Genomic DNA, 85,119 nt, shown 5'->3' with positions numbered 1-85,119 from the left:
GCACCCGTCAGCCGCGGCTTGTTGTCAAAGATCGACCACCCGATCAGGAGCGCCGTCGGAATCGCGCCGCCTTGCACTTGGGCACCTGTTCCGCCGGTGGGGCCGAGATCCACCGGGTAAATCACTTCGATTTCGCCGAACTCCCCAGAGGTGCCGGACAAGCAGCGCCCGTGCTCCTTGCGTACTTCTCTCATCTCGAACGAGGTGGTCAATGTCGCTCCTAATCAAACGGGTTGAGGAATTTGCCGACCCGTCTCGCGCCGGACGCTATCCCCTTCCCGAGGTCTTCGGCCTTGTCCCCCACCCAGTCGGTGGACGTGTTCCACGCGTCGGCGATGTTCTCCCGGTTCTCCCAGACGAGGGCGCCGGCGTAGACGACGCCGGTGCCGACGGCCAGGCCCACGGTGACCGGGTTCGGCGCGACCATCGCGGCGGTCAGGGTCGCGTTGAACGCGGTGCCCGTCAGGTCGGAGGCGAACTTGTCAGGATTGTTCGCGATCTTCTCGGAGTCGTAGGTGGAGAGGTTCGCGACACCGTAGAGCGTCGCGCCCGCGGACCCTACGATGCCCAGCCCCCGCATCGCGCCGGCCGTCTTGGCCGCATTGGCCAGGCCGCCGCTCTCCGCGACCGTGAGAAGGTTCGCCTGGCTGGCCGTGGGCGTGATCAGCGCGCCGTTCTTCATGTACGAGCCGTACTGCGCGGCCAAGGCATTGGATCCGCCGATGGCCGATCGCGCGGCGGGGGAGAGACTGTTCAGCACATTGGTGGCCCTGGACGCGTTCATGCTGCCGTTGATGAGCCGAGCAGTCAGTGTGCCCGGGGCGTTCAAGGAAACGCCGGGATTTCGGTAGGCCTGGATCAAGGCGAACGCGCCGGGAACCGTGACGGCGGTCGCCCTGGCGAAGGCGGCGATGGAGATGGTTCCCGATACATAACGGGAGTAGAGCCTGCCCATTCCGCGTTGCCCGAGATCCTGGTGACGATGTCGCCCTGGGCGCGCGCCGACCACATGCTCAAGGTCTCTGTTTTGGGATCCATCATCAGCGAGCTCAGATCGAGGGATATGTCGTCATCGTCACTCGGCGGGGCGGCTGCGATCATGTCCCCCTTCGCCTGGCCGTTGAATCCGCTGCCGAACGTCATATCGTTTGCGCTGCCGCTGATGTCGTCCGTGACGACAGTCTCCAACGACGCCTTGAGATCCTTGTCCGCCTCGTCGAAGGACTTCACGCACGCATCGATGTACTCAGCCCAGGACGTCTCGTTCTCCTTGACGCTTTGGAGAGCCTCGGCATCCGCCTGAAGGTCAGCACGCTGCTGGCTGGTCAGCCGATCGTAGTCATAGGCGACACGGCCCTGTTCCGACACCTTCATGCCCGCGTCCACGGCGTCCGTGCGTGCGGACTCCAGGATCTTCTTGAGCTCGGCGAATCGCTCGCGCCCCGCGCGCAACAGTTTGGCGGTGGCCTTCGCCTGGGTCTGCGCCGCCTGATACTCGTAGTGGGTTCCGACGAACCGGCGGTCGGCGGCACTTGCCGACACACCTGCCCAGGAGGAGCACATTGCGATGGACAGGACAGCGCTCTTGTACCGCTCTTCGACCTTCTTGAGTTCTGCGGCCATGTCGTCCCACGCGGTTGCGGCCGTGGTGAGAAGGCCGAAGTCAGTGGTCATGGCCTCGTGATAGGTCAGCAACGCGTATCCCCGGAGAGCGTCCTGGTAGTGGGCATGCCGGAAGCCCACCATTCAACCTTGCGTTCGGTCGGCATTACCCCGGTCTCCCCAAGGGGCGTCCCATGACCGGACGCCCCTTTCGCATGGCCCTGTATGTGCAGGTCAACGGTATGCGACCCGATGGACCGTGGCCCACGCTTGGTCCGCACACCTTAATTCAACAAGGGCACAGAGGCGATTCAAGCTGAGACAGCCCCCACGACGAAGGGGCGTCCCTGACACCTTGGGTTCTAGGAGTCGTTGTAACACCCCAGTTCAAGGGGTGCGATGGACTTCGAGATCCGTAAGGACCGGACGAAGCCTCAGGGCAGGAAGAAGCTCATCCGGGAGCGGGAGGCATACTCCCGGCTCATGCAGCAGGGTGTGAGCAACCGGGAAGCGTGCCGGATCGTCGGGATAGACCGCCGGACCGGCCAGAAGTGGCGCAACGGGCGTCACGCATACGGAAACCGGAAGGCGTTGCCACCGGTCAACGCGGTGGCAGTGCCTGCCGGGCCGTCCCGGTACCTGCGGGAAGCAGACCGCATACACATCGCCGACCGGCTCCGGGAGAAGGCCACAGTGCGGGCGATCGCCGCGGAACTGGGCCGCAGTCCCTCGACGGTCAGCCGTGAGATCCGCCGCAACCGCCACCCCGAGTGCGAGGCTTATCGCCCGCACGCCGCCCAGGCCCGCGCGGACGCCCGCCGGCCCCGGCCCAAACGCCGCAAGATCATCCAGAACGCGGAACTGCGGGACGCCGTCCAGACGATGCTGGACGAGAAATGGAGCCCGGAGCAGATATGCCAAGCTCTGCGGACACGATTCCCCGACCGGCCGGAGATGCACGTGGTCCACGAGACCGTCTACCAGGCCCTCTACGTCCAGGGCCGGGGTCAGCTGCGGCGTGAGCTCGCCGGAGCCCTGCGTTCCGGCCGCGCCCGCCGCAGGCCCCAGAAGCAGGCCAACTGCGCCCGCCAGCCACGCTTCACTACACCCATGGTGATGATCAGCGAACGCCCCGCCGAGGCCGAGGACCGGGCCCTGCCAGGCCACTGGGAGGGCGACCTGATCACCGGCGCGGACGGCAAGTCCGCGATCGGCACCCTGGTGGAGCGCGCCACCCGCTATGTCACGCTGCTGCACCTGCCCGGCGATCACGGGGCCGAGGCCGTCCTCACGGCGCTGACAGCCACTGTCCAGACCCTGCCCGCCCAACTGATGCGGTCCCTGACCTGGGACCAGGGCAGCGAGATGGCCCGGCACGGCGAGTTCACCCTCGCCACCGACATCCCGGTCTACTTCTGCGACCCCGCCAGCCCCTGGCAACGCGGCTCGAACGAGAACACCAACGGCCTGCTGCGGCAGTACTTCCCCAAGGGCACCGACTTGTCCGTCCACACCCCCGAACACCTCGCCGCCGTCGCCGACCAGCTCAACCGCCGCCCACGCAAAACGCTCGGCTGGGAAACCCCAGCCGAGCGCCTGCATAAACTGCTCACGGCCTAGACAACCGACCACGTGTTGCGACGACCGCTAGAAACCGCCGAGAGGGGGCGCCCCTTCACATGCGACCGGTACGCGGTGCGCGCGGCCGGTGTGGGCGGGTCCGGCCGGCCCCGGTCCGGGCCGTGCGGGCCGTTCCGTATCGGCCGGGACGTCCCGTGCCGGCAGGGAATCCGGCGGCCAAGACGCGAGAACCGGGGAGACAGGGGGCGGACCTGTCTCCCCGGTGGCTTTCCGGAGTGTGCGCGGCACCCGGTCGGTGCCGCGCGACGCGGCTACTTCAGGCCGTTGCTGATCGCACCGACCAGCTCACCGTTGGTGGTGTCACCGCTGAACTCCCAGAAGAACGCGCCTCCCAGGCCCTGGCCCTTCGCCCACGTCATCTTGGACGCGATGGTGGCCGGGGTGTCGTAGCTCCACCAGTTGTTGCCGCAGCGGGCGTACGCCGTGCCCGCGATGGTGCCGGTGACGGGGCAGCTGTTCTTGAGGACCTTGTAGTCGTCGATGCCGGTCTCGTAGGTGCCGGGGGCGGCGCCGGTGGCGGTGCCGCCGGGCGCGTCCTGGGTGACGCCGGTCCAGCCGCGGCCGTAGAAGCCGATGCCGAGCAGCAGCTTGGAGGCGGGGACGCCCTGGGCCTTCAGCTTGGCGATGGCCTCGGCGGAGGTGAAGCCGGCCTTCGGGATGCCGTCGTACGAGGTCAGCGGGGAGTGCGGGGCGGTCGGGCCCTTCGCTTCCCAGGCGCCGAAGAAGTCGTACGTCATCACGTTGTACCAGTCCAGGGACTGGGCGGCGCCCGCGTAGTCGGTGGCGTCGATCTTGCCGCCGGCGGAGGCATCGGCGGTGATGGCGGCCGTCACCAGGTTCTTGCCGCCGAACTTGGCGCGGAGCGCGGAGGTGATGGCCTTCAGCGCGTTCGGGCCGCTGGTGTCGCAGGTCAGACCACAGGCGTTGGGGTACTCCCAGTCCACGTCGATGCCGTCGAAGACATCGGCCCAGCGCGGGTCCTCGACCAGGTTGTAGCAGGACTCGGCGAACGCGGCCGGGTTCTTCGCGGCGTCACCGAAGCCGCCGGACCAGGTCCAGCCGCCGAACGACCACAGGACCTTGATGTGGGGGTACTTCGCCTTGAGCTTGCGCAGCTGGTTGAAGCTGCCGCGCAGCGGCTGGTCCCAGGTGTCCGCGACGCCGTCGACCGACTGGTCGGCGGTGTACGCCTTCTCGTAGTCGGCGTACGAGTCACCGATCGCGCACTTGCCGCCGGTCACGTTGCCGAAGGCGTAGTTGATGTGCGTGATCTTCGCGGCGGAGCCGGAGGTGTCGAGGTTCTTGACGTGGTAGTTCCGCCCGTAGACGCCCCACTCGGTGAAGTAGCCGAGGTTGATCTTGCCACCGGGGCCGGGGGTCTCGCCGCCACCGCCCGTGGTGCGGACCTTGACCGAGCCGCTGACCGGGCCGGTCTGGTCGGCGGTGTCACGGGCCCGCACGGTGTACGAGTAGTCGGAGCCCGCGGTCAGGCCGGTGTCGGTGTGGGTGGTGCCGGTGACCGTGGCGACGACCGCGCCGTCGCGCAGCACGTCGTAGTTCTTGACGCCCTTGTCGTCGGTCGCGGCGGACCAGCTCAGCTTGACCGAGGTGTCGGTGATGTTGCTCGCGGTGGGGGTGCCAGGAGCGGAGGGGGCGTTGTCGCCGGGGACGCTGCCGCCGTCGCACGGGTTGCCGTTCAGCTTGCAGCCGGTGGGGGCGCCGGAGCCGGTGCCGTTGAAGCCGAAGGAGACACTGGCACCGGGGGCGACGGTGCCGTTCCAGCCGAGGTTCTTGGCGGTCCAGTGGTTGCCGGACCCGGTGACGGTGGCGTCCCAGGCGGAGCCGACCGAGGTGCCCGAGGGGAAGTCCCACTCGATGGTCCAGGAGGACAGGGCGGTGGTGCCGGTGTTCTTCACCGTCCACCGGCCCTCGAAGCCACCGCCCCAGTCGGACTTCTTGAGGTACGTGGCGGTCGCCGAGTCGGCGGCCTCGGCGGGGGAGGCCAGGCCCACCATGGCGGCGAGCGGAAGGAGCAGCGCGGTGACGCCCGCGACCGCTCTGGATCTGGTGGCTCTCCCGGTCCCGAGTCTGAATCGGGCCCGGCGTAGGGGGGTTTCAGTGCTCAACGGTGCTCCTCGGGTGAGGTCCGGACAATCGGGGGGTGGTCCGTGGACTGCAAACCCTGCGCCGCCCAGAGCACGCCTTGTCATGGCGCACTCACCGCAGTGTGTTGTGCGGCGAGATTAGGAAGGTCTGGACCAATCGTCAAGAGGTCCATACCAAAGATCGTTCTTCCGGCCTCACATGCCCAACTCCTGCGCCAGTACCGCCGCCTGGAGCCGGCTGCGCAGATTGAGCTTGCCCAGTACCCTGCTGACGTGCGTCTTCACGGTCGCCTCGGCCATCGAGAGGCGGACCGCGATCTCCGCGTTCGACAGTCCCTCGCCGAGGCAGCCGAGCACCTCCCGCTCCCGCCTGGTCAGCGCGTCGAGCACCTTCGGATCGGGCGCGTGGGCCGTCCGCACGGGCCGCGTACCGGCGAACTCCGCGATCAGCCGACGGGTCACCGCCGGAGCGATCAGCCCCTCGCCGCGCGCCACCGTGCGCACCGCCTCCAGCAGATCGCGGGCCTCGGCGTTCTTCAGCAGGAAGCCCGCCGCCCCCGCCCGCAGTGCGCCGAAGACGTACTCGTCGAGGTCGAACGTCGTCAGTACCAGCACGTCCGCCAGCCCTTCGCCGGTCACCTGACGCGTCGCCGAAACCCCGTCCAGACGCGGCATCTGGACATCCATCAGCACCACGTCCGGCCGGAGTTCGCGGGTCAGCCGCACCGCCGCCTCGCCGTCCGCCGCCTCGCCGACCACCTCGATGTCCGGCGCGCTGCGCAGGATGAGCACCAGCCCCGCACGGACGGCCGACTGGTCCTCGGCTACCAGGACCCGGATCGTCATTCCCCCACGTTCCCTTCGTCCACGGGCAGTTCGGCCCGTACCCGCCAGATCTTTGTTCCGGAGCCGTCGTCCACCGGCCCCGCCTCGATCGTTCCGCCCAGCAGCGCCACCCGTTCCCGCATGCCCACGAGACCGGCCCCCGATCCCGGCGCGCGCGGCCCGGAACGGTCGCCGAACACACTGCTGACCTCCACCGTGAGCGAGGACCCGGCGCGCCCGAGCCGCACCGCGACCGGGCCGGGCGCGGCGTGCTTGAGCGTGTTCGTCAGGGACTCCTGGACTATTCGGTAGGAGGCCAGTTCGACGGGTGCGGGCACCGGCCCACGCTCCTCGCGCGCGTCCTCGAAGGTGCAGGTCAGCCCACTCCTCCCGGCGTTCGTACCGGCCTGTTCGACCAGTGCGTCCAGCGCGTCCAGGGTCGGCGAGGCGCTCGGCTCGGCGTCCGCGCCACCGGTGCGCAGCAGCCCGATCAGCCGGCGCATCTCGGCGAGCCCCTCGACGCTGTTCTCGCGGATCACTCCCAGCACCTCGCGCGAGGTGGCCGGGTCGTCGATGGAGAGCGCGGCGGTGGAGTGGATCGCGATCGCGGAGAGATGGTTGGCCACCAGGTCGTGCAACTCCCTTGCCATCCGGGAGCGTTCCGCGGTCACCGCCTGGGTGCGGTCCATCTCGGCGAGCAGCGCGGTCTGTTCGGCCCGCAGCCGGGCCGCCTCGGCGGCGTCGCGGTGGTTGCGGACGCTGACGCCGGTGATCGCGGGACCGAACGAGACCACACCGGTGAGGATCCCGACGAGCAGGGCCTCCGGATTGCGGAACCACGCCAGGAAACCGATCGTGACCGCGACCGTGATCAGGAACGTGGTCACCGGGATGCGGCGGGCGGCGGCCGGTGTCCCGTACAGCACCGCCGCGTACATCAGGTCGGTGAACAGTACGACGGTCGCCATGTTCCCGACCGTGAACTGGTCCGCGACCACTGCGAAAGTGCCGACGATCAGACCCGTCTGCGGAGCCGTTCTGCGGACGAGTACGAACGCCGAGACGACGGCGAGCGGCAGCAGGGAGACCCAGGGGGCGGAGAAGATCCGGCCGCCCTGCGTGTGCAGCCCCAGCGCCCACAGCAACAGGCCGCTGAGGAGGCCGATGACCGCGATGAGCACGTCGTGGCGGTGCGGACGGAGGAAGGAGAACACCCTCCCATCCAACACGGCCGCGCGGGTGGAGGCCTCGGTGCCGCGGGCGATGTGCGCGTACATCGAAGGATGCAGTCGAGGTTCGTCACCGGCGACGACGTGCCCGGGCGGCGCGGACGGGAGGCTGGGGGCAACGGGAAGGAGACGGGCGTGATCGTCACGTTGATCGTGCTCTGCGAGGTCGGCTTCTGGGTGCTGCTGGCCGCGGGGCTGGCGCTGCGGTATCTGGCGAAGAAGCCGCGCCTGGGAGCGGCCGTGCTGCTGTGCGAGCCGCTGCTGGAGGTCGTGCTGCTGGTGGTGACGGCGATCGACCTGAAGAACGGGGCCGAGCCGGACATGAGGCACGGGCTGGCCGCCGTCTACATCGGCTTCACCGTGGGCCTCGGGCACTCCACGATCCGCTGGGTCGACGCCAGGGTCGCCCACCGTTTCGCGGGCGGCCCGCCGCCGGTCAAGCCGCCGAAGTACGGCATGGCGCGCGCGGTGCACGAGTGGAAGGTCGCCGCGCGCTGGACGGTCGCCGCGGTGACGGCGCTGGCGCTGCTCCAGGCGGCGATCTGGTACGTGGGCGGGGACGGCGACGCGTCGACGCTCCAGGATTGGCAGAAGAAGATGCTGCTCCTGATCGGGATCAACGTCGCCGTCGCGGGCGGCTACACGCTGTTCCCGAAGCGGGAGCCCGCGGCGGAGCGGGGAGCGGGCGGCGGTGACGCGGCGGAAGCCGGCCAGGAAGCGATGAACCGGCCGGAGAAGTGGTGAGCCGGCCGGGGACACGGTCGGACGGCGAGAAGCCGTGAGCCGGCCGGGGAAGCGGTGCGGCGAAGCGGCCGGCGACACGGTGCGGTGAACCGGTCCGAGAAGCTGTGGAGCGGCCGTACGGGTGCGGTCACCGCGCCCGTACGGCCGTTCCGTCCGTCCGTACGGCGTCGGCCCCGTACGGCGAGCACGCGGGGCGGAGCGGAGCATCGTCCGCGTACTGGACGTACGCGGGTGATGCGACAACGCCGCGAGGTGTCGTGCCGGGCGTCGCGAGCCGGTGAACCTTCCCGGTCACAGCACTACCGCTCCCCGCCGGGCACCCACAGCACGTCGCCGACCTCCTTGTTCGCCGTCCGCGCGAGGATGAACAGCAGGTCCGAGAGCCGGTTGAGATACGTCGCCGTCAGCGCGTTCATCGTCTCGCCGTGAACCTCCAGCGCCGCCCAGGTGGACCGCTCCGCGCGCCGCACCACCGTGCATGCCTGATGCAGGAGCGCCGCCCCCGGCGTACCGCCGGGCAGGATGAAGCTGCGCAGCTTCTCCAGCGGTTCCAGGAAGCGGTCGCAGTCCGCCTCCAGCTTGTCGACGTAGCTCTGCTCCACCCTCAGCGGCGGGTACTTCGGGTTCTCGACGACCGGGGTCGACAGGTCCGCGCCCACGTCGAACAGGTCGTTCTGCACGCGGGCGAGGACCTTCACGACGTCCTCGGACAGCTCGCCGAGCGCGACGGCCGTGCCGATGACGGCATTGGCCTCGTTCGTGTCGGCGTACGCGGCGATCCGAAGATCGGTCTTGGCGGTCCGGGACATGTCACCGAGGCTGGTGGTGCCCTGGTCGCCGGTGCGGGTGTAGATACGTGTCAGATTGACCATACGGCCAGCCTAAGGGCTGTCCCGTCATCCCCGGCGGGCGCGCGACGACAGCTGCGGCACCTCGCCGCGTTGTCGGAACGTCCGCATACATCCAGTATGCGGACGCCTCTCCGCCTTGCGATGCACCGCATCCGACGCCGCGCGCTGGTCCGCCACGGATGACGGGACAGCCCTTAGGTCCTGCTCCCCGCACCGCCGTCGTCCGGCCGGAGGCCGGGCCCGGCTCCTGTCCCGCGGGGGAGCGCGTGCGCCGCGCGACGGGCCGTGCGGGTCCTCAACTGTGCCCGGCGCGCCGCCGGATGACGGGTGCCGGTGTGATGTCCGTCATCTGAGACGTGACGCGCATCTCTTCGTGGTCACAGGACCTCTCACGGGTACTAATCTCCGCCGAAGAGCAATGTGAACAACCGTTATGACCGGGGCCGTGCAGGGATCAGCTCAGGGATCCGCTGCAGAGGCGAATACGAACCGAGGGGTGCACACGTGGCCAGGAAGCTCGCCGTCATCGGAGCCGGACTCATGGGATCCGGCATCGCGCAGGTCTCCGCCCAGGCGGGCTGGGACGTCGTGCTGCGCGATGTCACCGACGAGGCCCTGGCCCGCGGACGGGACGCCATCGGCGCCTCGTACGAGAAGTTCGTCTCCAAGGGGAAGCTGGAGGCGGCGGACGCCGAGGCCGCGCTCGCCCGCATCACCACGACCACCGACCTGGACGCGGTCGCCGACGCGGACGTCGTCGTGGAGGCCGTGTTCGAGAAGCTCGACGTCAAGCACGAGATCTTCCGGTCCCTCGACAAGATCGTCCGGGATGACGCCGTTCTCGCCTCCAACACCTCCGCCATCCCGATCACCAAGATCGCGGCGGTGACGGAGCGCCCCGAGCGCGTCGTCGGTGTGCACTTCTTCTCGCCGGTCCCGATGATGCGGCTGTGCGAACTCGTCCGGGGCTACAAGACCAGCGACGAAACCCTCGCCACCGCGCGGGAGTTCGCCGAGTCCGTCGGCAAGACCTGCATCGTCGTCAACCGTGACGTGGCCGGCTTCGTGACCACCCGGCTGATCTCGGCGCTCGTCGTCGAGGCCGCCAAGCTGTACGAGTCGGGCGTCGCCACGGCCGAGGACATCGACATCGCCTGCAAGCTGGGCTTCGGGCACGCCATGGGTCCGCTCGCCACGGCCGACCTGACCGGCGTCGACATCCTGCTCCACGCCACGAACAACATCTACACCGAGTCGCAGGACGAGAAGTTCGCCGCACCGGAGCTGATGCGCCGGATGGTGGACGCCGGTGACATCGGCCGCAAGAGCGGGCAGGGCTTCTACACGTACTGATCCGCTCCGGTCCTCCGGCCCGGTCCGCCGTCGGCCGGGCCCGGAGGCAGGGGTGTCCTGCGGGGCATCCGGGCCCGGCCGGGCCGCGTCAAGCTGTGGTCACCCCACGGAGTGAAATCGGCATCGATTCGCTTACAGACGGCAACTTCCCTGTCTCCGCCGCAGTCAGTTGTGGGAGAGGCAGAACAGACAGACGAAACGTTGCAACGGAGATTCACGGGGAGCGCATATGCACATCAGGGGCGACCACGTCGAACTGGTCGTCGGGGGCCGCCTCGACGTCCGAAGCGCGGCGGACGCCCGTACGGCCCTGCACTCGGCCCTCGACGACGGAGCCGGCGACCTGGTGCTCGACCTGACCGAGCTGGACTCCTGGGACGCCACCGGGCTCGGCGTCATCATGGGCGCGCACCGACGGGCCGGGCGGGCCGGCCGACGGCTGGTGCTCCGCGGCGTGCCGCCGCAGATGCAGCGCCTGCTGGTCGCGACGCGGTTGCATCGCATCCTGGCCATCGAGGGCGGAATCGCCGCGGACTCCCTGCCGCGCGTGTAGAGACCCGGAGACCTCGGAGTCCCTCTGTTCCCGGCCCTCGATGCGTCCGGATTCGGCCATGTGGTGCGGGCGAAGAGCCGCATACGGCACGAGAACGCGCGCATCGGACGGCCCGGACCCCCGGCTGTGCGCGGGCACCGGGCGACCGTCTAGGGTCGGCCCGTCCGCCGATTGACGGGACCCACCGGGCGGACACCGGACCGGAGCCGACAGCAGGGCGTGCGAGGCCGGGAGGGACAACCGCGCGCGACGCGTCTGGGGGCTTTGGCGATGGACCCGACACACCAGGGGCCGGGGGAGTACGGCGGGGACGGCGACGGTGCCGGCAGGACGGCCGACGGGAAGGAGTCCGCCCCCACCCCGCCGCCGGGCGCCGCGCCCCGTCCGATGGCGGGAACCCCCGCCGCCCCGGACTTCGGTCAGCCGGTACCGCACCCGGCCCGTGTCGTCCGGCTCATATCGGGTGACTACCTCCTCACCGTCAACCCGATCGACGGCAGCGAGGTCGAGCTGTACCCGCCGGGGGAGCAGCCCGCACCCCCGGTACGGCGCACCGCGGCCGACCGAGCCGCCCGAGAGCGTGCCGCCGCGCCCCCCGTGCCTCCGGGGCCGGCCGCCCCGCAGCCGCCCCTCCTGGAGCGCGCGGAGGAGCGCGAACGGCTGGTGCGGCTGCTGACCCGCGGCCGCTCCGTGCGGCTCACCGGACCGGCTGGTTCGGGCCGTACCACCCTGCTGGACGCCGTCGCCGCCGACTGCGTCGGCCTCGCGCCGGACGGTGTCGTACGGCTCTCCGGCCTCAACAGGTCCGCCGCCGACCTGCTGTACGCGCTCTTCGAGGCCGTGTACGACGCTCCGTTGCACCGGCCCGACCGCGCCGGGCTCCTCGATCACATCGGAAGGATCGGCGCCGTCGTCGTGCTCGACGACCTGGAGTTCGGCGGCGCCGCCCTGGAGGAACTGCTCGACGCCACACCGGAGTGCGCCTTCCTGTTCGCGGCGACCCCGGACATTGCCGCACCCGAAGCGGACTCGGACCTCGAAGAGGTCTTCCTCCCCGGTCTCGGCCGGGGCTCCTCGGTCGAGCTGCTGGAACGGGTCGCCGAACGTCCGCTCACCGACGAGGAGAAGAACTGGGCGGGAGACCTCTGGTTCGAGTCGGAGGGGCTGCCGCTGCGTTTCGTCCAGGCGGCCGCCCTGCTGCGCCATCGCGATCAGCAGCGCGCCGACGCCGATGCCCACGGCGCCTCCGACCTGCGCGAGGGCACAGCCGGCGGCGCGGACGGCCCGGCGGCGCGGCCGCCCTTCGGACACGACGAGGCCGCCGACGGCGTCCACATTCCACTGCCCGACCTCGGTAAGGCCGCGGCGCCCGCCGCGCTGCTCGCCTCACGGCTCAGCGAGCCCGCCCGCGACACCCTGCGCTTCGCGGTCGCGCTCGGCGGCGAGGTGCCGCACCAGGCGCACCTTCCGGCCCTGGTGGGGGACACCCACGCGGACGCCGCGCTCGGTGAACTGGCCGGCTGCGGACTGCTCTCCCCGGCCGGTTCCCGCTACCGCCTGGCCGCGGGGGCCGTCGCCCAGTTGGAGGCCGCGGGGTACGGCGACGACAGCGCCGAGCGGGCCGGTACCGCGGCCCGGCACTACGCCTGGTGGGCCGGGCACCCCTCGGTCACCCCGGCACGGGTCACCGCCGAGGCCGACGCCGTCATCGCGGCCATGGGGCGGCTCGTCCCCGGGGACGGCGACGGGCAGGCCGCCGAGGCCGTGCCGACGGCCCACAGCGCGGCCCCGGCCTTCGCGGCGGGACTGCACTGGGGCGCCTGGGAGAAGGCCCTGAGGATCGGCCAGGAGGCGGCCAGGGTCGCCGGTGAGGTCGCCGAAGAGGCGTACTTCCACCACGAGTTGGGCATCCTGGCGCTCTGCGCGGGGAATCCGGACCGGGCCAGGACGGAGCTGGAGACGTCGATCGGCATGCGCGGGGCGCTCGCCGACAAGCCGGGCATGGTGGTCGGGCGGCGCGCGCTCGCCCTGGTCGCGGACCGGTCCGGAGCGACGCCGCCCGGGGGGCCGTTTCCGGGCGAACCGCCGTCGGCCGGTCCGGTGCCGGTGGGCCGGCCGGGACCGGCCTCGCGGCACGAGGACACGGCGCCGCTGCCCGTCGCACCGGCGACCGCGGCGACGCAGAAGCCGACGCGGGGGTCCGGCGCGGAGACCACCGCGGTGATCCACCCGCGCGGCACCACGCCCGCGACCGCCCCGGGGGCCGCGGCGCGGAAGGGCCGTCCCGAACCGCTGGGAGCCTCCCGGCGGGGCCTCGTCGCGGTGGGCGCGGCAGCGCTTCTCGCCGCCGTGCTCGGCACGCTCGTGGTGCTGGGCGTGACGTCCGGCGACGGGGACCCGGGAAACCGTCCCCGCGTCACGTCCGAGGAGTCGGCGGGCCCCGACGACGCCGGGAACGGGGCGTCGGACGACGGGTCGGCGGACGGGGCCGCGTACGGGGACGAGACGTCCGGGGGCGGCGCGGTGACGCCCGGCCCGTCCGGCAGCGAGGTCGCGCCGAGCGGGAGCGGTACGCCGTCGCCGGGCGCCACGGAGCCGAGCGACAGCCCTTCGTCGGGCACCCCGTCCGAGGGCGGTTCCTCGCCGGGCACCCCGACCGGGCCGACCGTCCCCACGAAGCCGGCCACGCCGACGGCGCCGACGAGCCCGAGCCCGACCGAGACGGAGGACAACTCCCCGGAACCGACGGATCCGGCCACGGAGGAGCCCTCGCCCTCCCCGCCGGAGGACACCTCCGACTCGGCGAGCGGGCCGTCCTCGTCCTCCCTCCCGCCGTCGGTGGAGGGTGCGGACGACGGACCTGCAGTGGTCTGAGCGTGGTCTGAAGCCCGCACCGGACGCCGGGAGGCTGACGCCGACAGACCCCCGATGCCGGACGCGTCTCGCACGTCCGGCATCGGGGGTCTGCGGGGGAATCCTGGGAAGGGCCGGGTCAGAACAGGCGCAGCTTGTCGTCCTCGATGCCGCGCAGCGCGTCGTAGTCGAGGACGACGCAGTCGATCCCGCGGTCCGTCGCCAGCACCCTGGCCTGCGGCTTGATCTCCTGCGCGGCGAAGATGCCCTTCACCGGGGCGAGGTGGGGATCACGGTTGAGCAGCTCCAGATAACGGGTCAGCTGCTCCACGCCGTCGATCTCGCCGCGCCGCTTCAGCTCCACGGCCACGGTCCCGCCGTCGGCGTCCCGGCAGAGGATGTCGACGGGGCCGATCGCGGTGAAGTACTCGCGGCGGATCAGGGTGTAGCCCTCTCCGAGAGTCTCGATCCGGTCGGCGAGGAGTTCCTGGAGGTGCGCCTCGACACCGTCCTTGATGAGACCCGGGTCGACGCCCAGTTCGTGGGACGAGTCGTGGAGGATCTCCTCCATCGTGATGATCAGTTTCTCGCCCGCCTTGTTCACCACGGTCCAGACGTCCGCGGCGTCGCCGGAGCCCTCCTTGAGGGTGCAGGGCGGCGACATCCAGTTGAGGGGTTTGTACGCCCGGTCGTCGGCGTGGATCGACACGCTCCCGTCCGCCTTGACGAGGATCAGGCGGGGGGCGGAGGGCAGGTGGGCGGTGAGCCGGCCGGCGTAGTCCACGGAACAGCGGGCGATGACGAGACGCATGGTCGGCAACGCTACTCGACGACCCGTGGTCCACGCGATTCTCCCCCCTCCCGCCCCGGACGGAGGGGAGCGGCCCCTGTCCGGACCTGACCGGAGCGTCCTCGTCCGGTCCGGACACGACCGGATCGGCCCTTTTCGGGCTTGCCCTTCTTTGATCCCCTTCGTTGTTGGCCGGTTGTGTTCCCAATCTCCTGGTGCGGCCAGGACCACACCCTTACGGTGTAAGCAGGAGGTCGCCGTGTGTGCACGCTGCGTCGCGTTCCTCCTTGCCCTGCCCGTAAGGTCCCGGCCCGTCGTCGGGGCCGCGAGAGGAGAACCCATGTCGCTCGACGTCTCACCGGCGCTGTTGGAACAGGCCGAGCGAGGCGAGGTCGACGAAGCCGATTTCGTCGACTGCGTCCGGACCTCCCTGCCCTACGCGTGGGAGATGATCAGCTCGTTGGTGGCCCAGTTGAAGGTCGACGGCGGAGAGTTCGCCGACAACCGGACGCCGCCGCCGGACGAGCAGGCCCGTGGTCAGCTGCTGCGTGCGCTCGCGAGTGATGCGATACGCGGCGCTCTGCAACGGCACTTCGGAGTGCGTCTGGCATTCCAGAACTGCCACCGCGTCGCGGTGTTCCCGCTGGACGCCTCGGCCGACGAGCGGCTGGCCCGCTTCACGTCGGTGAGAGGCCAGTTGCTCAACCAGTCGCCCGAACTCCGGGACTGCTGAGGTCCGTTCGGCGGCAGGGCCTGTCCGGTCATGAGCCGTCGGGCAGGCCCTGAGCCCGTGCGCACGCTGCTGTTGCGGACCGCGGGAGCGGCGACCGGATCCGGGCGGCAGCCGTACCCCCACCGCGGCTCAGACGAGGAGCGGCAGCACCTCCGTGCCCAGCCGTGCCACGTTCTCCACCGTGGCCGCCAGGTCTCCCGAGCCCTCCACCAGGAGCGCGAAGCGGGTGATGCCCGTCCGCTCGGCGGTGGCGGCGAGCCGGTCGGCGGCCAGTCGGGGCGGACCCACCGGATGGAGGCCGCACAGCAGCTCCGTGTACGCGACCGGGTCGCGCATCACCCGGTGCCGTCCGTCCACCGTCACATGGGCGTCCAGGCCCTCCCGCAGCCAGCCGGGCATCGCCTTGACGAGGGACTCCACCGCGTCCTCGGGCCGGTCGGCGATCTGGGCCACCCCGGCGGACACGTGCCCGGCCGCCCGGACGCTCTCCGGCGAACGGCCCGCGGCCAGGGCGGTGGAGCGCCACAGGGCGATCATCTCCGCCTTCTCCTCGTCCCCGCAGTGCATGCCCAGGAGCATCGGCAGCCCGCGCTCCGCGGCGAGCCGAACCGTCCGGGGCGAGGTGCACGCGACGACCACCTCGGGGCCGCCGGAACAGCCGCCCCCGGGCCCGTCGTCCCCGGGGACGGCACCGCCGAACCCGGCGAGCGGCTCGTCGGCCCTGGGGACCACCGCCACCTCGCGGAAGCCGTACCGGGGCCCCTTCCCCGCGACCCTCGGCCGGGTCAGCCAGTCGAGCAGCAGCTCCAGGGACTCCGGGAAGCCCTTCTCGTACGCCTCCAGGCCCCCGCCGAACACCTCCAGGTCCACCCAGGGGCCGCCCCGGCCGACGCCGAGGGTGAATCTGCCGCCGGTGGTGAGGTGGAGCAGCGCGGCCTGTTCGCCCAGGGCGACGGGGTGCTGGGCCGGCAGCACGCTCACCGCCGTACCCACCCGGATCCTGCGGGTGCGGCCGAGCAGCAGCGCGGCCAGGGTGACGGCGGACGGGCAGACCCCGTACGGCACGAAATGGTGCTCCGCCAGCCATACCGAGTCGAGCCCGGACTCCTCCGCGACCTCGGTGGACCGGATCGCGCGATGCAGCGCCTCCCCCGGCCCCTGTCCCGGAAACTGGGCTGCCAGTACGAACGTTCCCACGCGCATCGCCAATTGCCTCCTTGCGGCCGACGCGGTCTCTCCCCTACGGGCAACAACGTCTGACACGTGCCAAGGGCACGGGCGGCGACAAATTGTTCGGATTGTCCGGTAAGTCGCCAAAGTCGGAGGGAACGTTCCTGCGCGACATGGGGCGCAGGGCTCGGCCGAATGGCCCTACGCTGAGGGAAAACCGTCGGCCCGTCTGTGAGGTGTCCCGTGTCCCCGCGCCGCAACCGCCCCCGAGGCGGCGAGAGTTTCCCCGAGCGAGGAGCGGAGGAGGGGATCCGCTACGGCGGGGGCGGACGCGTCGAGGACTGGCGTGGAGAGGAGTGGTCGGTGCGCCCGGTGAGCGGCGCGAGCGCGGCCGGCAAGCGGTACCGCTGCCCCGGCTGCGACCAGGAGATCCCGCCCGGCGTCCCGCACCTGGTGGCCTGGTCCGAGTACGGCGGCATCGACGACCGTCGGCACTGGCACAAGGCGTGCTGGAACGCGAAGGACCGCCGCACCACACAGGTGCAGCGGTCCAGGAACGCGCCCCGCTACTGATCCGGCCCGTCCCTCCGCGGGCCCCGGGCTCCCGTTCCGCACGGCCGTTCTGGGCCGTCGGCCGGTCACACGTCCCGGCGCTCCAGGACCGCGTAGGCGGCGCCCATCGCCACGGCCGTCACCCCGAGCATGATCCACAGAGAGTCCCAGCCGGAGGGGCCGGTGCCGGTGAACGAGGTGTCGTAGAGCGTGCTGAGCTGGCTGGGGATCGAGTACATGATGAATGCATCGCGCAGGCCGACCAGGGACCGCGAGAACATGAAGATCCCCAGGACCAGCGGCAGCAGCACTACGCCGATCATGATCGTGACGGCGCCGGCGGAATGCCGGACGAGCGCGCCGACGGCCAGGGAGAGCAGCCCCAGCAGCGCGATGTAGAGGCCGACGCCGATCGTGGCGCGCAGCCAGTCGTCCACGCGCGCCTCCTTGCCGTGCAGCAGGGACGCGTGCACCACGGCGACCGCGGTGGCCGACACGGTGGTGACGGCGAAGGTGAGCAGGAAGAAGACGACCGCCTTGGCGGTCAGTACGCGGGAACGGCTGGGACAGGCCGTCAGCGTCGTCCGGATCAGGCCCGTCCCGTACTCGGACGTGACGGTCAGCACGCCGAGCGTGATCACGCAGATCGAGCCCAGGAGCACCCCGAAGAAACCGAAGCTGAGCTCCGGCACGTCGCCCACATCGGAGTCGGTCAGTGTGAGCATGGCGACCACGAGCATGCCCAGTCCGAGCACCAGGGCGAGCATGACGCCGAGCGTCCACACCGTGGAGCGCACCGAGCGGATCTTGGTCCACTCGGAGGCGATCGCATCGGTGAGGGTGGCGGGCCGCAGGGGGATCGGAGAGGCGTAGTAACCGGCCGGTGCCTGCTGCCCGTTCCCGTGGGGGAGGGATGCGTGCTGCAGGCCCGGTGCCTGCGGGTTCGGCGTCGACGGTGTCGTCATCGGGCTTCCTCGCTGGTCTCGCTCCTGGTCGGGTCCGCGGGGGCCGCCGCGAACCCGGCGTTCCCGGTGCTGCCGACGGCCTCGGCGGGTGTCGCGGACGGGGCCTTTCCGGGCGGCGGCGGGGCGTACCAGCCCTGCTGCGGCACCTCGGGGATCTGCTGCTGCGGCCCGTACCCGTCGTCCGGCACCAGCTGGCGCAGCCCGGCCTTCTCGTCCGCCGTCGAACGGTAGTCCACGGCGCTCTGCGTCATCCGCATGTACGCCTCCTCCAGCGACGCCTGGTGCGGCGAGAGCTCCCACAGCCGGACGTCCGCCTCGTGGGCCACGTCACTGATCCCCGGCAGCGCCAGTCCGGTGATCCGCAGGGCCCCGTCCGGCTCCGGCAGGACCTGGCCGCCCGCCTCGATGAGCGAGGCGGTGAGCTTCTCCCGCAGGCCCGGGGAGCCGTCCGCGACCCGCACCCGTGCGAAGTCCGCGGAATTGGCGGCGATGAAGTCCTTCACGCTCATGTCGGCGAGCAGCCGGCCCCGGCCGATCACGATCAGGTGATCGGCGGTGAGGGCCATCTCACTCATCAGGTGGCTGGAGACGAAGACCGTCCGGCCCTCCGCGGCCAGCGTCTTCATCAGGTTGCGCACCCAGAGGATGCCCTCGGGGTCGAGCCCGTTGACGGGTTCGTCGAAGAGCAGCACCTGGGGGTCGCCGAGCAGCGCCGCCGCGATTCCGAGCCGCTGGCCCATCCCGAGCGAGAAGCCCTTGGTCCGCTTCCGCGCGACCTCGTGCAGGCCGACGACCCCGAGTACCTCGTCGACCCGTGCGGCCGGGATGCCCGCCAGCTGGGCGAGCGAGAGGAGGTGGTTGCGGGCGCTGCGCCCGCCGTGCACCGCCTTCGCGTCCAGCAGCGCACCGACCTGGCGCGGGGCGTTCGGCAGGTGCCGGAAGGGGTGGCCGCCGATCGTGACATGACCGGCGGTCGGTTGGTCCAGGCCCAGCATCATGCGCATGGTCGTGGACTTGCCCGACCCGTTGGGGCCGAGGAATCCGGTGACAGTGCCGGGCCGCACCTGGAAGGAAAGGTTGTGCACGGCCGTCACAGCGCCGTAGCGCTTGGTCAGGCCGACCGCCTCGATCATGCTTCAGCCCCATCGACTCTTGTCCGTCGTCGGGGCCGGGCCGTCCGGCCGCGCACCCCCCATAAGGGTTATGAGGATATCCAGCCCTTGACGGTGGCGGCCAAGCCGTTCCGACGGGTGGCGCCCGCCCGGCCGCGCGGACCGGATTCGCGGGGGACCGGACGGCATGCCTCCGGCGTGGCGGTGTCGCCCCGGGTACGGGCTCCTCGCCCGTCGTTCACGCGTCGCGCTTCCTCAGCAGGAGGTACCCGCCGACCAGCGCCGCCGCCACCCAGGCCACCAGGATGCCGAGCCCGCCCCACGGTCCGTAGGGGCTCGGGTCGCCGTTCACGGCGTCGGGAGCCACCTGCATGATCTTGCGCCCGGCCTGGTCGGGGAAGTAGCGCGCGACCTTCTTCGCGACCGGTACCACCGACAAAATCTGGGAGATCAGGAAGAAGAACGGCATCAGGATGCCCAGCGACAGCATGGAGCTGCGCAGCATCGTCGCCACGCCCATGGAGAAGATCCCGATCAGGCCCATGTACAGCCCGCCGCCGATGACCGCTCGCAGCACATGGGGCGCACCGATGGTCGTGCCGAGGTCGCCGAGCAGGGCCTGACCGAGGAAGAACGAGACGAAGGCGGTGACGACGCCGACCGCCAGCGCCAGCACACCGGCCACCGCGATCTTGCTGAACAGGAACGTGCCGCGCCGGGGCACGGCCGCCAGCGAGGTGCGGATCATGCCCGAGCTGTACTCCGTACCGACCACCAGGACGCCGAAGACGACCATGGCGAGCTGTCCGAGGGTCAGACCGGAGAAGCTGATCGGGGTCGGGTCGAAGGTGGCCCGCTCCATGGGCGGAAGGTTGTCGAACTGAGCGTTCATCAGCGCGCAGATCGCCGCGCTCATCATGACGGTGACGCCGAACGCGGCGATGAGCGTCCAGACGGTCGACGAGACCGTACGGATCTTGGTCCATTCGGAGGTCAGGACCGCGGGTACCGATGCCATCGTCGTCAGACCTCCTTGCCGGTGATGTCTGTGGTGCCGGTCGTGCCCGTGGTGGCGGTGATGCCGGTCGTGCCCGTGGCGGTGGTGATGCCCGTGGTGCCGGTCGTGCCTGTGGCGGTGGTGATGCCCGTGGTGCCGGTCGTGCCCGTGATGCCGGTCGCGTCGACGGTGCCATCGGCGTCGATCGCACCGGCGGGGCCGGGTGCGGCGGCGGCCGGCCGGTCGTACTGCTCGCCCCAGCGCGGGCCCGGGGGCGGAGGCGCCGTGCCAGGCTCCGCGTGCGCGTGGTACTCCACCGAGTCCGCCGTCATCCGCATGAACGCCTCTTCCAGGGAGGCCCGCTGGGCGCTCAGCTCGTGCAGCACGATCCGGTGCCGGGCGGCCAGCTCGCCCAGCACCTCGGTGGTGGTGCCGTCGATCTCCAGCACGCCGCTCCCCGCCTCGACCGCGACCAGCCCCTCCGTGTGCAGCACGTCCCGCAGCCGCTCCAGGTCCGGGGAGCGCAGCCGTACGAAACTCCGCGAGTTCTGCTGGATGAAATCGGCCATCGAGGTGTCGGCGAGCAGTCGACCCTGGCCGATCACGATCAAATGGTCGGCGGTGAGTGCCATTTCGCTCATCAGGTGCGAGGAGACGAAGATGGTCCGGCCCTCCGCGGCCAGCGCCTTCATCAGGTTGCGGATCCAGTGGATGCCCTCGGGGTCGAGCCCGTTGACGGGTTCGTCGAAGAGCAGCACCCGGGGGTCGCCGAGCAGCGCCGACGCGATGCCGAGCCGCTGGCCCATCCCGAGCGAGAAGCCCCTGGACTTCTTCTTCGCGACCGCGGTCAGACCGACGGTCTCCAGCACCTCGGCGACCCGGCTCGCCGGGATGCGGTTGCTCTGCGCGAGACAGAGCAGGTTGTTGTACGCGCTGCGCCCGCCGTGCATCGACTTGGCGTCCAGCAGCGCGCCGACGTGCTTCAGGGGTTCGTCGAGGTCGCGGTAGTGCCGGCCGTCGATGCGCACCGAACCGCTCGTCGGGTTGTCGAGTCCGAGCATCATCCGCATCGTGGTCGACTTGCCCGCCCCGTTCGGTCCCAGAAAACCCGTCACCATCCCGGGGCGGACCCGGAACGAGAGCCGGTCGACGGCGACCTTGCTCCCGAAGCGCTTGGTGAGGCCATCGAGCTCGATCATGAGTTCACGCTAGAACGGCCGCGCGCCCGGCGCCACCACAGGGGGTGGAACCGGGCGCGTCAGGGTGTACGCGTGGATACGGTCGCGGTCGTACGGATCAGCGGGTCTGCTGGGCCGGGACGCCGCGGCCGGACGACTCCTCGTCGGAGGGGGAGCCCGCGGCGGCCACCGCGGCACCGGTGAGCGTCGCCAGCATCTCGCGGACGTTCGTCAGCTGGGCGTTGATCGAGTCGCGGCGGTTGGTGAGCGCCGCCAGCTCGCGCTCCGATTCGCTGCGGATCCGGTCGGCCTTCGCGTTCGCGTCGGCCACGATGTCCTCGGACTGACGCTGCGCGGTCTCGACCGTCTGGCGGGCCCGGCGCTCGGCGTCCGTACGGAGCTTCTCGGCCTCCAGGCGGAGCTGCTCGGCGCGGTGCTCGATCTCGGCGAGGCGCTTCTCGGCCTTGGCCTGACGGGACGCGAGGTCGCGCTCCGACTGGTCGCGGCGCTTGGCCAGGTTGGTCTCGAAGTCCGCGGCGGCCTGGGCGGCCTTGGCGCGGGTCTCCTCGAAGAGGGCGTCCGCCTCCTCGCGCTTCTGCGCGGCGTCCTTCTGGGCCTCCGCACGCAGCGTGCCGGCCTCGCCCTTGGCCTTCTCGACGATGCCCACGCCCTCGTCCTCGGCCTTCGCCTTGCGGTCGGCCGCGAAAGCCTCGGCGTCGTTGCGGACCTGCTGGGCGGCCGACTCGGCGAGCTCGCGGTGCTGCTCGGCGGCGCGACGGGCCTCCTCGCGCAGGTCCTTCGCCTCCTCCTCGGCCAGGCGGAGGATCTTCTCCACCCGCGCGCCGAGGCCGGCGTACGACGGCTCCGCGTCGGTCACCTGGGCCTGGGCGTTCTGCGTCTCGAGGTGCAGCTCCTCGATGCGCTTTTCCAGAGACGTGATGCGGGCGAGGGCGCTATCACGGTCGGCGACGAGCTTGGTGATGCGGTCGTCCACCTGACCGCGGTCGTATCCGCGTCGCACGAGCTCGAAGCCGAAAGGGGAGGAAGGGTCGCTCATGGGGTTCCTGTCGAAGAGACCGGTGAGGTGTTAGGGGGAATCCTAGGCGCCGGAACGGCGTGTCATCGAGTGGATGCAGGTTTGATCTGGAGAATGACGCCCCTTTTGAGTGGCCGGCCCCCCGCAACGCTTGCCACCCGCGGGCTCGAACTCCCCTTTCTCGGCGCGGACATGACGTGATGTCGGCGCGGCTTCCGCTCGCGGCGTCGGCCGAAAGCCCACGTAGCTCTTCCCCGAGCTCTCGACTTCGTTCGAGCAGGGGAGGCACCATCCAAGGGCTTCCGGCCACCTTGCGATCGCACCCACCGGACGACGCTCCTCCCGGCGGGACTTTCGAAACACGCCCTAGGGCGTGTTTCGAAAGTCCCGCCGGCCCGCGGTGTCTGGCACGGCGCCTCGCCACGTTGTCGGGGGGGGGGGGGGGCCCCCCCCCCCCCCCGCCCCCCCCCCCCCCCCCCTCCGCCTTGCGATGCACCGCACCAGACGCCGTGGGCCCCGCCCTTCGGGCGGACGACGCTACTTTCGAAACACGCCCTAGCCGGACGACTTGCCGTTCGAGCGAGAGCCCGCGGAGGCACCGGCCTTGACACCGCCGTTGGAACCACCGCCCGAACCCTTGCCGCTCGACGGCGTCTCGAACGACTCCAGGGCCTCCAGCACGTCCTGCACGCGTGAGATCTCGGTGTTGATGTCCTCGCGCCGGCGTACCAGCACGTCGAGTTCGCGCTTCCCCTCGTCCACCATGCGCTCGGCCTCGGCCTCGGCGTCGGCCCGCAGCTTCTCGGCCTCGCGGACCAGCGACGCCTTCTTCTGCTCGGCCTCCTTCAGCAGCGACTCGGCCCGCTTCACCGCGGCGATCCGGACCTTGCTCGCCTCCGAATTCGCGTTCGCCAGCAGCTCCTTGGCCTTGGCCTCGGCGTCCTCGCGCTGCTCGGTCGCCGCCTTCATCAGCTTGTCGACGCGCTCGCCCGCCGTCTTCATCTGCTCGGCGGTCTCCCGCCGGGCCCGGTCGTGCAGCTCCTCGATCTCGCTCTCGATCCGGGCCCTGAGCTCCTCGGCCCGTTCCCGGATCGCCGTGGAGTCCCGGCGCGCGCCGACCAGCAGCTCGTCGGCGTCCGTACGGGCCCGCTCCACCAGGGAGTTGCCCTCCACGGTCGCCTCCGAGGTGATCCGCACGGCCTCCTTGCGGGCCGCGCCGACCATCGTGTCGGCCTGCTTCTCCGCCTCCGTGGCGGTGCGCAGCGCCTCCTCCTGGGCCTTCTCGACGAGCTGGTCCGCCTGCTCGGCGGCGTCGGCACGGCGCTTCGCCGCCGTCTCCCGTGCCTCGTCGAGCAGCCGGTCCGCCTCCTCGCGGGCGTCGCCCCGCATCCGCTCGGCCGCGGCCTCCGCCTCGGAGCGCACCCGCTCCGCCTCCTCGCGGGTACGGGCCGCGTGCTCCTGCGCCGACGCGACGGTGGCCGCTGCCTCCGTGCGCAGCCGTTCCGCCTCGTCCGCGGCCTCGCCGGTCACGCGCTGGGCCCGCTGCTTCGCCTCGTCGACGAGGAGCGTGGCCTGCTGGGTCGCGTCGTCGACCAGCCGCGTGGCCCGTCCGGTCGCCTCCTCGACCAGCTGCGTGGCCTGCTGGGTGGCCGTGTCGACGAGCTCGGTGGCCTGCTGCGTCGACTCGGTGCGCAGCCGCTCGGACTCGCTCGTCGCCTCGCCCACCAGCCGGTCGGCCTGGGCCGCGGCCTCGGACCGCATCCGGTTGGCGTCCTCACGGGCCTCGGCCCGGCTGCGCGCCGCGTCCTGCTCGGCCGACGCCAGCGAGTCGGACGCCTCGGTACGCATCCGCTGGCTGTACTCCGCGGCGTCCGCGCGCAGCCGCTCGGACTCGGCGATCGCCTCCGCGACGGTCCGCTCGGCCATCGCCTTCGCGGCCTCGGACTCCTCCCGCGCCTCCTGACGGATCCGGGCCGCGTCCTCGCCGGCCCGGTCGCGTTCCGCGTACGCGTCGGTGCGGACCCGGTCCGCCTCCTCCTGAGCCTCGGACCTCGTCCGCTCCGCGGCGTGCTCGGCGGCCGAGCGCAGCCCGGCGATCTCCTCCTCGGCCTGCTCGTGGAGCCCGCCGACCGCGTCCCGCACCTTCTGGGCGGACTGCTCGGCCGCGGCGACGAGCTCGGTCGCCCGGCCGTCCGCCTCCTCGACCAGGCGCTGGGCCTCGGCCTGCGCCTCCTCGACCCGCTTGCGGGCGGAGGCGAGCAGTTCCTCGATCTGCTCGCGGGCCCGCTCGCGTTCCCGGTTCGCCTCGGTACGAGCCGAGTCGAGGGTCTCCTCCGCCTCCCGGCGACGCCGGTTGGCCTCCTCCCGCGCGGCCTCCAGGGCCTCGGTGGCCTCCGCCTCCACCCGTTCGGCGGCGGCCGCGGCCTCCGACCGCAGCCGGTCGGCGCTCTCCTTGGCCTCGGTCCTGAGCCGCTCCGCCTCCGCGGCGGCCTCCGACCGCAGCCGTACGGCTGTGGACTCGCCCTCCGCCCGTGCCTGCGAGGCGTCCGCGGCGGCTTCGTCGCGCAGCCGCTCCGCCTCCGCCTCCGCCTGCTCGCGCAGCGCCCGCAGCCGCTCGGCGGCCTCCGCGCGCAGCCGCTCGGACTCCTCGTTCGTCTCGCGCCGGATGCGCTCCGCCTCGGCACGCGCGTCCGTGAGCTCCTGCTCGGCGGCGGTGACCTTGGTGTCGGCCTCGGCCCGCAGCCGGGCCAGCTCCTCGGCCGCCTCCGCCTGCCGCGCCGCGAGGGCGCCCTCGGTCTCCTCGCGCAGCTCCGCCGCCGCCCGCTCCGCCGCGGTGGTGGTGGACTCGGCCTGCTCCTCGGCCTCGGTCCGCAGCTGCTCCGCCTCGGCGCGGGCGCGCTCCAGGGCCTCCTCGGCCTGCTTGCGCAGCGAGGCGGCACGCTCGGACGCCTCGGTACGGACCCGTTCGCTCTCCGTGCTCGCGGTGGCGCGCAGCTCCTCCGCGTCGCTCTTGGCCTTCGCCAGCAGCTCCTCGGCGGTCTTCGCGCCCTCCTCGATCTGCTGGACGGCCTCGCGGCGGGCCTCACCCCGGATCCGCTCGCCCTCGGCGACCGCCTCGGAACGCAGCTGCTCGGCCTCGCCGCGCAGTCGGCGCGCCTCCTCCTGGAGCTCGACCGTCTTGGCCCGGTACTCCTTGGTGTCGTCCTTGGCCGCGCCCTTGAGCTGGTCGGCCTGCTCGGCGGCCTCGTCGCGCAGCCGGTCCGCCTCGGCCTCGGCCTCGCGGCGGATCCGCTCGGCCTCCTCGCTCGCCGCCCGGGTGGTGGACTTCGCGTCCTCGGACGCCTTGGTCAGCACCTCCTCGGCGGACCTGGCGGCCTTGGCGAGCTGGGCGGCGGCGTCCTCGGCGGCGGCCGAACGGGCCTTCTCGGCCGCCTCGGACTTCAGCCGCTCCGCCTCGGCACGGGCGTCGGCGAGCGCCTGCTCGGCCTCCGCCTTGAGCGTCTCGGCCTCCTTGGTGGCCTCGCCGACCAGCCGGGCGATCTCCGACCTGGCCGTGCGCGTGCGCTGCTCGTTGTCCGACTCGGCGGCGGCCAGCCGCTTGACGGCCGCCTCCTTCGCCTCGGAGGTGACCTTCTCGGCCTCCAGCCGGGCCTCGCGCAGCCGGGTCCCGGCCTCCTGCATGCGTTGCTCGGCGGCCCGGGTCAGTTCCGCGGTCTGCTGCCGCGCCTGCTCGGTCTCGGCGGTCGTCGACGATCGCAGCTGCTCGGCGTGGCTGGTCGCCTCCTGCGCCTGCGCGGAGGCGGTGCTCAGCAGCCGCTCGGCGTCCTTGCGGGCGCGCAGAAGCAGCGCCTCGGCCTCGGCGCGGGCCGCCTCGGCCTCGGCCCCGAGCCGCTGCCGGGTCTCCTCCGCCAGCCGGCCGGTCTCCGCCCGCGCCGCCGCCAACGCCTGTTCGGCCTCGGCCCGGGACTCCTCCAGCAGCCGACGCGCCTGCGACTCCGTCCGGGCCCTCAGCTGCTCGGCCCAGGAGACGTTCTCGTTGACGTGGGACTCGACCGTACGGCGGCGTTCGGCCAGCTCCTGGTCGAGCTGCTGGCGACGCTGCACGGCCTCGTTGTGCAACTCGGCCTGGAGCCGCGCCTGATGCTCGGCGTGCTCCTGAAGGATCCGCTGCGTCTGCGCACGTGCCTCGCGCAGCTCCCGCTCGGCGTCGGTGCGCAGCTGCTCGGCCTGGACCTGCGCGTTCCGGAGCAACTGCTCGGCCTGGTAACCGACGTCCGCGTTGTCGTACGCGGGACGGTTCGCGAGATTGCGCCGAGCCTCGTGCAGCTTGGCGCGCAAGACCTCGACCTGGTAACCGAGGTCCTCGGCGTGCTGGACGGCCTTCTCCCGGTCGGTCTTCAGCCGGTCCATCTCGGCTTCGAACCGCGAGAGATGGTCGTCGTCAGCTCGGTGGCTCTCCTGGCGTTCGTAGCCCCGCACTGCGCGGTCCCATCCGTCCCATGGTCGCAACTCTCCTACGAGTACCGTTCGCCGGTGAACGGTCTCCCGGGGAATGGTGACAGATCAACGGCTGGGGACGCGCCGCGGCCCCGACCCGGCCCCGGCCCGGAACAGCCCACTCTACCGGGCCGGGTATCCGGAGGTCAGTGCTCCGCTGCGGACGTGACCAGTTCGGTCAGGACACCGTGGCAGTCCTTGGGGTGCAGGAAGGTGATCCGGGACCCCATCGACCCGGTCCGCGGCTCGTCGTAGAGCACCCTGACGCCCTTCTCCCGGATCTCCGCGGCGTCGGCGTCGACGTCCGCGGTGCCGAAAGCGATGTGATGGACGCCCTCGCCGTTCTTCGCCATCCACTTGCCGACCGGGGAGTCCTCCCGGATCGGCTCCAGGAGCTGGAGGTACGAAGCGCCGCCGTCGGACGTATCGTTGATCTTGAGCATGGCCTCGCGCACACCCTGCTCCTCGTTGACCTCGATGTGGAACACCTCGAACCCGTAGGTCGTCCGATAGAAATCGATGGTCCTGTCGAGGTCGGAACAGGCGATCCCGATGTGGTCGATTCGCGTCAGCATGGAACCAGTGCAGCGCTCCACCGATGGTTACGCAACGTGCGCGCCGTCACACCCGTTGCCGGATGACGGGCGGAGTACCGCTCAGTACATTCGAGTAAACCCTCGTTCACATCTCACCCCAAGGGGCTGCGGCTCATGTCAGGAACGACCGGTACCACCTCAGTGATCGTCGCGGGCGCGCGTACGCCCATGGGCCGCCTCCTCGGCTCCCTGAAGAGCTTCTCCGGGGCCGACCTCGGCGGCATCGCCATCAAGGCCGCGCTGGACCGGGCCGGCATCGGTGGCGACCAGGTCGAGTACGTGATCATGGGCCAGGTGCTCCAGGCCGGGGCGGGGCAGATGCCGGCGCGCCAGGCCGCCGTCAAGGCGGGCATCCCGATGAACGTCCCCGCGCTCACCGTCAACAAGGTGTGCCTGTCCGGACTCGACGCGATCGCGCTGGCCGACCAGCTGATCCGCGCCGGCGAGTTCGACGTCGTCGTCGCGGGCGGCCAGGAGTCGATGACCAACGCCCCGCACCTGCTCCCGAAGTCCCGCGAGGGCCACAAGTACGGTGCCGTCGAGATGCTCGACTCCATGGCGTACGACGGTCTGACCGACGCCTACGAGAACATCCCGATGGGCGAGTCCACGGAGAAGCACAACACCCGTCTGGGGCTGACCCGTGCCGCCCAGGACGAGATCGGCGCACTCTCCCACCAGCGCGCCGCCGCCGCCCAGAAGAACGGCGTCTTCGAGGCCGAGATCACCCCGGTCGAGATCCCGCAGCGCAAGGGCGACCCGGTCCTCTTCGCCAAGGACGAGGGCATCCGCGCGGAGACGACCGTCGAGTCCCTCGCCCGGCTGCGCCCGGCCTTCACCAAGGACGGCACGATCACCGCGGGCACCTCCTCGCAGATCTCCGACGGCGCCGCGGCCGTCGTCGTCATGAGCAGGGCCAAGGCCGAGGAGCTGGGCCTGGAGTGGATCGCGGAGATCGGCGCCCACGGCAATGTGGCGGGCCCCGACAACTCGCTCCAGTCGCAGCCGTCCAACGCGATCCTGCACGCCCTGAAGAAGGAGGGCATCCAGGTCGAGGACCTCGACCTGATCGAGATCAACGAGGCGTTCGCGGCGGTCGCCGTCCAGTCCATGAAGGACCTCGGCGTCACCTCGGACAAGGTCAACGTCAACGGCGGTGCCATCGCGCTCGGTCACCCGATCGGCATGTCCGGTGCCCGGCTGGTGCTGCACCTGGCACTGGAGCTGAAGCGGCGCGGCGGCGGCGTCGGCGCGGCGGCGCTGTGCGGCGGCGGCGGCCAGGGCGACGCGCTGATCGTCCGCGTCCCGAAGAAGTAGGCCGCGGCGGGTCGTCGCCCGGGGACGGGACCGTACGTCCGCGTCCGGGGACGGACCGTACGCACGCGAGCGGGTCCGGACCATACGTCCGGGCCCGGGAACGGCCCGGGTGGGCCGTACGTAGTACACGTGGAGCACGCGCGAGTGAACGGAGCGGTGATGGTGGACGTCCCCACCCTGGTCGAGCAGGCCCGGGCCGGCAGGCCGAGGGCCGTGGCCCGGCTCATCTCCCTGGTCGAGGGGGCGTCGCCGCAGCTGCGCGAGGTGATGGCGGCCCTGGCGCCGCTGACGGGCAACGCGTACGTGGTCGGCCTGACCGGCTCGCCCGGTGTCGGCAAGTCGACATCGACGTCGGCGCTGGTCTCGGCGTACCGGCGGGCCGGCAAGCGGGTCGGCGTCCTGGCCGTCGACCCGTCCTCGCCGTTCTCCGGCGGGGCGCTCCTGGGCGACCGGGTGCGGATGTCGGAGCACGCCTCCGACCCGGGCGTCTACATCCGTTCCATGGCCACCCGCGGGCATCTGGGCGGCCTCGCCTGGGCGGCGCCGCAGGCGATCCGGGTGCTGGACGCGGCGGGCTGCGACGTGGTCCTGGTGGAGACGGTCGGCGTCGGCCAGTCGGAGGTGGAGATCGCCTCCCAGGCGGACACCTCCGTCGTCCTGCTGGCCCCCGGCATGGGCGACGGCATCCAGGCGGCGAAGGCCGGAATCCTGGAGATCGGCGACGTGTACGTGGTCAACAAGGCCGACCGGGACGGGGCGGACGCCACCGCGCGCGAGCTCAACCACATGCTGGGCCTGGGCGAGGCCCGCGGTCCCGGCGACTGGCGCCCGCCGATCGTGAAGACGGTAGCGGCCCGGGGCGAGGGGATCGACGAGGTCGTCGAGGCGCTGGAGAAGCACCGGGCGTGGATGGAGGAGCGCGGCGTCCTCGGCGAACGGCGCACGGCCCGCGCGGCCCGCGAGGTCGAGACCATCGCCGTCACGCGACTGCGCGAGCGCATCGGCGACCTGCACGGCGACCGCCACCTCGGCGCGCTCGCGGAACGCATCGTGGCGGGGAGCCTCGATCCGTACGCGGCGGCGGACGAACTGGTGGCGGGGCTCACCGAGGCCTGAACGGAGGCCGCCCGGGGCGTGCCACCTGCCGTCGGAGCCGTACACGTCGAGATCCCGGACGACCGTGCCGTCCTCCTCGTGCGGCTCGGCCTCGGTGACCGTGCCGGGGACGGCCTTCACGGCGGCGGCCGTGGCGCCCCCGATGTCCACGCGGGTGCCCCGCCGGCGGCCGAGCGGGAGGCGGTCGGCAGCGTGCGCACCGCGATGCAGGCCGGGCTGCCGGTGCTGCTCGTCGGGAGCGCGGCGGGTCGCCGTCGCGGTCACCGACGACGGGGCGGGGGTACCGCCGAACGAGCGTGAACGGGTATTCGAACGCTTCGTACGCCTCGACGACGCCCGTAGCCGGGACGAGGGCGGCGCCGGGCTGGGTCCGGCCGTCGCGCGTGATGTCGCCGTACGGCACGGTGGCCGGCTGACGGTGGGCGACGCCGCGGAGAGCGGCGCGTGCTTCGGGCTGCGGCTGCCGGCTGCCGACCGAGCCGGACGGCCTGCCCTCACCCCCATGCCGTGGGCGCCACCTCGTCCGCGGGATCGTGCCGCTCGCGAGGTCACGCCGTGCGCGGGTCGTCCCGTCCGAGGGGCCGTGCGGCCCGCGGGGTCACGTCGCCGACGCGGTCGTATCGCCCGCGGTCGGGTCCTTCCGGCGCGGTCAGATCTTTCCGCGTCGGCCGCGCAGATGCTCGGCCACCGGGGTCAGTGCCGTGTGCAGGTCGTCCAGCGCCTCCGGCGTCAGCAGGTCCATGAAGTGCCTGCGCACCGACGCCACGTGGTGCGGCGCCACCTTCCGCATGGTCTCCGCACCGTGCTCGGTGAGGACGCCGTACAGTCCGCGCCGGTCGGACTCGCAGTTCTCCCGGCGGACCAGGCCCGCGTTCTCCATGCGGGTGATCTGGTGCGAGAGCCTGCTCTTGGACTGCAGCGTCGCCGTGGCGAGGTCGCTCATGCGCATGCGCTGACCCTCCGACTCCGAGAGGTTGACCAGGATCTCGTAGTCGTTCATGGTCAGGCCGAAGGGCTGGAGGTCCTTCTCGAGCTGGTGCATCAGCAGTCTGCTGACCTCCAGATGGGTGCGCCAGGCGCACTGCTCCGCGTTGTTCAGCCAGCGGGGGGCGGTCTCGGTCTCGGTCTCCATATGACGATTCTACCTAAGAAGTTGAAAGACGGACGAAATGAAGGTGCGGCGTCCGTGGTACGGGCGCGAACAAGGCTCGGAGCGCGGGGTGCGGGCGCCCGGCGTCACAGTGCGCAGGCTACCGTTCACCAACCGAAGCGACGCTGGAGGTCCCCGAGCTGACCGGACGGACGGTGCGAGGCGCCGGGTTGACCCGAGCCGCCCGGCACTCCCGGCTGGGGCGGTGTCCCGTCCGTCGGCCGGTCGGGCAGCAGCGCCTCGGACGACTGGAGCAGGACCGTACCCGCGCCGACGAACTCGAACTGGTGCTCCTCGCCCGAGGTGCCGCCGATCCCGGTCAGCGCCCGCAGACCGCCCAGCACGCCCGTCAGATACCCGTGGTCGTAGTGGTGGCACGGCGAGGGGCAGTCCGCCCAGCCCACCAGTGCCTGCGGGTCGACCCGGAGCGGCGGCTCCATGAAGACCACCGGACCGTTGGACGCGGCCACGAACTTCCCCGTGCCGATCAGCGTCAGGAACCCCGGCACGATCGACTGCTTGAGCGCCAGGGACGGCTGGAACGCCAGCAGGTTGCCCGAACGGATCGTCAGGTTCCCGTCCTCCAGGTCGTACGAGTTCACGTCGAACGCCCGGTCCGCGAGCAGCATCTTGCCGCTGCCCTCCGCCACCACCCAGTCGCTCGCGTGCAGCGGCGAATGAAAGCTCGTCCGCAGCAGCCGCTCGAAGCGGCCGTGGCCGACGCCGTCGAACGCGATCCGCCCGTAGTAGGCGATCATCTTGCCCTTCTGCAGGAACCACTGGCTCCCGGCCAGTTCCACGCAGAACGTGTACGCGTTGACGTTGTCGTCCGAGGGCAGCGTCATCGGGTCGAAGACGACGGGCGTGCTCACAGCTTCTCCTCCGATGCCTGGACATACACCGTGCCGCTGCCGCTCAGCTCCAGCTGGAACGCCTCGCCGGAGCCGCGCCCCACCATTTCGCGCCAGCCGAGCGCTGCGGAGAGCTTGTTGCGCACATCGCCGTGGTGCGCGACGTACGCCTGCGGGTCCACGTGCACCTCGTCGCCCGGGGTGATCGGCAGCTCGATCACCCCGCCGTGGGCCATCACGGCGACCGCCCCATGACCGGTCAGCGTCGTGGTGAACAGTCCCTGGCCGGTCACCTGGCCGCGCACCATGCCCATCACCCCGCCCTGCGAGCCCATGAACATGGTGGACTGCTGGAGCGAGCCGTCGAAGGCGAGCAGCCGGTCGGCCTCGACGTACAGGGTGTCCCCGGACAGCTCGATCACCTGGACGTGATGGCCGCCGTGGCCGAACATCACCGTGCCGTTCCCCTCGACCGCCATCAGCGGGGTCGCCTCGCCCGCCACCCGGCGGCCGATCATCGACAGCATCCCGCCCTGGCCACCCTGGATGTTCGGGGTGAACGACACCTCGCCGCGGTAGGCGAGCATCGCGCCCCGCTGGCTGTACAGCTTCTGGCCGGGAACCACCGTCGCCTCGACCATCTTCGCGTTGATCTCACGGAACGGCATCAGAGTTCGCCCCCCAGGGTGTTGCGCTCGCTGGGCTGGACGTACACGATCCCCTCGCCCTCGAACCTCATCTGGAACGCCTCGCCCGAGCCCTCGCCGATCAGCGTCCGGAAGTTCACCCCGGACTGGAGGTGCTGCCGCAGATCCCCCTGGTGGGCGATGTAGGCACCGGGGTCGACGAACAGCGGGTACTGCGGTGAGACCCGCAGCCCCACGGCCGCGCCGTCCGACACGATCGCCACCTGACCGGTGCCCTCGACGGTCGTGGTGAACAGCCCGTTGCCGCTCGCCCCGCCGCGCAGGCCGGTGAAGGTGGTGCCGGTGCGCAGCCCGGCGTCGGTGCAGAGCAGATTGCTCGCCTCGACCCAGAGCTTGTCGCCGTGCAGGGAGACCAGGCTGATCTCGCTCGCGCGGTCGGCGAAGTAGCAGGTGCCCTTGCCCGTCACCTGCATCACGGACATCTGCTCACCGGTCAGCCGGCGCGTCACCATGCCGCGCAGCCCGTCGCCGCCGCCGGTCATCTTCTTGAACGTCATCCGGCCGTCGTACGCGACCATCGAACCGTTCTTGGCCTTGACGGCGTCGCCGTTCAGGTCGACGGCCAGAGTTCTGCTGCCTTGGAGTCGGAACATCGCCACCCGCCCGACCGTATCCGCAGCATCCCGGCCCGGACAGGGCCCGGAGGCCGAACAGTGCCCCTGAATCACCCCTGATGCACATCTGGTACCGAATCCGCACGGACCCGGGACCGAATCGCCTCGGGCGCACGCCGGACGCGCACGAGGACGGACGCGACCCCCGCGTGCGCGCGCGTGACCGGGGACATACGCCCCCGGCGCCGGAGACCGCCCGCGCCGATGCCACAATGGGGGGCGTTTGTGCCCTCGTTCACAAGCTGTCACGACCCTCCCACCGAAGGTGCCCTCGTGGACATCAAGACCGCTACCGCCCTGCACCGGCTGCGCCTCATCTCGATCCCCGAAGCGCTCTCCTTCCCGGCGCTGATCATCTTTGGCTCGATCCTCAGCCGGGTCTCGGACATCGACTTCCTGATGATGCCGCTCGGCATCGTGCACGGTGTGCTCTTCGTGATCTACGCCGTGCTGCTGCTCGACGTCTGGTCCAAGACCAAGTGGCCGTTGAAGCGGGTCGCGCTCTTCTTCCTGCTCGCGCTGCTGCCGTTCGGCGGGCTGTACGGGGACAAGCTGCTCAAGCGCTACGAGGCCGACGGCGTCATCGCTGCCCGGGCCCGCCGGGAGGGAGTGGTGGGCGCGTGATCGTCGCGTTCTCGGTCAGCCCGCTGGGTGTCGGCGAGGACGTCGGCGAGTACGTCGCCGATGCCGTCAGGGTCGTCCGTGAGTCCGGACTGCCCAACCGCACGGACGCCATGTTCACCTGCGTCGAGGGCGAGTGGGACGAGGTCATGGACGTCGTCAAGCGCGCCGTCGCCGCCGTCGAGGCCCGCGCCGGACGGGTCTCCCTGGTGCTGAAGGCCGACATCCGCCCGGGTGTCACCGACGGCCTGACGTCCAAGGTGGAGACCGTCGAGCGGTACCTCTCGGAGGGCTGACCCCGCCGTACGGCGCACGCACTGCGGCTTCGCGGAGGCGCGCGTCCGCGCGAGGCAGCGTTCCCACGCCGGCAGTGCGCCCGCGCGAGGGCGTGTCCCCGCGCCGAGGTGTGCGCCCGCGCGTAGCCGCACGGCGTGCGTGAACTTGAGGAACCCCTGGCCGCCGGGGGTTCCTCGTCATTCCCGCCCGTCGTGGCCGTCCGGCGCGGCCAGGGCGATCCCGAGTGGGGTCCGCTCGTACAGCACCTGGTGGCCGTACCGCCGCGACGTGAGCAGTCCCGCCCCGCGCAGCACCGACAGATGCTCCGAAACGGAGGAGAGCGCGAGGCCCAGCCGGTGGGCGAGCGCACTCGTCCCGGCCGGTTCGTCGAGCGCGCAGAGGACCTCGGCCCGTCCTCGGCCGAGCAGCCGCGCGAGCGCCTGCGGGGTGCGGTCGGCGGAGCGCGTCCACAGCCCTCCGATCCCGCGCGCCGGATAGATGATCGCCGGCTGCCACGGCGGTTCGAAGCCGCTCACCGCGTCCGGCCAGGAGAAGACGCTCGGGATCAGGACGAGCCCCTGCCCGCCCAGTACCCGGCTGTGCCGTCCCTGGATCCCGACGATGGTGAGCGTCGACTCCGACCAGCTCAGTTGGGGGCTCAGCTCCCCCAGCAGCCGTTCGAAGCCGACCGCCGCGAGTCGGCGCGAGTGATAGGCGATGTCCGCCTCCAGCAGGGCGCGCAGCCGCGGCCAGTGCGGCTCGACCAGCACCCGCCAGGCCCGTTCCAGCAGATCGGTCAGGACCCGCAGGGCGCGGGCGGGATCGGCGAGCAGCGCCTGCGCGGTGGGGGAGCGCAGCGCCTCAGGACGGCCCGCCAGCGTCAGTTCGAGGTCCTGGCGGACGAGCTGCGGATCGAGCGACCGCACCCCCGCGATCTCCTCCTCGAAGGAGGGAACCGGATCGGCGGGCGGCGGGCTGAAGAAGTCCGGGCAGTGCCCGCTGCGGGGCATCAGCAGCCACAGCGGCTCCAGGTCGAGCCCGGCCGCCGCCTCCCGGATCAGCCGCAGCCACGGCAGGTGGTAGCCGTGCCGGTAGGGCTGGGCCAGCACGCGTACTGCGGCCTGCGTCTCCCCGAGGGGCGAGAGCGCGAACCGGCAGCGCAGCAGATCGCTCTCGTCGAGGTGCAACTGGAACGACATGTGCCGCCTTCGGGTGAGGTGTCCCTGAACTTTCGGTGTGGGCCGAAAGTCTAGGGAGAGCGGTCCCCGACCCGCAGGCTGCGTCCATGCCGAGAAGCATCGAGAGCACGCCGGCGCGGCCCCGCGCGGCGCACACCCCGTCCGAGCCCCGGCCCGCCGTCGCGGGGGAGGGCCAGGCCGCCGGTACCCCGCCGGAGACCCGCACCCCCGCCCCGGCCGCAGCCCCCGCCCCGGACGGCGGCCGTACCCCCCGCGGCTACCGTGCCGTCTTCGCCGTGCGGGAGTTCCGGGCGGTCTTCGCCGCGCATCTGCTCTCCCTCCTCGGTGTCGTCGTCAGCGAACTCGCCCTCACCGTCCTGGTGTACGGCCTCACCGGCTCGCCCCTGCTCAGCGCCCTCACCTTCGCGCTCGGTTTCCTCCCGTACCTCGTCGGGGGCACGCTCCTCGCCGGGATCGCCGACCGGTATCCCGCCCGCAGGGTCCTCGTCACCTGCGATCTGGTGTGCGCGGCGTGTGTCGCGGTGATGGTGCTGCCGGGCACCCCGGTCGGCGGGCTGCTCGCCCTGCGCTGCCTGGTCGCCGCGGTGGCGCCGGTCTTCACCGGGACGCGGATGGCCGCGCTCACCGAGATCCTGGGCGACGGCGACCGCTACGTCCTCGGCCGCTCGCTGCTGCGGATCGTCTCGCAGAGCGCCGTGCTCATCGGCTTCGGCGCGGGCGGGATGCTGCTCGCCGTGGTGCCCCCGCGCGGCGCGATCACCATCACCGCCGTGACGTTCCTCTGCTCGGCGGCGCTGCTCCGCTTCGGCACCCGCGCCCGGCCGGCCAGGGCGGGTGCGGGCGGCGAAGCGGGCGGCGGCACGCTTCTCAAGGAGTCGCTCACCGGGGCCCGCGGCCTGCTCGGGAACCGCCGGATCCGCGCCCTGATGCTGCTGTTCTGGGTGCCGCCGCTGTTCCTCGTCGCGCCCGTGGCGCTCGCCGCCCCGTACGCGGACGAGATCGGGGTAGGGTCGGCCGCGCTCGGGCTGCTGATGTGCGCGATGCCGGTCGGCCGGATCGCGGCGGAGCTGTACGTGGGCACCGCGCTGTCGCCCCGGGTGCGCTCCTCGATCGTGCTGCCGGCCGCGGCCCTGCAGCTGCTGCCCCTGGTGCTGTACGCGTTGCGCCCCGGAGTGGCCCCGGCCGCGGTCGTTCTGGCGCTGGCGGGAGTCGGCGGGGCGTACGTCATCGGCCTGGACAAGTGGTTCGTCGCGGCCGTACCGGAGTCGCTGCGCGGCCGGGCCATGACCGTGCTCACCGCCGGGATGATGACGCTCCAGGGCGTCGGCATGGCCCTCGCCGGGCTCGCCGCCGAGTTCTTCCCCGTGCATCACGTGGTCGCCGGGGCGGGAGCACTCGGCGTGCTGTGTCTGCTGCCGCTCGTACGGGAGGCCCGGAGGACCGCCCCCGCCGGCCACGACCCGGCCGAGCCCCGGGACGCGGTCCCGCCCGAGCCCCGGGACGCGGTCACGACTGAAGTCCGGGAGGCGGCCGCGGCCGAAGTCCGGGACGGCACCGCGACCGAACTCCGAGACGGAGCCCCGACCGAAGTCCGAGACGAGGCTGACCACCATATGACCAGTGGGTAAGGTCGGTTGCGTGCCGAAGCCGCTCAGTCTCCCCTTCGATCCCATCGCCCGCGCCGACGAGATCTGGCAGCAGCGCTGGGGGCCGGTGCCCTCGATGGCCGCGATCACCTCGATCATGCGCGCGCAGCAGATCCTGCTCGCCGAGGTCGACGCCGTGGTCAAGCCGTACGGGCTGACCTTCGCCCGGTACGAGGCGCTGGTGCTGCTGGCCTTCTCCAAGGCGGGCGAGCTGCCCATGTCCAAGATCGGGGAGCGGCTCATGGTCCACCCCACGTCCGTCACGAACACCGTGGACCGGCTGGTGCGCTCCGGCCTGGTGGACAAGCGGCCCAACCCGAACGACGGCCGGGGCACCCTCGCCTCCATCACCGACAAGGGCCGCGAGGTCGTCGAGGCGGCGACCAAGGACCTGGTCGACATGGAGTTCGGGCTCGGGGTCTACGACGCCGAGGAGTGCGCGGAGATCTTCGCCATGCTGCGGCCTTTGCGGATCGCGGCCCATGACTTCGAGGAGCCGTAGGACGGTCCCGGACGGGGGCTTCCGGGAACCGTGAGAGGGCCTTGGAACGGGGCTCCGAGGAGCCGTGGGGAGGCCCCGGTCCGGGGCCTCGGGGAAACCGTACGAGGGTGTTCCGGTACCCCGGCCCGCTGCAAGATCGCCACAGGCGTCCGGTTACGCTCGATGCCATGAAACGCAGTGTGCTGACCCGGTACCGGGTGATGGCCTACGTCACCGCTGTCATGTTGCTGGTGCTCTGCACCTGCATGGTCTTCAAGTACGGCTTCGACACGGGCGAGGGCCTGACGCTCGTCGTCTCCCAGATCCACGGCGTCCTCTACATCATCTACCTGGTCTTCGCCTTCGACCTCGGTTCCAAGGCGAAGTGGCCGGTCGGCAAGCTGCTCTGGGTACTGATCTCCGGCACCATCCCGACGGCCGCGTTCTTCGTCGAGCGCAAGGTCGTCCGCGAGGTCGAGCCGCTGATCGCCGACGCCTCGCCGGCGACGGCCAAGGCCTGAACCGACGGGTCGCGGCCCGCCCCCCCGCGACCCCACCGAACCGCCCCGTGCCAGGCACCGGGCGGTTCCCCATCGACATTTACTAGGACGTCCTAGTAAATTCGACGGTATGGACGCTGACGCGATCGAGGAGGGCCGCCGCCGCTGGCAGGCCCGTTACGACAAGGCCCGCAAGCGTGACGCGGACTTCACGACGCTCTCGGGAGACCCGGTCGACCCCGTGTACGGCCCCCGCCCCGGGGACGCGTACGAGGGCTTCGAGCGGATCGGCTGGCCCGGTGAGTACCCCTTCACCCGAGGGCTTCACCCGACCGGCTACCGGGGGCGCACCTGGACGATCCGCCAGTTCGCCGGTTTCGGCAACGCGGAGCAGACCAACGAGCGCTACAAGATGATCCTCGCCGCGGGCGGCGGCGGGCTGAGCGTCGCGTTCGACATGCCGACGCTGATGGGCCGCGACTCCGACGACCCCCGCTCGCTCGGCGAGGTCGGGCACTGCGGGGTGGCCATCGACTCCGCGGCGGACATGGAGGTCCTGTTCCGGGACATCCCGCTCGGCGACGTCACGACGTCCATGACCATCAGCGGACCCGCCGTCCCGGTCTTCTGCATGTACCTGGTCGCCGCCGAACGTCAGGGTGTCGATCCGTCCGTCCTCAACGGCACGCTCCAGACGGACATCTTCAAGGAGTACATCGCGCAGAAGGAGTGGCTCTTCCAGCCCGAGCCCCACCTGCGCCTCATCGGCGACCTCATGGAGCACTGCGCCCGCGGGATCCCCGCCTACAAGCCGCTCTCCGTCTCCGGCTACCACATCCGCGAGGCCGGTGCGACGGCCGCACAGGAGCTCGCGTACACCCTGGCCGACGGCTTCGGGTACGTGGAGCTGGGCCTCTCGCGAGGGCTGGACGTCGACACCTTCGCCCCCGGGCTGTCCTTCTTCTTCGACGCGCACGTCGACTTCTTCGAGGAGATCGCCAAGTTCCGCGCGGCCCGCCGGATCTGGGCCCGCTGGATGAAGGAGACCTACGGGGCGAAGACCGACAAGGCGCAGTGGCTCCGCTTCCACACCCAGACCGCCGGTGTCTCGCTCACCGCGCAGCAGCCGTACAACAACGTCGTACGGACCGCGGTCGAGGCGCTCTCCGCGGTCCTCGGCGGCACCAACTCGCTGCACACCAACGCCCTCGACGAGACCCTCGCGCTCCCCTCCGAGCAGGCCGCCGAGATCGCGCTGCGCACCCAGCAGGTGCTCATGGAGGAGACCGGCGTCGCCAACGTGGCCGACCCGCTGGGCGGTTCCTGGTACGTCGAGCAGCTCACCGACCGCATCGAGGCCGACGCCGAGAAGATCTTCGACCAGATCAAGGAGCGCGGCACGCGGGCCCACCCCGACGGAGAGCACCCCATCGGGCCCATCACCTCCGGGATCCTGCGCGGAATCGAGGACGGCTGGTTCACCGGCGAGATCGCCGAGTCCGCCTTCCGCTACCAGCAGGCGCTGGAGAAGGGCGACAAGCGCGTGGTCGGCGTCAACGTCCACCACGGCTCGGTCACCGGAGACCTGGAGATCCTGCGCGTCAGCCACGAGGTCGAGCGCGAGCAGGTCCGGGTGCTCGCCGCCCGCAAGGACGCCCGCGACGACGCGCGGGTCGAGGCGGCGCTGGACGCGATGCTGACCGCCGCCCGCGACGGCTCCAACATGATCGGGCCGATGCTCGACGCGGTACGCGCCGAGGCCACGCTCGGCGAGATCTGCGGGGCCCTGCGCGACGAATGGGGCGTCTACACGGAGCCGGCCGGCTTCTGACGCAGGTCCGCCGGTCCCTTCGCACGCGAAGACCGCCGGTCCGGCCGCACATGGGTGCGCGGCCCGACCGGCGGCCCCGCGCACGCGGACGCGGTGTGGGGAGGGACCGGACCCGGCACGCACGGTGCACGGCGTGGTCCGCGGCCCCGCGCACGCGGTGTTCCGAGGGGACCGGCGGTCCGGGCTCCCGGGGGAGCGGGGCGCGGTTCACGCCTTGGCGGCAGCGCCGAGCCCCCCGAGCAGCAGCACGGTGAAGCGGTGGGCCCATTCCGCGTCGATGGGCTCGGCGCTCACCAGGGCCCGGTGCACGACCGCCCCGGCGATCACGTCGAAGATCAGGTCCGCGGTCCGGCCCGCCGGGCCGTCGTCCTGCTCGACGGGCAACTCGCCCCGCTCCTGGGCCCGTCGGCGGCCCTGGAGCACCAGCCGCTTCTGCCGGTTCACGATCGAGTCGCGGATCCGGGTCCGCAGCGCCTCGTCCCGGGTCGACTCCGCGACCACAGCCATCAGCGAGGTCCGGGTCTCGGGCCGCTCCAGCAGTGCCGCGAACTGGAGCACCACCGCCTGCACATCGGCCGCCAGACTGCCGAGGTCGGGCAGTTCCAGCTCGTCGAAGAGGACCGCGACGGCGTCCACCACCAGCTCGTTCTTGCCCGCCCACCGCCGGTACAGGGTCGTCTTGGCGACCCCGGCCCGCGCCGCCACGTCCCCCATCGTCAGCTTCGACCAGCCGAGATCGACCAGGGAGGCGCGGGTCGCCTCCAGGATCGCTTCATCGGCCGCGACGCTGCGCGGGCGTCCCGTTCGTGGGGATTCGGGGCGGCTGCGGCTCAGCATGCCGCGACCATACCGGTCAGTAACGACCTGGGGAACAATAGGGAGTGGATCAGCGAGCGGCGTCATGCGGCTTCGAATCCAAGGCGGAGGAGGGAGCCGGATGGGGCCTCCCCTGCTCGAAAGCAGCTGAGAGCTCGGGGAAGGAGCGTCGGCGACCGACGACGACGCGGGAGGCGGAGTCGCAGGGCGTCGGGAGCCCGCTCCCTATTGCTCCCCAGGTCGTAAGCAGAACCGGACGGGCCCGAGCGCCGTGAGACAGATCACCGGACGCCCCTGTGCGCGAGGGGGGCGGGGCAGTTACGCTACGGGTCGTAGCGTAAGGCGGCGGTCACGCCGTTCCTGACGCCACGACCGAGCGACAGCCACAGGCACCGGGTGGGGACCCGGCGCCGACCGGGCCATTCAGGGGCCCTCGGACCGCGTCCGGCCGTCCACCCCGCACACCGGCGGGACCGCGGACGGGTGCGGTTCGGCCATCGCTTTCCGTATCGGCGCACCGAGGGGGGAGGATGTACGTATGCAGCCTAGGAACATGTCCATGAGCGGCGTCGTCGACCTCGCCGCGGTGAAGGCGGCCGGTGAGGCCAAGGCCAAGGCGGAGCAGGCCCGCGCCGATGCCGCCCGGCAGGGGGACGCGGGCACCGTACCGCCGTCCGCCCTGGTGATCGATGTCGATGAGGCGGGCTTCGAGCGCGAGGTCCTCCAGCGCTCCACCGAGGTCCCGGTCGTCCTCGACTTCTGGGCCGAGTGGTGCCAGCCGTGCAAGCAGCTGGGTCCGTTGCTCGAGCGTCTGGCCCAGGAGTACAACGGCCGCTTCGTGCTGGCCAAGATCGATGTCGACGCCAACCAGATGCTGATGCAGCAGTTCGGCATCCAGGGCATCCCGGCGGTCTTCGCCGTCGTCGCCGGGCAGGCCCTCCCGCTCTTCCAGGGCGCGGCCCCCGAGGCCCAGATCCGCCAGACGCTCGACCAGTTGATCCAGGTCGGCGAGGAGCGCTTCGGCCTCACCGGCATCACGGTCGACCAGGACGCCGCCGAAGCGGCCGACCAGGCTCCGGCTGAGGTCCCCGCCGGTCCGTACGACGCCCTGCTCGAAGCGGCCGTGCGAGCCCTGGACGCCAACGACTTCGCCGGTGCCGTGCGGGCGTACAGGAACGTCCTGGCCGACGACCCGTCCAACACCGAGGCCAGGCTGGGCCTCGCCCAGGCCGAACTGCTCTCCCGGGTCAAGGAGATGGACGCGCAGCAGGTGCGCAAGGACGCCGCCGAACGGCCGGCCGACATCGCCGCCCAACTCGCCGCCGCCGACCTGGACCTGGTGGGCGGTCATGTCGAGGACGCCTTCGGGCGGCTGGTCGAGACGGTGCGCCGCACCTTCGGCGACGACCGGGACGCGGCGCGGGTCCGGCTGCTGGAGCTCTTCGAGGTGATCGGCCCCGACGACCCGCGGGTGACCGCCGCGCGCACGGCGCTTGCGCGTGTCCTGTTCTGACGCGACGCGCGTCCCGTTCCGTCGCGGCGCGGACCTTGTACCGATGTGACAACGCGGCCGCGGTGCCCTCCCGGGTACCGCGGCCGTTTTCGCGAACGGGCGATAAGAGACGGCCCCCCTTTACCAAATCTTGATAAAGGGGCAGCCTGTTACTGGCAGTAAATCACCCCTTGGTTTCTGTCCGATAAGGGGTTGAATTCCCCTTTCGCCCTTCCGTCCGATGCCACCCTGTGTGGCCGGGCGGTACCACGCTGTCGCGCCCTGTTCACCGCGCCATTACCAGTGAGTAACGAACCCCTTGTGCGGCGGGCGGGAATGCACCACGATCGGCCACGCTCGGTCCAATGACGCCAAGCCCGGCCGCCAGCCGGTGCGGTGGCTCCGTTGGGTCCCCACCGAGCGGGCCGGTGGCAGTGACACCGGCTCCGGACAGGGGGGTTCCTGCCGTCCGGCAGGGCCTGTCCGACCGGGCCGCGCGACTGCGCGGCCGGTGGTTGTCGCTCGGGGGTGATCGCCGGTGATTCGGGCGCGGTTCCCGCCTCCGCACGCGGGCGCTCTCCTTACCGAGGACGTAGCACTTCTCCCATCCCAGGACGGGCCCGGCCCGTACCGGAGATGTACGTCCGAGAAGGAGGAAAGAGAATGAGTTCCCAGGTTCGTGGCGGCACGAGATGGAAGCGCTTCGCTCTGGTCATGGTGCCGAGCGTCGCCGCGACCGCCGCAGTGGGGGTCGGTCTCGCGCAGGGCGCCCTGGCGGCGTCGTTCAGCGTGTCCGGCCAGGAGTTCAAGGTCCGCGCGCAGACCCTCGTCGGTCACAACTTCGTGCAGTACGGCTCCGTGGCCACCGGCAAGACCCTCGACGGCAAGGACGCGGCGCACGCCGTCGCCGTCTCCGGCTTCAGTGATGCCACGATCACCAACATGTGCCAGTCGGTGGTCACTCCGAACCTTCCGTTCGGTCTCGGCACCGTCACGCTGCGGCTGTCGGCGGGTACGGACCCGGACAGGCCGGTCGAGGCGACCAACCTGTACCTGGACATCGCCCAGCTCGACGCGGACGCCGAGTTCAGGAACATCGACATCGGTGTGGCGGCGGGCGACGTCGGCAAGCCGGGCATCCAGCCCGGTACCGAGAAGAAGGTCAATCCGAACGGCTTCGCGCAGCGTGCCGAGGAGGCCAAGCTGAGCAACGTGAGGCAGACGGCGTGGGCGACCACCGCCGGAACCTTCAAGCTCACCGACCTGAGCCTGCGGTTGAAGTCGGGCAACAAGCCTTGCTACTAGGGCATATGCCCGGGTGGCCGGGGCGCCTGCGAGGGATCTCCGGCCACCTGTTCCTTCTCTTCTCACAGCAGTACCGGTTCCAGGGAGCTGTTTTCCATGAGCCCCGAATCCACAGGGCAGAACGAGCACTTTCTCCGTGTCTTCCGGCGCGAATTCCGCACCTGGCGGGGTAACCGGCCGTTCTGGGCGGGCCTGTTCACCATGATGGGCGGACTGCCCATCGCGTACTTCCCGTACGCCAACATGCACCTCGGCAACGTCACCCTGACGATGTCCACGACGGCCGGCGCGGGATCACTGATCATCGGCGTCCTGCTGGTCACGCTGGGCCTCACCATGTGGTTCCACCACATCGTGAGAGTGTTCGCCGGAATCGCCACGATCCTTCTGGCGCTGGTCTCCATACCCGTGGCCAACATCGGAGGCTTCCTGATCGGCTTCCTGTTCGCCCTGCTCGGCGGCGCGCTCTCCGTCTCCTGGGCCCCCGGGGAGCCAGAGCCCGAAGGCCCGGAAACCGGCATGCGGGACGGGGAGTTCGAGGACGCCGGCACGGCGATACGGGAGCCCGGACCGGACCTCCGCAAGGCGGCGGTGCTGCCGCAGCGGAAGCCGGAACACGACGACGACGCGATGGTCGAGGCCGACGGCGGGAGGCATCGTGCGGGGTGACGAGACACAGCTGAACTCGACCGGGGAGGACCACCGGACGAGAACCGGACCGCGCCACGCGGCCCCCAGGAAGTCGCTGCTGACGAAGCTGCACATCCCCGCGGGCAAGGCTTTCGCGCTCGCCGCGATGCCGACGGCCGTCTTCGTGGGCATGGGGCTGACGCCCCGGCTCGCACTGGCCGACGACAACTCGGACATCCCCTTCGCGCCCGGCCCCTGCGTGACCCGCTCCGACGGACCGAGCGAGTCGCCGTCCCCGTCCGGGTCGGAGACGAAGTCCCCGTCGCCGTCCGCCACCGACTCCGGGGGCAAGAACGAGGACCAGGCGCCGAAGCCCTCGGCGACCCCGTCGGCGAGCGACGGGGCGAAGCCCGGGGCCGGGACGGAAACCGGGGCCGGGTCCGAGGCCGCCTCCGGTGCGCGTACGGCCGATTCCCCGGCCGTCACGCCGAGTGCCACACCCACCCCCACGAAGTCGGAGAACCCGCTCGATCCGTTGGGTGTCGGCGACGCGCTCAGGGACCTGTTCGGCGTCCCGGACGAGGAGAGCGCCGACTCGTCCCCGTCCTCGTCACCGTCCACCGGCACCGAGTCCCCGAAGCCGTCCCCGAGCGACTCCGCCGAGCCCGGAGGGAAGCCTGCGGACCCGGCGAAGAAGTCCACGGACCCCGCGGACACGGCAAAGGGGACCAGCGACAGGAACGCCGCCATCCGTGAGGCCGCGGAGAAGGCCGGGGCGCCGGTCGAGGAACTCGACGACAGCGTCAAGGGACTCGACGCCAAGAAGGACGAGGACATCCCGGACGGCGCCAAGCCGCGCTTCCCCTGCCCGACCGCCGACCCGAAGGCACTGGCCGCGGCCCATCTGGAGGCGGGCCTGCCGCTGCTCCCCACCGACCCGTGGATCCTGGACAGTTCGCTGCTCACCCTGAACGGGCTGGATTACAAGGGCATCGTCGAGGTGAAGACGTACGACGGCACCATCAAGAAGGTGCTGAAGTTCACCGCTAGCTCCATCGACATCAAGGACCTCCACCAGAAGACGGTCGGCCCGAACGGAACCACGGCCCACGTCGAGGCGCGCAAGGGCTCCACGTCCACCATCCGCGACGGCACGGTGACCATGTACACGGAGGAGCTGAAGGGCAATCTCTTCGGCCTCATCCCGGTCACGTTCAGCCCGCAGTCCCCGCCGCCGCTGAACGTTCCGTTCGCCTTCTTCACCAAGGTCAAGGTGACCCAGGCCGGCCAGTTCGGCGGTACGCTCACGGTGCCGGGACTGCAGAACTACTTCACCGGCGGCAACAGCTGAGGGCTGTCCCGTAATCCCCGGCGGGCGCGCGACGACAGCTGCGGCGCCTCGCCGCGTTGCCGGAACGTCCGCATACATCCAGTATGCGGATGCCCCTCCGCCTTGCGATGCACCGCATCCGACGCCGCGCGCTGGTCCACCACGGATTACGGGACAGCCCCTAGCCGACACAGGCACGTTCGGGAGCCGCACCGCGCCGCGGGCCGTGCCCCTCGCAAGAGGGGAACGGCCCGCAGTCATGTCGTACGAGCGTGTCGGGGCGCCGCAGCACCGCACCTCGGGCGGCAGTTCGAGGACAGCCCTCAGGCGTCCACGAGGTGCTCGATGTCGGTCACCACGTACTCCCCGTACCGGAACTCCCCGCCCAGCCTCGTCAGCCGCGCGTACTGCTCCTTCGACAGACGGAGGTGGTGCGGGGACAGCGAGTCGCTTCTCATCGACAGGGCGCGCAGCAACAGACGGAAGGCGAGATCCGGGGTGCAGCGGCGGACGCACTCCGTGAGTGCCTCGACCGTCTCCTGGACGAGTACGCCGCTGAATTCGTCCACGGCGGACAGAACCCGACCGGCCAGTTCCCGCCCCTTGTACCGGTCCGCGTCGGAGAGCGTCACGGTGTCCGGACGGCGGGCGAGCCATGTGTCGCACACCTCGAAGGGAAGAAGCGGTCGACCGCGGCGTTGTAGTTGACCCGCTCCTGCCGCGTCCACGCCTCCGTGCGGGCCGCGAGCGCTTGCGCACGCATCCGAACGTGCGCGGCAGCTCAGCTGCCTGCGCAGCCCACACGTAAAGATCAAATCTGCTGGCCAGGGCACTGCGATCCGCCCCGGCGGCGAATCGCAGCCCTTGCCCTGCTCCGCAGGAGTCCAATTCCTCTCCGCCCTGAAGGGCGGAGTATCCACGGAGGAATCAGATGACCCAAGGGATGCCGAACGTGAACTCCGTGGACCGGTCCATCGGCATCAGTCGCGCGCCCCGCCGCCCACGTGGTGCACGCGCACCATGTTCGTGGTGCCGGGGATGCCGGGGGGCGAGCCGGCCGTGATGATCATGGTGTCGCCCGCGTTGTAGCGGCTCAGCTTCAGCAGCTCCGCGTCGACCAGGTCGACCATCGCGTCCGTGTTGTCCACGTGCGGGACGACGTGGGCCTCGACGCCCCAGCTCAGGGCGAGCTGGTTGCGGGTGGACTCGTCCGTGGTGAAGGCCAGGATGGGCTGGGTCGCGCGGTAGCGGGAGAGGCGGCGGGCCGTGTCACCGGACTTGGTGAACGCGACCAGCGCCTTGCCGTTCAGGAAGTCCGCGATCTCGCAGGCGGCGCGGGCCACCGAACCGCCCTGGGTGCGCGGCTTCTTGCCCGGGACCAGCGGCTGGAGGCCCTTGGAGAGCAGCTCGTTCTCGGCGGCGACGACGATCTTCGACATCGTCTTGACCGTCTCGATCGGGTAGGCGCCGACGCTGGACTCGGCGGAGAGCATGACCGCGTCCGCGCCGTCCAGGATCGCGTTGGCGACGTCGGACGCCTCGGCGCGGGTCGGACGGGAGTTGGTGATCATCGACTCCATCATCTGGGTCGCCACGATCACCGGTTTGGCGTTCCGCCGGCAGAGCTCCACCAGGCGCTTCTGCACCATCGGGACCTTCTCCAGCGGATACTCCACGGCCAGGTCACCGCGGGCCACCATCACACCGTCGAAGGCCATGACGACCTCCTGCATGTGCTCGACCGCCTGCGGCTTCTCCACCTTGGCGATGACGGGGACCCGGCGCCCCACCTCGTCCATCACCTTGTGGACGTCCTTGATGTCGTCGGCGTCCCGCACGAAGGAGAGCGCCACCAGGTCGCAGCCCATCCGCAGCGCGAACCGCAGGTCCTCGACGTCCTTCTCGGACAGAGCCGGGACGTTGACCGCCGCGCCGGGCAGGTTGATGCCCTTGTGGTCGGAGATGACACCGCCCTCGATGACGATCGTCCGAACGCGGGGGCCCTCGACCGCGACGACCTTCAGCTCGACGTTGCCGTCGTTGATCAGGATCGGGTCGCCCTTGGCGACGTCGCCGGGCAGGCCCTTGTACGTCGTGCCGCAGATCGACTTGTCACCGGGCACGTCCTCCGCGGTGATGGTGAACTCGTCCCCGCGGACCAGCTCGACGGGCCCCTCGGCGAACTTCCCCAGGCGGATCTTCGGGCCCTGGAGGTCGGCGAGCACACCCACCGCGCGGCCGGTCTCGGCGGCGGCCCGGCGGACCAGGTCGTAACGCCCCTGGTGCTCCTCGTGGCTGCCGTGACTGAAGTTGAAACGGGCCACGCTCATGCCGGCCTCGATCAGCGCGACGAGCTGCTCGTGCGAGTCGACGGCGGGGCCGAGCGTACAGACGATTTTGGAACGGCGCATGAGGCGGATCCTATCGGTTTGTTCAGTAGCGGAATATTCCGTCTGGCGGAAGGTACAAAAGGGCGCGGGCGTGCTCAGTTGTCGTCCTGTCCGACGAGCGCGAAGGTCTGGACGGCTATCTCCAGCTCCTCGTCCGTCGGTACCACCGCGACCGCCACCCGCGCGTGGTCCGGCGAGATCAGCCGCGGCGCACCGGACCGCGCGGCGTTCAGATCCGCGTCCACCGCCAGGCCGAACTCCTCCAGTCCGGCGATCGCAGCCTCCCGCACCGGTGCGGAGTTCTCCCCGACCCCCGCCGTGAACACCACCGCGTCCACCCGCCCGAGGACCGCCGAATAGGCGCCGATGTACTTCTTCAGCCGGTGCACGTAGATGTCGAAGGCCAGCGCCGCCCGCTCGTCGCCCTCGTCGACCCGGCGCCGGATCTCCCGCATGTCGTTGTCGCCGCACAGCCCGACCAGACCGCTCCGCTTGTTGAGCAGGTCGTCGATCTCGTCCGCGGACATCCCTGCCACCCGCTGGAGGTGGAAGGTGACGGCCGGATCGATGTCGCCGGAACGCGTGCCCATCACCAGCCCCTCCAGCGGGGTCAGGCCCATCGACGTCTCCACGCACCGGCCGCCCGCCACCGCTGACGCGGAGGCGCCGTTGCCCAGGTGCAGCACGATGACGTTGACGTCCTCGGGAGCGCGTCCCAGCAGCTGGGCGGCCTTGCGGGAGACGTATGCGTGCGAGGTGCCGTGGAAGCCGTAGCGCCGGATGCGGTGCGCGTCGGCAGTCTCCACGTCGATCGCGTACCGCGCCGCGCACTCCGGCATCGTCGTGTGGAACGCCGTGTCGAACACCGCCACCTGCGGCAGGTCCGGGCGCAGCGCCCGCGCGGTACGGATGCCGAGGAGGTTCGCCGGGTTGTGCAGCGGGGCCACCGGGACCAGGCGCTCGATCTCCTCCAGCACCTCGTCGTCGACCACCACCGGCTCGGTGAACCGCAGCCCGCCGTGCACCACCCGGTGGCCGATCGCCGCCAGCTCGGGGGAGTCCAGGCCCAGCCCGTCGGCCGCCAGCTCGTCGGCCGCCGCCTTCAGCGCGGTTTCGTGGTCGGGGATCGGGCCGGTGCGCTCGCGCCGTTCGCCGATGCCTCCCGCCAGCGGGGTGTGCACCAGCCGGGACGTCTCCTCGCCGATGCGCTCGACCAGCCCGGCCGCCAGCCGGGAGTGGTCGGTCATGTCCAGGAGCTGGTACTTGACCGACGAGGAGCCGGAGTTGAGGACGAGTACGCGATGCGGCGCCATGGTCGGGGAGCCCTCCGGGATCGTCGGGGTCGGTGTGGTCATGCGGTCCGCGCCTCGCCGCCCTGAGCCTGGATCGCGGTGATGGCCACGGTGTTGACGATGTCCTGGACGAGCGCGCCGCGGGACAGGTCGTTGACGGGCTTGCGCAGACCCTGGAGCACCGGTCCGACCGCGACCGCGCCCGCCGAGCGCTGCACGGCCTTGTAGGTGTTGTTGCCGGTGTTCAGGTCCGGGAAGATCAGCACCGTCGCCCGCCCCGCCACCTCGGAACCGGGCAGCTTCGTCGCGGCGACACCCGGGTCCACCGCCGCGTCGTACTGGATGGGCCCCTCGATCAGCAGGTCCGGCCGGCTCGCCCGGACCAGGGCGGTCGCCTCGCGCACCTTGTCGACGTCGGCGCCCGAGCCGGAGGTGCCGGTCGAGTACGACAGCATCGCGATCCGCGGCTCCACGCCGAAGCGGGCGGCGGTGGCGGCCGACTGCACCGCGATGTCCGCGAGCTGCCGCGCGTCCGGGTCCGGGTTGACCGCGCAGTCGCCGTACACCAGGACCCTGTCGGCCAGGCACATGAAGAAGACGGAGGAGACGATCGACGGGACGGGTCCGCCCGTCCCGTCACCGGCGTCCGCGGACCGGGTCTTGATGATCTCGAACGCGGGGCGGATCGTCGCCGCGGTGGAGTGCACGGAACCGGAGACCATGCCGTCCGCGAAGCCCTGCTCGACCATCAGCGTGCCGAAGTAGTTGGCGTCCGCGACCACGTCGTACGCCAGCTCGGTCGTGACGCCGCGGTGCGCGCGCAGCCGCGCGTACCGCTCGGCGAACGGCTGACGCAGCTCGGAGGTCTGCGGGTCGATGATCTGCGTGGCGGCGAGATCGATGCCCAGGTCCGCGGCCTTCTTCCGGATGACGTCGGGCTCGCCGAGGAGCGTGAGGTCGCAGACGTCGCGGCGCAGCAGGACATCGGCGGCGCGCAGCACCCGTTCCTCGGTGCCCTCCGGCAGGACCACCCGGCGCCGGTCGGCGCGCGCCTGCTCCAGCAGCTCGTGCTCGAACATCATCGGGGTGATCCGCCCGCTGCGGGCCACCGAGATCCGCTCCAGCAGGGCGCCGGTGTCCACATGGCGTTCGAAGAGGCCCAGGGCCGTCTCCGCCTTGCGGGGCGTCGCCGCGTTCAACTTGCCTTCCATGGCGAAGAGTTCATAGGCGGTGGGGAAGGAGCCGCCCGCCACGGAGACCACCGGCGTGCCCGGCGCGAGGCGCTCGGCCAGGGTGAGTATCTCCGGGCCGGGATGTTCGTCCAGGGTGAGCAGCACGCCGGCGATGGGCGGGGTCCCGGCGCTGTGCGCGGCCAGCGAGCCGACCACCAGGTCCGCCCGGTCCCCGGGGGTGACCACCAGGCAGCCCGGCGTCAGCGCCTTCAGCAGGTTCGGCAGCATCGCGCCGCCGAAGACGAAGTCCAGCGCGTCCCTGGCCAGCCCGGAGCCGTCGCCGAGCAGCACCGTGCCGCCGAGCGCCGCGGTGATCTGGGCGACGGTCGGCGCGGAGAGCGCCGCTTCGTCGGGCAGCACCGAGCAGGGAACGGGCAGCTGTGACGCCAGCCGCTCCGCGAGGGCGTCGCGGTCCCCGGCCGCCACCCGGTTCACGATCACCGAAACGACGTCGCAGCCGAGCCCCGCGTACGCCCGGTAGGCGTTGCGCGCCTCCGCGCGCACGGACTGCGCGCTCTGACCCCTGCCGCCGACCACCGCTATCACCGAGGCGCCGAACTCGTTGGCGAGGCGGGCGTTGAGCGCGAGCTCGTCGGGGAGCTGGGTGTCGGCGAAGTCGGTGCCGAGGACCAGGACCACCTCGTACGCCTGGGCCACCTGGTGGAAGCGCTCGACGAGCCGGGAGACCAGTTCGTCGGTACCCTTCTCGGCCTGGAGCGCGGACGCCTCCTCGTAGTCCAGCCCGTAGACCGACGCGGGTTCCTGGAGCAGCCGGTAGCGGGCCCGCAGCAGCTCGAACATCCGGTCGGGACCGTCGTGGACAAGCGGCCGGAACACCCCGACCCGGTCCACCTGACGCGTCAGGAGCTCCATGACGCCCAGATCGACGACCTGTCGGCCGTCGCCCCGGTCGATCCCGGTCACGTACACGCTGCGCGCCACGCGTGCTCTCCCGTCCATATTTGCGGTTTGGGACGTATCGCCATGTTGACGATACGCCGGGCGCGCGAGACGTCGCCCGCCGGGCGTGCTCCCCGCGTCCGCGGCGCACGCGCCCCACCGGCGCGCCGGTGATTCATCCCCGCATTCGACGGGCCACCCGCGCGGGCGTCACCGGAACGGGCGAGACCATGAGGTCCAGACCACGTGGGACAATCGTCATGTTTCACGTTTCGGGGGATCTTGTCCTCGCCCCCGGAACGCACGGCACCAGCGAGGCAGGAGACACAGGACGATGCGCATCGGAGTTCTCACGGCAGGCGGCGACTGCCCGGGTCTGAACGCAGTGATCCGGTCGGTCGTGCACCGCGCCGTGGTGGGGCACGGAGACGAGGTCATCGGCTTCGAGGACGGGTTCAAGGGGCTCCTCGACGGCCACTACCGGCCTCTCGACCTCAACGCCGTCAGCGGCATCCTCGCGCGTGGCGGCACCATACTCGGATCGGCCCGCCTGGAGCGCGCGCGGCTGCGCGAGGCCGCGGAGAACTGCGCGGAGCTGAGCCGCCGTTACGGCATGGACGCCCTCATCCCGATCGGCGGCGAAGGCACCCTCACCGCCGCGCGGATGCTGGCGGACGCAGGGATGCCCGTCGTCGGCGTCCCCAAGACCATCGACAACGACATCTCCGCCACCGACCGCACCTTCGGCTTCGACACGGCGGTGGGTGTCGCCACCGACGCCATAGACCGTCTGAAGACCACCGCCGAGTCGCACCAGCGGGTCATGGTCGTCGAGGTGATGGGGCGGCACGCCGGCTGGATCGCGCTGGAGTCCGGGATGGCGGGCGGCGCGCACGGCATCTGCCTGCCCGAGCGCCGTTTCGAGGTCGACGACCTGGTCAAGATGGTCGAGGCGCGGTTCGCGCGCGGCAAGAAGTTCGCGGTCATCTGCGTCGCCGAGGGCGCGCACCCGGCCGAGGGCTCCATGCCGTACGCCAAGGGCGAGATCGACCAGTACGGTCACGAACGCTTCCAGGGCATCGGCAACCGGCTGGCCATCGAGCTGGAGACCCGGCTCGGCAAGGAGGCCCGGCCGGTCATCCTCGGCCATGTGCAGCGCGGCGGTACGCCGACCGCGTACGACCGGGTGCTCGCCACCCGCTTCGGCTGGCACGCGGTGGAGGCCGCGCACCGGGGTGACTTCGGCCGGATGACGGCGCTGCGCGGCAACGACATCGTGATGGTTCCGCTGGCGGACGCCATCACCCAGCTCAAGACGGTCCCCAAGAACCGGATGTACGAGGCCGAGTCGGTCTTCTGACCCTTCCGCCTGCTGCCTGCCCCGCCCCGGCCCCCGTCGGCGGGCGGTCGCGGGCCGGGGCCGCGGGCTCCCGGACCGAGCCCGTGGGGCACCCGGTCGAGGGCTATCGCATCCGCCCCGTCCACACCCGTCCGTGCGTCGGTACGGCGGTGCGCGACGGCAGGCGCGAGGCCGAGCCGGTGCGGACGAGCTGCGACGGGGCGGCCCGCACGGTCCTGTTCTCCTTCGACCCGGTGACGTCTTCCCCGGATCCGTGACGACGGCGTACGGACGCGACGGTGGCGTACGGCCGTGACGGCGGGCGGTTCAGGTGCTTTTGCCCTGCATCCCCGCCGTCCGCCAGAACCGTTCCGTGATCCCCGCCAGGAAGGCCCGCTCCGCGTCGTCCGTCGCCCCGGAGGGCTCCCCGGGCGGCTCCCCGACCGCGCCGGTCCGGCCCGGTGCCGACGCGGCCAGCGCCCGGTAGTCGGCGTGGAGCTGGTCCAGCACGTCCTGGAGGAGTCCCCGCTCCAGCCGCACCAGCTTCGCCACCGCCCGGACGGGCGCCTGCCGTCGCGTCGTGACCGCGGCGCGCAGCAGTTCCGCCAGCTCCTCGTCCCGCCCGGACACCGTCACCAGCCCGGCGGCCGTCAGCCCCAGCACCTCGGCGAGCGCCGCCGACTGGCGCTCGTTGCCCCGCCAGCGACCCGACTCCTCCATCCGCAGATACGCGGCGGGCATCAGCCCCACCTGGCCGGCCAGTTCCTCCACGGTCAGCCGCCGGGCCGTCCGGTGTTCCCGCAGGGTGCGCGCCGCGGTCAGCAACTCGCCCGGCGAACACCACAACACCCCGGCCAGTGCGGTGAGTTCGTGCCCGGTCGGGACGGCGTGCCCGCGTTCCCAGGCGAGCACCGTCGCGGTGCTGATCCGGAGCCCGTACTGGGCCGCGAGGCCGTACGCGACGTGGCCGGGCAGCATCCCCAGGGCCTCACGGAGGCGGCGTGCGGCGGAGGCGTCGAAGGGGGGCCGGGAGCCGAAGGACGAGGGAGAGCCGGAGGAGTGGGAGGGGCGCACGGCTTCACCGTAGGAGCGGGCACGCCGTCCGACCACGGTGTGTTCCACCGATATCACGGCTCGTAGGAAGGTCCTATGCCGGTACGGGGCCCGTGCCCGTACGCCCCCTGTGCCGTACGGGGCCGGTCGGGCCGGGCCGCCGTCGCCACGGGGTCAGTGGTCCCGGGTCAGCCACCGGTAGTGCAGTTCCGGGCGCCCGACCTGACCGTACTGCGGCTTGCGCACCGCGCGCCCCGTCGTCACCAGGTGTTCCAGGTACCGGCGCGCGGTGATCCGCGAGATGCCGAGCTCGGTTCCGGCCGCTGCCGCCGTCACGCCGTCCGAGGCCCGCAGGACGCGGATGACGGCCTCCAGCGTCGGGGCGCTGAGCCCCTTCGGCAGCCGGTTCGGCTGCGGTGCGCGCAGCACTCCGAGCGCCCGGTCCACCTCGTCCTGACCGCTCGCCTCACCGGCCGCCGCGCGGAACTCGGCGTAGCGGACGAGCCGGTCGCGCAGCGTGGCGAAGGTGAACGGCTTCAGCACGTACTGGACGACACCGAGCGACACTCCTTCCCGGACCACCGACAGATCACGTGCCGAGGTCACCGCGATGACGTCCGCCGAGTGCCCGGCCGCGCGCAGCGAACGCAGCAGGTGCAGCCCGTGTCCGTCGGGCAGGTACAGGTCGAGGAGGAGCAGATCGACCGGTGTGCGGTCCAGTGCCCGTACCGCCTCCGCGCGCGAGTGCGCGACCGCGGCCACCTCGAACCCGGGGACGCGGCCCACGTACAGCCGATGGGCGTCGGCCGCGACGGGGTCGTCCTCGACGACCAGTACCCGGATCACGGGACGACCTCCCCGGCGGTGTGTTCCGTGCGGTCGCCGGTCGTCAGCGGCAACCGGACCGTGAACCGGGCGCCGCCCCCGGGGCCGTGGTCCAGCTCCACCGTCCCGCCGTTGCGGCGTACCGCCTGCCGTACGAGGGCCAGCCCGATGCCCCGGCCCGTACCGTGCGTGGACCAGCCCCGGTCGAACACCTCGGCGGCGTCGGCCGGATCGATCCCCGCCCCGCTGTCGGCGACCCTCAGCAGCAACTCGTCCTCCCCGGCGAGAGCGGTCACGGTGACCACGGCCCGTCCCCGGGCCCCGTCACGGGGGCCGGGCACGACGGGGGCGACGACCGAGCGGGGCGCGTCGGACACGACGGGCGCGGCCGCCGAGTGGCGCGCGTCGGGTGCGGCCGGGGCTGCGGCCGGACGGGGCGCGCCCTGCGGGTCGTGGCCGGCCGCCGCCTCCGACGCCGCGTCCACCGCGTTGTCGATCAGGTTGCCGAGGATCGTCACCAGGTCCCGGTCCGGCAGTGTCGCGGGCAGGGCGCCGTCGTCGATCAGACTGTCCTTCGCGAGCACCAGCTCCACACCCCGCTCGTGGGCCTGTGCGGCCTTGCCCAGCAGCAGCGCCGCCAGTACCGGTTCGCCCACCGCGCCGACGACCCGGTCGGTGAGGGTCTGGGCCAGCTCCAGTTCGGCGGTGGCGAAACCGACCGCCTCGTCGGCCCGCCCCAGTTCGATCAGCGAGACCACCGTGTGCAGCCGGTTCGCCGCCTCGTGTGCCTGCGAGCGCAACGCCTGGGTGAACCCGCGCTCGGAGTCCAACTCCCCTGACAGTGCCTGGAGTTCGGTGTGATCGCGCAGGGTCACGACCGTGCCGCGCCGCTCCCCGCCCACCACCGGGCGGGTGTTGACCACGATCACCCGGTCCGCCGTCAGATGCAGCTCGTCGACGCGCTCCTCGGAGGCGAGCAGCGCCCCCGTCAGCGGCGCCGGAAGCCTCAGATCGGCGACCCGGCGCCCGAGGGTGTCCGGTCCCAGCCCCAGCAGCTCCCGGCCCGCGTCGTTGATCAGCGCGATCCGGTGCTGCCCGTCGAGCATCAGCAGCCCCTCGCGCACCGCGCGGAGCGTGGCCTGGTGGTAGTCGTGCAGCCGGCTCAGCTCGGCCGCGTTCATGCCGTGCGTGTGCCGACGGAGCCGGGCGTTGACCACGTACGTGCCGAGTCCGCCGAGCACCAGCGCCCCGCCCGCGGCCAGCCCCAGCGCACTCAGCTGCGCCCGCACCTGCGAGGACACCCGGTCGACCGTGATGCCCGCGCTGACCAGGCCGGTGATCCTGCCGCCGTCCCGGACCGGGGTGACGACCCGGATCGAGGGGCCGAGGGTGCCGGTGTACGTCTCCGTGAACGTCTCGCCGCGCAGCGCCCGCGCCGTGTGGCCGAGGAACTCCTCCCCGATCCGGTCGGTGTCCGGATGCGTCCAGCGGATCCGCTCCGGGGACATGATGGTGACGAACGCGATCCCGGTGTCCCTGCGGACCTTCTCCGCGTACGGCTGGAGCGCGGCGGACGGGTCCGGGGCGCGGATCGCCTCTCGCACGGACGGGGAGCCGGCGATCGCCAGTGCCGCCGTCCTGACCTGCCGGGTCGCGGTCTCCTCCGCCTGTTTCCGCCCGGAGGTGTACGCGAAGAACGCGCACCCCGCCACCACCGCCGCGATCAGCACCACCTGCATGGCGAACAGCTGTCCGGCCAGGCTTCGCGGACGGGTACGGGGGAGACGCATGTCCCCCAGTCTGCCTGGCCGAAAACATATGAACGAAATGCACGTAACAGTGACCGCCCTCACATGGGGCGAGATATTCACCGAGGGTTTTTCCGGCCTCGATCCGCCGGACAGCCCTTGCGCCCCCAGGGACGGGGGAGCGACCCGGACGAGCCGAGGAGAACCCCCGTGGGAGTGGCAACCGCCAAGCGGGACCGCACGCACTATCTGTATCTGGCCGTGATCGCCGCCGTGGCTCTCGGCATTCTGGTGGGCTTCGTGGCCCCGGACATCGCCGTCGAGCTCAAGCCGATCGGCACCGGCTTCGTGAACCTCATCAAGATGATGATCTCGCCCATCATCTTCTGCACGATCGTGCTGGGCGTCGGATCGGTGCGCAAGGCCGCCAAGGTCGGCGCGGTCGGCGGACTCGCCCTCGGCTACTTCCTGGTGATGTCGACGGTGGCGCTCGCCATCGGTCTGCTCGTCGGCAACCTGCTGGAGCCCGGCCAGGGCCTCCACCTCACCGAGGCGGCACGCGCCGCCGGCGAGAAGCAGGCGGCGGGCGCGAGCGAGTCGACCGCGGACTTCCTGCTCGGCATCATCCCCACCACGATCGTGTCCGCGTTCACCGAGGGCCAGGTGCTCCAGACCCTGCTGGTCGCCCTGCTCGCGGGCTTCGCGCTCCAGGCCATGGGAGCGGCGGGCGAACCGGTGCTTCGCGGCATCGGTCACATCCAGCGCCTGGTCTTCCGCATCCTCGCCATGATCATGTGGGTGGCCCCGGTCGGCGCGTTCGGCGCGATAGCGGCCGTGGTCGGCGAGACCGGCGTCGACGCGCTGAAGTCCCTCGCCGTCATCATGATCGGCTTCTACGTCACCTGCGCGCTCTTCGTCTTCGTGGTGCTCGGCACGATCCTGCGGCTGGTCTCCGGGGTCAGTCTGATCGCGCTGCTGAAGTACCTGGGCCGTGAGTTCCTGCTGATCCTCTCCACCTCCTCCTCCGAATCCGCGCTGCCGCGGCTCATCGCGAAGATGGAGCACCTGGGCGTCAGCAAGCCGGTCGTCGGCATCACCGTGCCGACGGGGTACTCCTTCAACCTCGACGGCACCGCGATCTACCTCACGATGTCCTCGCTCTTCATCGCCAACGCGCTGGGCGACCCGCTGAGCTTCGGTGAGCAGGTCTCCCTGCTGCTCTTCATGATCGTCGCCTCGAAGGGCGCGGCCGGGGTCACCGGCGCGGGCCTGGCCACCCTCGCGGGCGGCCTCCAGTCGCACCGCCCCGAACTGGTCGACGGCGTCGGGCTCATCGTCGGCATCGACCGCTTCATGAGCGAGGCCCGCGCCCTGACGAACTTCGCCGGGAACGCGGTGGCCACCGTCCTCGTCGGTACCTGGACCAAGGAGATCGACAAGGAGCGGGTGGAGCAGGTCCTCTCCGGGGCGCTCCCGTGGAACGAGCGGATGCTGAGCCAGGACGGCGAGGGCGCGGAGATCCCCGAGCCGCGCGCCGACGACCAGGAACCTGCCGCGGCCAAGGCGTAGGCGCCGGACCACCGGCCCCGACACGCGCACCGGAAACACGCCGGAACACCAGCCGCGCACCAGGTGGTGCGCCGGGCGGTCACCGTACGGGCCGCCGCGGGATCTCCCGCGGCGGCCCTTCGCGCTTCCCGCCTCGACACCGCGTCTCTTCCCGCCTCGGCGCCCGCGACTCTCCTCGCCTTGACGTCCGCGTCAATGTCTACGGTCGACATCATGCGGACAGGGGAACTGGCCGAGCGGGCCGGGACGACCACACGGACCCTGCGGTACTACGAGTCACGGGGACTGCTGCCCGAGCGGCGCACCGAGAAACGGGTACCGCGCGTACGACGGGGACGACCTGCGTCTCGTCGAGCAGATCCGGACCCTCCAGGACTTCGGGTTCGAGCTGGAGAGACCCGCCCGTTCGTCGGCCGGGTCCCGGCGATCGGCGCCTTCCGGCCGACACCTCGTGTATCGGCCATTGTCGCCGAGGCACCCCCACGCGGGTGGGCGGGCGGCGCTAGCGTGACGGGCGCCATCACTCCGAGCAATCCATCGATCGCACAGGGGGACCCGTCATGAATCCGCGTGCAAGCCGCGCCTTGCCCAGGGCGTTGGCTGCCCTCGTGGCCGCGCTGGCCGTCGTACTCGGCCTGACCGCGCAGACCGCAACGGCGCGGGCGGCCGAGGCGTCCGGCCTCGCCGGGCTGACGTTCACCGCGGCCGGCAACGGCCGGAACCTGGACGTGCAGAACGGCAACACGGGGGACGGCGTCTACGTCGTCACCAACTCCGCGCCCGGCCACCACCAGCAGTGGACCGCCAACAAGCAGGCCGACGGGTCGTTCACCCTGGCCAACGACTTCACCGGGAAGTGCGTGGCGACCGGCCTTCCGCTGAGGCAGCAGTCGTGTTCCGGGGCCGCCTCCCAGCGCTGGTACTTCCAGCCCGTCACAGGCGTCGCCAACACCTTCATGATCCGCAACGCCGGTGACAACAAGTGCGTCGACATCGTCCTGAACGCCCAGTACGACGACGCGTGGACCCAGACCTACGGCTGCAACGGCTCCGCCGCGCAGCAGTGGAAGATCCCCGCCGCGGCCTCGGGCGCCGCCCTCGACGCCGCCGTGGAGTACGCCTCCAAGCGCTGCCAGAAGGACGCGGCCACCTGCTCGTGGACGAAGGGGACCCAGGCCCCCGCCGAGCCGCTGCCCGTCGAGTGCGTCTCGCCCGTCTGGTACAACGGCACCGCTGCGCCGGTGCCGTGGACGTTCTCGCTGACCACCACCAGCGGATGGACGAGCACGCTCGGTGTGTCCTTCACCTCGGGCGTGGGCTCGGGAGCGGCAAGCCCCGTCCAGGCGAGCGTCTCCCACACCATTTCCGGCAGCGTGACGTACAACCTGAGCGAGACGCTGGGGAACAGCCTGACCATCACCGTCCCGCAGCAGCAGTACGGCTGGGTGGCGCTGTCGAAGCTGGCCACGAAGGTGACCGGCGACTGGACCTTCGACGCGAACGGATACCCGTGGAAGGCGCACGACACCGTCACGGTGCCCCTGATCAGTGACGACCAGGGCCACGCGAGCGTCTACCTGGCGAAGACCGCACCCGAGTTCACCACCTGCGGCTGACCCCGGACGCAGCCGCGATCAGACCGGCCGCAGCCACACCGTCGCCAGCGGCGGGAGCGTCGGCGTCACGCTGGCGTTCCTGCCGTGGGCCGGGACGGCCTCCGGCTCCAGCGGGCCGGGGTGGCACACGCCGCTGCCGCCGTACCGCGCCGCGTCCGTGTTGAGCACCTCCGCCCACGCCACCCGGCCGCCGAGCACGTCCGGCACGCCGATGCGGTAGTCGTGCCGCACCACCGGGGAGAAGTTGCTGACGGCGAGCAGCGGCGCACCGTGCCTGTCGTGGCGCAGGAAGGCGAAGACGTTGTCCTCGGCCGCGCCGCCGTCCACCCAGGAGAAGCCCTCCGGCACGGTGTCGCACTGCCAGAGCGCGGGCGTGGCCCGGTACACCGCGTTCAGATCGGCGACCAGGTCGCGCACGCCCCGGTGGTCGCCCGCCGACGCGTACGTCGGGTCGAGCAGCCACCACTCCGGGCCGTGCTCCTGCGACCACTCCGCACCCTGCGCGAACTCCTGCCCCATGAAGAGGAGTTGCTTGCCGGGGTGGGCCCACATGAAGCCGAGGTACGCGCGATGGTTGGCGCGCCGCTGCCACCAGTCGCCGGGCATCTTGCTGACCAGCGCCTGCTTGCCGTGCACCACCTCGTCGTGCGAGATCGGCAGCACGTAGTTCTCGCTGTACGCGTACACCATCGAGAAGGTCATCTCGTCGTGGTGGTACTTGCGGTGCACCGGCTCCTTCGTCATGTACTGGAGGGAGTCGTGCATCCAGCCCATGTTCCACTTCAGCCCGAAGCCCAGCCCGCCGTAGCCGCCGTGCCCGACGTGGTGGGTGGCCCGGGTGACGCCGTCCCAGGCGGTGGACTCCTCGGCGATGGTGACGACGCCGGGGTTGCGGCGGTAGACGGTGGCGTTCATCTCCTGGAGGAAGGCGACGGCGTCCGGATTCTCCCTGCCCCCGTGCTCGTTGGGGGACCACTGCCCGTCCTCGCGCGAGTAGTCGAGGTAGAGCATCGAGGCGACCGCGTCGACGCGCAGCCCGTCGACGTGGAACTCCTCGCACCAGTAAGTGGCGTTGGCGACCAGGAAGTTGCGCACCTCCTTGCGCCCGTAGTCGAACTCCAGCGTCCCCCAGTCCGGATGCGCGGCCCGCGCCGGGTCGGAGTGCTCGTACAGCGGGCGGCCGTCGAACTCCGCGAGTGCCCAGTCGTCGCGCGGGAAGTGCGCAGGCACCCAGTCCACGATCACCCCGATACCGGCCCGGTGCAGCGCGTCGACGAGGTGACGGAAGTCGTCCGGCGTGCCCAGACGGGACGTCGGCGCGTAGAAACCCGTGACCTGGTAGCCCCAGGACCCGCCGAAGGGATGCTCGGCGACCGGCATCAGCTCCACGTGCGTGAAGCCCAGATCTCGTACGTACCCGGGGAGCTGCTCGGCCAGTTGACGATAGGTCAGACCCGGTCGCCAGGACGGCAGATGGACCTCGTAGACGGAGAACGGCGCCTCGTGCACCGGCACGTCGCCGCGGTGCGCCATCCACTCCTGGTCCCGCCACTCGTGGTGCGCGGCCGTCACGATCGACGCGGTGGCGGGCGGCACCTCGGTGCGGCGCGCCATCGGGTCGGCACGCGTCGTGTGCGAACCGTCGGGGCGGCAGATGTCGAACTTGTACAGCGCGCCCTCGCCGATCCCGGGCAGGAACAGCTCCCACACCCCGCTGGCGCCCAGCGAACGCATCGGGAACCCGGCGCCGTCCCAGAAGTTGAAGTCCCCGACCACCCGCACCCCGCGCGCGTCGGGTGCCCAGACGGTGAACCGGGTCCCGGCCACGCCCTGGTGCTCCATGGGGTGTGCGCCGAGCGCGGTCCACAGCTCCTCGTGCCGCCCCTCGCCGATCAGATGCAGATCGAGTTCACCGAGCGCGGGCAGGAAGCGGTACGGGTCGTGCACCTCGGTCTCGGCGTCCTCGTAGGCCACCTGCAATCGGTACTCGGGCAGCGAGGGCATCGGCAGCAGCCCGGAGAAGAGTCCGTCCCCGTCGTCGAGGAGCCGCACCCGCAGCCCTTTGGCGAGTACGGTCACGGACCGCGCGAACGGGCGCAGCGCCCGGAAGACCACCCCGCCGCGCACCGGATGGGCGCCGAGCAGGGCGTGCGGGTCGTGGTGCTCCCCGGCGAGCAGCCGGGCCCGGTCGCCGTCGTCGAGAGGGCTCGCCTCGCGGACCCCCTGGCCGCCGGAGCACTCCACGCGCACACGCGCGGGTGCGGTCCGCTCGGCGGCCCGTCCCGCCCCGTCCCGCTCGGCGGCGGGCCCCCTCCGCCGGGCCGGGGCAGCGAGCGGTGCGGTGGTGGCCGGGGCGGCGGCCGGGGCGGCGGCCGGTGCGGAGGCGACCGGGGCGGTGGCGACCGGGGCAGTGACCGGTGCGGCGGCGGCCGGAAGTGTGGCGGGCGCTTCGTCGACGGGCGTGTTGCGGAACGGCTTACGGGCGGTCACGGGGACGGCCTCCTTCGCGGGGTGGTGGGGGAGAGCGAACGGGGAGGACAGATGTCGGCCGGATGCCGGGCAGCCGCCGGGCAGACGGCCCGTCAGTCGGAGACGGCGGCCAGACGGTGGATCGCCGCCATCGGGACCGGCAGCCAGTCGGGCCGGTGCCGTGCCTCGTACAGCACCTCGTACACCGCCTTGTCGGTCTCGTGGGCACGCAGCAGCTCCGGTTCGCTGCGCGGGTCGACGCCCGCGGCCTCGGCGTAGCCGTCGCAGTACGCGGTCCGGCAGTGCGCCGCCCACTCGGCGTTCCACGGGCGGTGCGAACGGGCCGCGTAGTCGAAGGAGCGGAGCATGCCGGCGACGTCGCGCACCGGTGGCTGCGGGCGGCGGCGCTCGGCCAGCGGCCTGGCCGGCTCGCCCTCGAAGTCGATCAGCGACCAGAAACCGTCGGCCGCGCGCAAGGTCTGGCCGAGATGGAGATCGCCGTGGATCCGCTGGGCCGCCCGGTCGTGGCCCCGGTCCCCGAGCGAGGCCACCGCGTCGAACGCCGCGCGCAGACCGGGCACGTACGGCACGAGCGCGGGCACCGCCCGCGCCGCGGCCTCCAGTCTGCGCACCATCCCGGCCGCCAGGTGCGCGGTCTGGGCGGGGCGCAGGACGGGCGTGGGCAGCGCGGCGGCCAGCGCGGTGTGGACCTCCGCGGTCGCCCGGCCGAGGGCGTGCGCCTCTTCGGTGAAGTCGTGGCCCCGGGCGAGGGCGCGCAGGGCGAGCTGCCAGCCGTCCTCCGCGTCGCGCAGGTACGGCTGGAGAACGCCGAGGGTGAGCGGTTCCGGCGCGACGGACTCGAACCAGGCGACGGGGGCGGGCACCCGGCCGCACCCCTCGCGGGCGAGCGCCAGCGGCAGTTCCAGGTCGGGGTTGGTGCCCGGGAACACCCGGCGGAAGATCTTGAGGATGTACGCGTCGCCGTAGACGAGCGAGGTGTTGGACTGCTCGGTTTCCAGCACGCGCGGCGCAGGTCCGGCGGCGACGGGGGCGCCGCCCCGGCCGAAGTGCAGGGCGCCCAGCGCGCCGGGGGTGCGCAGCCGCTCCAGCAGGAGCGCGGCGAGGCGGGGATCGCGCAGCCCCTCGTAGACCGCGCGGCCCGCGAGCGGTCCGTTCGCCGGACGGCCGATGAGCGCGGGCGCCAGCGGGGGAGGCAGCGCGGCCCGTACTCCGAGCAGCAGTTGGTAGCAGTCGGCGGGCCATCGCGCGGGCGCCGCCGGCTGATGGGCCCGTACCAGCAGATGGAGCAGCCCGGCCCCGGATCCGGCGGTCACGGAAGGGGCGTCCACCGGCAGCATCTCGGTCGCCGACACCAGCGAGAAGCCGGTGATCGGCTGCCCCTTGCCCGCGAACCACCGCTGCCGGGGCAGCCATTCGTGCAGCAGGGGCACGAGAGACGGAAGCAGAGCTGTGCTGTCGGCCAGGGCGACCCGGATGGATGCAGCCTCCGACATGGCAACGCTTCCTTTCCCCGGGCACACCACAGGATGCGAAGAGTGTTCCGGATTGCGGCATTGACTGCCCGACTGTGCGGGACGTGTCGGGTCAGGATGGTCCGTACGGACTCGGCTCGAAGAGGGGCCCGGAAGCGTTCGACGCGGCGAATGGGCGAGAGGAGCGAGAGAGGGGAGAAGGGCGTTCCCCGTGCGGGGCGGCGGTCACCGCCCCGCGTTCAGTCGCTGCGAAATGACGTACCGTCAGCTCGACGGCGCGTCCTTCCGCAGCCGGAACCAGTAGAACCCGTGCCCCGCCAGCGTCAGCAGATAGGGCAGCGAGCCGATGGCCGGGAAGCGCACCCCGCCGATCAGCTCGACCGGATGGCGCCCGTCGTACGAGCGCAGATCGAGTTCCGTGGGCTGCGCGAACCGCGAGAAGTTGTTCACGCACAGCACCAGGTCGTCCCCGTGCTCGCGGGTGAAGGCGAGCACCGCCGGGTTCGACGACGGCAGTTCGTCGAACGAACCGAGCCCGAAGGCGGGGTTCTGCTTGCGGATCTCGATCATCCGCCGGGTCCAGTGCAGCAGCGACGACGGGGAGGCCATCGACGCCTCGACGTTGGTGACCTGGTAGCCGTAGACCGGGTCCATGATCGTGGGGAGGTAGAGCCGCCCGGGATCGCTGGAGGAGAAGCCCGCGTTGCGGTCGGGCGTCCACTGCATCGGGGTGCGCACCGCGTCGCGGTCGCCCAGCCAGATGTTGTCGCCCATCCCGATCTCGTCCCCGTAGTAGAGGATCGGGGAGCCGGGCAGGGACAGCAGCAGCGCGGTGAACAGTTCGATCTGGTTGCGGTCGTTGTCCAGCAGGGGCGCCAGGCGCCGCCGGATGCCGATGTTGGCGCGCATCCGCGGGTCCTTGGCGTACTCCGCGTACATGTAGTCACGTTCCTCGTCCGTGACCATTTCGAGGGTGAGCTCGTCGTGGTTGCGCAGGAAGATGCCCCACTGGCAGTTGCTCGGGATCGCCGGGGTCTTCGCCAGGACTTCGGAGACCGGGTAGCGGCTCTCCCGCCGGACGGCCATGAAGATCCTCGGCATCACGGGGAAGTGGAACGCCATGTGGCACTCGTCCCCGCCGCGCTGGTAGTCGCCGAAGTAGTCGACGACGTCCTCCGGCCACTGATTGGCCTCGGCGAGCAGCACGGTGTCCGGGTAGTGCGTGTCGATCTCCTCGCGCACCCGCTTGAGGAAGTCGTGCGTCTCCGGGAGGTTCTCGCAGTTGGTGCCCTCGCGCTGGAAGAGGTACGGCACGGCGTCCAGCCGGAACCCGTCGATGCCGAGGTCCAGCCAGAAGCGCAGCGCGGCCAGGATCTCCTCCCGCACCGCCGGGTTCTCGTAGTTGAGGTCGGGCTGGTGGGAGAAGAACCGGTGCCAGTAGTACTGCTTGCGCACCGGGTCGAACGTCCAGTTGGACGTCTCCGTGTCGACGAAGATGATCCGGGCGTCCGGGAACTGCTTGTCGTCGTCGGCCCAGACGTAGTAGTCGCCGTACGGCCCTTCCGGGTCGGTGCGGGACTGCTGGAACCACTCGTGCTGATCGCTCGTGTGGTTCACGACGAAGTCGATGATCACGCGCATGCCGCGCTGGTGCGCGGCGTCGACGAACTCGACGAAGTCGGCCAGGTCGCCGAACTCCGGCAGCACGGCGGTGTAGTCGGAGACGTCGTAACCGCCGTCGCGCAGCGGGGACTTGAAGAACGGTGGCAGCCAGAGGCAGTCGACGCCCAGCCACTGGAGGTAGTCCAGCTTGGCGGTGATGCCCTTGAGGTCGCCGACGCCGTCGCCGTTGGAGTCCTGGAAGGAACGGACCAGTACCTCGTAGAAGACGGCGCGCTTGAACCAGTCGGGATCGCGGTCCTTGGCGGGGGTGTCCTCGAACGTGTCGGGGACGGGCTCATTGACGATCATGGTGTGGGTGACCCTCCGGTAGACGGGGACGGTCGCAGGGCCACGATGTGCGCGGGCGTGACGCCCGGCTCCAGGCGCACATAGAAGGTCCTGCCCCAGTGATAGGAGTCGCCGGTGAGCTCGTCGCGCACCGGCACGCTCTCGTGCCGGTCGAGGCCGAGTCGCGTCATGTCCAACGAGACCGTGGCCTCCTGGGTGTGGTGCGGGTCGAGGTTGACGACCACCAGTACGGTGTCCCGCCCCGAGCGCTTGCTGTACGCGATCACTCCGTCGTTGTCGACGGAGTGGAAGTGCACGTCGCGCAATTGCTGGAGAGCCGGGTGACACCGCCTGATGCGGTTGAGACGGGTGATGAGCGGGGCCAGCGTGCGGCCCTCGCGCGCCGCCGCATCCCAGTCCCTGATCCGGATCTGGTACTTCTCCGAGTCGAGGTATTCCTCGCTGCCCGGGCGCACCGGAGTGTTCTCGCACAGCTCGTAGCCCGCGTACACGCCCCAGGAAGGCGCCAGCGTCGCGGCGAGCACGGCCCGTGCCTCGAAGGCCGGGCGGCCCCCGCCCTGGAGATGGCCCGGCAGGATGTCCGGGGTGTTCACGAAGAAATTGGGCCGCATGAACGGGGCGGTCTCGCCCGCCAGTTCCGTGATGTATTCGGTGATCTCCTTCTTGCTGTCGCGCCAGGTGAAATATGTGTAGGACTGCTGGAAGCCGATGGCGGCCAGCGTCCGCATCATCGCGGGACGGGTGAATGCCTCGGCCAGGAAGATCACATCCGGATCGGTCCCGTTGATTTCGGCGATCACCTTCTCCCAGAAGACCACCGGTTTGGTGTGCGGATTGTCGACCCGGAAGATCCGTACTCCGTGGCCCATCCAGAAACGCAGAATGCGAACCGTTTCCTCGACCAGGCCGCGCATGTCCTTGTCGAAGGCGATCGGATAGATGTCCTGGTATTTCTTCGGCGGATTCTCGGCGTGGGCGATCGAACCGTCGGCGCGATGCCGGAACCAGTCGGGGTGCTCCTGGACCCAGGGGTGGTCGGGGGAGCACTGGAGCGCGAAGTCCAGCGCGATCTCCATGCGCAGCCTGTGCGCCGCAGCGACGAAATCGTCGAAGTCGTCGAGGGTGCCGAGATCCGGGTGGACGGCGTCGTGACCGCCCTCGGCCGATCCGATCGCCCACGGCACGCCGACGTCGTGCGGTGCGGCGGAGAGGGAGTTGTTGGGGCCTTTGCGATGAGTGGTGCCGATGGGGTGGATGGGCGGAAGGTAGACCACGTCGAATCCCATGGCTGCGACAGCGGGCAGCCGCTCGGCGGCGGTACGGAAGGTGCCGCTGACGATCCGCGGCGGCGCGGCCGTCGTGGCCCGGGCCGGTCCGGTCCGTTCCGACCGCCCGGTCCGTCCGGCCGGCTCGGACACCGCGACCGCCCCGGCAGGCCCGGCCGCCCCGGCCGGCTCGACGGTGGCGCCCTCCGAGCGGGGGAACAGTTCGTACCAGGAGCCGAACAAGGCCCTTCGGCGCTCGACCAGCAGCGGCAGCGGGGCGGACCCGGTGACCAGCTCGCGCAGCGGATGGCGGTCGAGCGCGGTCCGTACCTCGGGGGCCAGCGCCGCGGCCAGCCGGGCGGCGGCCGGACGGGACGCGTCGCGCAGCCCGTCGACCGCGGCCAGCACGGCCTCACGCCCGTCCCGCTTGGGCACGCCCATGGCGGCCCGCTCGTGCAGTTCCACGCCCTCCGCCAGGACGAGCGCGGTGTCGATCCCCGCCGGGATCTTGATGCCGGCCTCGTGCCGCCAGGTGGTGACCGGGTCGCTCCACGCCTCGACCGCGTACGTCCAGCGCCCCTCGGCGTCCGGGGTGACGTCGGCGCCCCACCGGTCGGTGCCGGGGGCGAGTTCGCGCATCGGCGTCCAGGGCCCGGGCCGCCCGTTCGGGTCCAGCAGGACCACGTTCGCGGCGACGGCACCGTGGCCCTCCCCGAAGACGGTCGCGGTGACCTGGAAGGTCTCGCCGGTGACCGCCTTGGCTGGCCTTCTGCCGCAGTCGACGAGGGGGCCGACGTCGAGGACGGGAATGCGACCGATCATGGAAACCTCTGGGGACGGGGCTCGGGCCGAGCAGGGCGCGCCGGTGTCGCGGAGGGCCGAATGCGCCCACCGCGACCGACGGGGGTCCGTCCTTTCTAGCCGCTTCCGGCCGCTCGGTCGGCGGCTGACGGTGTGTGGCCGTGGCCGCTTCTTTCGCATTCACTCAAATGGCACTCGAACGGCCGGGTGCGAAAGTGACCCGCGTGCGCGAAAAGGCTCCTGAGGGCCGTCCCGGTTTCGTAGCGCGTTCGGGCGAAATTCACGGGACGCGGGAGGTGCCGGGGCCGTATTCGTCCATTCGGGCCCGAAGGGCATGGCCGCGCACCGCCGAGGCATTCCATGAACAGCCGGGAATCCCGCAGGGTGACGGAGCCGCGCACGCCGTGGTGCATCCGCCGGGAACGGCATGTCCCCTGTCAAAGGGCTGTCCCGTAATCCCTGGCGGGCGCGCGACGACAGCTGCGGCGCCTCGCCGCGTTGTCGGAACGTCGGCGTACGTCCAGTATGCGGATGCCCCTCCGCCTTGCGATGCACCGCATCCGACGCCGCGCGCTGGTCCGCCACGGATTACGGGACAGCCCTAAGGTGGAACGTGTGAAGGCCATTCGTCGATTCACCGTGCGTCCCGTCCTCCCCGAACCCCTTCGACCGCTCAGCGACCTCGCCCACAACCTGCGCTGGTCCTGGCACACCGAGACCCGTGAACTCTTCCAGGCCGTCGACCCGGAGATCCGGCGGACGGCGGAGTGCGACCCCGTGCGGCTGCTCGGCACCGTGTCGGCCGCGCGGCTCGCCGAGCTGGCGGCGGACGAACAGTTCTTGCAGCGGCTGGCCGAGGTGTCCGCGGATCTGCGGAACTATCTGGACGGGCCCAGGTGGTACCAGGAACAGCTCGGCCGGGGTGTGGAACTCCCGGCCGCCGTCGCCTACTTCTCGCCCGAGTTCGGCGTCACCGCCGCCCTGCCCCAGTACTCCGGCGGGCTCGGCATCCTCGCCGGGGACCACCTCAAGGCCGCCAGCGACCTGGGCGTCCCGCTCGTCGCCGTCGGCCTGCTCTACCGGCACGGCTACTTCCGCCAGAGCCTGTCCCGCGACGGCTGGCAGCAGGAGCACTACCCCGTGCTCGACCCGGACGAGCTGCCGCTCACCCAGCTCCGCGAGGCCGACGGAACCCCCGGCCGGGTGGTGCTCGCGCTGCCCGGCGGCCGCTCGCTGCACGCCCACATCTGGCAGGCCCGGGTCGGACGCGTACCGCTGCTGATGCTGGACTCCGAGGTGGAGGAGAACGCGCCCGGCGAACGCGAGGTGACCGACCGGCTGTACGGGGGCGGCAGCGAGCACCGGCTGCTCCAGGAGATGCTGCTCGGCATCGGCGGGGTACGGGCGGTGCGCACGTACTGCCGCCTCACGGGCCACCCGGCGCCCGAGGTGTTCCACACCAACGAAGGGCACGCCGGATTCCTCGGCCTCGAACGCATCCGTGAACTCGCCTGCTCGGGGCTGGACTTCGACGCCGCGGTGGAGTTCGTACGGGCCGGAACGGTCTTCACCACCCACACGCCCGTGCCGGCCGGGATCGACCGCTTCGACCGCGAACTCGTCGCCCGGCACTTCGGCGACGAGGGCGAACTCCCGGGCGTGGACATCGAACACGTCCTGGACCTGGGCACGGAGACCTACCCCGGCGGCGACCCGCGCGTCTTCAACATGGCGGTGATGGGGCTGCGCCTCGCCCAGCGTGCCAACGGCGTCTCCACCCTCCACGGACGGGTCAGCCGCGAGATGTTCGCCGGGCTGTGGCCGGGCTTCGACGCCGAGGAGGTGCCGATCAGCTCGGTGACCAACGGAGTCCACGCACCCACCTGGGTCGCCCCCGAGATCCTGCGGCTGTGCGGCCGCTGCGGAGGGTCCCCCGGGCGATGGGACGGCGCCGCCGGGCCCTGGGACGGTGCCACCGACATCCCCGACGGCGAACTCTGGTATTTGCGAAGGGAGTTGCGCGCCCAGCTGGTTGCCGAGGTACGCGAACGGCTCCGCGTGTCCTGGCGCGACCGGGGCGCGGAACCGGCCGAACTCGGCTGGATCGACGGCGTGCTGGACCCGGACGTGCTCACGATCGGCTTCGCCCGGCGCGTGCCCTCGTACAAGCGGCTGACGCTGATGCTGCGCGACCGCGACCGGCTCAGGGAACTGCTGACCCATCCGGAGCGCCCGGTCCAGATCGTCGTCGCGGGCAAGGCCCACCCCGCCGACGACGGCGGCAAGCGGCTGGTGCGGGAGCTGGTGCGGTTCTCCGACGACCCCCGGGTCCGCCACCGCATCGTCTTCCTGCCCGACTACGGCATGGCCCTGGCGCAGAAGCTCTACCCGGGGTGCGACATCTGGCTCAACAACCCGCTGCGTCCCCTGGAGGCGTGCGGCACCAGCGGAATGAAGGCCGCGCTCAACGGCTGTCTCAACCTCTCGGTCCTCGACGGCTGGTGGGACGAGTGGTACGAGCCGGACTTCGGCTGGGCGATCCCCACCGCCGACGGTCTGGCCGTGGACGAGGACCGCCGCGACGACCTGGAGGCGGGCGCGCTCTACGAGCTGATCGAGGACCGCATCGCGCCGCGTTTCTACGACCGGGACGACGAGGGGCTCCCGGGACGCTGGATCGAGATGGTCCGGCGCACGCTGCGCGACCTCGGCCCCAAGGTCCTCGCCGGGCGCATGGTCGCGGAGTACGTGGAGCGGCTGTACGCGCCCGCGGCGCTGGCGCAACGGGCGATGGACCGCGGCGCGGCCCGCCGTCTCGCCGGCTGGAAGGCTGCGGTCCGCACCGCCTGGCCACGGGTCGCGGTCGACCATGTGGCGGCCGAGGTGCCGGACACGGCGGAGGGCTCGGCCGAGCTGGGCTCGACGCTGATGCTGCGGGCCAGGGTCACCCTCGGGGAGCTGGAGCCGGAGGACGTGGAGGTGCAGGCGGTGGCCGGCCGGGTGGACGCCGCCGACGGGATCTCGGACGCCCAGGTCCTCCCGCTGAAGCCCGCGGGCGGCCAGGACCTGGAGGGCCGCTGGCTCTACGAGGGGCCGCTGGTGCTCGACCGCACCGGCCCGTACGGCTACACGGTGCGGGTGCTGCCCGCGCATCCGCGGCTGGCGACCGGCGCCGAGCTCGGACTGGTGGCGCTGCCGACGGAGACCACGGCGGACGGCGCGGGCCTGCTCATGCGCTGAGAGCCTGTCGGGTGACCCCTGACCGGGCGGCCACGCCCTGGCACACGCGCTTCCGGCGTTGTCGTCGGTCGCCGGCACTCCGCGTCGACTCCCTCCTCCGTCTCGGAGTCGCACGCACCGGACCGCGTCCGCATTCCGATCCGAGGTCACCCGACGGGTTCTGGCACGGAACCGCCCGGCAGGGGCGTGAGCTCCTGCCGGGCGGTGATCACCGGGAGGGACCCGGTGCAGGGGTTCAGAAGGTCAGCTTGAAGCTGTTGATCTTGCCCTTGTCGCCCGAGTAGACGTCCTGGACCTTGAGCTTCCAGGTGCCGTTGGCCACCTCGGAGGACGCGTTGACCGTGTACGTGGTCTTGACGTCGTCCGCGGAGTCGAAGCCCGAGTTCTTCAGGCGGTACGAGGTGCCGTCCGGGGCGACGAGGTCGATGACCAGGTCACCGCGGTAGGTGTGGGTGATGTCCACGCCGACCTGGAGGGTGCTGGGCGCGTTGCCGGTGATACCGGTGACGTTGACCGAGCTGGTGACGGCCGCACCGCGGTCCGGGATGGCGACCGTGGTCTTGTTCTCGAAGACCTTGCCGCCCGGGTCGGGGTTGCCGCCGTCACGGGTGCCGACGTTGATGGCCGCCCAGGCGTCTCCGACGGCCTTGTACTCGGCGCTGGTCGTGCCGTACAGCTCACCGGCCACGGCCAGGGTGCCGGTGCGGGCCGCCGCGTAGTTGGTGGTGGAGGTGAACTTGGTGGTGAGCGCCTTGAACCAGATCTGCTCGGCCTTGGCGCGGCCGATGCCGGTCACCGGCAGGCCGTCGGAGGTCGGGGAGTCGTAGTCGACGCCGTTGATGGTCTTCTTCCCGCTGCCCTCGGAGAGCAGGTAGAAGAAGTGGTTCGCCGGGCCCGAGGAGTAGTGGACGTCGATGTTGCCGATGCCCGAGTACCACGCGTCCTTGGACGCGCCGTCCTTGCTCGGCTTGTCCATGTAGCGCAGCGGGGTGCCGTCGCCGTTGATGTCGATCTTCTCGCCGACGAGGTAGTCGCCCGGGTCCTCGGCGGTGTTGGAGTAGAACTCCACGCCCGCGGCGAAGATGTCGGAGGTGGCCTCGTTCAGGCCGCCGGACTCGCCGCTGTAGACCAGGTTGGCGGTGGCGGCGGTGACACCGTGCGACATCTCGTGCGCGGCCACGTCGAGCGAGGTCAGCGGCTTGACGTTGCCCTCGCCGTCGCCGTACGTCATGCAGAAGCAGCTGTCCTGCCAGAAGGCGTTGACGTAGGCGTTGCCGTAGTGGACGCGGGAGTACGCGCCGACGCCGTCACCGCGGATGCCGCTGCGGCCGTGCACGTTCTTGTAGTAGTCCCAGGTCTCGGCCGCGCCGTAGTGGGCGTCCGCGGCGGCCGTCTCGGCGTTCGACGGGTTGCCGTTGCCCCACACGTCCGTGGAGTTGGTGAACAGCGTCCCGGTGCCGGACGACCCGTGGTTCAGGTTGTAGGTCTTGTGGTTGCCGCGGCCCGTGTCGGTCAGCGTGTACGACGGGGCGGTGCCGAGGGTGACCTGGCCGTTGTACTGGGTGTTGCCGGTGCCGTTCTCGACACCCTGCCACTCGTACAGCTTCGCCCCGGTGGCCGCGTCCGTGATGACGTGCAGCTCGTTGGGGGTGCCGTCGTGCTGGAGGCCGCCGACGACGGTCTCGTAGGCGAGCTGCGGCTTGCCCTGCGCCATCCAGACCACCTTGCGGGGCGCCCGGTCGGCCTCGGTCTTCTTGGAGCCGTCGGCCTTGGCGAGCCCGAGCGCCTGCTTCTCGGCCTTGGCGGGCGCGATGTCCGCCTTGAGGTCCACGGCCTTCAGCTGACCACTGGTCACCTTGGATGCCTTGGTGACGCCCTGGGTCGCCCCGGACTTGGACTCCTTGACGATCAGGTCGCCGCCGAGCACCGGGAGTCCGGCGAAGGTGCGCTCGTAACGCGTGTGCGTGGTGCCGTCGTTGTCCTGGATGACGTCCCGGACGACGAGCTTCTCCTGGGAGCCGAGACCGAGGTCCTTGGCCGTGGCCGCCTTGGTCGCGTCGGCCTCGCGGATCAGCTCGGCACGCTGGGAGGGAGTGAGCTGCTTGGCCAGTGCACCGAACTTGGCACCTGCGGTCGACGCCGCGGTCGTGTTGCCGGGGGTGGCGGTGGCCGTTCCGGTCTGGACGCCGACGGCGATGAGTGCCGCTGCGGCTATCAGAGCACCGGTCGCGGTGGCGCGACGTCTGGGCGTGGATCTCACGCGAACTCCTTCTGCAAGGGGGGTACCGGTCGGTGGGTGTCAGCCGGCCGGTGAATGAGAAGTGCGCAGAACGGGGTGAAGAGTGTCAGCCGGAGGGTGTTCCTGTCAGGAGCGCGTCAACAACTTGGCCGGATCTCGTTCGTTGCCGGAGAGACCATGTTCGTTAAGCGGACGTTTCACCGATCAACACCGGGGTGGCGTAGAGGGGCCCGCACCGGCTGAATCCATGGCGCGGGACGGTATCGGCTCCGTGACGGCCGTAATCGAACATCAGCCCCCGCGATGGGTGTTCACGGTGGCCGAGATGGTGTGGGGTGTGGCTGAAACTCGTCGCCTTGGTCGGGGCGGGCGGTGCGGCCCCGGGCCCGTACACCGACCGGAGCCGCGCGGCGGCGACTTCAAGCCCCGGCGCGGTCTGGAGGCGGGGAGTGCGCGGAGCGCGGGGAGCGCGGGGAGCGCGGGGGAGGCGAAACGCGGCGCCCCGCCCCGATGTGCGTCGGGCGGGGCGTCGCGTGCGTGTTGTGGAGTTCTCAGTCCCGGGCGGCGTAGGAGAGGAAGCTCTGCCAGGCAACGGGGTTGAGGGTGAGTCGAGGGCTCCGGTCCAGCTTGGAGTCCCGTACGCGGACGGCCGTGGTCGGTTCCTGGGGGCGGCCGGACAGTGCCACCTCGACGCAGTCGTCGCCCTGCGAGCCGCTGTAACTGCTCTTGAACCAGGTCAGTTCGGACGTGCTCATAGCGCTCCTCGCATTCGCTTCAACAGGCTGAGGGAGTCCTCGGGGGTCAGGGCCTGTGAGCGCAGTGAAGCATATCGCCGGTGGAGGCGGCTGATCTCCTTCGCATCGGTGATGAAGCGTCCGTTCTCCTGCCCCTCCGAGTACCCGAACCAGCGGTGTTCCGGCGTCTCCGCCAGTCGCATCGGCCCGTCCAGCCCGGCGTGCACCGGCTGCTGCAACGGCATCAGTTGGAACTCGACGTTCCAGTGCCGCTCGATCACGTCCAGCAGGTGGTCGTACTGCTCACGCGTCACGTCCTGCCCGCCCGTGTGCCGTTCCAGCACCGCCTGTTCCACGATGAAGCTGAACGTCGTCGGTGGCTTCCGGCGCGTGGACAGCAGCCCTTGGCGGTCCAGTCGTGCCGCGACGCGCGCGTTCAGTTCCTCCTCGTCCGGCCGTGGCGGCACGCTGAGCGACACCGTCCGCGTGTACGCCTCCGTCTGCAACAGGCCCGGCACCACACGGCACTCGTACGTGTACAGGCTCACCGCGTCCGCCTCGATACCCGCCCACTGCCGGAACCAATTCGCGATGCCCGGCCGCCGCGACAGATGGCGCGCCGCTCCCCGCAGCGCCCCGAACGCGTCCAGTACCTCCTCCGCCCGCTCCACGAATTCGAGCGAGGGGAACCGGCGGCCCTGCTCGATGGAGGCGACCGTGGGAACCGAGTACCGGACCTGTGGGGCGAACTCCTCCTGTGTCAGCCGCGCCCGCCTGCGGAACGCCTTGACGACCGCGCCGAACGCCTTGAGGCTGTCCGACGCCTCCGGCTCGCCACCGCAGGCGAGTTGGTCGTTGGTGAAGCCACTGCCAGCGGTCCCGACGCCCGCGCCCGTACCACCTGCCGCCGTACGGCCTGTGGCCGCACTGTCGGCCTTCGCGATGCCTGCGGTCGTACTGTCTGTGGCCGTGCCGCCTGTGGCCGTGCTGCCCGTGACTGTGCCGCTCGCCTTCGCACCGTTCGCCTCCGCACTGTCCGTCACGACTGGTTCCTGCCTTCCCTTGGCCCGTAACTCCGTTCGAGCAAAGGGGACTTCACGTCGTCCCGGCGCTCGCATCCGGCTCCGGCATCGTTACGGAAAGTCAACGGGAGAGTCCACTCCGTGTGCCCGTACGCTGACGCGGAGTACGGGGCGGTGCTCTGGTGCCCTTGCGGACGGCCTTTCGTATCGTCGCCCGGCAGGGTGTGCGCGGCGCCGCCCCCGTGATGTGCGGGACACCGTTGGCGAACTTGTACAGGCCGGGCGCGCCCTGGTGGTAGCCATCACGGCGGAGGAGCGGTGGCCCTGCAACAGCCTCGAACTACCCCTTCCCGGGCTCGACGTCTTCCAGGAAGTAGCTGTCGTGCCGGATGCGAAACCGCTCAAGTTCCTCGCCGCCGCGCTGCGTCATCTCCGCAACCCGTTCGAAGTATTCCTCGCGTGGGGCGCCCGGGGAGAAGAGCATGAGCATGGACATGGGCTCGTCGGTCACGTTCTTGAAGGCGTGCAGGCCGCCGACCGGTACGTACAGGAAGTCGCCCACGCGGCCCGTGACCCACTTCTCGCCGTTGTAGAGCTCCAGTTCGCCGGAGAGGATGTAGAAGGACTCCGAAATCGCCTTGTGGAAGTGGGTCTTGGCTCCGGCGGACCGTGCACCCAGCTCCACCTTGTACAGGCCGAACTCGCCGCCGGTCGACTCGTTGGTGGCGAGGTAGTGGGTAGAGGCGCCGGGTGAGGAGATGTCCGGCGGGGTGTCGGCCGGGCGGAAGGCCGCGTTCACTTCGCCCTTGTCGCCGCGGTATCGGGCTTCCGGGTACTCCAGGTGTCCGGGGTACGACATGATGTGCTCCTCTCGGCAGGTCTTCACCAGCATGGTGGCTCCCGCCTCCAGAAGGTGGCATCGGGCTTGCGGATGGTCTTCGTTGGGCTCGGACCGAGGACTGAGGATCTAGTACCGCGGGACTGGCGCCGCTCCCGGCAACGCTTGCCCCGTCGGGCGAACATCGCTGCTTCCGGCAGCAGGCGGTGGGCCGTAGGGCTGCCAGGTGTGACGTTCGTGTGCGGGCTCGTGGAGTGTCGGTCCACCAGGCGTTGAGGCGCGCGCAGCGACACCGACACCCCCTCTGAAGACAACGTCGGCCTTCACGGCCACAACGGTCAGGAAGACCGACGTCACGCTCAGCCCTGGATGCGCCAACCGTGTCCATGCGGTGACGGGGGCAGCACCCGCGCGCTTGTGTCGCGTTGTCGGAGTCGGCGGATCCCGCGACCGGGGGCGTCAGGCCAGGCTCTCCCGCCACGCGCGGTGCAGACCGGCGAACCTGCCCGTGCCGCCGATGAGTTCGGACGGGGTGCCGTCCTCGACGATGCGGCCGTGCTCCATCACCAGGACCCGGTCCGCGATCTCCACGGTCGACAGGCGGTGGGCGATCACCACCGCCGTACGGCCGTGCAGGACCGTGTCCATGGCCCGCTGGACCGCACGTTCACCCGGGATGTCCAGTGAACTCGTCGCCTCGTCCAGGATCAGCACCGACGGATTCGCCAGCAACGCCCGTGCGAACGCCACCAGTTGGCGTTGACCTGCCGAGATCCGGCCGCCCCGTTTGCGTACGTCCGTGTCGTAGCCCTCCGGCAGGCCGGCGATGAACGCGTGCGCGCCGATCGCACGGGCCGCCTGTTCGATCTCCTCGCGCGTCGCGTCCGGTCGGCCGATCGCGATGTTCTCGGCGACCGTCCCGGAGAACAGGAACGCCTCCTGCGTCACCATCACCACGCCCCGCCGCAGCTCGGGCACGGCCAGGTCCCGCAGGTCCGTGCCGTCGAGCAGTACCCGGCCCTCCGACGGGTCGTAGAAGCGGGCCAGCAGCTTGGCGAGCGTCGACTTGCCCGCGCCCGTCGAACCGACCACGGCGACGGTCCGACCGGCCGGGATCGTCAGGTCGAAGCGGGGCAGCACCTCGCCGCCCGTGCGGTAGGCGAAACGCACCGAGTCGAAGACGACCTCACGGCCGGGGTGCTCACCGGGGAGGGCGGGCAGCTCCTTCGGGTCCGCGGTCTCGGGAACGGACGGGGTCTGGGCCAGCAGGCCCGCGATCTTCCCCAGTGAAGCCGCCGCCGATTGGTAGGAGTTGAGGAACATGCCCAGCCGGTCGATCGGGTCGTACAGCCGGCGCAGGTACAGCACGGCCGCGGCCAGCACCCCGAGCGCCAGGGTGCCCGACGCCACCCGGTACGCACCCCACAGCACGATGCCCGCGACCGCCGTGTTGGCGACCAGCCGGGAGCCGACGACGTAGCGCGCCATCTCCAGCGTGGCGCTGCCGTTCGCCCACCGGTGCGTGTGGTTGAGCTTCTCGAAGTGCGCGTCGTTGACGTGCTCCCGCCGGAACGCCTGGACGGGGCGGATGCCGTTCATCGACTCGGCGAACTTCACGATGACCGCGGCGATCGCCGTCGACCGCGCCCCGTAGAGCACCCCGGCCCGCCGCTGGTAGAGGCGCACCAGCAGATACAGGGGGAGGAAGGACAGCACGGCCGCCGCGCCGAGGCCGAGGTCCAGCCACAGCAGCATCAGCGAGATGGAGAGGAACGACAGGATCACGGTGATGAGTTCCTGGAGCCCCTCGCTGAGCAGCTCCCGCAGCGACTCCACGTCCGTGGTGGAACGGGAGATCAGCCGGCCCGAGGTGTAGCGCTCATGGAAGTCCACGCTCAGCGCCTGCGCGTGACGGAAGATCCGGCCGCGCAGATCGAGCAGCACGTCCTGGTTGATCCGCGCGGAGACCGCGATGAAGGCGTACTGCATGCCTCCCGCCGCAGCCGAGCACAGCGCGTACCCGACGGCCACCGCGATCAGCGGCCCGTGGTCCGCGTCGCGGAACGCGGGCACGCCCCGGTCGATGGCGTACGCGACGAGCAGCGGGCCCGCCTGCACCGCCGCCTGCTGGACCAGCAGCAACAGCGCCGCCAGCAGCACCCGGGCCCGGTGCGCCCGGAGCAACGAGAACAGCAGCGCGCGGGTGGCGTTCGGGGGAGTGGGCAGATCGTCGCGGTCGAACCGGTCCCCGGTGCCGCTGCCGGGGCCGACGTCTTTGGACGGTGCGCCGGAATCCTCGTGCGTATCGGGTCGGCCGCCGGGGCCGGTCGTCGTCGTACTGGTCATCGGGTGCGGCCCTTCTCGGCGGCGGCGTCCGGCACGAGGCGGCCGTCGGTGGACGGGTCGGGGAAGGCGTCCTGCTCCGTGTCGTGGCCGTCGCCCGACATCAGCCGGGCGTACTCCGCGTTGCCGCGCAGCAGCTCCTGGTGGGTGCCGACCGCGACGATCCGGCCCTCGGAGAGCAGCGCCACCCGGTCCGCGAGCATCACCGTGGACGGGCGGTGCGCGACCACGATCGCCGTCGTCTCCTCCAGCACCTGCCGCAGCGCGGCCTCCACCAGCGCCTCCGTGTGCACGTCCAGGGCGGAGAGCGGATCGTCGAGCACCAGGAAGCGCGGCCGGCCGACCACGGCGCGGGCCAGCGCCAGGCGTTGCCGCTGTCCGCCGGAGAGACTGAGGCCCTGCTCGCCGACCTGGGTGCCGATGCCATCGGGCAGGTCGTGCGCGAAGTCGGCCTGCGCGATCGCGAGCGCCCGGCGCAGCTCGTCCTGTCCGGCGCCCTCGGCGCCCATCAGGACGTTCTCCCCGACGGTCGCGGAGAACAGCGTCGGCTCCTCGAACGCCACCGACACCAGCCCGCGCAGCTCCTGCCGGGACATGGCGGCGATGTCCCGGCCGTCGAGCGTGATCCGTCCCGCGGTGGCCTCGTACAGGCGGGGCACGAGGGCGGTGAGCGTCGTCTTCCCGGAGCCCGTGGCCCCGACCAGGGCCATCGTCTCGCCGGGACGGATGCTGAGATCGATCCGGGACAGCACGGGCGCGGAGCCGGGATCGGCGTCGGGGTAGCGGAACTCCACCCCCTCGAACACCATGCCTTCCCGGCCGTCCGTCGGTCGGTCCGCCGGAACCCCGTCCGCCGCACCTGCCGTACGGGCTCCCGCGGCTGCCCTACGGGCTCCTGCGCCTGCCCTGCGGGCTTCGCCGGCCGCTCCGGCCGCGTCGGCCCTTCCGGTTGCCCCGGCTCCTTCGGCCGTTCCGGCCGGCCCGGCCGGTTCGTCGCGTTCCTCCGCCACGTCCATCACCTCGAAGTACCGCTCCGTCGCCGTAGCCGACTCCTGGCTCATCGCGAGCAGGAAGCCGATCGACTCGATGGGCCACCGCAGCGCGAGGGCCGTGGAGAGGAAGGCCACGAGGGTGCCCGCCGAGAGACCGCCGTCGGCGACCTGGATCGTGCCGAGGACCAGGGCCGCCCCGATGGCCAGCTCGGGAACCGTGGTGATGACGGCCCAGATGCCCGCGAGCAGCCGCGCCTTGCCCAGTTCCGTCTCCCGCAGCCGCTCGGAGAGCGCGCGGAACGCGCGGGCCTGGCTGCGGTGCCGGCCGAAGCCCTTGATGACGCGGATGCCCAGGACGCTCTCCTCGACCACCGTGGTCAGATCACCGACCTGGTCCTGGGCCCTGCGCGCCACGGCCGAGTACTTCGTCTCGAAGAGCGCGCAGACGACGACCAGCGGCACCACCGGAGCGAGCAGCACCAGCCCCAGCGTCCACTGCTGCATCAGCAGAATGACGAAACCGACCAGAATCGTCGTGCCGTTGACCAGCAGGAAGATCAGCGGGAAGACCAGGAACATGCGCAGCAGCATCAGGTCCGTGGTCGCGCGCGAGAGCAGCTGCCCCGAGGGCCAGCGGTCGTGGAAGGCCACCGGCAGCCGCTGGAGGTGCCGGTACAGATCGGCCCGCATCGCCGCCTCGACCCCGGCCATCGGCCGGGCCACCAGCCATCGCCGCAGCCCGAAGAGTCCCGCCTCGGCGACGCCCAGCAACAGCAGGTACAGCGCACCGAGCCAGACCCCGCCCGGGTCCCGGTCCGCCACCGGCCCGTCGACCATCCACTTCAGTACGAGGGGGATCACCAGACCCACGCAGGAGGCCACGATGGCGACCACGGCGGCGCTGAACAGGCGTCCCCGCACCGGCTTCACGTAGGGCCACAGCCGCAGCAGGGTGCGCACCGTGGACCGGTCCTCGGGGCCTACATGTTTTTCGGGCATCACAGACGAGCCTACGGTTCGCCGCGGTCCTCGCTCATGTGGTTTTCGGCCGACCGTGGTGACGCCCCGTCGGGGACGGGGCGGATCCGGCAGGTGACCCGGGCCACGGGTCGTACGTCCCGGTCAACCGATCGGACGATGCGCCTTCGAGCGCGATGGACGATGGTGCGGCGCCGTGCCCGCCACGATCCTCGTGGCATGGCAATCATCGAAGTCAACGGCCTGCGCAAGGCGTACGGCGGGCGGGCCGCGGTGGACGGGGTGAGCTTCTCCGTCGAGGCGGGGGAGATCTTCGGCATCCTCGGGCCCAACGGGGCGGGCAAGACCACCACCGTCGAATGTGTCGAGGGGCTGCGGATCCCCGACGCCGGCACGGTCCGCGTCGCCGGTCTCGACCCCGTGGCCGACCACGACCGGGTGACCCGGCTGCTCGGCGCCCAGCTCCAGGAGAGCGAGCTCCAGGCGAAGATCACCGTCGCCGAGGCGCTGGAGCTGTACGGCTCCCTGTACCCGGCCCCCGCCGACTGGCGCGCCCTGGCCGAACGGCTCGGCCTGCACACCTCGTACGGCACCCGGTACGCCAAGCTGTCCGGCGGTCAGAAGCAGCGGCTGTCCATCGCGCTCGCCCTGGTCGGCAACCCGCAGGTCGTGGTGCTCGACGAGCTGACCACCGGCCTGGACCCGCGGGCCCGCCGGGACACCTGGAAGCTCATCGAGGACGTGCGCGACAGCGGCGTGACGGTCCTTCTCGTCACCCACTTCATGGAGGAGGCCCGGCGGCTCTGCGACCGCGTCGCCGTCATCGACAAGGGCGAGGTCGTCGCCCTCGACACGCCCTCGGGACTGATCCGCAGGGCCGACGGCGGCACGGTCATCTCCTTCGAGCCGTCACGTCCCCTGGACGACGCCGAGCTCGACGCGCTGCCCGGGGCGACCGGTGTGGAGCACAAGGACGGACGGATCGTCATCCACGGCACCGACACCACGGTCAACGCGGTGATCTCCCTGCTGGCCCGGCACCGCGTCACCGCACATCAGCTCCGCGTCTCCGAGGCGACCCTGGACGACGCCTACCTCGACCTCACCGAACAGGCGGCCTGAGATGACCACGACGCACACCGGAGCCCCCGCCGCACCCGCCGGGGAGACGAGGACCCGGGCCCCGTGGGCGGCCGTCCTGCGGACCGAGACACGGCTGTTCCTCCGCGAACCCGGCAGCCTGTTCTGGATCCTCGTCTTCCCGGCCGCACTGATGACGATCCTCGGCCTGATCCCGTCGTTCCGCGAACCCGACGACGCGCTCGGCGGCCGTCGCGTCATCGACCTCTACGTTCCCGTGGCGGTGCTGCTCGCCGTGGTCATGGCCGGGCAGGCCATGCCGGCGGTCCTCACCGGATACCGCGAACGCGGCATCCTGCGCCGCATGTCGACCACCCCGGTACGGCCGTCCGTCCTGCTCACCGTGCAGCTCGCGCTGCACGGGGCCGCGGCTCTGGTCTCCGGGGCCCTGGTCCTGACCGTCGGCCGGACGGCCTTCGACGTACGGCTGCCGAAGCAGCCGCTCGGCTACGCACTGGCCCTGCTCCTGGCGGTCGCGGGCGTGCTCGCCATCGGCGCGCTGGTCTGCGCGCTCTCCCGCACCGCCAAGGCGTCCGCCGCCGTCGGATCGACCGTCTCCCTGGTGATGATGTTCACCGCCGGGGTGTGGATCCCGGTGCAGTCCATGCCCGACACCCTTCGCCACATCGTCCAGGTCACCCCGCTCGGCGCGGCCTCCCAGGCGCTGGACCAGGCGGCGTCCGGCGGCTGGCCCGGCTGGATCCATCTGGGCGTGGTCGCCCTGTGGACGGCGCTCGCGACGCTGCTGGCGACCCGTCTGTTCCGCTGGGAGTGACCGGTGGGAGAGACCGCTGCCAGGGCCCGTGCGGCCCGCGGGCACAGCCCGCTCCGGCCCCCGGACATCGTTCCGCACGAGACGTTCCCGGACCCGCACGAGACGTTCCCCGGCCCACAGAAGCAGTTCCCCGGCCCGCGGGAGGCGTTTCTCGGCCACACTTCACCCATGGACACGGGGGACACGACGCGAACGCACCGGACCGGACCGGGGACGGCGGCCCAGTGGTGGGAACGGTTCTTCCGGTACGGGCCCTACGGCCTGCTCGCCCTGAGCATCGGGGCCTCGGCGGTGACCGTCGAGGCGATCATGTCCGAAGCGGACGTCCACGTCGCCGCGGTGCTCGTCCCGCCGACGCTCGTCCTCCAGCTCTGGTGGAGCCGGGTGGGGGCCACCGCGCCGTCCGGGTCGCGCCGGGCTGTGTTCTACTTCGGCGTCCGTACGCTGCTCGCCTTCGCGCTGAGCTGGTGCAATCCGTTCTTCTCCATCTTCGCCGTCATTGGCTACTTCGACGCCGGCCGGCTGCTCCCGGAACGGGCCGTCCGTACCGGACTGCTGGCCACCGCCGTCATCCTGGCCGGTGCGCAGTGCGGTGGCTTCCCGCCGGCCGGCCCCATGAACTGGGCCGCCTTCGGCATCCTCTTCGCCCTGCACGCGACACTCACCATGGTCTTCGCCCAGATCGGCGACCGGGAGGCCGACCATGTACGGGCCCAGGCCGACACCATCAGCGCGCTGGCGTCCGCCAACGCCCGCCTCGAACAGGCCCTCGCCGAGAACGCCGGCCTGCACGCCCAACTCCTCGTCCAGGCCCGGGAGGCGGGCGTCGCCGACGAGCGGCGGCGGCTCGCGGCCGAGATCCACGACACCCTCGCCCAGGGCCTGGCGGGCATCATCGCCCAGCTCCAGGTGGTGGCCTCGGTCGCCGACACCGATCCCGGACTGGCCCGCCGTCACCTCGACCGGGCGACCGGCCTGGCCCGGCACAGCCTGGGCGAGGCGCGTCGCTCGGTCCACGACCTGGTCCCGGCCGCGCTCGTCCACGACGACCTGCCCGGAGCACTGCGCAAGACGGTCGACGGCTGGACCGAACGCAGCGGCGTCCGGGCCGAGTTCACCGTCACCGGCACGGTCGAACCGGTGCACGACGAGATCGCCGCCACCCTGCTCCGGATCGCCGAGGAGGCCCTCGCCAACGCGGGGCGCCACGCCGGGGCCTCACGGGTCGGCCTGACCCTGTCGTTCATGGACGACGAACTCAGCCTGGACGTACGGGACGACGGCCGGGGCTTCGACCCGTCCGCGCTGCCGCCGCGCGGCGGGACGGGAGGCTTCGGACTCGGCGGCATGCGCGCCCGTGCCGAACGCGTCGCGGGAACCGTCGAGCTGGAGACGGAGCCCGGCCGGGGCACCGCCGTCCGCGCCCTGGTCCCCCTGGTCCGGGACGGGTGCTGACCAGGACCGAGTACGGTTGGCCCCGTCATGGCTGAGGAACCCGCACGCGTCATCACGCTCGTCGTCGTCGACGACCATCCCGTCGTACGGGACGGTCTGCGCGGCATGTTCGAATCGGCGCCCGGGTTCCGGGTCCTCGGGGAGGCCCCGGACGGGGGGACGGGCGTCGACCTCGTGGCCCGGCTCGATCCGGATGTCGTGCTGATGGACCTGCGGATGCCCGGCGGCGGCGGGGTCGCCGCCATCGCCGAACTCACCCGGCGCGGCGTTCGGGCCCGGGTGCTCGTGCTCACCACGTACGACACCGACTCCGACACGCTGCCCGCGATCGAAGCGGGCGCGACCGGCTACCTGCTCAAGGACGCCCCCCGCGACGAGCTGTTCAACGCCGTCCGCGCCGCGGCCGACGGCCGCACGGTCCTCTCGCCCGCCGTCGCCTCCCGTCTGGTCTCACGGGTGCGCACCCCGTCCGCGGCGGGCAAGGAACCGCTGTCGGCCCGCGAGCGCGAGGTGCTCGTACTCGTCGCCAGGGGCACCTCGAACCGCGCGATCGCCGCCGAGCTGTTCATCAGCGAGGCCACCGTGAAGACCCACCTCACCCATGTCTTCGCCAAGCTCGGGGCGAAGGACCGGGCCGCCGCCGTCGCGATCGGCTACGACCGGGGCATCCTCGGCTGACACCCGCCCGTTCCGTTCACCCGTCCCCACGTTGCCCCTGACCGGCACGCGTCGTTGGGGGGGGACGTGGACGACGTAGCGAAGAGGCCGGTGGCTCGCGCGGCCACGGTGCCGACGCGGACAGGACGTGTCGCCGTACCGGGGGCACTGGCCGCACTGGCCGCCGTACTGAGCGGCTGCACCGGCGGCCCGTCCGCCTTCGGGGACGGACGCCGCTCCCCGGAGAAGGCGATCCTGGTGACCCCCCCGCGACGGGGCACGGGACGTCGCTCCCGACGACCGGGTGGAGGTGAGGGTTGCGGAGGGGCGGCTCAAAAGGGTCGGGGTCGCCCGGATCGAGGACGCGCAGCCGCAGCGGGTGCCGGGCCGGATCGCGCGCGACGGCCGTTCCTGGACGTCGTCGGCGGAGGGGGAGAAGGCACGGCTCGGACTCGCCGCCACGTACCGCGTCGACGCGGTGGCCGTGGACGGTGACGGACACGAGGTCGCCCGGCGCACCACCTTCACCACGGCCGTCCCCGAGCACCGCTTCACCGGCCGGGTCACCCCGGAGAACCGTGCCACGGTGGGCACCGGAACGATCGTCTCCATCGCCTTCGGCAGGCCGGTCGTCGACCGGGCCGCCGTGGAGCGGGCCGTCCAGGTGACCACGGTGCCGAAGGTCGAGGTGGTGGGGCACTGGTTCGGCGCCGGCCGGCTCGACCTCCGCCCGGCCGCGTACTGGGCACCGGGCACCGAGGTCACCGTCACAGCGCGGCTGCGGGACGTGGAAGGCGCGCCCGGCGTGTACGGGAGCCAGGACAGGACGGTCGCCTTCCGGGTGGGCCGCTCCCAGACGTCCCTGGTCGACGTCGCCGCGCACACGATGGAGGTCCGCCGCGACGGCCAGCTCGTCGCCACCGTCCCGATCACGGCGGGACGCCCGGGCGCGGACACGTACAGCGGCCGGATGGTGGTCGGCGAGATGTACGACGCGGTCCGCGCGGACGGCCCCGCGGCCGACTGCGGCCGCGGCGGCGACGGCGGGGAGATCCCGCACGCTCTGCGGCTCACCGGCTCCGGCGTCCTGCTGCACGGCGACCACTGGTCGGACGAGGCGGCCTTCGGCTCGGCGAACGTCGGCCGGGGCTGCGTCGGACTCCGCGATGTGCCGGGCGGCGGGAGCGACACCCCGGCCGGCTGGTTCTTCGACCGGACCCTCGTCGGTGACGTGATCGAGGTCGTCAACTCCCGGGGCAGGCCGGTCGCGCCGGACGACGGGCTCGGCGGCTGGAACCTGGGCTGGAAGAAGTGGAAGGCGGGCTCCGCTCTCCGCCGACCCCGCCAGTAAGCCTGCCGCCTCCGGAAGCACGCCCGGTCCCGTCCCCCGTTACCTTTTTCGTGCCCCGCAATGGGGCGCCTGGCCCCCGGGTCCGGTATGGCTGTGTGCCCCCTGTCGAAGTCGATGACCTGGGGGGT

Annotated in this window: 67 protein-coding genes and 6 pseudogenes; 32 read left to right on the top strand and 41 right to left on the bottom strand. The window is 71.4% G+C overall.

What is annotated here, in order from left to right; genetic code table 11:
• The 3 genes and pseudogenes from ACFYXM_RS28980 to ACFYXM_RS28970 form a co-directional block, all read right to left on the bottom strand.
• A pseudogene (locus ACFYXM_RS28980) lies at nucleotides 1-212 on the bottom strand (hypothetical protein); the annotation flags it as partial.
• A gap of 8 nt (nucleotides 213-220) precedes the next feature.
• Complete coding sequence (locus tag ACFYXM_RS28975; RefSeq protein WP_389293717.1) at nucleotides 221-862, bottom strand: hypothetical protein; 642 nt, start codon at nucleotides 860-862, stop codon at nucleotides 221-223.
• Nucleotides 859-1,674 (bottom strand): hypothetical protein, encoded by an 816-nt coding sequence (locus ACFYXM_RS28970; RefSeq protein ID WP_389293715.1) that lies wholly within the window; start codon nucleotides 1,672-1,674, stop codon nucleotides 859-861. The genes ACFYXM_RS28975 and ACFYXM_RS28970 overlap by 4 nt, the downstream gene beginning before the upstream one ends.
• 423 nt (nucleotides 1,675-2,097) lie before the next feature.
• Between ACFYXM_RS28970 and ACFYXM_RS28965 the strand changes: the two genes are divergently transcribed.
• Complete coding sequence (locus ACFYXM_RS28965) at nucleotides 2,098-3,222, top strand: IS30 family transposase (RefSeq protein ID WP_389293730.1); 1,125 nt, start codon at nucleotides 2,098-2,100, stop codon at nucleotides 3,220-3,222.
• A 272-nt stretch (nucleotides 3,223-3,494) separates the two neighbouring features.
• Here ACFYXM_RS28965 and ACFYXM_RS28960 read toward each other — a convergent pair whose 3' ends face one another.
• The 3 genes from ACFYXM_RS28960 to ACFYXM_RS28950 all read right to left on the bottom strand — a co-directional run bounded on the left by ACFYXM_RS28960 (nucleotide 3,495) and on the right by ACFYXM_RS28950 (nucleotide 7,387).
• Nucleotides 3,495-5,369, bottom strand: a complete 1,875-nt coding sequence (locus tag ACFYXM_RS28960; RefSeq protein ID WP_389293713.1) for a glycosyl hydrolase family 18 protein — start codon at nucleotides 5,367-5,369, stop codon at nucleotides 3,495-3,497.
• Between the two features lie 174 nt (nucleotides 5,370-5,543).
• On the bottom strand, nucleotides 5,544-6,194 hold the full coding sequence (locus tag ACFYXM_RS28955; RefSeq protein WP_389293711.1) for a response regulator: 651 nt from the start codon (nucleotides 6,192-6,194) through the stop codon (nucleotides 5,544-5,546).
• Nucleotides 6,191-7,387 carry a sensor histidine kinase gene (locus ACFYXM_RS28950; RefSeq protein ID WP_389293728.1) on the bottom strand — a complete coding sequence of 399 codons (1,197 nt, stop codon included), beginning with the start codon at nucleotides 7,385-7,387 and terminating at the stop codon, nucleotides 6,191-6,193. The genes ACFYXM_RS28955 and ACFYXM_RS28950 overlap by 4 nt, the downstream gene beginning before the upstream one ends.
• Nucleotides 7,388-7,537: 150 nt before the next feature.
• Between ACFYXM_RS28950 and ACFYXM_RS28945 the strand changes: the two genes are divergently transcribed.
• The gene (locus tag ACFYXM_RS28945; protein ID WP_389293709.1) at nucleotides 7,538-8,146 is read left to right on the top strand and encodes a hypothetical protein; all 609 of its coding nucleotides are present in this window, start codon (nucleotides 7,538-7,540) and stop codon (nucleotides 8,144-8,146) included.
• Nucleotides 8,147-8,273: 127 nt separating this feature from the next.
• Here the strand turns inward: ACFYXM_RS28945 and ACFYXM_RS28940 are convergent, their stop codons facing one another.
• Both ACFYXM_RS28940 and ACFYXM_RS28935 read right to left on the bottom strand, forming a co-directional pair.
• Nucleotides 8,274-8,441, bottom strand: coding sequence for a hypothetical protein (locus ACFYXM_RS28940; RefSeq protein WP_389293708.1), 168 nt, complete (start codon nucleotides 8,439-8,441; stop codon nucleotides 8,274-8,276).
• Between the two features lie 4 nt (nucleotides 8,442-8,445).
• Nucleotides 8,446-9,018 (bottom strand): cob(I)yrinic acid a,c-diamide adenosyltransferase, encoded by a 573-nt coding sequence (locus ACFYXM_RS28935; RefSeq protein ID WP_389293706.1) that lies wholly within the window; start codon nucleotides 9,016-9,018, stop codon nucleotides 8,446-8,448.
• Between the two features lie 483 nt (nucleotides 9,019-9,501).
• Here ACFYXM_RS28935 and ACFYXM_RS28930 point away from each other — a divergent pair, with 483 nt between their 5' ends.
• From ACFYXM_RS28930 to ACFYXM_RS28920, 3 genes are all read left to right on the top strand, one after another.
• Entirely contained in the window at nucleotides 9,502-10,350 is an 849-nt protein-coding gene (locus ACFYXM_RS28930) for a 3-hydroxyacyl-CoA dehydrogenase family protein (protein WP_073791896.1), read from the top strand.
• 229 nt (nucleotides 10,351-10,579) lie between these two features.
• Nucleotides 10,580-10,903, top strand: coding sequence for an STAS domain-containing protein (locus tag ACFYXM_RS28925; protein ID WP_389293704.1), 324 nt, complete (start codon nucleotides 10,580-10,582; stop codon nucleotides 10,901-10,903).
• Between the two features lie 270 nt (nucleotides 10,904-11,173).
• Entirely contained in the window at nucleotides 11,174-13,777 is a 2,604-nt protein-coding gene (locus ACFYXM_RS28920; RefSeq protein WP_389293702.1) for an ATP-binding protein, read from the top strand.
• A gap of 118 nt (nucleotides 13,778-13,895) precedes the next feature.
• Here ACFYXM_RS28920 and nucS read toward each other — a convergent pair whose 3' ends face one another.
• A complete protein-coding gene (gene nucS / locus ACFYXM_RS28915; protein WP_389293700.1) occupies nucleotides 13,896-14,567 on the bottom strand; it encodes an endonuclease NucS in 672 nt (223 codons plus the stop codon).
• 319 nt (nucleotides 14,568-14,886) lie between these two features.
• Here nucS and ACFYXM_RS28910 point away from each other — a divergent pair, with 319 nt between their 5' ends.
• Nucleotides 14,887-15,279 (top strand): SCO5389 family protein, encoded by a 393-nt coding sequence (locus ACFYXM_RS28910; RefSeq protein ID WP_389293698.1) that lies wholly within the window; start codon nucleotides 14,887-14,889, stop codon nucleotides 15,277-15,279.
• A 129-nt stretch (nucleotides 15,280-15,408) separates the two neighbouring features.
• Here ACFYXM_RS28910 and ACFYXM_RS28905 read toward each other — a convergent pair whose 3' ends face one another.
• Complete coding sequence (locus tag ACFYXM_RS28905) at nucleotides 15,409-16,482, bottom strand: LLM class flavin-dependent oxidoreductase (RefSeq protein ID WP_389293696.1); 1,074 nt, start codon at nucleotides 16,480-16,482, stop codon at nucleotides 15,409-15,411.
• A 210-nt stretch (nucleotides 16,483-16,692) separates the two neighbouring features.
• On the opposite strand from ACFYXM_RS28905, the gene ACFYXM_RS28900 reads away from it, so the two are divergent.
• Nucleotides 16,693-17,022 carry an ATP/GTP-binding protein gene (locus ACFYXM_RS28900; protein ID WP_389293695.1) on the top strand — a complete coding sequence of 110 codons (330 nt, stop codon included), beginning with the start codon at nucleotides 16,693-16,695 and terminating at the stop codon, nucleotides 17,020-17,022.
• A 65-nt stretch (nucleotides 17,023-17,087) separates the two neighbouring features.
• Here the strand turns inward: ACFYXM_RS28900 and ACFYXM_RS28895 are convergent, their stop codons facing one another.
• The 7 genes and pseudogenes from ACFYXM_RS28895 to mce all read right to left on the bottom strand — a co-directional run bounded on the left by ACFYXM_RS28895 (nucleotide 17,088) and on the right by mce (nucleotide 27,361).
• The gene (locus ACFYXM_RS28895; RefSeq protein WP_389293693.1) at nucleotides 17,088-17,966 is read right to left on the bottom strand and encodes an ABC transporter permease subunit; all 879 of its coding nucleotides are present in this window, start codon (nucleotides 17,964-17,966) and stop codon (nucleotides 17,088-17,090) included.
• Entirely contained in the window at nucleotides 17,963-19,099 is a 1,137-nt protein-coding gene (locus ACFYXM_RS28890; RefSeq protein ID WP_389293692.1) for an ABC transporter ATP-binding protein, read from the bottom strand. Before ACFYXM_RS28890 ends, ACFYXM_RS28895 begins: the two co-directional genes overlap by 4 nt.
• Before the next feature lie 217 nt (nucleotides 19,100-19,316).
• Entirely contained in the window at nucleotides 19,317-20,096 is a 780-nt protein-coding gene (locus ACFYXM_RS28885) for an ABC transporter permease subunit (protein WP_389293690.1), read from the bottom strand.
• A 218-nt stretch (nucleotides 20,097-20,314) separates the two neighbouring features.
• Nucleotides 20,315-21,274: pseudogene (locus ACFYXM_RS28880) on the bottom strand (ABC transporter ATP-binding protein); the annotation flags it as partial.
• 97 nt (nucleotides 21,275-21,371) lie between these two features.
• Complete coding sequence (locus ACFYXM_RS28875; protein WP_389293689.1) at nucleotides 21,372-22,310, bottom strand: cellulose-binding protein; 939 nt, start codon at nucleotides 22,308-22,310, stop codon at nucleotides 21,372-21,374.
• Nucleotides 22,311-22,844: 534 nt separating this feature from the next.
• Entirely contained in the window at nucleotides 22,845-26,768 is a 3,924-nt protein-coding gene (gene scy / locus ACFYXM_RS28870; RefSeq protein ID WP_389293687.1) for a polarized growth protein Scy, read from the bottom strand.
• A gap of 164 nt (nucleotides 26,769-26,932) precedes the next feature.
• Nucleotides 26,933-27,361 carry a methylmalonyl-CoA epimerase gene (gene mce / locus ACFYXM_RS28865; RefSeq protein WP_389293685.1) on the bottom strand — a complete coding sequence of 143 codons (429 nt, stop codon included), beginning with the start codon at nucleotides 27,359-27,361 and terminating at the stop codon, nucleotides 26,933-26,935.
• A gap of 135 nt (nucleotides 27,362-27,496) precedes the next feature.
• On the opposite strand from mce, the gene ACFYXM_RS28860 reads away from it, so the two are divergent.
• The 4 genes and pseudogenes from ACFYXM_RS28860 to ACFYXM_RS28845 all read left to right on the top strand — a co-directional run.
• Complete coding sequence (locus tag ACFYXM_RS28860) at nucleotides 27,497-28,699, top strand: acetyl-CoA C-acetyltransferase (protein ID WP_389293683.1); 1,203 nt, start codon at nucleotides 27,497-27,499, stop codon at nucleotides 28,697-28,699.
• Between the two features lie 159 nt (nucleotides 28,700-28,858).
• Nucleotides 28,859-29,815 (top strand): methylmalonyl Co-A mutase-associated GTPase MeaB, encoded by a 957-nt coding sequence (gene meaB, locus ACFYXM_RS28855; RefSeq protein WP_389293726.1) that lies wholly within the window; start codon nucleotides 28,859-28,861, stop codon nucleotides 29,813-29,815.
• Between the two features lie 18 nt (nucleotides 29,816-29,833).
• Nucleotides 29,834-30,115 carry a hypothetical protein gene (locus ACFYXM_RS28850; RefSeq protein ID WP_389293681.1) on the top strand — a complete coding sequence of 94 codons (282 nt, stop codon included), beginning with the start codon at nucleotides 29,834-29,836 and terminating at the stop codon, nucleotides 30,113-30,115.
• Nucleotides 30,069-30,284: pseudogene (locus ACFYXM_RS28845) on the top strand (ATP-binding protein); the annotation flags it as partial. The gene ACFYXM_RS28850 and the pseudogene ACFYXM_RS28845, both read left to right, overlap by 47 nt.
• A gap of 180 nt (nucleotides 30,285-30,464) precedes the next feature.
• Here ACFYXM_RS28845 and ACFYXM_RS28840 read toward each other — a convergent pair.
• The 4 genes from ACFYXM_RS28840 to ACFYXM_RS28825 form a co-directional block, all read right to left on the bottom strand.
• Nucleotides 30,465-30,947: a MarR family winged helix-turn-helix transcriptional regulator gene (locus tag ACFYXM_RS28840; protein ID WP_389293679.1), complete on the bottom strand. Its 483-nt coding sequence runs from the start codon at nucleotides 30,945-30,947 to the stop codon at nucleotides 30,465-30,467.
• A gap of 125 nt (nucleotides 30,948-31,072) precedes the next feature.
• Entirely contained in the window at nucleotides 31,073-31,837 is a 765-nt protein-coding gene (locus ACFYXM_RS28835) for an AIM24 family protein (RefSeq protein ID WP_389293677.1), read from the bottom strand.
• The gene (locus tag ACFYXM_RS28830) at nucleotides 31,834-32,484 is read right to left on the bottom strand and encodes an AIM24 family protein (RefSeq protein ID WP_389293675.1); all 651 of its coding nucleotides are present in this window, start codon (nucleotides 32,482-32,484) and stop codon (nucleotides 31,834-31,836) included. Before ACFYXM_RS28830 ends, ACFYXM_RS28835 begins: the two co-directional genes overlap by 4 nt.
• Nucleotides 32,484-33,116 carry an AIM24 family protein gene (locus tag ACFYXM_RS28825; protein WP_389293725.1) on the bottom strand — a complete coding sequence of 211 codons (633 nt, stop codon included), beginning with the start codon at nucleotides 33,114-33,116 and terminating at the stop codon, nucleotides 32,484-32,486. Before ACFYXM_RS28825 ends, ACFYXM_RS28830 begins: the two co-directional genes overlap by 1 nt.
• A 294-nt stretch (nucleotides 33,117-33,410) precedes the next feature.
• Between ACFYXM_RS28825 and ACFYXM_RS28820 the strand changes: the two genes are divergently transcribed.
• A complete protein-coding gene (locus ACFYXM_RS28820) occupies nucleotides 33,411-33,761 on the top strand; it encodes a DUF3817 domain-containing protein (protein ID WP_389293673.1) in 351 nt (116 codons plus the stop codon).
• Entirely contained in the window at nucleotides 33,758-34,054 is a 297-nt protein-coding gene (locus ACFYXM_RS28815) for an MTH1187 family thiamine-binding protein (protein ID WP_389293671.1), read from the top strand. The genes ACFYXM_RS28820 and ACFYXM_RS28815 overlap by 4 nt, the downstream gene beginning before the upstream one ends.
• A gap of 177 nt (nucleotides 34,055-34,231) precedes the next feature.
• Here ACFYXM_RS28815 and ACFYXM_RS28810 read toward each other — a convergent pair whose 3' ends face one another.
• Complete coding sequence (locus ACFYXM_RS28810) at nucleotides 34,232-35,233, bottom strand: DUF5937 family protein (protein ID WP_389293670.1); 1,002 nt, start codon at nucleotides 35,231-35,233, stop codon at nucleotides 34,232-34,234.
• Nucleotides 35,234-35,319: 86 nt separating this feature from the next.
• On the opposite strand from ACFYXM_RS28810, the gene ACFYXM_RS28805 reads away from it, so the two are divergent.
• The 4 genes from ACFYXM_RS28805 to ACFYXM_RS28790 all read left to right on the top strand — a co-directional run bounded on the left by ACFYXM_RS28805 (nucleotide 35,320) and on the right by ACFYXM_RS28790 (nucleotide 39,691).
• The gene (locus ACFYXM_RS28805) at nucleotides 35,320-36,861 is read left to right on the top strand and encodes an MFS transporter (RefSeq protein WP_389293668.1); all 1,542 of its coding nucleotides are present in this window, start codon (nucleotides 35,320-35,322) and stop codon (nucleotides 36,859-36,861) included.
• 10 nt (nucleotides 36,862-36,871) lie between these two features.
• A complete protein-coding gene (locus tag ACFYXM_RS28800) occupies nucleotides 36,872-37,381 on the top strand; it encodes a MarR family winged helix-turn-helix transcriptional regulator (RefSeq protein WP_389293666.1) in 510 nt (169 codons plus the stop codon).
• A gap of 167 nt (nucleotides 37,382-37,548) precedes the next feature.
• Entirely contained in the window at nucleotides 37,549-37,881 is a 333-nt protein-coding gene (locus tag ACFYXM_RS28795) for a DUF3817 domain-containing protein (RefSeq protein ID WP_389293664.1), read from the top strand.
• Between the two features lie 109 nt (nucleotides 37,882-37,990).
• Nucleotides 37,991-39,691, top strand: a complete 1,701-nt coding sequence (locus tag ACFYXM_RS28790; RefSeq protein WP_389293662.1) for a methylmalonyl-CoA mutase — start codon at nucleotides 37,991-37,993, stop codon at nucleotides 39,689-39,691.
• A gap of 207 nt (nucleotides 39,692-39,898) precedes the next feature.
• Here ACFYXM_RS28790 and ACFYXM_RS28785 read toward each other — a convergent pair whose 3' ends face one another.
• Nucleotides 39,899-40,528 carry a TetR/AcrR family transcriptional regulator gene (locus tag ACFYXM_RS28785; RefSeq protein WP_389293660.1) on the bottom strand — a complete coding sequence of 210 codons (630 nt, stop codon included), beginning with the start codon at nucleotides 40,526-40,528 and terminating at the stop codon, nucleotides 39,899-39,901.
• 517 nt (nucleotides 40,529-41,045) lie between these two features.
• Between ACFYXM_RS28785 and ACFYXM_RS28780 the strand changes: the two genes are divergently transcribed.
• From ACFYXM_RS28780 to ACFYXM_RS28765, 4 genes are all read left to right on the top strand, one after another.
• Nucleotides 41,046-42,020, top strand: a complete 975-nt coding sequence (locus ACFYXM_RS28780) for a tetratricopeptide repeat protein (protein ID WP_389293658.1) — start codon at nucleotides 41,046-41,048, stop codon at nucleotides 42,018-42,020.
• A 642-nt stretch (nucleotides 42,021-42,662) separates the two neighbouring features.
• A complete protein-coding gene (locus ACFYXM_RS28775) occupies nucleotides 42,663-43,304 on the top strand; it encodes a DUF6230 family protein (protein WP_389293656.1) in 642 nt (213 codons plus the stop codon).
• A gap of 96 nt (nucleotides 43,305-43,400) precedes the next feature.
• Complete coding sequence (locus tag ACFYXM_RS28770; protein WP_389293654.1) at nucleotides 43,401-43,973, top strand: DUF6114 domain-containing protein; 573 nt, start codon at nucleotides 43,401-43,403, stop codon at nucleotides 43,971-43,973.
• A complete protein-coding gene (locus ACFYXM_RS28765; RefSeq protein WP_389293652.1) occupies nucleotides 43,963-45,285 on the top strand; it encodes a hypothetical protein in 1,323 nt (440 codons plus the stop codon). Before ACFYXM_RS28770 ends, ACFYXM_RS28765 begins: the two co-directional genes overlap by 11 nt.
• Before the next feature lie 302 nt (nucleotides 45,286-45,587).
• On the opposite strand, the gene ACFYXM_RS28760 is transcribed toward ACFYXM_RS28765, so the two are convergent.
• From ACFYXM_RS28760 to pta, 5 genes and pseudogenes are all read right to left on the bottom strand, one after another.
• Nucleotides 45,588-45,932 (bottom strand): hypothetical protein, encoded by a 345-nt coding sequence (locus tag ACFYXM_RS28760; protein ID WP_389293650.1) that lies wholly within the window; start codon nucleotides 45,930-45,932, stop codon nucleotides 45,588-45,590.
• Between the two features lie 29 nt (nucleotides 45,933-45,961).
• A pseudogene (locus ACFYXM_RS28755) lies at nucleotides 45,962-46,092 on the bottom strand (RNA-guided endonuclease TnpB family protein); the annotation flags it as partial.
• A 152-nt stretch (nucleotides 46,093-46,244) separates the two neighbouring features.
• Entirely contained in the window at nucleotides 46,245-47,675 is a 1,431-nt protein-coding gene (pyk, locus tag ACFYXM_RS28750) for a pyruvate kinase (RefSeq protein WP_389293648.1), read from the bottom strand.
• A 74-nt stretch (nucleotides 47,676-47,749) separates the two neighbouring features.
• A complete protein-coding gene (locus tag ACFYXM_RS28745) occupies nucleotides 47,750-48,967 on the bottom strand; it encodes an acetate kinase (protein WP_389293723.1) in 1,218 nt (405 codons plus the stop codon).
• A 38-nt stretch (nucleotides 48,968-49,005) separates the two neighbouring features.
• A complete protein-coding gene (gene pta / locus ACFYXM_RS28740) occupies nucleotides 49,006-51,120 on the bottom strand; it encodes a phosphate acetyltransferase (RefSeq protein WP_389293646.1) in 2,115 nt (704 codons plus the stop codon).
• A gap of 292 nt (nucleotides 51,121-51,412) precedes the next feature.
• Between pta and ACFYXM_RS28735 the strand changes: the two genes are divergently transcribed.
• The gene (locus ACFYXM_RS28735) at nucleotides 51,413-52,438 is read left to right on the top strand and encodes an ATP-dependent 6-phosphofructokinase (protein ID WP_389293644.1); all 1,026 of its coding nucleotides are present in this window, start codon (nucleotides 51,413-51,415) and stop codon (nucleotides 52,436-52,438) included.
• An 83-nt stretch (nucleotides 52,439-52,521) separates the two neighbouring features.
• Entirely contained in the window at nucleotides 52,522-52,695 is a 174-nt protein-coding gene (locus tag ACFYXM_RS28730) for a hypothetical protein (protein WP_389293643.1), read from the top strand.
• A gap of 49 nt (nucleotides 52,696-52,744) precedes the next feature.
• Here ACFYXM_RS28730 and ACFYXM_RS28725 read toward each other — a convergent pair whose 3' ends face one another.
• The 3 genes from ACFYXM_RS28725 to ACFYXM_RS28715 form a co-directional block, all read right to left on the bottom strand.
• On the bottom strand, nucleotides 52,745-53,395 hold the full coding sequence (locus ACFYXM_RS28725) for a helix-turn-helix domain-containing protein (RefSeq protein ID WP_389293722.1): 651 nt from the start codon (nucleotides 53,393-53,395) through the stop codon (nucleotides 52,745-52,747).
• Between the two features lie 249 nt (nucleotides 53,396-53,644).
• Entirely contained in the window at nucleotides 53,645-54,316 is a 672-nt protein-coding gene (locus tag ACFYXM_RS28720) for a response regulator (protein WP_389293642.1), read from the bottom strand.
• The gene (locus tag ACFYXM_RS28715; RefSeq protein WP_389293641.1) at nucleotides 54,313-56,085 is read right to left on the bottom strand and encodes an ATP-binding protein; all 1,773 of its coding nucleotides are present in this window, start codon (nucleotides 56,083-56,085) and stop codon (nucleotides 54,313-54,315) included. Before ACFYXM_RS28715 ends, ACFYXM_RS28720 begins: the two co-directional genes overlap by 4 nt.
• A gap of 63 nt (nucleotides 56,086-56,148) precedes the next feature.
• Here ACFYXM_RS28715 and ACFYXM_RS28710 point away from each other — a divergent pair, with 63 nt between their 5' ends.
• The 3 genes and pseudogenes from ACFYXM_RS28710 to ACFYXM_RS28700 all read left to right on the top strand — a co-directional run bounded on the left by ACFYXM_RS28710 (nucleotide 56,149) and on the right by ACFYXM_RS28700 (nucleotide 59,228).
• A complete protein-coding gene (locus ACFYXM_RS28710) occupies nucleotides 56,149-57,612 on the top strand; it encodes a cation:dicarboxylate symporter family transporter (RefSeq protein ID WP_389293640.1) in 1,464 nt (487 codons plus the stop codon).
• Nucleotides 57,613-57,825: 213 nt separating this feature from the next.
• Nucleotides 57,826-58,023 (top strand): annotated as a pseudogene (locus tag ACFYXM_RS28705) (MerR family transcriptional regulator); the annotation flags it as partial.
• 149 nt (nucleotides 58,024-58,172) lie between these two features.
• Nucleotides 58,173-59,228, top strand: a complete 1,056-nt coding sequence (locus ACFYXM_RS28700) for an RICIN domain-containing protein (protein WP_389293638.1) — start codon at nucleotides 58,173-58,175, stop codon at nucleotides 59,226-59,228.
• Nucleotides 59,229-59,246: 18 nt separating this feature from the next.
• Here the strand turns inward: ACFYXM_RS28700 and glgB are convergent, their stop codons facing one another.
• From glgB to ACFYXM_RS28680, 4 genes are all read right to left on the bottom strand, one after another.
• Nucleotides 59,247-61,718 (bottom strand): 1,4-alpha-glucan branching enzyme, encoded by a 2,472-nt coding sequence (glgB, locus tag ACFYXM_RS28695; RefSeq protein WP_389293636.1) that lies wholly within the window; start codon nucleotides 61,716-61,718, stop codon nucleotides 59,247-59,249.
• Between the two features lie 92 nt (nucleotides 61,719-61,810).
• Entirely contained in the window at nucleotides 61,811-63,211 is a 1,401-nt protein-coding gene (locus ACFYXM_RS28690; protein ID WP_389293634.1) for a maltokinase, read from the bottom strand.
• 243 nt (nucleotides 63,212-63,454) lie between these two features.
• Nucleotides 63,455-65,161 carry a maltose alpha-D-glucosyltransferase gene (treS, locus tag ACFYXM_RS28685; protein WP_389293632.1) on the bottom strand — a complete coding sequence of 569 codons (1,707 nt, stop codon included), beginning with the start codon at nucleotides 65,159-65,161 and terminating at the stop codon, nucleotides 63,455-63,457.
• On the bottom strand, nucleotides 65,158-67,248 hold the full coding sequence (locus tag ACFYXM_RS28680; RefSeq protein WP_389293631.1) for an alpha-1,4-glucan--maltose-1-phosphate maltosyltransferase: 2,091 nt from the start codon (nucleotides 67,246-67,248) through the stop codon (nucleotides 65,158-65,160). The genes treS and ACFYXM_RS28680 overlap by 4 nt, the downstream gene beginning before the upstream one ends.
• 594 nt (nucleotides 67,249-67,842) lie before the next feature.
• On the opposite strand from ACFYXM_RS28680, the gene glgP reads away from it, so the two are divergent.
• A complete protein-coding gene (gene glgP, locus ACFYXM_RS28675; RefSeq protein WP_389293629.1) occupies nucleotides 67,843-70,467 on the top strand; it encodes an alpha-glucan family phosphorylase in 2,625 nt (874 codons plus the stop codon).
• Between the two features lie 235 nt (nucleotides 70,468-70,702).
• On the opposite strand, the gene ACFYXM_RS28670 is transcribed toward glgP, so the two are convergent.
• The 6 genes from ACFYXM_RS28670 to ACFYXM_RS28645 form a co-directional block, all read right to left on the bottom strand.
• Entirely contained in the window at nucleotides 70,703-72,727 is a 2,025-nt protein-coding gene (locus tag ACFYXM_RS28670; RefSeq protein WP_389293627.1) for a M4 family metallopeptidase, read from the bottom strand.
• Between the two features lie 530 nt (nucleotides 72,728-73,257).
• Complete coding sequence (locus ACFYXM_RS28665; RefSeq protein ID WP_389293625.1) at nucleotides 73,258-73,461, bottom strand: DUF397 domain-containing protein; 204 nt, start codon at nucleotides 73,459-73,461, stop codon at nucleotides 73,258-73,260.
• Nucleotides 73,458-74,384, bottom strand: coding sequence for a Scr1 family TA system antitoxin-like transcriptional regulator (locus ACFYXM_RS28660; protein ID WP_389293720.1), 927 nt, complete (start codon nucleotides 74,382-74,384; stop codon nucleotides 73,458-73,460). The genes ACFYXM_RS28665 and ACFYXM_RS28660 overlap by 4 nt, the downstream gene beginning before the upstream one ends.
• 418 nt (nucleotides 74,385-74,802) lie before the next feature.
• Nucleotides 74,803-75,321, bottom strand: a complete 519-nt coding sequence (locus ACFYXM_RS28655; RefSeq protein ID WP_389293623.1) for a cupin domain-containing protein — start codon at nucleotides 75,319-75,321, stop codon at nucleotides 74,803-74,805.
• A gap of 438 nt (nucleotides 75,322-75,759) precedes the next feature.
• Nucleotides 75,760-77,646 carry an ABC transporter ATP-binding protein gene (locus ACFYXM_RS28650; protein WP_389293621.1) on the bottom strand — a complete coding sequence of 629 codons (1,887 nt, stop codon included), beginning with the start codon at nucleotides 77,644-77,646 and terminating at the stop codon, nucleotides 75,760-75,762.
• Complete coding sequence (locus ACFYXM_RS28645; RefSeq protein ID WP_389293619.1) at nucleotides 77,643-79,634, bottom strand: ABC transporter ATP-binding protein; 1,992 nt, start codon at nucleotides 79,632-79,634, stop codon at nucleotides 77,643-77,645. The genes ACFYXM_RS28650 and ACFYXM_RS28645 overlap by 4 nt, the downstream gene beginning before the upstream one ends.
• Nucleotides 79,635-79,832: 198 nt before the next feature.
• On the opposite strand from ACFYXM_RS28645, the gene ACFYXM_RS28640 reads away from it, so the two are divergent.
• The 5 genes and pseudogenes from ACFYXM_RS28640 (at nucleotide 79,833) to ACFYXM_RS28620 (ending at nucleotide 84,991) form a co-directional block, all read left to right on the top strand.
• A complete protein-coding gene (locus ACFYXM_RS28640; protein ID WP_389293617.1) occupies nucleotides 79,833-80,735 on the top strand; it encodes an ABC transporter ATP-binding protein in 903 nt (300 codons plus the stop codon).
• A gap of 1 nt (nucleotide 80,736) precedes the next feature.
• Nucleotides 80,737-81,528, top strand: coding sequence for an ABC transporter permease (locus ACFYXM_RS28635; RefSeq protein ID WP_389293615.1), 792 nt, complete (start codon nucleotides 80,737-80,739; stop codon nucleotides 81,526-81,528).
• A gap of 168 nt (nucleotides 81,529-81,696) precedes the next feature.
• Nucleotides 81,697-82,983 carry a sensor histidine kinase gene (locus ACFYXM_RS28630; protein ID WP_389293718.1) on the top strand — a complete coding sequence of 429 codons (1,287 nt, stop codon included), beginning with the start codon at nucleotides 81,697-81,699 and terminating at the stop codon, nucleotides 82,981-82,983.
• Nucleotides 82,984-83,010: 27 nt separating this feature from the next.
• Nucleotides 83,011-83,661 (top strand): response regulator, encoded by a 651-nt coding sequence (locus ACFYXM_RS28625; protein WP_389293613.1) that lies wholly within the window; start codon nucleotides 83,011-83,013, stop codon nucleotides 83,659-83,661.
• Between the two features lie 66 nt (nucleotides 83,662-83,727).
• Nucleotides 83,728-84,991 (top strand): annotated as a pseudogene (locus tag ACFYXM_RS28620) (Ig-like domain-containing protein).
• The last annotated feature ends 128 nt before the right edge of the window (nucleotides 84,992-85,119 follow it).

This window comes from Streptomyces sp. NPDC002476, assembly GCF_042889785.1.
Lineage (GTDB): Bacteria > Actinomycetota > Actinomycetes > Streptomycetales > Streptomycetaceae > Streptomyces.
The sequence above is the reverse complement of the archived record's forward strand: the minus strand, read 5'-3'. Positions and strand labels throughout refer to the sequence as shown.

What these genes read in the sequence shown, in the direction of transcription:
- ACFYXM_RS28970 (WP_389293715.1), bottom strand. Translation starts at nt 1,674, where the DNA reads ATGACCACTGACTTCGGCCTTCTCACCACGGCCGCAACCGCGTGGGAC.
- ACFYXM_RS28955 (WP_389293711.1), bottom strand. Translation starts at nt 6,194, where the DNA reads ATGACGATCCGGGTCCTGGTAGCCGAGGACCAGTCGGCCGTCCGTGCG.
- ACFYXM_RS28935 (WP_389293706.1), bottom strand. Translation starts at nt 9,018, where the DNA reads ATGGTCAATCTGACACGTATCTACACCCGCACCGGCGACCAGGGCACC.
- ACFYXM_RS28925 (WP_389293704.1), top strand. Translation starts at nt 10,580, where the DNA reads ATGCACATCAGGGGCGACCACGTCGAACTGGTCGTCGGGGGCCGCCTC.
- ACFYXM_RS28920 (WP_389293702.1), top strand. Translation starts at nt 11,174, where the DNA reads ATGGACCCGACACACCAGGGGCCGGGGGAGTACGGCGGGGACGGCGAC.
- nucS (WP_389293700.1), bottom strand. Translation starts at nt 14,567, where the DNA reads ATGCGTCTCGTCATCGCCCGCTGTTCCGTGGACTACGCCGGCCGGCTC.
- ACFYXM_RS28910 (WP_389293698.1), top strand. Translation starts at nt 14,887, where the DNA reads ATGTCGCTCGACGTCTCACCGGCGCTGTTGGAACAGGCCGAGCGAGGC.
- ACFYXM_RS28905 (WP_389293696.1), bottom strand. Translation starts at nt 16,482, where the DNA reads ATGCGCGTGGGAACGTTCGTACTGGCAGCCCAGTTTCCGGGACAGGGG.
- ACFYXM_RS28895 (WP_389293693.1), bottom strand. Translation starts at nt 17,966, where the DNA reads ATGACGACACCGTCGACGCCGAACCCGCAGGCACCGGGCCTGCAGCAC.
- ACFYXM_RS28890 (WP_389293692.1), bottom strand. Translation starts at nt 19,099, where the DNA reads ATGATCGAGGCGGTCGGCCTGACCAAGCGCTACGGCGCTGTGACGGCC.
- ACFYXM_RS28885 (WP_389293690.1), bottom strand. Translation starts at nt 20,096, where the DNA reads ATGGCATCGGTACCCGCGGTCCTGACCTCCGAATGGACCAAGATCCGT.
- ACFYXM_RS28875 (WP_389293689.1), bottom strand. Translation starts at nt 22,310, where the DNA reads ATGAGCGACCCTTCCTCCCCTTTCGGCTTCGAGCTCGTGCGACGCGGA.
- mce (WP_389293685.1), bottom strand. Translation starts at nt 27,361, where the DNA reads ATGCTGACGCGAATCGACCACATCGGGATCGCCTGTTCCGACCTCGAC.
- ACFYXM_RS28860 (WP_389293683.1), top strand. Translation starts at nt 27,497, where the DNA reads ATGTCAGGAACGACCGGTACCACCTCAGTGATCGTCGCGGGCGCGCGT.
- meaB (WP_389293726.1), top strand. Translation starts at nt 28,859, where the DNA reads ATGGTGGACGTCCCCACCCTGGTCGAGCAGGCCCGGGCCGGCAGGCCG.
- ACFYXM_RS28840 (WP_389293679.1), bottom strand. Translation starts at nt 30,947, where the DNA reads ATGGAGACCGAGACCGAGACCGCCCCCCGCTGGCTGAACAACGCGGAG.
- ACFYXM_RS28830 (WP_389293675.1), bottom strand. Translation starts at nt 32,484, where the DNA reads ATGCCGTTCCGTGAGATCAACGCGAAGATGGTCGAGGCGACGGTGGTT.
- ACFYXM_RS28825 (WP_389293725.1), bottom strand. Translation starts at nt 33,116, where the DNA reads ATGTTCCGACTCCAAGGCAGCAGAACTCTGGCCGTCGACCTGAACGGC.
- ACFYXM_RS28810 (WP_389293670.1), bottom strand. Translation starts at nt 35,233, where the DNA reads ATGTCGTTCCAGTTGCACCTCGACGAGAGCGATCTGCTGCGCTGCCGG.
- ACFYXM_RS28805 (WP_389293668.1), top strand. Translation starts at nt 35,320, where the DNA reads ATGCCGAGAAGCATCGAGAGCACGCCGGCGCGGCCCCGCGCGGCGCAC.
- ACFYXM_RS28795 (WP_389293664.1), top strand. Translation starts at nt 37,549, where the DNA reads ATGAAACGCAGTGTGCTGACCCGGTACCGGGTGATGGCCTACGTCACC.
- ACFYXM_RS28790 (WP_389293662.1), top strand. Translation starts at nt 37,991, where the DNA reads ATGGACGCTGACGCGATCGAGGAGGGCCGCCGCCGCTGGCAGGCCCGT.
- ACFYXM_RS28785 (WP_389293660.1), bottom strand. Translation starts at nt 40,528, where the DNA reads ATGCTGAGCCGCAGCCGCCCCGAATCCCCACGAACGGGACGCCCGCGC.
- ACFYXM_RS28780 (WP_389293658.1), top strand. Translation starts at nt 41,046, where the DNA reads ATGCAGCCTAGGAACATGTCCATGAGCGGCGTCGTCGACCTCGCCGCG.
- ACFYXM_RS28775 (WP_389293656.1), top strand. Translation starts at nt 42,663, where the DNA reads ATGAGTTCCCAGGTTCGTGGCGGCACGAGATGGAAGCGCTTCGCTCTG.
- ACFYXM_RS28770 (WP_389293654.1), top strand. Translation starts at nt 43,401, where the DNA reads ATGAGCCCCGAATCCACAGGGCAGAACGAGCACTTTCTCCGTGTCTTC.
- pyk (WP_389293648.1), bottom strand. Translation starts at nt 47,675, where the DNA reads ATGCGCCGTTCCAAAATCGTCTGTACGCTCGGCCCCGCCGTCGACTCG.
- ACFYXM_RS28745 (WP_389293723.1), bottom strand. Translation starts at nt 48,967, where the DNA reads ATGGCGCCGCATCGCGTACTCGTCCTCAACTCCGGCTCCTCGTCGGTC.
- ACFYXM_RS28735 (WP_389293644.1), top strand. Translation starts at nt 51,413, where the DNA reads ATGCGCATCGGAGTTCTCACGGCAGGCGGCGACTGCCCGGGTCTGAAC.
- ACFYXM_RS28725 (WP_389293722.1), bottom strand. Translation starts at nt 53,395, where the DNA reads ATGCTGCCCGGCCACGTCGCGTACGGCCTCGCGGCCCAGTACGGGCTC.
- ACFYXM_RS28715 (WP_389293641.1), bottom strand. Translation starts at nt 56,085, where the DNA reads ATGCGTCTCCCCCGTACCCGTCCGCGAAGCCTGGCCGGACAGCTGTTC.
- ACFYXM_RS28710 (WP_389293640.1), top strand. Translation starts at nt 56,149, where the DNA reads ATGGGGCGAGATATTCACCGAGGGTTTTTCCGGCCTCGATCCGCCGGA.
- ACFYXM_RS28700 (WP_389293638.1), top strand. Translation starts at nt 58,173, where the DNA reads ATGAATCCGCGTGCAAGCCGCGCCTTGCCCAGGGCGTTGGCTGCCCTC.
- ACFYXM_RS28690 (WP_389293634.1), bottom strand. Translation starts at nt 63,211, where the DNA reads ATGTCGGAGGCTGCATCCATCCGGGTCGCCCTGGCCGACAGCACAGCT.
- treS (WP_389293632.1), bottom strand. Translation starts at nt 65,161, where the DNA reads ATGATCGTCAATGAGCCCGTCCCCGACACGTTCGAGGACACCCCCGCC.
- ACFYXM_RS28680 (WP_389293631.1), bottom strand. Translation starts at nt 67,248, where the DNA reads ATGATCGGTCGCATTCCCGTCCTCGACGTCGGCCCCCTCGTCGACTGC.
- ACFYXM_RS28665 (WP_389293625.1), bottom strand. Translation starts at nt 73,461, where the DNA reads ATGAGCACGTCCGAACTGACCTGGTTCAAGAGCAGTTACAGCGGCTCG.
- ACFYXM_RS28655 (WP_389293623.1), bottom strand. Translation starts at nt 75,321, where the DNA reads ATGTCGTACCCCGGACACCTGGAGTACCCGGAAGCCCGATACCGCGGC.
- ACFYXM_RS28650 (WP_389293621.1), bottom strand. Translation starts at nt 77,646, where the DNA reads ATGACCAGTACGACGACGACCGGCCCCGGCGGCCGACCCGATACGCAC.
- ACFYXM_RS28645 (WP_389293619.1), bottom strand. Translation starts at nt 79,634, where the DNA reads ATGCCCGAAAAACATGTAGGCCCCGAGGACCGGTCCACGGTGCGCACC.
- ACFYXM_RS28640 (WP_389293617.1), top strand. Translation starts at nt 79,833, where the DNA reads ATGGCAATCATCGAAGTCAACGGCCTGCGCAAGGCGTACGGCGGGCGG.
- ACFYXM_RS28635 (WP_389293615.1), top strand. Translation starts at nt 80,737, where the DNA reads ATGACCACGACGCACACCGGAGCCCCCGCCGCACCCGCCGGGGAGACG.
- ACFYXM_RS28630 (WP_389293718.1), top strand. Translation starts at nt 81,697, where the DNA reads ATGGACACGGGGGACACGACGCGAACGCACCGGACCGGACCGGGGACG.
- ACFYXM_RS28625 (WP_389293613.1), top strand. Translation starts at nt 83,011, where the DNA reads ATGGCTGAGGAACCCGCACGCGTCATCACGCTCGTCGTCGTCGACGAC.